This is a genomic window from Pseudoalteromonas sp. SG45-1 (assembly GCF_014164135.1).
GTDB classification, from domain to species: domain Bacteria; phylum Pseudomonadota; class Gammaproteobacteria; order Enterobacterales; family Alteromonadaceae; genus Pseudoalteromonas; species Pseudoalteromonas distincta.
The window spans coordinates 1-115,343 of the sequence record NZ_JACJEP010000005.1 but is presented as its reverse complement, the minus strand read 5'-3'; the positions used below and the strand labels follow the sequence as shown (position 1 = coordinate 115,343).

Here is a 115,343-nt window from a genome sequence, read left to right as displayed (position 1 = left end):
TGCCGATGGTAATTTTTCAGGGTCATCCACATGAATCCCTTTTAAGCCACAGGCCTCTGCAATTTTAGCAAAACTTGGGTTTTCTAAATCGGTATCGCTTGATAAAAACCCACTGGCTTTCATTTCCATAGCCACAAAACTAAGTGAGCGATTATTATAAACAACAATCTTTATTGGTAAATTAAGCTGTTTAAGCGAGATTAAGTCGCCCATTAACATCGAAAAGCCACCATCACCACACATTGCAATGACTTGGCGGTCTCTATCTACAGATTGAACCCCCATTGCCTGCGACATGGCATTTGCCATAGAACCATGATTAAACGATCCAATTAAGCGGCGCTTTCCATTCATTGACAAATAACGCGCAGCCCACACTGTTGGCGTACCTACATCACAAGTAAAAACAGCATCGTCAGCCGCTTGCTCGTTGAGTAAACGTGTTAGGTATTGCGGGTGAATTAAATTTTGCGAGGTTTTACCACTGGCAAGTTCGTCCAGATCCTGTCGAGACTCTTTGTAGTTTTTAACACATTTTTGTAAGTGCGAACTGCTCCGTTCACCTTTAATATAATCAAGCAGAGTGGTCACTGAATTTTTTGTATCGCCTAATACGCCACAGTCAATTTGCACGTGTCGCCCGAGTGACGCGGCCTGATTATCAATTTGCAATATGGTGGTATTTTCGGGATAAAATGCACGATAAGGAAAGCTCGTACCAATCATAAGTAATGTATCGGCTTCTTGCATTGCATGATACCCCGACGCAAAGCCAATAAATCCAGTCATACCGACATCATAAGGGTTATCGTACTCAATAAATTCTTTACCACGCATAGCATGCACTATCGGTGCTTGTAATTTGTCGGCTAGCGCAACAATTTCGTCGTGGGCACCCTTACAACCTGCACCACACAATAAGGTTACTTTTTTACTTTTATTAAGATAAGTCGCCATTGCTTCAATATCAGATAAAGCGGGAGTATGTGTTGCTGGCCTTGGCACGTTCCATTTTGGTTTGATAGCTTTAGACATATCTTTTAATGCTATGTCGCCAGGTAGCACAAGTACACTCACGCCTTTATTTAATATTGCTTGTCGCATTGCTGTTTCTAGCAGGTACGGCATTTGCTCAGGGCTCGACACCATTTCACAATACACACTGCATTCTTTAAATAATTCTTGCGGATGGGTTTCTTGAAAATAACTACTACCAATTTCAGATGAAGGAATATGTGCGGCAATTGCTAATACTGGTACATTATTGCGCTGACAATCAAATAAGCCATTAATTAAATGAAGGTTACCCGGCCCACAAGAACCCGCACACACCGCTAGCTCGCCTGATAAATGGGCTTCGCCACCAGCTGCAAATGCGGCAACTTCTTCATGTCGCGTTCCTAACCATTCAATTGTTCCCATTTTTCGCAGACTTTCACTAATGCCGTTAAGTGAATCGCCAGTTACTCCCCAAATACGTTTTACGCCTGCTTGTTCGAGGGTTTTTGTAATAAAACTTGCGATATTTTGACTCATAATATAGAACTCCTAAATATTCAGTTATTCTGTAAATTGATTTTTCGTCTCTGATCTATCAGGTAAGTCATCGTTTCGAAATGCGCTCAATTATTGAGAATCGATAAGCTTAAATATTTTGATAATGATAAATATATTACTACTGAGACTTTACTAACAAACGCCTATGCTTGCTGCGACCCCATACTGATACATAAAACATGAATGTCCGCTTTAAAGTGTTTATGAATATGCGGGTGCGAGATTTTTAGTGGCTTAACTATGAATATGTTATTATGCGCTCAATTATTTTACTGAATGCTTTTCTCTTACTTCTATGTCAAATTCTGCTTCTTGCTTTACATTATTTTCTCAAAATATTGATGCTCTCGCGCTTCCTGAAAAGTTTACTTTCCCTTTTTATTACGAGCCGCAACCATTAGCTGTAGCAGCCACTAAACAATTACAGCAACAACTTGAAACGTTAACGCATTTAAAAGCAGAAAATGCAGGTAAAATGTTTGGGGTTTTAGTGGTGCAAAATGCTAAGCAACAATTAGGCTTTTTAAGTGCTTATTCGGGACAAATTGAAGGTGATAAAGGCAATATTAGTTTTGTGCCGCCTGTTTCTAGCATGCAACTTCAAGATGATACCTATTTGGCTCAAAGTAAAATAATTAACGATATTAATGCTCAAATTGAGCAGTTAGAAAATAGCGAACAACTACTTGAAGTTAATAACAAACTTGATGATGCAACACAGAGCTACCAGCAAGCGCTATTAGCTCAACAGGCAGTAATGCAAGCCGGTCGTCAGCAACGAAAAATACAACGTACTGAAGGTGAATTAGAACTTAGCGAAAGTGATTTTGAGCAGTTAAAAAATAAGCTTGCAGGGCAAAGCATCGTAGAAAAAAAGCAACTGCTGGCACTTAAAGCCTATTGGCAAAATATAATCGAGTCACTGCAGCAAACACACATCAATATTTCTGATGAAATTGCTCATTTAAAAAAACGCCGTAAAACGCTTTCTAAAAGCTTACAAAAAAAGCTATTTGCACAGTACCAATTTTTAAATGCAAATGGTGAAACTACAGACTTAAATGCTATTTTTGCAGCATTACCTGAGCACACTCCTCCTTCGGGTGCTGGCGATTGTGCAGCGCCTAAATTATTACAATACGCCTATAAACATGACTTAAAGCCACTTGCTATGGCAGAGTTTTGGTGGGGAGCTGCACCTAAATCAGCAATTAGGCAGCATAAGAATTACTACCCTTCTTGTTACAGTAAATGCCAACCAATACTTGGGCATATGCTAAAGGGTTTAGATGTTGAAGATAACCCGCTACTTATCAACCCAGCTCAGGGTAAAGATTTAAGTATTGTTTATAAAGATGACGACTTACTTGTGGTAAATAAGCCCGCTGAGTTTTTATCGGTACCTGGCGTTAATATTGATGACTCAGTTTATATGCGAATCAAAACGCAGTTTCCAGAGGCATCAGGGCCACTAATTGTACACAGATTAGATATGTCGACTTCTGGGTTATTGATGATTGCGCTTAATAAACGCGTGCACAAAGCACTGCAAAAGCAGTTTATTGAACGCACCATAGATAAACGTTATGTCGCATTAGTTAATGGTAACGTAGCTGAGGATAGCGGAGTAATTGATTTACCCTTAGTGCTCGACTTTGATGATAAACCGCGCCAAATGGTATGTTATAAACACGGTAAGCCATCACTTACTACCTGGCACGTTTTAGAGCGTAACAACAATATTACCCGATTACAGTTATATCCTAAAACAGGGCGAACTCATCAACTAAGAGTGCATTGTGCGCACAGTTCAGGTTTAAACATGCCAATTATAGGCGACACACATTATGGGAAAAAAGCCGATAGATTACATTTACATGCAGAATACTTAGCATTTACTCACCCAATTACACTTAAACGATTAGAATTTGAAGTAGCCGCAGATTTTTAACAAAAGCACATAAACCGCTACCACTAAAACGTACAAATATTGGCTTTTATTAATTAAATTGATATTGTTTATGGTCTTATTTTTTTCAATGATGAGTATAAGAAACAGTTCAAACCCAAGTTTATTAAGCAATGCGAAAAAGTATTTCAATAATAAAAATAAATCAGCAAAGGATTAACATGGCTAACAATACACAAATAAAGATTTTAGGTAATACTTTATGGGCAAAGTATATTGTTCTCCTTTTATTTTTACTTTTTAGTAAACTTGCCTCTGCTAACGGCGATTCATTAAATGCAACTTCACATGCGCTAGACTTTGACACGACTCAAACTCTCATCAATAACATAAAACTAAATGAATTAGACTATCTTCAAAATGGAGACAAACTCACTCAAGCGTTTAAAATAAGCAAAGATCAAAATTGGGAAAAGCTTCATCTAGAAGCGGCCGCTTTGTATGCGGAGTTACTTTTTAGACAAGAAAAATACGCAGCGTTAAATACTCACTTATCCTATTACTTAAAGAACAAAGAGTTACCAAACCAAAAAAGTGTGTATTTATTATTTCTCGAATCACAACTCAAGTCTCTAGCGAGGGATGCAAACCCAGCTCCAGCACACACGCTAGCCACAAAATTAGAAGAGAGCTTGCAACAGCATTCATCTAAAGAAAAAATTATTATTTTACGAGCACTTGCTTACTATTACACCGATACTGATGCATTGAAAAAGACCCTAAATGTTGCACTAGAAGGGCTAGAATTAGCATTAAAAGATGACGACTCAGCATCTCAGGGATACTTTTTTAGAAAAATAGCCGATGCATATAATTATCTAAACGAAAAAGACAAAGCCATATATTATGCAAAAAAAGCGGTTGCAGCATATGAGCAAACACAAGATGGGCTTTTTACTGCAAAAGCATATTGGAGTTTAGGCAATATATTGCTCGAGATAAAAAAACCTAAAGATGCCTTAATATACCTAGACAAAGCATTGCTCTATTTTAAAAAAGCTAATATGCAAAAAGGCTTAACCTTTGCCCAATACTCAATTGCTAGCATTGAGTACTTACAAGCAAACTACGATAAAGCTTTAACTTTAACTAAAGAGAACATTGAGCTTGCTCGTTCTGCAGGTGTACACGACATGCAACTCGCATCGCTCATTTTGTTAGCTGACATATATATAAAACTAGATTTACTTGATCAAGCAAATGAAGCAAACGATGAGGTATTTTTAAACTTAGATAAATTCAGCCGCAGTATTTATAAAGCCGATTTTTTAAGTAAACGCTATGAGCTAAAGCGACGCCTCAACTACACTGACGAGGCTTTTGAAGCAATTGAACAAAAGCTCCTTTATACAAAAGAACACTACGAAGCTACCAGTGAAAGTAATATAAAAACACTACAGGTACAGTTTGAAGTAAAAGAAAAAGAAGAAAAAATACAGCAACTAGAGTACGCAAAAGACATTAGTGAACTACAAGCTAAAGAAGAGTACCAACAAAAAATAATTTGGCGACTTAGCGCTGCTATAGCGTTTATTTTAGTGATTGCTTCATTATTTTTATTTTATCGGCAAGCTCGACAACGTCAAAAATATCACGATATTTCATTAACAGATTATCTAACAAATAGCCCTAATCGCAGAGGAATAATGCGCGCAGCAGAAGCAAAGCTCAGTGAAGGTAAAATGACGATAGCAATTGTTGACTTAGACTACTTTAAAAAAGTTAACGACCAATTTGGTCACGATGTTGGAGATTTAGTTCTTATTTCCTTTGTAAAGGCTGCAAAAGAAACACTAAGTGGTGATCATCAGTTTGGCCGCTACGGCGGCGAAGAATGGTTGTTTGCACTAAATTCGGTTGACGAACTAGCTATTCGAGATATCTTTGACCAGCTCGCCACTAGGTTTACCGAGCATTGTAGTAATATAAAAGACCTTCCTAGTGATACAAAAATCACTTTTAGTGTGGGAGCCTCTGTAAGTAGCCCTTTAAAAAACACACTAGATGTTCTTATTAAGCATGCAGATAAATTACTTTATAAAGCAAAAGAAAACGGAAGAAACCAAGTCGTTGTTGATTAAATACAGCTAAAAGTACTTGCTCAGTTAATTGACTAAAGTCCATCTAAAACCATCTGTTTAATTTTATGTGCTTTTACAAAATGATCTAATTTATGGGTGTGTATCCACCAAGTAGCAGCTTCCATAAGTAGCTCTGGGTCGTCGTTTTTATTAGCAAAAAATGCATAAAAAGAAAGCCCTACATTTTCGCCTTTAACTGCTATTTTTTTATCGCACACGGTAATTATTTTTGCTCTTAGTACTTCCCTCATACATACCTTATTTAATTATATTTTTACTATTAAAATACGCCATTTAAAAAGCTAACGATTAGCTGTAAAAGGCTTCTATCAACCAAGCCATGATTCTCAAGCTCTTTATTAGGCGTATTTACTTTTGCAGCTTTGCATTCATTATCTAGTGTCTCATTTTTACGTGTATCGGTTTCGTATGCAATATCTGCTTGTTCCATACATTTTGCCGAGCCTGCGTAAGGCTTCGCCGCACAAGCGCTTAGTAATAAAAAAAGTGGAATTGCTATCAATAATTGCTTCATAACTAATCCTATTTTTACGCAACTTATTTACTTTAAATTACAGTTGCAAGTTAGCCTATTTACTTTTCTACCACCATTACAAAAAATTCAAAAAAGAACGTACCGATGGCATCAAAAAAAGTGTTATTTTTTTCATCCTTTTTAATTTGTGCGCTAATGCATTGATTGTAAACCTGTGAGCTTGTTTGAGCGCCATTTCGATCAACCATTTCAGCCTCTTCAATGCATAAGTTAGGGTCAGAACGCGGGGCTGTACTACATGCACTCAGTAAAGCGCACAGCAATAATGCGGCGACGGGGCTTTTTATGTTCATCCTTAAACTATCCTATTAAGTTAACGTGCTACCTGCATTTATGTGTGAGAGTAATATATAGGTTGTACCCAAATAACACTGGCACTTTATCACTGCAATAAAATAAACAACCAGTAAATATTTGTAAGGTTCTGTAGGGATTTATACTCACTTTTATAATTGAACTGCGCGAAAGCCTGAAATTATTGCATTCATATCACTGTAAAATTTACAGTGATCGCAGCCAAAGAATAAAAAATAAAATTAAATTTATTAAAATACAATAACTTAATATTTGGCATTTAGTTTGCTAGTTAATGATATAAGCAAATAAATTGTAAAAGGACTAGTTATGAATATTTTTGAAGCACTACGTCATGACCATGACAAACAACGAGAATTGGTAGATGCGCTTATTCAAACACACGGCGACACAGAGCAGCGCCACACGCTAATGGATGAGCTAAAAACAGAATTAGAAAATCACGCAAAATTTGAAGAACGTTACTTTTATAACCCACTTATGTTTGATGACTTAACTCATGAAAAAGCGCGCCACAGCGTAGCTGAACATCACGAAATTGATGAATTAATTGAACAACTTGAAGATACCGAAATGAGCTCGTCTGCATGGTTAGTTGCAGCTAAAAAGCTACACCATTTGGTACATCATCATTTAAGTGAAGAAGAACACGAAGTGTTTCAATTAGCGGGTAAAGCACTTACCGAAGGGCAAAAAGAGAGCCTTGCTGAGCAATACAACGACGCTATGCATTAGTTGTAAACACGCAAACCGACTTCCACACACTCCCTGTGTACTTATTGGTTATAAGCCTTATGGCTTATAACCAATTTTTTTGCATGTACTTTATTACTTTACAGTAAATTTCACGTCTTGGTCGCGTAATAAGTAAAGTGCAAAACACGCAGCCCACATTGGCCATGCAGTAAAGAATAATAAGTTATTAAAGCCATCTATGTACTGGTTGTAAGAAGAAAGCGTAGATAAGCCATGCATTACAAAAATGATACCGTACGTTATACGCTTTTTAATACCTGCTAAAAATGCTAAAACAAGCACTAACTGCACCGCACCAATAATGTAAGCCACTATATCTGTAGAGCCACTAATACCGTAAAAATGTTCAAAAATACGTGCGCTATGCCCAGGATTAACAAACTTATCGAATGTCCACATAACCATTACAATAAACACGCCTAAACGCAAAGATAAAAGTGACCACTGCAAACGGTTTTGCACATCAGAATTCATTGAACCTGTCATAAAATTTCCTTAAATGAATATTAATAAACGTAGAAGTAACCTAGACCGTATAAGTTATTTTTTATTTCAAAAATTTTTAATTAAATTCATTAGTTAAGCCATGCAGTACTAAAAGTGAAGCTTATTTAAGTAATTTAAAAATGCTGCATAAAAGTTAACTCTTTTAAAATGTTAGCAGGTTGAAAGTAGTCTATAATTAAAAATTCTATTAAAAGCATATATTTACATTCAGTCTAGTACAATCGCTGTATTAATATTTTATCAACTAATAAAACAATACTACTTAATTACCATCTTTATAATGCATCTGTTTTGTTATGTTCTAAAAAACAAAAAGAATCAAAATTTTACTGAAAGTTATTTTTAATCCTTTCGGTCTTTATCGCCAACAACATTTTAACCGTAGAGAGAAAACGTTTGAAACACGCATATTTAGCACTTTCCCTAGCCACCATATTAAATACACCACTTAATGCTTTTGCAGCCGAAGAATCAAAAACAGCAAAAGAAGGCGCAATTGAGCGTATTGAGGTGGCAGGCCAAGTTATTAAATCTCAAGGTCTTTCGGTTAAAAATGCCACTGTAGACGGCCCTTTTGGCGACAACTTAGCTCTACGAGATATAGCCCGTTCAGTAACACCAATTTCAAGCGAGTTAATAGAACAACTCAATATTACGACTTTACAAGACGTACTTGCAGTCAGCCCTAATACCTATTCAGCCAGTGGTTTTGGGGCACCAAGTTTACCTACTATTCGTGGGCAACTAGGTGAGCTTTTCCAAGATGGTACACGCCGCCAAGCAGGTAATAATGGCTTTGGTGTGCCGTTATCGTTCAACTCTATAGAACAAATAGATGTAGTAAAAGGCGCGCCACCGGTATTATTTGGTTCAAGCCAACGCAACGGTGGTTTTGTAAACTTACATTCTAAAAAAGCATCAACTGACGACAGTAAAGGCAAAGCAACGGTATCTGCAGGACGATGGGATCAGTACAGTGTTTTAGTTGATTACAGTGCACCTATAGTAAAAGACAAAGTAGGTTTTAGAGTAAGCGCTGAACACATTGATAACGGCAGTTACTACGACTTTTCGGGCACGAAAAGCGACAGCCTATTTGCAGCACTTAGGGTGTTACCTGATGACAAGAGCAGCTGGGATATTAACTTTGAGTTATACCAAGTTGAATTTACCGATAACGCAGGTATTAACCGCCCTACTCAAGCGCTAATAGATAATGGCCTTTATATTACCGGCCAAGGCGTGCAAGTAAATGGCAGTACAGTTCCAGCGGCAGGTTCTATTGTTTCACCTACTGGGCAAGTAAAAATAGACCGTAGTACAGTACTTACCGACCCTGACAATCAAAACGAAGCCACTACTTATTTACTACACAGTATTTATAAGCGTGAACTTTCAAACAACGCATCAATAAAAAACATTACGTATTTTCAGCACTTACAACGCGAAGAAATTGCACAAAATAGCTTTGTTGAAATTATAGATGGTGCCGATACCGCGCAGAACCGTACCGAACTGACTTACCAATGGAGCAACGAACAGCAAACAATTTTTGCTTTTGATGTGCGTTACAACCGCGTGCTAGGCTACAGCCAATTTACAACAGAAGCCGACCTACCTATTGATTTAACTGGCCCAATTTCAAATCGCCGCATTCCTTTAACTGATTCACAACAAGCGCGTTTAATTGAAATTAGCCCAGGTGTATTTGTATCCCCTGGTGGTCAGTACGATATTAATAACGATGGCAGCGGCGACTTTAACTTATCAGACACTACCGATTCGCGCTCATGGCAAACGGGTTTTGCTATTCAGCAAGATTCAGATTGGACAGATAAGTTTCATACAAGTGTTGGCTACCGCATTGATTTTTATGACGTAGACGCGCACGACCCAATAGCACCAGAGGGTGAAATTGCAGCGAGCGATAGCATTAACGATAAGCTACATTCGGGGCAAGTAAGCTTTAATTACCGATTAAATGGTGATTACACCACTTATGGTGCAGCAAGTTACAACGAAGCCACATCAAATAGCATGGCTGGCGGCACGTCTCTTGGTGGCGACAACACGATTAGCGCGCAAAACTTTTCAACCGAAAATACCTTAGTTGAATTCGGTTTAAAATACGCACCAACCGACAGTGATTGGTACGCCGATGGTGCAGTGTTTAGCCAACGTCGTAGTTTACGTAATCGCGATGGTAGTAATACCGGCATTCGTACTACCGGCTTTGAAAGCCAAGTATTCTATGATGCTTACCCTTATTGGTTAAGTGCCGGCTACAGCTATATTGATGCTCGCTACGATAATTCTGCAAGTAGCCAAGATTCAGCGCAAGTAGCAGATGCATTTGACAACTCACGTCCAGATATTATTGCAGGTACCAGTGTTGGCGCACCTAGCTTTACCGCGTTTGCACCTTCAAACCGCCAAGTTCAGGGCATCCCTGAGCAATCTTTCAGCTTTAACGGAAATTATTCAATTAATTCGAAATGGCAAACGGGTTTTTCAGGTCTATATACAAAGAGTTACCCATTAGACTTTTTGGCGACAGTAAAAATTCGTGATCAGTACACCCTAAACGTAAATACTAGCTATGCTTTTACGCCTAATACCAAGTTACGATTAGATGTGAACAACGTGACGAATCAAAAAAACTGGCGCCCAGTATTTGAAGGCGGTTACTTTGGTGCAACTTTAGCTTTTCCTGAGTTGCCAATTAACGCCAAGTTAACCCTTACGCATAGTTTTTAAGAGAGAGAACATGATTAAAAAAATATTTCTATTATTGATTGCAGCGGCCGCCGTCGGCCTGTTCTTTCATTTTGACTTACACCAACTACTTACGCTTGATGGCTTAAAAGGATCGATGGATCAGTTTAACCAATACAAAGAGCAGTCACCGTTACTCGTTATTGGTGGGTTCTTTTTACTATACGTAGTAGTAACTGCTCTCTCTTTACCAGGCGCCGCTATTTTAACACTTGCCGCAGGTGCATTGCTTGGCTTAGTTGAAGGCTTATTGGTTGCATCTTTTGCCTCAACTATTGGCGCAACACTTGCCTTTTTAGTATCGCGTTACTTACTACGTGACACTATTAAACAACGTTTTCCTGAGCGATTAGCCGCCATTGATGCAGGCGTTGAAAGAGAAGGTGGATTTTACTTATTTACGCTTAGATTAGTGCCGGTGTTTCCGTTCTTTTTAATCAACTTACTAATGGGTGTTACTTCAATAAAGTCTTGGACTTACTACTGGGTAAGCCAAGCAGGTATGCTCGCCGGTACATTTGTATTTGTTAACGCAGGTACACAACTGGCGCAAATAGAAAGCTTATCTGGAATTTTATCATTCAACTTAATCTTATCATTCGCTTTATTGGGTATATTCCCATTCATTGCAAAAGGAATCTTAAACGTGTTTAAAAAGCGTCGCGTATACAAAAACTACACTAAGCCTAAAAAATTCGACCGTAACATGATTGTTATTGGCGCAGGCGCAGGTGGTTTGGTAACAAGTTATATAGCCGCTGCTGTTAAAGCAAAAGTAACCCTTATTGAAGCGGGCGAAATGGGCGGTGACTGTTTAAACTATGGTTGTGTTCCAAGTAAAGCAGTCATTAAAAGCGCTAAAATTGCAGAACAAATTCGCCATGGTGAAAACTACGGCCTAGAAAATGCGACACCGCAGTTTTCGTTCAAAAAAGTAATGGCACGTGTACACAAAGTAATTGCAGATGTAGCACCACACGACAGTGTTGAGCGTTACACTGACTTAGGCGTAGATGTCGTAAAAGGCTACGGTAAATTAATAGACCCGTGGACTGTAGAAATTAAACTTAACGATGGCGGCACGCAAACACTTACCGCTCGTACTATTGTGATTGCCACTGGCGCGCGCCCATTTGTACCGCCACTACCTGGTATTGAAGAAACTGGCTATGTAACAAGCGATACGTTGTGGAATAAATTTGCAGAGCTAGATGAGGCACCTAAAAAACTTGTAGTACTTGGTGGTGGTCCAATTGGTAGCGAATTAGCACAAAGCTTTGCACGTTTAGGTTCAAGTGTTACGCAAATTGAAATGGCGGAGCGCATCATGATCAAAGAAGATCTTGAAGTGTCTACTTTTGCTCACGAAGCGTTAACCGAAAGTGGCGTTAATATTTTAACATCGCACCAAGCACTTCGCTGTGAAACGCGCGATGGTAAAAAATATATTGTTGTTAAACATAACGACAAAGAAATAGATATTGAATACGACGAGCTATTATGTGCCGTTGGTAGAAGTGCACGCCTTAAAGGTTACGGTCTTGAAGAGCTAGGCATTGAAACAAACCGCACAGTAGTAACTAACGAATACCTAGAAACACTGTACCCAAATATTTTCGCAGCTGGCGATATTGTAGGTCCATACCAGTTTACACATGTGGCAGCTCATCAGGGTTGGTACGCAGCGGTAAATGGCTTATTTGGTCACCTTAAAAAGTTTAAAGTAGATTACCGTGTTATTCCGTGGACTACGTTTATTGACCCAGAAGTAGCACGTGTTGGCTTAAACGAGCAAGACGCAAAAGACAAAGGCATAGATTACGAAATCACTCGTTTTGAATTTGAAGAGCTAGACCGTGCAATTACCGACAGCGCCACTAAAGGCTTTATTAAAGTGATTACACCCAAAGGCAAAGACAAAATATTGGGTGTTACCGTAGTATCTGAACACGCTGGCGATTTAATTGCTGAGTTTGTACTGGCAATGAAACACGGTTTAGGCCTTAACAAAATACTCGGTACTATACACAGCTACCCTACTTGGGCTGAAGGTAACAAATACGCAGCAGGTGAGTGGAAACGCGCTCATGCACCTGAAAAAGTGCTTAACTTGCTTGAAAAATACCACACTTGGCGCAGAGGTTAATTATGTTTAAAACACCTCTAAAAGCATTGCTACTTGGTTCGGCTTTAGTTGTAACATCGTTTGCAACGTCATTTTCGGCCCAAGCCCAAAACATGCACGACAGCTGGAATGCATTGTTAAATAAGCATGTTGTCGCTATTAATCATAATCACAGTACTGAGGTTGATTACGCTGCTATAAAACGTGAGCATGCACAACTAAAAACGTATTTAGATTCGTTAACGGCTGTAACGCGAAGCGAATTTGACGCGTGGGAAAAGCCTAAGCAACTCGCTTTTTTAATCAATGCTTATAATGCGTGGACTGTTGAACTTATATTGACTAAGTACCCTGATATTAAGTCAATTAAAGACTTAGGGAGCTTTTTTAGCTCACCATGGAGTAAAGAGTTTGTGCCATTACTTGGCAAAACTCGCAGCCTTGATGATATAGAGCATGGTTTAATACGTGGTAGCGGTAAATACAACGACCCACGTATTCACTTTGCAGTAAATTGCGCGAGTATTGGTTGCCCAGCGCTTCGAGAAGAAGCCTATACAGCCACTGATTTAGAGAGCCAATTGCAAGAGCAAACAGTGCGCTTTTTATCAGATATGACACGCAATATGGCTCAAGAAAATACGCTAAGCGTGTCTTCAATATTTAAATGGTACGGCGATGACTTTGAAAAAGGTTTTAGAGGTGCAAACACGCTACAGCAGTTTTTCCTGCAATACAGCGACGCACTTAAACTGATACCCGCTCAGCAAAAAGCACTTAAAAATGATGACATGAAAGTTAAATTTTTAGACTACAACTGGGATTTAAATGTTCGCCATTAAGTTTTGGCAAACACAGGCGCGATACAGCTTTTGCTGTGTCGCGTTTTGCGTTTGTGCAATCGCAAATTTAGCTGCTTTTTCGAGCACTGCGTTTGCTAATACCGTTATTAACTCTAATAGTAAAAGCAATTTAGTAATAAACACACAACAGGGTTCTCGCTGGCAACAAGTTCAAGCACTTGGTAGCAATCAAGATGTATACTTTTATGCATGGGGCGGCGACGCGCAAATAAATGCTTATATTCAATGGGCAGCACAGCAAGTTAAAACTAAGTACAACATTAACCTAGTGCATGTAAAATTAAGTGACACCAGCGAAGCAGTAAGCCGTGTACTTGCCGAAAAATCAGCAAACAATAACAACCAAGGCAGCGTAGATTTAATGTGGGTCAACGGAGCTAACTTTGCCACCATGAGTGAGCACTCTCTGCTTTTGAAAGAATGGGCAAATAAACTCCCCTACTTTGCATTAACCGATCCGGCTAATAACCCTGCTGTAACCTTTGATTTTGGTTTACCTACCAATGGGATGGAAGCGCCATGGGGTCAAGCATCACTTACGTTTTATTACGACAGCATTGCAGTAAATGGTAAGGCAAACAATAAATTGCCGACGACATTAAACGAATTATTAAACTGGAGCGCACAAAACCCTGGTCGCTTTAGTTACCCAAAGCCGCCTGACTTTTTAGGTATGAGCTTTTTAAAATACGCCTTAGTTGTGCTGCATAAGCACAGCAGCGAAAACATTAAAGCGCAGCTAAACCAACCAGCTACAACTAAAAATACGGCGCAAGTGTTAAATCCACTGTGGGACTTTTTAGATAAACTACACCCAACTCTTTGGCGTGGTGGCACTCATTTTATGCAAAGTGGTGCTCAAATGCGCCGCCTTGTGGACGATACAGAGCTGAGTTTAGCCTTTACTTTTTCAGCACCTGAAGTACCGGCAGCTGTAAAACGCTATGATTTACCAAACAGCATTCGCAGTTACGCAATGAGTGACGGCAGTTTAAGTAATACCCATTTTGTGGCAATCCCTTACAATGCAAGCCACCAGCAAAGTGCGCAATTAGTGGCTAATTTTTTACTCAGCCCTGAGGCGCAAGCCCAAAAACAAAAAGCGCATATATGGGGCGATAAAAGCGTACTTATTCAATCAACGTTAACGCCCGATCAGCAAACCTTATTTAAAACAGCTAAACCACATCCAAGTGCACTGCCTTTAAACAGTATTAAACGCACATTGAGCGAACCTCATCCAAGCTGGGTAAACGCCATTATGCAAGGTTGGCAAACCCGTTATGGAGTAAGCCAATGAGCGTTATTTCAAAAAGTGTACCGATTAATACCAAAGCAACAACGCAGTGCAGCACCGATATGTTTACGCGCATTGTAAAATTTAGTCCGCGATTTTTACTCGCTTTACTTATACTACCCGTACTTGGTGGCTTAATTAGCGTCTTGCTGCCTGCCTTTGGTTATGCGCCCGTACTTGAGCAAACAACGTTTAGCTTGCAAGGTTTTAATGCCCTTTGGCAAACACCAGGCCTTACTCAAATGGTTACCTTAAGCGTTGCAACGGGCTTAATAAGTACTCTGCTTTCATTTATCATTACCTTAATGATTTTAGCTGCGTTTTTTAATAGCCCTTGGCTTAACCGAATTCAGCGTTTATTGAGCCCTATATTAGTGATACCTCATGCCGCAGCGGCTATTGCAGTAGGGTTTTTAATTGCCCCTTCAGGTATGATTTCACGCTTAGCGTCGCCTTGGTTAAGCGGCTGGGAACTTGCGCCAAACGGCATGTTTCCGCATGATTCATTCGGTATTAGTATTATTTTAGGCTTAACACTAAAAGAGCTTCCCTTTTTATTACTAATGGCACTGGGCGTACTTGCTCAACCTGAGCTTGGCAAAAAATTACGCCAACAACATAAGGTTGCGCTTAACTTGGGTTATTGCCCAATGACCGCCTTTTTTAAAGTAATACTGCCAAGCCTTTATCCGCTGCTGCGTTTGCCCCTTTTAGCGGTGCTTGCCTATGCAAGTGCCAGTGTAGAAATGCCACTCATTTTAGGGCCAAATACACCACCCACGTTAGCCGTTGCAATAATGCATTGGTTTAACGATGTTGATTTAAACCTGCGCATTAAAGCCTCAGCGGGCGCTTTATTACAACTGGCTGTTACAGGTGGGTTATTAGCCCTTTGGCTTGGCGCAGAAAAGGCCGTAAAAGTGCTATTTAGCGACTCCCTCACTAATGGAGTGCGCGAATACGGTGGGTTTTATTGGCAAAAAATAACGGTCGTACTCACCACATTAGTAATTAGCTTTATATTGTTGTCGCTTATTGGTTTAGTTATGTGGTCGGTTGCAGGCTTTTGGCGCTTTCCAGATGCAATGCCTGAGCAATTTACACTACTGCATTTTAAAAGTGCGCTAATGCAAATGAGCAGCCCGCTTTTTAATACGCTAGCAATCGGTTTAGTAACCACATTATTTGCCATTATTCTTACTCTATTGTGTTTAGAATCAGAGCAATTGAGTGACAAACCGATTTCTCGTTTTACCAGTTTAATTATTTACTTACCGTTATTAGTACCCAGTATTGCCTTTTTGTTTGGGCTAGTATGGATACAACAATTGGTAAATAACCAAGCCGCATTTTTTAATGTGGTACTTACGCATTTACTGTTTGTGTTGCCTTATGTGTTTTTGTCACTTGCGAGCAGTTATAGGCGCTTAGACCCTCGTTTTGCTCATGTGGCAGCAAGCCTAGGCGCAGCACCATGCAAAGTGTTTTTTAAAGTAAAACTACCTCAGTTGTTTGCCCCTATTTTAATTGCAGCCGCACTGGGCTTAGCTATTAGTTTTGGACAATACCTCCCCACTCTTTTAGCTGGCGGCGGGCGCATAGCCACAATAACAACCGAAGCCGTTACGCTTGCCAATGGCGCAAGCAGACGCACCAGTGCCGTGTACGCTATTATGCAAATGGCGTTGCCACTTATTGGATTTATACTGGCATGGGGTTTACCTAAATATTTTTTCAAAAGTGCACGTGCTTAAAAGTGCACATAATTAAAGCATCCATGTTTAACACTATCAGGGTTAAGGTTTTTTAATGCAGTCATCGTTACAGATTAAAAATTGTCAGCTTTATCGCCAAAATGAGCTGTTACTTAGCTTAAACGAGCAAGTTAATGGCGGTGAAATTCTGACTATTATGGGCCCATCAGGCAGTGGTAAATCAAGCTTATTAAATTGGCTTACGGGTACTTTACCAAGTAGCTTTAAGGCCAATGGAGAGGTGTGGCTTAATGGTCAAAATATCGATAATACCCCTCCGCACTTGCGCCATATTGGAGTGCTTTATCAAGACGCTTTATTGTTTTCGCATTTAACTGTTGCTGGTAACATTGCCTTTGCAATGCCCAAAGGTAATAAAAAACAACGCCTTGAAAAAATAGCACACGCACTTGAGCAAGTAGGTCTTAAAGACATGGGTAATCGTCACCCCGATAACCTCTCAGGTGGGCAACAAGCCCGTGTTGCATTATTACGTATGCTGCTGAGCGAACCTAAAGCCATTTTACTCGACGAACCCTTTAGCAAACTCGACACCCAACTGCGTGTTGATACACGCGAACTCGTGTTTAGCCAAATACGCGATCATAAGCTACCTGCAATTATGGTAACTCATGACCATAGCGACGCAGACGCTGCAAGTGGCAAACTCATAACTTTAAATAGCGCACTTTAAATACATAGCTTTAAACGCATAAGGCAATAAACATGCTAGACAAATTTATCACCCCTGTAATTAAGCCACTTTTAACACCTGTGGTTATGCTTATGCATAAACGCGGCATAACCGCCGATCAGCTCACCGTGGTAGGCTTTTTAGTTGGCTTATTAGCCGTGCCATTACTGGCGTTTGAAATGTGGTACGGCGCATTAGTTGCCATTGCTTTAAATCGAATTTTAGATGGACTTGATGGCGCATTAGCACGCTACGCAAACCAAAGTTCAAGCGCGGGTGGCTTTTTAGATATCACACTCGACTTTTTATTTTACGCGGCTATTCCGCTTGGCTTTATTTTGGCAAACCCTGAGCAAAACGCGATAGCGGGCTCCTTATTACTTGCCACTTTTATTGGTACGGGCTCAAGCTTTTTAGCTTTTGCGATTGCCGCCGAAAAATTTAAACTCGAAAAACCGCAATTTAAATATAAAAGCTTTTACTACTTAAACGGCTTAACCGAAGGCACTGAAACAATAGCGCTATTTATTGCATTTTGTATTTGGCCGCAGCACTTTGCTGTTATGGCGAGCATTTTTGCTATTGCGTGTGGCATAACTATTTTTACCCGTATACATGGCGGTTATCACACGCTTAAGCGACAAGAAGCCGATGCTAACAAAGCAGCTGAAAACGTGCCTAACAGTGCAAATTCTGAGGTAATAGATGACTAATGAAGTATGGTGGCGACTCGGCTGCTTTTTTAGCATTTTAATTATAATGATGCTGCTTGAATGGCAAAAACCTGCTCGCCAAGCACCTATTAAAAGCAGTACACGTTGGTTTGCTAATTTTGGATTAGTGTTTGCTTCATCAGTTATTGCGCGCTTAGTGGTCCCTATTGGGTTAACCGCTGTTGCACTTTACAATCAAGAGCACGGCATTGGCTTATTTAATCAAATAGCCCTACCAAGCAGTTTAATTATTATATTGAGCATACTTTTACTCGATATATTAATTTATTGGCAGCATAGATTATTTCATCAAGTGCCTATTTTATGGCGCTTGCACCGCGTTCACCATGCCGATGCACATGTTGATACAAGTACGGGCTTGCGCTTTCACCCTATCGAAATTGTGCTGAGCATACTTATAAAACTCATTGCAGTAACAGCCCTTGGCGTACCTGCCATTGCGGTACTTATATTTGAAATAGCACTTAATGGTTTAGCATTATTTAATCATGCAAATATACGCCTACCTAATGCCATTGAAAAACCACTGCGTTTAATATTAATGACGCAAATTTTGCATCGAATTCACCATAGCCAAGTGGTTAGTGAAACCAACTCAAACTATGGTTTTAGTGTAATTTGGTGGGATAAATTATTTGGTAGCTACAAAGATAAAGCAAAAAAAGCCGACGCAGATATAAATATTGGCTTAAAAGAATACCCAAGCCAAAAGCAAAATGCCTCGCTTTGGGGTTTATTGCTCATGCCATTTAAAAATAAGTAAACCGCGTACATTCTTGGATTAGTCCTATATTTAATAGGCTCTTATTAAAGAGTCTATTATGAATTAAGTAACACTAAAACGCCTCTTACCGTAAACTAATTGTAAATAAAATAAACAAATATGTTGACCATTTGCGTACTCCACAATATCATTTGTAAGCGCTTACAAAACACAATCTAAAATGTAAGCGCTTACAGCATGAAAAACAAAGCTCAAAAAACAATTAATCTGACAATAATCTGTTGAAACCGGGGTTCAGTTATGAACATTGAAACAACGCACATTACACGTTTACTTGCCGCTATCTCTTTAGTTACGTTAGCTGGCTGTGGTGGTGACTCTGCCACTAAATCAAATTTTGAAAATGTAGATGCCTCTGAGCCAGTATCAGATTGGCAAATGGTTTGGAGCGACGAGTTTGAAGGCTCAGCCATTGATACAAACAAATGGAACTATGAATTAAACTGCGATGGCGGTGGTAACAACGAGAAACAGTGTTACACCGACAGTGAGCAAAATGCATTTATTGCAGACGGTGTGTTAAACATTGTTGCCCTACCCGCTGAAGAGGGTGCAGAAAAACCTTACACTTCAGCGCGCTTAAATACGCGTTACAACGCCGACTTTACATATGGTCGCTTTGAAGTGCGCGCCAAACTTCCATCAGGACAAGGTAGCTGGCCAGCATTTTGGATGCTGCCAACTGATGAAATTTACGGCACTTGGCCTCGTTCTGGTGAAATAGATGTTTTAGAATCAGTAAACCTTAAAACACCAGATGAAGATGGCGGTATAGAGTCCAGTATCCACGGCACACTTCATTACGGACGCGCGTGGCCAGATAACAGCTACACAGGGCAAGAATACAAATTCCCTGAAGATACTAATCCAGCAGATGATTTCCACACGTATGCTGTTGAATGGCAAGAAGGTGAAATTCGCTGGTACGTAGACGGTTACCTTTATGCAACTCAGCGTCAATCAGAAGTGCGTACTAATGCAAGTGGTGAGGCTGTAGGCCTAAAACATCGTGGTTGGTTTGCAGAATACTTTGAACAAGGTTCTGGCGAACTTACAACGCATTGGGATAGCGCACCATTTGATAAAGACTTTCACTTATTGCTAAACCTAGCAGTAGGCGGTGACTGGCCTGAAAACGTAAATGATTTAGGTGTAGACGCTAGCGCATTTGAAAATGGCCAAACTTTTGCTATTGATTACGTACGTGTTTATCAATGTGCATCAAACCCTGAAACAGGTAAAGGCTGTGAAACTATTCGCCCAGGTTACAATAGCTTAGACGATGCGTTGCTTGAAGGCGATGCACCAATTCCTAGTCCACCTTCGACAGGCATTGCAACACCACTAACTATTTTTGGTGAATCATTTAATCCAAATTGGCCTGCATGGGATTGTTGTGGTGGTTCTACTCCCGCTATTGTTGCAGATGAAACCCAAGGTGATGTAGTTGAATTTGTAGTAGGTGCAGAACCCACTGTAATGGGCTTTATTAGCCGTGAGATTTTTATTACTGACGAAGCAGGAAAAGCCAGCCCGTTTGATGCATCTCCAATGCTGGATGAAGGTTACGTTCGCTTTAAAATGAAAGTAACAAATGCACCAGGCACAGCTGATGCAGCTTGGCTTGTAAAACTTGAAAGTAATGAAGGTTCTAGCGCAATAGAAATGCCGATTACAGACAGTGTTGAAGGCGTAAGCCCTGTTGTTGGCCAATGGCAAACTTATACATTTTTACTAAAAGATCTAGATGCTGCAGATTTAGATATCAGTGCAATTGATGTGATCATGGTGTTTCCAGCATGGGGCGCAGGTGAAGGCGCTATTTATTTAATTGACGATGTTGAGATTACTCAAGATAACTTAGGCGTATCACCTGAACTTACTATTTTTACTGATGAGAAAAATCTAGCATGGCCAATGTGGGATTGTTGTGGTGGCTCAACCCCTGTTGAAGCTATGGATGATGAAGAACATGGTCTAACTGCAGAGTTTAGCATTGGTGCAGAGCCTACTGTGATGGGCTTTAATAGCCGCACATCGTCAGGAGGCGCAGGCGAATCGTTTGACGCTAGTAGCATTTTAGATGAAGGCGTTATTCAATTTGATTTAAAAGTAACCTCTACTCCTAGCGATCCAGCTACACCGTGGTTGTTTAAAGTTGAGTCAAATGGCGGAGACTCTGCAGTAGAGCTTGAATTAACGGCAAGTGTTGAAGGCGTAGCGCCAGTTACTGGCGAGTGGCAAACATATACATTTAAATTGTCTGATCTTGCAGCTGCTGGCTTAGATGTAAGTACTATAGATGTATTAATGATTTTCCCAGCGTGGGGGGCAGGTGAAGGCTCTGTTTACCGTTTAGATAACGTTAAGATTTATAATCCAAATGCAGCGCCAGCTGCAACGGGTGAGCTTACTGTATTTAAAGATGCAGCTGCCGACCAGTGGAGTATTTGGGATTGTTGTGGTGGCTCTACACCAACAACAGAAACCGATGATGACGCGCATGGCGCAGTAGCGCAATTTAGCATTGGTTCTACTGCAACAGTAATGGGCTTTATTGCTGATGAAGACGTATCGTTTGATGCCTCTGCAATACTTGAAAATGGTGTAGTTCAATTTGATATGAAAGTTGTATCAGCCCCTTCAGATATTGACGCACAATGGCTATTTAAAATTGAATCAATTGGTACATCGAGTGCCGTAGAGCTTGCTTTATCTAGCAGTGTTGAAGGCCAAGTACCTGTAACGGGCGAATGGCAAACATACACCTTCCCTCTTCAGCAATTATTTGATGCCGGCCTAGACATTAGCGCATTAAACGTAATTATGGTTTTTCCTAGCTGGGACAGGGGCGATGGCGCGCTTTACCGTATAGATAACGTGATTATTGCAAATCCATAAAACACACACCAATAGGCGCTTAGCGCCTATTGCTACACAACAACATTTTATAAAGCAGAGCTATTATGAACACATCCAATTTTAAAAAGAGCCAACTTGCGGCTTCTGTGTCTCTCATCATTGCTGCGAGCACATTAAACACAGCTATTGCGGCAGAAGCACAAACAAGCGTTTCATCTGATGTAGAAGTTATTGAAGTAAAAGGTATTCGTGGTTCACTTATTCGTTCTATGGATATGAAACGCGACTCTTCAGGTATTGTAGATGCCATTTCGTCTGAAGAAATGGGTAAATTCCCAGATACCAACTTAGCAGAATCATTACAACGTATTACCGGCGTATCGGTGAGCCGTGCAAACGGTGAAGGTAGCCAAATTACAGTACGTGGTTTTGGCCCTGAGTTTAACTTAATAACCTTAAATGGCCGCCAAATGCCGGGCACAGGTTATACACGCTCGTATAATCTTGAAAACGTTGCCTCTGAGGGCGTAAGTGCTCTTGAAGTTTTTAAAACAGCACGTGCAGACGTGCCAAGCGGTGGCTTAGGTGCAACAGTTAATATTTCTACTGCGCGCCCTTTTCAAAAGCCGGGTCAAAACTTTTCAGCAACCGTTAAAGCAAATCACGACTCGTCAAACGAAGCTGGTGATGACGTAACACCAGAGTTTTCTACTGTTTACAGCAATACTTTTGTAGATGACACTTTTGGCTTTGGTTTTTCGTTTTCGCACCAAGAGCGTGACTTTCAAAAACAAAGTGCCAATATTCAAGGCTGGCAGGCAAACGTAGACTTACCTGAATTAGATAGCAGCAACGTCGTTGATAACCGCACAGACCCTGCAGGTAACTACTACTTCCCTAAAGACATGAATTACTCTATTGAAGATGTAGAACGTGAACGTACAAACGGACAAGTTACCTTTCAATATGCACCGGTAGATGGCTTTGTAGCAACACTTGATTACACCGCAAGTAAAGCTGTAACAGGTTCTCAAAGTATTGGTTGGGGTATTTGGAACGACTTTGGTAGCAATATTAATGGCTACGAGCTTGATGAAAATGGTACGGCTGTTTATGCTGATATTAGCGGTAACGATGCCTCGTTTACAGCCAACAAAGGCACTACAGAAGTAAAAGCGCGCTCACTTGGTTTAAACCTAGATTGGGAAATTAGCGACACGTGGCACGTAGAGCTTGATTACCACGACTCTAAAAACGAAACCGATAACGGCGCCGACAATGGGCTGGGAAGTGCCGGCCAAGTAATTTTAGGTTCTGATCAGCTAGCTAATAAAATTTATGATTACCGCACAGGCGAAGTACCCAGTGCACAAGTTAATTGGTTAAATGGCACAAGTGAATTAACGCCTGGCGAAATTGATTCAAACTTTAGTCAATTTACTCACTCACCGGGTGAATCAAACATTGAACAATTACAGCTACATACAACATGGTATAACGAAAGTTATGACATTGGTTTAGTTAAAGTTAAATTTGGCGCATCACGTACAGAACAAAACACCGGTGGTTACACCGCGTGGAGTGGTTTAGTAGGTGGTCCAGGCTTTAACCCATCATATACAGAAATATTCCCAGACGGCATGTTTACCCGTCACGATACATCGGGCCTTTTAGATCAATTTGAAGGGGGCGGCAGTGACTTACAACCTGGTTACTACTATACCTACGATTTTGACGAAGCTGTTGCGCGCCAAATTGCTTACTTAACAGCTGATGTGACAGGCGGCGATGCATACGCCGCAAATGCATATATGGATGGTATTGACAGCGAAAGCTACGTAGAAGAAATCACTAATAGCTTTTATGTTCAATCAAGCTGGGAATTTGACGTAAGTAATTACTACGTAAAAGTAAATGCAGGCCTACGCTATGAGCAAACAGATGTAACCAGTACTGTACGTCAACGCGTTGAAGATCAAGTTAATTGGATCAGCGCTTCTGAGTGGATCATGCAATACGCTGCTGGCGGCGATGATAACTTCTTAGAGCAACAAGGTGATTACGATGTTTTACTGCCTTCAATCGACGTAAGTGTTGATTTAACTGAAGACGTAGTAGCCCGCGTATCTTGGGGTAAAACAATGTCGCGTGCACCACTGGGTAATTTAGCCGGTGGCCGCAGCTTAACAGGCAGCCCAAAACCAGGTTCTCGCACAGGTAGCCAAGGTAATACAAACTTATTGCCGTTTGAATCAACAAACCTTGATTTATCACTTGAGTATTACTACGCAGAAGGCAGCTACGCATCTGTTGGTTACTTTAAAAAAGACGTTGATAACTTTATTCAAACCACCATTACGCAAACCACTATTGATGGCTTGCACGATATTTTAAACGGCCCTCGTTACTTACAAGCCGTAAGCGATATTGAATCACGTGGTGAGCAAGCAACAACCGACGCTATTTTTGCACAAATGATTGCCAGCGGTTACGGCAATGCAAATGGCGTTATTGAACCAAACAGCGACGATCCGCTAATTACATGGAATATTAGCCAGCCGCAAAACACCGACAGTAAATCGGTAGATGGTTTTGAAGTAGCTGTTCAGCACTTAATTGGTGAAACCGGTTTTGGTGTAGGTGTTAACGCGACATTTGTAGATGGCGACGTTGAATTTGATAGCGAAAGCCTTGATCAACAAGCACCACTTACAGGCTTAAGTGACTCAGCTAACTTTCAAGGTTTTTACGAAAAAGATGGCCTATCTGTTAAAATTACTTACGCATGGCGCGACTCATACCTAATTGGTGTTGGCCAAGCACAAGGTTCAGCTGATGCGCCTCCGCAATATGCTAAAGCGTATGGCCAGTGGGATATGAGCGTAAACTACGATGTAAACGAAAACGTAACTGTATTTTTTGATGGCATAAACTTAAATAATGCCACCGAAGAAGGTTACGGACGTTACGAAGAGCAATTCTTATTTGCTAATCAATACGGTCCGCGTTACTCAATTGGTGCACGTTACACGTTCTAAACTATTTCCTAGTTAGAAGGTTAAGCCGCTTGTTACAACAAGCGGCTTTTTTTATAGCGTTTTTATTTGCTCAAGCAACACATTAGTTGTCCAATCAATGCCGTTATACGCAACATCCGGCTTGTAAAAATCTCCTGCCCCTCGCGCTCTGTTTACGTATACTTTGTTAGGTACAATCACTTTCCCCAACCCTGAAGGTAAATCAGCTAAGCGTACTTCCATATACATAGAATCAGCACTGCTTGGCGCACCGAATAACGTTGTATTTTCAAAAAGCTTAAACTTATCAAGCGCATCTAAACAAGCACTGGCACACTGCGGCGGAACAATAACAAACACCTTGGTTTTAAAGTCAGTAGTTAAAGGATTTTGTGGCATATTATTTAGCGTATTAGTTTCTTGTTCTACATAAAATGGGGCATCATTTTTAAGTGATAAAGCCATACCAGCTGCTACGGTTTTAACTATTTTCAATAATTCAGGCTGATCTTTTACAATCTCTAATAAAGACACTACATGGTCGGTATTATCTTTTGATGCTCTCCACCACACTTGCGTGTTTTGAGATTTATCATTTGCTTTTTGTTCTACTACCTTTTCACCCCATAATTCTTTGGCTATTTGTGAGCTCCAATAAGATGAGCCACCTTGGTTATGACGCAAATCTAATACCACGGCTTTTGCAGTAAGTAACTTGCTACGCTGCTGTTTTATTTTTTCAAACACTTTATTGTAGGCAGCAGTTTGTTTATCGGTTGATGAAAAGCTAGGCATAGCAATCCAAGCAATGTTTTTTTCAGGCCACGTTAAATCAATGGGGAGTTCATCACCGTTATAAGCATTTTCTAAATGCCTGCTTGCTGACTTAGGCCTTACTGACCAATTGAGTACTTGTGTATAGGTATTGCCATTGGCTTTAACAAATTCGCATTCTTTTAAAGGGGTTAAAAATGGATTGCCCTCGTCAATTAGTAACCGCCAACCTTGCTGCCACCAATGCCCAGGTTGTGCAACTTCACCATGAAACTTAAATATTCTCTCACGCATTAAGGTATCAGTGCTTTGCCCATCACATTGGCTTACAACGTCGCCTTTGCTAATATTTTTGGTTTCGCTGTAATACACTTTTAGCGTGTCACCTCGCCATACAGCTCTAAAGCCCGGCCAGCGGCGCGCGGGTCTATCTACACTTGAAAACGCACCAGCGTGACCATCTTGTAAAATAGTGCTAAAGCGCGCAATTGCCGCTACATGCGCCTGCGGCCCACTCGCTTGAGCCGATAATGTAAGTGCCTCCGCTTTTGCTTGATTTAATAAATCAGGGAAAGTTGGGTTATTAACATCAAACATACCAGGATGATTTTGTGCTGTAATACTATAAGCCGCGTTAATATCGCGCTCTGTTATGCTGCGCCACTGCTCAAGTGTAGTAGGTAGAATGGGTTCTTGTGCAGCATTTATAACTGGTGATAGTAATAAAGCGCAGAGCAATACATGATTGGTTATTTTTGTTTTTATAGTCATAAAAATCCGTTTAAATGTTGTGGTATATATAATTTAAGAAGCGTGTTTTATTTAATACCGCTCAAAGGCGCACCATTTTAAAGTTTTCAATAGCTAAATTTTACTAGTTACCCACCTCACGGCGAGTTGTTATGTTTTGGCAACTTGAAACCTGCCGTGTTTAACCCAACCACAAAAAAATACAAAACTAACAACACCCTGAATTAAAATAATCCAGAACAAAGACTCCTCGAGGAAATCTGGATAGTTCAGGGTATGTATCAATGAGATTAAGCCGAACACGCTACCAAAACTAAGCAAGCCTAGTATGCTCAAAGTAGAAAAGTAGCCAATATTCTTTCTAGACACTATGCCGTAAATGGCAACGGCTACTAAACAAAGATAAATCGCTGATGAAACTATAGTTAGACCATTTAGCTCCCCGTCTACAATTTGTTCCTGAGTCAACTTAACTCCTCTCATTAGAAGAAGTAGTATTAACCAGCCAATAGTTAGATTTTTCATCATACTCTCTGTGAACGTAACGAGCCTATAAATTAACTCGTTTTTTATTTTTTATTAATAAACAAACCATAGCTGAGTTCCTATTTTGGTTCAATCTATTGCTGTACTTTTACTCAGCATATAAAAAAGAGTTTAATGTTGTTTTAATTGGCATTTTGGAAGGGATTACGGGTGTTTGAGTGCAAAATTTAGGATGGGTGTCTTTGTTATTACCAGCAACCCCAAAAGGATATGGGAAAAACCTGGCTGCGATGAGATCGCAATAAGAGAGCCTCTATATGTGTTTGCCGTAAGCTACTTGCTTAACAGCCGTATCGACAGACGAGGTAAACGAATTGGTTTAGAATTGACCGTCAATTTATAAAAACGGTCAAAAAGAACACTAATGCCTATTGACAGAGTTAAGGCTCATATGTGTTATGTGTTATGTGTTATGTGTAAAACTTTAACTGAACTTTGCCGTTTACAATGTTTAAATTACCAAACTCTCCAACAACCTGAAAGCCATTATTGGTTTTTATAAGAGTATCTATATTGCCGTAATCGAGGGAACCATCTAAATCTTTAGTAGGATTTACGGTAGTTTGTTTGGAAAGCCCTGAATACCACGTAAAATTAGTAAATTGGATTTCACATTTGCGGTAGCAAGTATATTCATTGGGCTTAGGTTTTTGATAATGTGGCGATTCAGGCCAAATACTGACCTCTACATTAAATGTAATTTCGGCCTCATTTGAACTCCAACCGAGAACAAACGAATCATTGAAATCTATATCTTTGAAAATATCCATATGCTCGACGATTTCCATTTACACATAACGCTTAAAGCAGCGGCGCATTTATGCGTCCGCTGCCTTTACTTGTTAGCACTTACATCATTGCCGTAAGCGCAGGGATAAAGGGAGCTATCAGCGTCATATGGTTCGCTGCAGCGCCAATAAATGCCTTGTATGAATCGCCTATTGAGCCAGACTTACTTTCCGTCTGCATATCTTCGACAGCAGTAATTAATGGCTCTTTGCTTTCAATATCTGAAGCTTTGATGGCAGCAAGCAGATCTTCAAAAACCTGTTCATTTATAGCAATCGATTGTTGCGCGCCCTCAGACTGGACAGCAATATTGCTGTTGCTTACATTTTGAATACTAATACTTGGCTTTTCATTATTCACGGGCAGTCCGTTCTCCAATTTGTACAAATTTGATTTCTCTAATAACAAAAGTGTTTGTTTAACAACTTCTGCTAAATTCATCTGCTCCTCAAAAGCAGTAACCATTTGATTAAATGCCCACGAATTTAGTGATAATTCGTCAAAAGCCTGTTGAGCTTCGTCAATCACATACTGCAGATCATTGTAGACCCAGGTATTTTCAAATCTTTTAATAATGCTGGTTAAAGTAGGGTATGTTGTTATGTCAAAGTTTATTGCCGCCAAAGCATCAGACATAAATAATCCCATATCTCGACCATCGGCATAGACTCTCTCTATCTTCGCCTTTTTTAACCCATCTTTAATAGGCCAAACAGTCTGCCCCCAATCTTCATTGTTTTTTAAATGAGACCACCACTTATCTTTGTTTCTATATTCCTCGCCTATAGAAAGCAATCGACTTATTAGGGGTTCTACATCATTAAGATCTCGTCTTACTTCCATTAAGTATTGCCTTGGTTAAAATTTACGGGTGCTAACAACTTTGTCTAATACATTTGTCGTTTTATAAACCGACAAATGTCCCTGTATTACAATGCATTTATCTTAGCTAGCAAATAACCACCTGTAAACAACTAGTTAACTACAAAGAAATCTCCGTTAATGCTGTAATACACCTAAATGGAGGAGAACAGTAATATCCGACAATGCATAAATCACTGCTAATTTTTAGAGCAACTTTTATAAAAAGTTAATATCGTAAAATCGTTTTTTAACGCAGGTAATGAGTTATTAAAACGCTTAGGTTTTAACATTTTGAATACAGTTGGTATTGTACCTATATATTGCAACACGTTTGAAATAGTGTTGTGAGCACTGTGAAATAAAAGGACTCTAAATAAAAAAGCGCTACAAATAGGTAGCGCTGGCATTATTACTTAATGGTTGTTTATTTAAAGCTTAGGCTCTTTATTTAAAAGAAGCCAAGCGGATCTTCGCTGTAGCTCACTAATAAATTTTTAGTTTGTTGGTAGTGATCAAGTGCCAGTTTGTGCGTTTCGCGCCCTATTCCTGATTTTTTATAACCACCGAATGCAGCATGTGCTGGGTACATGTGATAGCAGTTGGTCCACACTCGCCCTGCTTCTATTTTACGACCCATGCGATAAGCACGGTTCATGTTTCTACTCCACACCCCTGCGCCTAAGCCAAATTCTGAGCTGTTGGCAAGTTCAAGTGCTTCGGCTTCATCTTTAAAGGTCGACATAGAAATAACAGGGCCAAAAATCTCTTCTTGGAATACACGCATGTCGTTTGTACCTTTAAGCAGTGTAGGTTGTATGTAATAACCGCCGTTTAAATCGTCATTTAGCTGCTCTACGTTGCCGCCGGTGAGTACTTCAGCGCCTTCTTTTTTGCCTATGTCTATGTAACTAAGTATTTTATCAAACTGTGCTTTTGAAGCTTGAGCGCCCACCATGGTTTCGCTGTCGAGTGGGTTACCGCGTTTAATTTGTTGGGTACGTTCGAGTATGCGCTCAATAAACTGCTCGTATATATCTTCTTGAATAAACAACCTTGATGGGCACGTACACACCTCGCCTTGGTTGAAGTAAGCAAGCACGGCGCCTTCAATAGCTTTGGATAAAAACGCATCGTCTTTTTCCATTACATCATTAAAAAATATATTAGGTGATTTACCACCGAGCTCGACCGTTGAAGGAATAATATTTTCAGCAGCGCATTTCAAAATATGTGAGCCCACAGGCGTTGAACCCGTAAATGCAATTTTAGCGATACGCTTGCTTGTTGCCAGTGCTTCACCCGCTTCTTTACCAAAGCCGTTTACTATATTTAATACGCCCGCAGGGAGTAAATCGCCAATTATCTCCATTAAAACTAAAATAGAAGCTGGTGTTTGCTCAGCCGGTTTTAAAATTACACAGTTACCTGCAGCAAGTGCTGGCGCTAGTTTCCAGGCGGCCATTAAAATAGGGAAATTCCACGGAATAATTTGCCCAACCACACCTAGTGGCTCGTGAAAATGATACGCAACGGTGGTTGCGTCTATTTCACCTATAGTGCCGTCTTGCGATCGTAGGCACCCTGCAAAGTAGCGAAAGTGATCTGCCGCTAGCGGAATATCAGCAGCGAGTGTTTCACGAATTGCTTTACCGTTATCCCATGTTTCGGCAACAGCTAGTAACTCTAGGTTTTGCTCAATTCGGTCGGCTATTTTTAGCAGTATGTTACTTCGGTCGGTCACCGACGTTGTGCCCCATTGCTCTCGCACTGCATGCGCTTTGTCGAGAGCCAGCTCTATGTCGTCTTTGTCTGAACGCGGTATTTGGCAAAATACCTTACCGTTTACTGGGCTTATATTATCAAAGTATTGGCCATTTACTGGCTTCACCCACTCTCCGCCAATGTAGTTCCCGTATTGTTGTTTAAAGTTTACGAGTGCGCCATCGCTACCTGGATTTGCATATATCATGTGTGTGCTCTCTTTATTGTTGTTAGCTAAAGGTCGAACATTTATATAAAACAAAATGCTTTATATTTAATCAATGTTGATTGACATTAAACTAACAAGTACCTAAAAACTTGATTAGCTGTCCACAAAAGTTGTCTGTGAGTCCAAACTAATAAAACCTAAAGGATTGATATGCACACATCTCAGTTAAACAAAAAACGCCAACAACTTGATGTATTAATAGAAAATAAAGTCACATTCGCTGCAGATAGCAGTGAGTTGAGTATTTACGACACGTATCAAAGCGCGCAAAAGGTAGCACTGCACTCAAACGAGCTGCTGTTTTGTGCCATGCTAAGCGGCAAAAAGGTAATGCACGTAGAAAGCAGCCAATACCATAAAGTATTTTTACCACACGAGTCGTTTGTATTAGCGCCAGAGCAAGGTGTTTTAATTGATTTTCCACAAGCATCAATGCACGCCCCAACCACCTGTTTAGCCATTGAAATTAGCACAGATAAAATAACGAGCGTGGCGAATGCACTAAACATGCAGCAAAATTTTGCACACGATGGCTTATTTGAATATGTACCTCAGTTAGTGCATACCCAACATAATATTCAAACGCAGCAATTATTAGAGCGCATGGTGCATTTATTTAGTGAGCAAGGCGCACAGCGACATTACTTGATTGATTTGTCGTTGAACGAATTGATCACCCGTTTATTACAACAACAAAGCCGCGAGCTATTGCTAGCTAGCTGCGATAAGCCACGCCTTAAAACAAAAGTGAGCGATGCCCTGCTTTATATTGAAGAACACTTAAGTGAAACGCTCGACATAAATACCTTATGCAAAATAGCATGTATGAGCCGAAGTAAGTTTTATCATCAATTTAAACTCGCATTTGGCACTACCCCAGCCCTTTGGCAGCAACAGTTAAGACTAAAAAAAGCGCGTACTCAATTACTACAAGGCCATGCAATTAGCCAAGTGTGCTTTGATGTTGGATTTAATAGCGCGAGCCACTTTAGTCGCCTATTTAAACAAACCTTTGGCATTGCGCCTAAAGAATGCCGACATTAGCCCTAAAATCTTATTTTTTTACTTTGCTAACGCCCTGAATATGTTAGTTTATTAACATGTGTATTGAGTAAAGAATTGGTATGAGTAAGCAAACCCGCTGGACCCTAAAAAGTATTGCTAAAGAGTTAGGTGTGTCTAACGCGACAGTATCTAATGCGTTTAATCGCCCTGATCAGCTATCGGCTAAACGCCGAGACGATATTCTTGCAGCGTGTAAAACTTTGGGCTATTACGGGCCCAATAAGGCCGCGCAATCGTTGCGTAATGGCACATTTAATATTGTCGCTTTAGTGCTGCCCGATAGTGTGGAATACATGGTGTCGGACCCTGTGGCTAGCAGCTTTATGCGCGGTGTTACCTCGGTGCTTGAAAAAAACGGCATTAATGTTTTATTGTTTTCAGGTAATAGCGGTAACCTTAACAACGTGGTCGACTTGGTAGATGGCTTTATTTGTTATGGCCGCCCTCGTAATAACGCGTTAGTTGAGCAGTTAAAAACAGTGTCTAAACATGTAGTGACAATTGATTTTGATATTGCTCGCAATGCCTCTGTAAATATTAATAACGAGCAAGCAAGTTACGAAATTGCTAAACACGTACTGCATAATCAAAGCGATAAAGTGGCTATATTAGGGCTTAGATTACTTGATGAAAACGTATTATGCCGCGTGTATGAACACCACGAATTTGAAACCGGACAATCTATTTCGCATCAACGTTTACGTGGTTATCAACGCGCTTTAAGCGAGGCAAATATTACGGTAGCTGACGATCGTATTTGGAACATTCCTGAAAGTAGCGAGCGTTTTGCTAATATTGCTGCTAAAGAGGTTTTAAGTGCCTCCCCTCGTCCTAACGTTATTATTTGTATGAGTGATTTAATTGCGCTTGCCACAATGCGAGAAGCAATAAAACAAGGCATAAAAATAGGTGAAGAACTGCGTATTGTGGGCTTTGATGGTATTGATGAAGCAGCCCGGTTTGTGCCTCGCCTCACCACCATTCATCAAAACAGCCAAGAAAAAGGCGTTATAGCCGCCGAATTATTTATTTCTAAAGAAGAAAAAACTCAGGAAGTCAGTTACGAATTAGAGATTGGTGCGAGTAGTTAGCTTACAAACCTTGTAATAGTTTTATGTGTTAAAAAGCCAAGCTACTTAAGCTTGGCTTTTGCTTTACATGGCGTTTGTAAATTACTTTTATAACATTAAGCTAAAAATGAATTTAAGTTAATCGTTGTTTCTTCATCACCATTTACCTGCGTAATAAGTGCATGGCGTAATTTAAAATCAACAGTAAGTGAAATAGTTTGCTCATCTAGTTGCCACGATAAACAACACATACTGCCTTCACCTTGGGCGCTAAATTCACCTGCAAATGCAGGGTGTGAATTGCGAATTTTAATTAATTCAATTAAACCTTTTACTACAGGCTTATTTAAGGCTTTGTCGATTATATTTGCATCTAAATATGGGCGGTTAATATCACGGCCTACATTTGTATTTGTCAGTAATTCCATGTCGTTTTCGCAAGCAAATAGGCCGCCGTAATAAACTTGTGGTACACCTGGAGCAAAAAATTGAAGTGCACGCGACAGTAAGTAATCAAAGTCTTTAGCGCCTAATGCGTTGTAGTACGTACAGTTAACTTGATATAAGTCGACATTACTCGCCGCAGCGCCCGTAGCTTGGCGGCTTTGGTTGTTGCTGTTGGCGTGCATTGTTTCTACTAGGTTATCAATCTGCTGTGCATTTAATAGCCCTGGTTTGTCGCCCATTGGACCTGCGTCAATAATGCCAATACCGTCATGTGTATCAAGTACAGTTAAGCAATTACGTGGCGAAATTTGTAACCATTTGAGCAGTGCATCTACATCGTTGTTAAATAAGCTGTGTAAAATAAGCGGTGGTAACGCAAAGTCGTAAACCATATTTACGCGTTTTGCCACTTCTACCTGAGTTTGATAATGGCTATGAATTTCTGCAATGGTTTCCATGCCTAAATCGTTTGCTTGCTTAGATAAGTTATCTAGGTAGCCAAACGTTTCATCAAGCATAAAGCAGTTAGTGCCAGCTTGCTTAATAGCGTAACCCGCCGCATCTAAACGAATAATATTTACATTGTTAGCCGAAAATTTAGTGAGTACGTTATTTAAATACGCAACACCGGCTTCTACTTTTACGTTTATATCAATTTGGTTATCGGTAAAAGTGGTCCAGAAGTCATACGTTTTACCATCACCACATTTCATTGGGGTAAAGCAACTACCAGGACGTGGGCGGTAAATTGCTTTTTGCTCAGCTTCGCTCATACCATTTGGAAATACATCATCTTTGGTTAAAAACAAATCCCAAAATTCTGATTGCTTACCTTTAGCTAATACATCTTGAAACTGAAAAGACTGCGCCGATACATGGTTAACAATTAGGTCAGCCATTAAGTCGAGATCTTTACCTAATACTTGTATGTCTTCCCAAGTGCCTATTCTAGAATCAACTTCACTATGGTCAATAGGGTCAAAGCCAGCATCGCTGCCATCAATAGGATTGTAAAATGGCAATAAGTGCACACCACCAAATACGCCTTTTAAAGGGCCGTTTAAAAGTGTGGTTAGCGCGCCTATATTTTGGCCAGTGATTCGATCAGCATATGTGATCAATTGAACTTTATTCTTCATCATTGTGTGATTACCATGTTGAAACTTAATCGATTAAGATATATCTTTAACTAGCGAGTAAGAATTTACAAGTAATTTTTAATAATTTTACATACAAATTTCGTGTCTCACGTGATACTACAGTAAGCAACTGACTGACTTACGAAGTATTAATAGAGAATTTAACGAGGAATAAACACATGACAAAATCACACACTCACGTAAGCAGCGACCCACTGCAACAAATACGCTGGCTTACATACATGATGTTTTTTATGTTTGCCATGACCTCTGACGCAGTCGGCATGATAATCCCCGAACTTATAAAAGATTTCGGTTTGAGCATGACTCAAGCTAGTGCATTTCATTACGCTCCTATGGCACTCATTGCCTTTAGTGGATTATTTTTAGGCTTTTTAGCTGACAGCCTTGGCCGTAAAAAAACCATTATGCTAGGTCTATTAATATTTTCCGCGAGTTGTTTTTTATTTGCATTTAGCACCAGTTTTACTTTCTTTTTAGTATTGCTTTGCTGCATAGGCCTGGCCATTGGTTTATTTAAAACCGGCGCACTGGCATTGCTTGGCGATATTTCACATAGTAACGACGACCATACTAAAACTATGAACAAGGTTGAGGGCTTTTTTGGCATTGGCGCTATTGTAGGCCCTGCCCTAGTTGGTGTTTTATTAGTGCAAAACGTTAGTTGGACATACCTGTATATTACTGCGGGCGTAATGTGTTTAATCCTTGCTTTATTAGCATGGCGCGCAGACTACCCTGACGTAGTTAAAACAACTGAAAAGCCAGCCTCTTTGGCCACGACCATGAAAATGGTAAAAAACCCTTATGCACTTGGCTTTTCTTTAGCTATTGCACTTTATGTAGCGACTGAAGTGGCTATTTATGTATGGATGCCAACGCTATTAAAGGACTACACAGGCTCTTGGCCGCTCCTTGCCACTTATGCACTTACTATATTTTTTATACTACGTGCTGCAGGTCGTTTTATTGCTGTATGGTTACTAAATCGTTATAGCTGGCAAGGTGTTATGGCTTATTTAAGCTTAGGTATTGCGCTTTGTTATGTGGGTACACTTATTGGTGGCGTTGACTGGGCTGTAGGGTTACTACCTCTTTCAGGTTTATTTATGTCTATGGTTTATCCAACTTTAAACTCTAAAGGTATATCGTGTTTTCCTGCTGAGCGCCATGGAGCCGTAGCCGGCGTTATATTATTTTTTACCGCATTATCGGCTGCTTTAGCTCCTTTATTTATGGGTATGATCAGCGATTACTTTGGCCATGTGCGCTATGGCTTTTACTTAGCAACAGGGTTTGCCGTGATTTTATTTGTAGCTATGTTGTTCAATTATTTACGCGACCCATCAATGAGTGCTTTACAAGAAAATAACCCAACAGCTTAATAAATTTGTATCTCAATACAATAAAAAATACTTTTAAAATCAACATATGAATAATAAAAGAGCAAATTAAACACAAAATAATTTGCTTATTGTAAAATATTTGTTATTTTTACTTAATCGATTAAGTGAAAATAACAAATCCTACTGGGTTCAACACAACGAGGCGTTCACATGACAACACACAATACACCTTTATATTTAATCAGCGCTTTAGCACTTGCCGTAAGTCAAGGCGTTAACGCACAAGAAACAGACCAAGCAACACCTGAAGCATCACAAAACAAAGGTCTTGAAACAATTGTTGTAACCGGCGTACCACGTCGAACAACAATCATGGCTTCAAGCGTTTCAGTTAGTAGCGTATCACTTGAACAAGTTCAGGTGTCTACTCCTCGCTCAACAGCCGAGGCTTTTAGAATCATTCCTGGTATCCGTGCAGAATCGACAGGTGGCGAAGGTAATGCAAATATTGCTGTTCGTGGCCTGCCAGTTGCTTCAGGCGGTGCAAAATTTTTACAATTACAAGAAGATGGTTTACCTGTACTGCAATACGGTGATATCGCTTTTGGTAATTCAGATATTTTTATGCGATTAGATAACACTGTGCAAACTATCGAATCGATTCGTGGTGGCTCAGCATCTACTGCCGCAAGTAATGCACCTGGTGGCATTATTAACTTTATCTCTAAAAATGGCGAAAACGAATCTGGCAGTGTATCTACAACACTTGGCTTAGATTACGACAGCGTTCGTACAGACTTTGAATACGGCACTTACTTAACCGATAGCGTGCGTTTTCATGTTGGTGGCTTTGTTCGACAAGGCGAAGGCCCGCGCGAAACAGGTTACACGTCTAATAAAGGTGGCCAAATAAAAGCTAATCTTACTAAAGATTTCGACAACGGTTACGTTCGCCTTTATTACAAACACTTAGACGATAAGAGTGTTGGCTACCTTCCTATGCCAATGTACTCAAATGGTGACTCTATTGCTGGCTTTGATGCGCAATCAGACACACCTCACTCAGCGTTATTTACTAAAACAGTACGTTTAAATGGTGAAAACCAAATCAGTAGCGGCGATATTCGCGATGGTATGAATCCAAAGGTTGACTCTGTTGGTTTTGAAGCTGTATTTGATTTAGATAACGATTGGCGTATCGAAAACCGTTTTCGTAAATCATCAATAAGCGGCAACTTTAACTCGCTTATTCCTGCAGAGGTTGGCAGCGCATCATCTATTGCACAGAGCATTGGTGGTGTAGGCGCAACACTCAGTAACGCAAACACGGGCGCTGCATTTAACGACGACCTTGCTATGCGAATTCATACGTTTGACGTAACAATGAACGACTTCGATTCATTAGTTAACGACTTTAAACTAACTAAATCGTTTGATGATGACACCAGCATTACCTTTGGTTATTACGCGTCAACACAAAACATTGCTATGTCGTGGTTATGGAATTCATACCTTATGGAGCTTAAAGGCGACAATGCTGCATTATTAAATGTTACTGCAGCTGACGGTACTGAATTTTCAGAAAATGGTTTATATGCATATGGCACACCTTACTGGGGAAACTGTTGCCAACGTGATTACGACACAGAGTACGACACCCGTGCACCATACGTTGCATTCTCTACTAAATTAGGCGACGTAAGCATTGATGCAAGTGCCCGTTACGACAGTGGCGAAGCTCGCGGTAACTATGCAGGTGCCGTAACATCAACTGTAGATATGAACCGCGACGGAGAAATATCAATCCCTGAGCAAAACGTTGCAGGTATTGATATTGCCAACGCCAGCCCAGTAAACTATGACTGGAACTATTCTTCTTATTCAATTGGTGCTAATTATCAAATTGACCCAAGCCTTGCTACGTTTGCACGTATTAGTAAAGGTGGGCGTGCAAATGCTGACCGTCTTTTATTTGGTAAAGTACGCGCCGACGGCTCTGTTGCAAAAGAAGACGCTGTTGATGAAGTAAACCAGTTTGAGTTTGGTGTTAAAAAGCGCTTTGATTCATTATCAGTGTTTGCTACTGCGTTTTTTGCCGAAACTGAAGAGCAAAATTTTGAAGCAACATCACAAACGTTTTTTGACCGTGAATACGAAGCAAAAGGGATTGAAATAGAATCTACTTACTTTATTGATGCATGGGATTTTCGCGGTAATTTAACTTGGACCGATGCAGAAATAGCAAAAGATGCGCTTAACCCAGATGTTGTAGGTAATACACCACGTCGTCAAGCCGATTTAATTTACTCATTAATGGCACGTTACAACTATGAAAAAGGCGCTGCAGGGGTAAGTTTCATTGGTACTACCGATGCATACGCTCAAGATAATAACGATCTACAATTTGACGGCTACACACAGGTAAATGGCTTTGTAAGCTATGACTTATCTGAAAACCTTAATATTGCGCTTAATGTGAATAACCTCTTCGATACAGTAGGTATTACAGAAGCAGAAGAAGGTTCAGTACCTGAAAATAACATTATTCGTGCCCGTACTATTAACGGCCGCACAACGTCGGTAACTTTAAAATACGCTTTTAACTAAATGTGTGTATTGCGCTGCGGTGAGTAGTCACTGTAGCGCCTTTTAAAGTATGAATAAATAACACCCTTCACGTTTTTTAGCCTAGCCTTGCTAGGCTTTTTAGGATATTCCAAATGACTAAACTCCTGTGCTTAGGCGAGCTATTAATTGATATGCTGCCACAAGATGCTAATAACTCAGCCTATTTACCTATACCAGGTGGCGCGCCTGCCAATGTAGCTGTTGGCTACGCAAAACTCGGCGCAGAGGCTGCATTTTGTGGTGGTAAAGGGGACGATCATTTTGCCAATCAATTAAGTAATGCATTAGCGCAATACAATGTAAATACAGACTATTTATTTACCATTCCAGGCTCACAAACCGCCATGGTTATAGTAAGCCTTGATGAAACCGGCGAGCGTAGTTTTGGCTTTTATCGCCATAACACAGCCGATGTACTATTAACGCAGGCGCATTTAGCGCATATAAATTGGCAAGAAATAAGCACACTACACTTTTGTTCAAACACATTAACCGAATCAGCAATTGCCAACACAACGGTTAAAGCGCTAGAACTTGCAAAAGCGAATAATAAGCTCGTCAGTTTTGATGTGAATTTACGCTACAGCTTGTGGGAAAACACAAACGATATAGCAAGCAATGTAAAAGCCTGTTACACCTATTGTGACATAGTAAAACTCTCGCGTGACGAACTTAATTTTTTAGCTCAGCATAGCGATACAACGAGCGATGATTACATTCAAATGCTATTAAATACCGGAGTAAAACTGGTGTTTTTAACCGATGGACCAGAGCCTGCCACGGTTTACCACAGCGCATTTACACTTAACGAATCGGCACCAAAAATAAACGCCGTAGATACAACAAGCGCAGGTGATGCATTTATAGCGGGGGTTTTATACTACTTAAATAACTTAGGAAGTGATTTACCACTAGCAGATAAACTAAATGATAAAGCGAGCGTAAAAGGCGCCCTGCACTTCGCTCTTAAATGTGGCTCTAAAGCGTGTTTAGCTAAAGGGGCATTTCCGGCATTACCTGTGCTGGCTGATGTACTTTAATAGACCTAATGTTTTTTAAGTTCAAATATATGCAGTAACGCGTAGTTACTGCATAGCATCAAACACCATTTTACTATCCACTATTTGTTCAAAGTGCGTTATTTTTTGATTTTTAAGCTGCCAAATATGCGCGACCCTAGCTTGCATTTTTTTACCCGTTTTAATATAAGTACCAGAGTACGTGCCATACACTACAACAGTATCATCTTGGGATAAGTAGTTTTGTGGCGTAAACGTGTAGTTATACCACTCGCTTGCAAGCTTTTGAAAAACATGTTCAGTAATGTCATTCATACCATGGTATGTACCAGCATAAGCAAAACCGTCAGCCTCTTTCCAAGTAATAGTATCACTTGCATGAGCAACTAAATTTTGCCCATTCTCTTGTGATGTTTTGCCTTCATACGTACTTTTAATTATGTCTATGTTGTTCATTTTTGCACACCCTTGCACTATAAAAAGGAAGCTCAATAAAGCTGTAATATAAACAGCTTTATTATTTAGAAATTTCATCACACTATACTAGCGCAACTGATTGCTGTAAGTAGGTAACCCACTGCTCAGTTTTTCCATAATAATGGGCTATATCGGCTTTTTGCCACTTACCTGTGTTAAATTCAAATGCTGCACTAGGAAAGCCTTGCCCATGAATATCGTGCAATAAGCCTCGGCTTTGTGCTATATGTTGATCTGTTGCACCGCCTTCTAGCGCATTAAAGTGGGTTTCAAATAAGGCCTTGTTTAAACCCAGCTCCAATGCAATATCAGTCAGTACATGCAGCTGCATAATGTTTTTACCCTGAGCATAATAAGCATGTTGAATACTATTAAGCATTTCCCCACCTGATATACCAAGCTCTTGCGCTGCCAATATAGCGGTAATAGCCGGAGCCGAGTTGAGTATAATATCGTTGGTTTTTAAAAGCCCATCAGTATAGTTACTACCAAATACCTGACCGGTTTTCTTCGCTATGACACTGTCGTTTTTAAGTGCAAATTCACGCCATGCAGGAGTCACAGGTTTGACATTATCACCTGTTAGCATACCTCCACTGTGTACTTTTACAATTAAACCATCAATATTTTCAGCAGCGGTGATCAAGGGCACGCTGCCGTAAGTCCAACCACATAAAGGGTCAACAATTATATGTAACGTTACGTTTTTCATTAATATTTCCTATCTAAATAATTGCTTAACGCAAGGGCACTTAGTGCCATTGCATCTCACCCATAACCACTTTTGAGCCCAACTCTAAAATGCTTCTTGCACCTAAATCAGGGTAAGCTTGAGTCATTATCTCTACAAATTCAGTTGAGTTTTTTGCATTTTTTGCAGCGCTATCCGCTTTATTTAAGTATCCTTTCATGAATGACACACCAGAAAGGTCTTGTTTACTGCCCTGTAAAAAATGACCTGGAATAACAGTCTGTGGTTTTAAATTCTCGATGTTATCTAATGTTGACTGCCAAGTTTGACGCTCTGCAGCAGTGCTCGAATCGGCCAACCACACATGCATTTGATCAAATACTACAACCCCACCCAGCACTGTTTTTATAGAAGGGATCCAAAGGTAAGTATGCTTTGGATCATGCTGTAAATTTTTAATAATAATTTCTTTCCCATCTATAGTTAGGCTATTAGATAGCATTACTTCTGGCAAAATAAGTTCTTTAGGTGCATTGCTCTTTAAAATAGGCCCCCAATAATTTAACTTTCCTTGCATTGAGCGCTTAATATTCTCTACTGTTGATTTAGTCGCTAATAACTTTGCTTTTGGAAAAGCAGCTTTAATTACATCTAAACCAAAGTAAAAATCAGGGTCGCTGTGACTAATATAAACAGCTGTTAATGTTTTACCGCTCGCTTTTATTTTTTCAACCAATGCTTGTGCATCATTACGCTGAAATTGGGCATCCACTAATAACACTTCGTTATCACCACTTATAATGCTTGATGAAACAGCAAAAATACTTTTGTCTTGTGGGTTATATACATCAACAACTAATTCACTTTGCGCTAATACCGGTTGCATTAATGTGCTTGCTAATAAAGCTGTTGCTGCTAATACGTGTTTAACTTTTTTCATTCTCAGTAGCCTGTTTGTTATTTCGTTAAGATGAGGCTATTGTATGTTGCAATTTAAGAATGAAAAACTAGGCAGAATGCAACTATCTGTTGCATAAATCGAACATATAGGCAAAGTGAATGGATAGAATTATTGCAGCTGATGTATTTATAAAAATTGTAGAGCAGAAAAGTCTAGCCGGTGCTGCCCGTGCTTTAGATATGTCTAGATCTATGGTTACACGGTATTTGAATCAAATGGAAAAGTGGGCAAATACCCAACTACTCCATCGGTCAACAAGAAAAATAACACTCACGTCAGAGGGTGAAAAAGTACTTAATCATAGCCGAGAGCTCATTGCCATCGCCCAAAACATCAGTGCGCCAATAGAAAGTAATAACAGATTAAACGGGCAAATTAGGTTGTCGTGCTCGCCTTTTTTAGCACATGATGTACTACCAGATATGTTGCAACAATTCTTGCACGCTCATCCCGAAGTCAGTATTGATGTACAAATTAGTAATCACGTTACAAATTTGGTAGAAGAGCGAATAGATTTAGCAATTAGAATTACCAATGACTTAGATCCTAATATAATTGCTCGCCCACTTGGGAAATGCCATTCAGTATTATGTGCAAGCCCAGAATATTTAGAAAAAAACTCTAAGCCTATAACTACGGATGATTTGAGTCGTCATAACTGTTTAAACTATTCACGGTTTGAAAAAAGTATGTGGCATTTTTCACACCCTGAAAAACCCGTATCTGTAGCGATTGCTGGTAACTTCAGTGCTAATGATTCGAGCTTACTGTTAAAAGCTGCTCTTAATAATCAAGGAATAACTCTACAACCTAAGTTTGCTGCGCAGAAATATATAAATAATGGAACGTTAATACATTTACTACCACACCTTAAACCACAAACTTTGAACATATACGGTATTTACCGCTCTAGGAAACATCAGTCACTTGCACTTCGTTCATTTATTGATAGCTTAGTAACGTATTTTGATAAAATTGATACTTAACAATAAGCGAAAACTATTAAACGTTCGCTATAAGTCCTTTATTTAAGAGTTGAAATAGCGCTTTGTAAGCGCTATTTTTTGAAAGAAGGGATTTATTATTCGTCTAGCCAATCTATGGCTGCGGTAGCATTTTCAAAGTATTGAACCTCACCCGATATAAACCAGTTACCTATTTTGGCCATTCGAGCTTGCCACTCTTTATTACCGTAAATAGCTACTTTTTTAAATTCTTTAGAGTGCTTAACACCTAACTTGAGGTCGTCCCACGCTGCGCGTAATTCCCAACCTTCAAGCTCGCTACCATCTATTAAGGCGTTTACAACTGGGTGCTTAACTTCGCCGAGAGCTGAATTTATCATTGGGGTAATTATTTTGTAGTCGTCGTGAGTAAGCGTACCAACGGCTTTAAGTTTTAAAAAAAACTCTCTTCCTGCACGTTCAAGACCAATCGATAAACCATGTGTTGTGTGTACCATTACTGCTCTCCTTAAATAGGCTGAGTGGTAAAAGTACACCTTCTAAAATTAATTAGTCCTGAACTAAATCAATAAATAGTCCTGAACTAAATCAATAAATAGTTCTGAGCTAGATCATTAAATAGTCTCAAATAAACGACTCAATTACGCATTTTGTACGCGAGATATCTGGTTTTCTACATCAGTTAAATGGCCCGTTTTAAGCCATACTTTTGCACCATTACTTCCCGCTTTAACGTTAACAGAGCTATTAATAGGCACTCTTAACCAACTGTTTTTTACAAGGGTATCGGCTTGCTCATCAAATGAGCCTTCAAGTACTAGCAGCTCAGCTCCGCCTTTTGCGCTTATAACCATGCAGGCGTTGGGCTTAAAGTCCAACAAGCTTACGTCTTCAAAATCGTCTTTGTATAAAGGGGTTACGGCTACATTTTTAAAACTAGGGTGCGCCGTACTTTGCATCAAGTCCGTTTGTAAACGCACGTGGGTTCGATCATCTGGCTGAAACTGCCATAACTTTACAAATATAACGCAGCCATTTTCAGACCCCGGTTTGTGCTTTGATTGCGGTGGGTTACGGATATAAGAACCTGCCGCAAAGTCACCATGTTCATCTTGAAATACACCTTCAAGCACAACAAACTCTTCACCGCCTGTATGTACATGTGGCGAAAATTCACTCCCAGGTGCATAACGAACAATGGTCGTTGCGCGAGCAACTTCGTCGCCCACTCTATCGAGCGCTCGCCTATCAACGCCCGCCATTGGCGATGCAACCCACGGAAGTGATTCGCTATGTACCACAACTCGTTTACTAAAATCGGCAGCAATTTTCATATTTGGCTCCTAACCGTAACTCCACTTAAATTTTAAACTAACAACCTAATTAAGCCGCAACACTTGGGCGTTTTGCTACTTTTTCTTGCCATGCAACTAAATGGGTTAACTCATTCGGGATTGCTATTTGTGCAAATCCAGCAAATACCAGACCAGCATACAATGTAATATCAGCAATACTAAACTGCTCGCCGCCAACAAACGCCGATTGCGCTAGTACATCATTAAAATAGCTAAACCCTTGGCGTGCTTTTTCGCCTTGTTTTTCACCCCAAGCCACATTTTGATACGTTTCAAGCTCTGGACCTAAGCCATCAGTTGCATGATGAAAGTAAGTTGCCACAGCGTCAAGCACCATAGATTCTGCGCGTTTTTGCATCATGTTAATTACTGCACGCTCTTTTGCGGTTTCACCCATTAAAGATGGGCCTTCAAATGCGGTATCAATATACTCAGTAATAGCGGTACTTTCTGATATAAACGTGCCGTCATCTAGCTCTAATACGGGTACACCTGCTAATGGATTTTTAGCTAAAAAGGCTTTTGTTCTGTGTTCACCATTTAATAAATCAACAGGTACAAACTCAACATTTGCAGTGGCATTTTTTTCAGCTAAAGCGATACGAACACGAAGTGGATTTGGAAAGTTTTCTACATCATAAATTTTCATAGCAATCTCTATCTTTATTGTTTAAAAGTGAGTCAATGGCAGAACCTACCTATCGATAGGTAATTTATAATATTAAACTAAATTTAAGTCAACGTTTAAATTTTTCTGATTTATGGGATTTAACTTAATTCATAATAAAATTATGGAGTTGCTTAAAAGTAAAAACACTTGTAAATAACTACCTACTGGTCGATAATTTTGCTGTACCAATTGCATTAAATAAGTGATCTATTATTGCGCTAGGAAAATAGCGCAATAACGAGGCGAAAATCATGACATCTAGTTATTCTGTATGAATAATTTTTAACGCAGTTAGTGTGTTATTTAATGCGATACAATGATCATGTTTTTAATAAAACTGGTGTTACTGCAGATAGGAAATATTAAAAATGAGTAAAAAAGAAGCTTTATTAAAAGCAGCTGAAAACAAGGTGCGCCTTGGCGGATACAGTAATTTTAGTTTTAGAGAGCTCGCCTGCGAAGTCGGCATTAAAAGCGCCAGTGTGCACTATCACTTTCCGACTAAGGCCGATTTAGGTGCTGAGCTTGCTCATCAATATACTAATTCTTTTTTAGCTGCGTTAGGCGAGCCAAGCGAGCTTAAAGCAAGCGGTAAAAATCCTATTGATGTGTACACTCAACTTTTTAGACGTGCATTAGTAACCGATAAAAAAATGTGTTTATGTGGGTTACTAGGAGCCGAAAGCGATAGCCTTCCAGATAAAGTACGCCTTGAAGTAAAACGCTTTTTTAATCAAAACCTAACATGGCTTAGCGCTGCACACTTAACTAATGGTGAGCCTAACCCCGCTCAAGCAGCTATTCAAACAGTGAGCCTGCTTGAGGGCGCTATGATGATAAGCAAAACGCTCGACGATAATAGTTACTTTGAACTTGCAACTCAGTAATACCTAAATTTAGTACACAAAAAAAGCGAGCTATTGATTATCAATAGCTCGCTTTTATAATGCTTGAAATAACTTATGTGATTATTAAACCGCTGTTGGTTTAACTTTATGCTTAGAGTGCACAATTGCTAAAACAATTAAGCCAATCACTGTTACTACAGCGCCAATAGGTTTACCTAAATCGCTTGATAAGTTAAGACCAATTGCTGCAGTGCCAATATAAGAAACCGTTACCGCTGTTGCTATAACAGCAGGAACACTGGCAATCCAATGGAATGTACCACGGTCAAACAAGTACTTAGTAGCAAGCCATAATACGCTTGTAGAAAGCAGCATGTTTGAAAATGCAAAGTAGCGCCAAATTAATGAGAAATCGAGCTTCGTCATAAAGTACGCTATAGCAAGTATAGGCACCGCCACTAGTAAGCGATTACGTAAGCTTTGTGGAATATTAAACGCATCAACAACAGTTAAACGTAATGAGCGGAACGCTGTATCACCAGAAGTAATTGGGAATACGGCTACTGCAATAATTGCCATTATACCGCCAAATACGCCTAAGTAACTGTTAGCTACATGGTTAACAACTAAGCCTGGACCACCTTGGTCAAGCAATGCTTTTAAGCCTGCGTAACCATCTGGGAACGCTGCAATACCAGCAAGTGCCCATACACAACCTACAATACCTTCACACATCATAGCGCCGTAATAAACTGGACGTACGTATTTTTCGTTAGTTAAACAGCGCGCAATAATAGGCGCTTGAGTAGAGTGAAAACCACTAATAGCACCACAGGTAATTGTTATAAATAACAATGGCCATGTTGGTAATCCATCTGGGTTTGGCTCTAAAAAGTCATGTGCGTGATCAGCTTCAAAGTAAGCTAAAAAGTCACTTGGTACAGGTAAGTGCGGCGCATTAATAAGTAATGAAATAGCAATTGCCACTGTCATTACAATCATTAGCGCACCAAAAATTGGGTAAAACTTAGTGATAATTTTATCAATTGGTAGCAAGGTCGCTAAAAAGTAATACGCTAAAATAGCAAGTACCCAAAAGGTGTTGTTTGCCAGTATTGTACCTTCAAAAAAATCAAGGTTACTTAGCAAACCTGCAGGGCTCATAATAAATACTACACCTACAAAAAACAGTAGCATGGCAGTAAATACAAGCATAAAGCCTTTAAATACGACGTTGTAATAATGGCCTGCGATTTCTGGTAGGCTTTTACCGTCTTCTTTTATACTCATTACACCTGAGAAGAAGTCGTGTACAGCGCCACCTAAAACATTACCAAGTACAATCCATACTAGTGCAACTGGTCCGTATAAAGCACCTAAAATTGGGCCAAATATTGGACCTACGCCAGCAATGTTTAAAAACTGAATTAAAAATGCTCGTACAGGGTGAATAGCTACGTAATCAACACCTTCGCTAAAGCGTTTTTGTGGTGTGTCAGCAGTTGAATCCAAACCGGCTTGTTTTTCAACAAATGGGCTGTAAAACTTATAGCCCAGTATTAAAATAGTGAGGCAGATAAAAAAGATGATCATAAAGCACGTTTCTCTTTTTGTATTTTAGTTATAGAGCGCATTGTGTGTCGCCCCGCCTTTTCAATCCGTGAATAATCGACGAACGATAACAAAGCTTTAACCCTCAAACAATAAGACGTTTAGCTAATACAATAATCGATATAAGCCACTATTTACGCAACCTGCGCACTTAACACTCACTTATCGCCTATGTCTTATTTTAGGCACAAAAAAAGCGGTTAAACTTTTACGTATAACCGCTTTCACACACAATGTTTTTTTAAAGTGGGTTCATAAACTCACTAATTTGTTGATGCGTTAAAGTAGGTGTTGCACCAGAACTTTCGGCGACCATTGCTCCAACGGCACATGCAAAGTCAACGGCATATTGCGCGTCGTCGTTGCTACAAAGCTGATAAATTAACGAACCAAAAAACGAATCCCCTGCGCCAACAGTGTCAATTACGCTAATTAAATAACCTGAATTATAAAAATTTTCGCCTTTGATTGTTAATAAAGCACCGTGGCTACCTTTAGTTACACATAAGTAATCGGTATTTGTTTGCTGTGCTATAAACGCTAAATTTTGTTCAAGCGAATGAAACTTACAACCCATCGCTTTTGCTATTTCGTATAGCTCTTCATCGTTTAATTTAATAAAGTCTGCTTTATTCATTAAATCTACAAGTGTTTCTAGCTTGTAATGCGGTGCACGTAGGTTTACGTCAAATACTTTAAAGTTTGCTACATCAACGAGTTGATTTAACGTTGCTAAAGACGCTTCGCTTCGCCCAATTAGGCTGCCAAATACAAATACATCGCTACTTTTAACTTTACTAAGTAACTCATCGGTAAGCGCTATATTATCCCACGCAGTATCTGCCACTATTTCATAACTTGCAGAGCCACCACTGTCGAGCGTTACCTCAACCGTGCTAGTTTTTTTATCACTATTGATAGCAATGTATTCGCAGCTTACGCCTTTGCTAGTAATTTCGCCTAGTAGCTCAGCGCCTAACTCGTCGTTACCAACAGCGCTGATCATGTCGGCTTTAATGCCAAGTGAGTTAATACGCACACACATGTTAAGTGGCGCGCCACCTAAGCGTTTACCTGAATCAAAACAATCCCACAGTACTTCGCCAAAACAGCTAACACTTACGTTTTCGCCTGATTTATGATTAATTAAAATGCTCATAATTAGTTACTCTTTTGATCAAGTACAGCCTGCATAATGGCTTTAATTTTACTATTAGGTGCATACAACGCAGCAATCGACTTTTTATATTCAGCAGTAAACGTTTCGTTATGCTCAAGCTTACCAAACAAGCTCGTTAACTTTAAAAATGCAATCGGGCTAGTTTGAGTCTCTTGCGCGTAAGAATTAAGCTCTTTGTGCATAGCATCTTGAATTTCAAGTTGCTCGCCGTTTTCACTTAAACCTTTATCGCTGTACAAACACCAAGTAGCAATAACAAGCGTTGCCAGTGATACATCTCGACCTTGTACTAGGTTTTCGTTAATTGTGGCAATTAAAAACTTAGGCAGTTTAGCTGAGCTTTCACTACAGATACGCGCTAGGCTGTCTTTAATATTAGGATTAGCAAAACGCTCTATTAACGTATCTTTGTAGCTTTCAAGGTCAATGCCTTCAAGTGGTTCAAGATTTGGGGTTACTTCTTTATCCATAAAAGCACGTAGGTATGTGGCAAATAATTCATCCGATACCGTTTCGTCAATAGTGCCGTAGCCATGGATTGAACCTAATAAACCAAGTACAGAATGCCCTGCATTAAGTAAACGTATTTTCATGGTTTCATAAGGCGTTACATCAGTAACAAACTGAGCACCAACAACATCCCAATTTGGACGAGAGTCACTAAATGTGTCCTCTATTACCCATTGTGTAAACGACTCACAGGTAATTGGCCACTCGTCGCTAACACCATATGCATCAACCACGTAATCAATATCACTCTTTTTAGATACCGGTGTAATACGGTCAACCATCGCATTTGGAAACGATACGTTTTGCTCAATCCACTCACTTAGGTCTTTGTCTTGCTCTGTAGCAAAGGCTAAAAGCATTTTGCGTGTTACGTTACCGTTGTGCTGAATGTTATCGCACGACTGTACTGTAAACGCGCCTAGGCCTTGCTCTTTACGAAGTTTTAACGCAGCAGTAATGTAGCCGAACGCTGTAATTGGGTCGTTCGGGTTATTAATGTCGTTAATAATATCTGGATTACTGTAATCAAACTCGCCCGTTGCAGGGTTAAAGTTGTAACCGCCTTCGGTAATAGTAAGCGACACAATTTTAGTATCGCTGCGCGCTAGCTTATTAATTACCGCTTGTTTGTCCTCTGGAGCAAACAAAAAGTCGATCATTGAGCCAATTACTTTGTTATCTATTGTACCGTCTGGGTGTCTAACAGTAAGCGTGTAAAGGTAATCTTGCTGCTTTAAAATATCACGCAGACCACGGTTACCCTCTAAAAGACCAACACCGCATATACCCCATTGCTCAGAGCCCGGAGTTTTTAAAAGCTCGTTAACATACACTGCTTGGTGAGCACGATGAAAACCGCCCACACCAATATGTACAATACCGGCTTTAACTGCGCTACGGTCGTAGGTTGGTGTATCAACATGGCTTGGTAATTGAGCCAAGCTCTGTTGGTTTAGCCCTGTAACTAGAGCGTCAGTGTGTTGGTATTGTGTCATGGTGTGACCTTACTAAACAAAGATAAAATATAAATTACGATACTGTATTACGATGCTGTGTTGAGTACTTTATGGCGTTTTAACGACCAGTACGCAGTAACAAAATAAATAACAGTACAAATAAAACAGGCTATTTCGAATTGCGATTTATTAGCGCTGTACATACTCATAGTTTCACTGAAAAACATCACTTGGCTGGCAAATATAAAAATAATAACCAACGAAACAGTAGAAACCGCGTTAAGTACTTTGGTAAATACAGAGCTGTCAATTACTGGCTTTGGAATGTCTTTAGCCTCAGCTGCTTGATATTCTTTAATATCACGTTGCTCTTGCTTTTCTGCTGCAATCTCTTGTGTGTAATCGTCACCAGCGCCGTATTTTTTAGCTAAAAGCGTGTAAACAGCAATGGTGAAAATCCATGTAGGAATAAATAAGTAGTAAAACGACATTACATCAATTGCGTTTAAGCCAAAGCCAAACACAAGTGCTAACGCCCAAGATGCTATAGCCGGTACGCTGCGGGTAATATTTTTATATTTAGCCCAGTAACGTGTTAGGCCAATTTTAGGAAATAACACATGCTCAGCAAACACAATGCCGCCTACTGGTACAACTAATAAGCCTGCGTAAGTAAGTAGCGGAAGCATTTGAGAAAATACAAACGGGAAACATGCAATAATTACGGTTACAACACCTACAATAGCGGTGGTGCGTTCACGTGATTGATTAACAAATATAGATTGCGCTGCAAGGCCTGCACGGTAAAGGTTTGCGTTAGCTGTAGTCCAACCGGCAATAATTACAATAACAAAGCCAGTCCAACCTAATGCATGGTATGCAACATCGCCCGGATCAAGTGATGAAATAGTTGTTTTAAGTAATACCGCAACACCTGCGCCCATAATACCGGCAGAGATCCACGCTAAGTAATGACCAAAAAACATGCCCACACCAGAAAACAAACCATAGCTTTTGCGTTTAGCAAATCTAAAAATAGCCATGTCGATTAAACCAAAGTGAGTTATTGAGTTAGCAGCCCATGCAAAGCCAATCACTTCTAATAGGCCAATGCCCTTTTCACCATCGGCATTGGTGCCCGTCCATATGGAGGAGTCGCCTATGGTCATAAAGTCGCTAAAGCTAGTTAAAGAGGTAGAACCTAATACGTGATTTGAAAGCTCAGGGAATAACGCAAACGAGCCTGCAATAAATATAACAAATAGCCACGGCGCACACAGCTTTGAAAAGTCAGCAACCGTAGAAAAGCCATACATCGCAACAAATACAACAATGGAGCCAACAGCTAAAACAATGGCTACAAACCAAAAGCTATTTGGATACCAATCAAGTTGCGCAGGTATATCAAACAAAAACCGCACGGCGGTGGAGGATACCGTGATCATCGCGGCCGATATAACACTAAAAATAACCACGTTAGCCCAGTTATAGAGCTTGGTCATTGAGTTACCAGCAATTTTGTTTAAGTAGTTATATAAACTTAAGCGGGTTTCTACTGCAATGGGTGCAGTAATCAGCCACCAAGAACACATTGCTAACAGGTTGCCTATTAATAAACCCAGTAGAATGTCGATGGTTGAAGCGCCTAATGCAACAAACGTTGCACCAATAACAAATTCAGTAGCCGCAACATGTTCGCCGGCGTATAGCCCTGCAAAATGCTTCCAGCCGTGAAGCTTATTATTAGCAACAGGAAGTTGCTCTTCGTTTACATCTTTAAATGTTTGTGTGTGTGGACTCGTTGCCATGGTATTTCCTATTGTTAACAGCAAAGCATTTAATACCAATCTGCATAACTATTTGAATAATTTAACGAGTTAAATTACCCCATAACGTCGTTAAAAATTTTATATTTAGAACAACTAGATATAAAAATTTTTGCCTAGTTACAGTGCAATTTTCTTATCGTTAAATAAACCCCATATTCAAGCAGATTGGTATAGTACCTAAATACTTTGCCTTTTATAATTTGGCTTATAAACGCATGATCTTTTGCCATGTTTTGTTTTATTTTTAGTAAAGCAAAACCATCTACATTTATATTTTGCGTTTGCTTGCCTGTCAGTGTGTAAGGCGAGCAAATCGCGTTTAAAACTTTGTTTATTTAAAAAGCTGCGTGTTTACTGCTTTTTAAGTGCAGGGTATGCACTAAAAAAATCTTGCCAATGCGTTAAATGATCAACATTTGGGTAAGCACTGTGTACATGATTAACAGAGCCTTGCATATGTTGCCCACCGCTGTAATGCAGTACTTGCATATTGGCGTCAATTCCTGCATTTACGCCGGCTTTACTGTCTTCAATTACTAAGCAATGCTCTGGCTTTACACCCATTTGCTTAGCTGCATGTAAAAATAAATCAGGCGCCGGTTTACCACGCTTAACTTCGCTGCTGGTAAAAACCGTATCGCTAAAGTACTTACTTAAACTCACTACGCTCAACGCTTTTGCGGTGCGTGCTGGGCTACTGCTTGTAGCTATACAAATAGGCACAGCTAAATTGTTAAGTACGTCTTCTATACCATCAGTCGTGGTTAGTCCGGTTTCAAATTCGTTTAATAGTGCCTCGCGGTAGTCACCTTCAAAGCTTTCAGGAAGAGTGACATTAAATGCATCCGCTATTTTTTGGCTTACTGTTTTAAAGTTGCAGCCTAAAAAGTGTTGCTGTACATAAGCGCGGTCAATCTCAACGCCTTTTTCAACAAGCATATTAATGAGTACTTGTGCGCTTAAAATTTCGCTATCAATAACAACGCCATCACAATCAAATATCACTAGCTCAATATTAGTATTCATCTTGTCACCTTATTAACACTGTTTGGTTTAGCTAATTTAAGTATAACGAGTTAAGCGCGATTAATATTGTGCAACTTTTTAGTGCAACTCATCAATGAGCATAAGCTCACTGGTTGAGCATATTCCCTTTATTGTGCGAATATGTCAACACACTGTAAGTATAAAACGCACCAGCTTGGTGAAAATACCGCCAGATAAAACTAAAAACCTTTGTATTTAATAAATTTTATAAAAGCATATTGCGACTAAGGTCGTAGTAAAAAAATTACATTAATGTAAAAAGTGTATCTGCAAATTCATCTCATCTGTTTTACAAATCACATCAATCTAATTAATCAGTTTTACCGAAGTTAATAAAATTAATACTATCGTTAACAGATTAACAGCCTGCACCACTGCCGGCACTTTTAAATAGATGAGGTCGACAATGAATACTCAAATAAACAAAACAAAATTAACACTAACTGCACTGGCACTTGCAATGGCATTACCGGCAAGCGCAGCAACAACTCTTACTAAAGATAACGGCGCAGCTGTTGGCGACAACCAAAATTCAATTACTGCTGGCGAACGTGGCAGTGTATTACTAGAAGACGTGCAACTAATTCAAAAACTGCAACGCTTTGCACGTGAGCGTATTCCTGAGCGTGTTGTGCATGCTCGTGGTACCGGCGCACACGGTGTGTTTGTAGCATCAAAAGAGCTAGACGATTTAACAATTGCAGCACCGTTTGCACAAGCTGGTAAAGAAACAGACGTATTTGTTCGTTTTTCATCGGTAATTCACTCAAAAGGCAGCCCAGAAACACTGCGTGACCCACGTGGCTTTGCAACTAAGTTTTACACAGACCAAGGTAACTGGGATTTAGTAGGTAACAACTTACCGGTGTTCTTTATTCGCGATGCGATTAAATTTCCAGACATGGTTCACTCTTTAAAACCATCTCCGGTTGATAATATTCAAGATCCTAACCGCGTATTTGACTTTTTCTCGCACGAACCAGGTTCTACACAAATGCTAACGTGGGTTTACAGCGACTACGGTACACCAGCAAGTCTTCGTAAAATGGACGGTTGGGGTGTACATGCATACAAAATGATTAACAAATCGGGCGATGTTAAATACGTTAAGTTTCATTGGGTAAGCCAACAAGGTATTGATAACCTTGACGCAAAAGAAGTAGCTAAAGTGCAAAGCCAAGACTTCCAACACTTAACACGCGACCTTTACAGCGAAATTGGCAAAGGCAATTTCCCTAAATGGGATCTGTACATTAAAACGCTTGATCCATCGCAGCTTGATGACTTTGATTACAACCCGTTAGATGCAACAAAAATGTGGTTAGACATTAAAGAAACTAAAGTAGGAACAATGACCCTAAACCGTATGCCAACTAACTTCTTCCAATCTACGGAACAAGTAGCAATGGCACCGGCAAACATTATTCCAGGTATTGAGCCATCAGAAGACAGACTATTACAAGGTCGTATGTTTTCTTACGCTGATACACAAATGTACCGCCTAGGTGCTAACCACCAGCAACTGCCAATTAACCGTGCAAAAGTTGAAGTGGTTAACTACAACCAAGACGGCGCAATGAATATTGGTAACACTACAAGCAATGTGAACTACCAGCCAAGCCAAGAAAACGTAGCTGAAAACCCAATTGCACGTAGAAGTAACACAGAGCTAAAAGGCTTTGTACAACAAGCTGCGATTAAAAAGCAGCAAAACTTCGCGCAAGCTGGTGTTATATACCGTGGTTTTAGCAAGCAAGAACGTACAAACCTAATTAATAACCTAGCAGGCGATTTAGGCAAAGTGCAAAACAGCAGTGTTAAACACAAAATGCTTAGCCACTTTTACAAAGCTGATAGTGAGTACGGTACACGCTTAACTAAAGCTGTAAACGGCGACCTTAAAATGGTTAAACAACTAGCCGCTAACTTATAGGCAACTAGTTAAAAGCAATTAGTCCCAACTAAATAGCTATTTAAACCACAATCATGAGGAAGGAATAAACCCTTCCTCTTTTATAAGAGACAATTGTTATGCGTAATTTATTAATTATAGTCGCTCTATTTCTGAGCTTTACCAGTAGCGTTTACGCTCAAAATACATCAGATACACAAACACCCAGTACTCAATCTGAAACCCAACATTCTGCAAAAACTCAATACGATAGTTTATTTGCTTATTACTTTGCCGCAGCACGCACAAACGACACAGCTGTAATAGAGCAATTTGTAGATGCCGGTATTCCTATCGACAGCTACAACAATAAAGGCTACACCGCGTTAATGATTGCTACTTACCATGGTAATAAAAACACGGTTAACACACTTTTACACTTAGGCGCTAATGCCTGTTTAGAAGATAACCGAGGCAACACAGCGCTAATGGCCGCTATTTTTAGAGGTGAATTTAGTATAGCTAAAACACTCGTATCACTTGATTGCGACAACGCACATCAAAACAAAGCCGGTCAAACAGCAGAGCAATTTGCACAAACATTTGGTCAACAAAAAGTTATAGAGTTACTAGCGCAGGTAAATAATGCAAAATAATCTGCACGCAACAAAAAGCCCTAAAATAATAGGGCTTATTTTTAATAAAATTAGTCTTATGTTGCAGACGCTATTTGAGGTTGTTTAGGCTTTTCTCGCGTTACAAAGTAGCAAATTAGCGAGCCCACTGTTACCAGTACAACCCCCTGCCAAAACGAAGCACTCAGCGTAATAGATAAATACAACGCCGAAATAATAGTAGAAAACACCGGTGTAAAGTACGAAAGTGTTCCCAAAAGCATTAAGTTACCGCCAATAATAGCTTGATTCCACAGTGCATAACCGCTCCCCACTACTACACCAGCTAATAGCAACGTTATGCTTGAGCCCAGTGAAAACGTTAATGGTGCTTCATTACTAAGACCATATTGCGCCCACAAACTCATTGCCGTGACAGTAAAAAATAACGTAATAGCATTTTTACCATTACTCAGCTTTTGCGTAACTACGCAATAAATAGCCCATATAAACGCTGCAGCTAATGCCATTAAATAAGTAGCAGGATTATCAGCAAAGTTAGTAACAAGCGTATCGACCGACATTTTTTGATCGCCCGTAATACACCAAGCAACGCCTAAAAAAGCAATGATCATGCTTGGGTAAACCCAGTAACTTACTTTTTTACGACCAATAATAATAGAGAGCAATATAGTCAGCGTGGGCCATAAATAATTAATAACCGCCATTTCCATTGCCTGATGACGGCTGTTTGCCATACCAATAGAAAGCGCCAAGCAAATTTCGTACGATACAAATAATAAAGTACCTATTCCCAAGTAACGTTTCGAAAAACCACTAAACTTGGGCACTCCCATAACCAAAATTAAAAATATCGCACTGACAGAATACATAGCCGCCGCACCACCAATGGGGCTAAACAACTCAGAAATATCCCGTAGTAATGCAACTAAGCAACTCCACAGTAATATGGCCGCGACTCCATAAAGCGTGTATTTATTTTTGCTTATAAAATCCATTTGCCAATCCAAAAGTACTACTCGTAAATTTGAAACTAAACTAACAGTAATTATTTAATTAAACAATAAGGGTCTGTTGTTCTTTCAAGGTTGAATTTGCAGCAGTCTGTTTAGTATTTAGGCAAGGCAGAGCCTATATAGTGTGGTTATCGCCCATTAATGGGCGATAACGTAGCATTAATGCCAAACAGGCGCTGCCCAAAGGGTTCTTCCTAGGGGCTACTTACTCTTTGTTGCTCGGTTTTTACTTAGCCCACTAGGTTACAAATCTCGCGCCGCGATTAAATAGCCCCTAGTTTGAACAAATTTTAATCCGCAAAGATCAACAGACCCTAAAGTTAATAGCTTAAACCTCTCATTTGTTTTTAGCATTCACCCTTTTTAGTAATTGACCTTTTGGTCAGTAAAGCTACAATCAATCAATACGTTAAACACGCAAACTTTATAATGACCACACAAATAAAGCCAAATAAAAAAGAAGTCACACGCGAGAAAAACCAAAAACTAATTTTAGATGCCGCCGAGCAATTGTTTTCGCAATTAGGTTACGACGGAGCAAGTATGAGCATGGTTGCTAAAGAAGCGCAGGTGCCAAAAGCTAATATTTTGTATTACTTTAAAAGTAAGGATGGTCTGTACGAGTCTGTGATTGACCGCATAATAGCTAATTGGAACTTAGGGCTCGATAACGTCACAATTAACGACGATCCAGCTACCGTGCTTTATAACTATATTAAAAGCAAAGTAATACTGGCCGTAAATCAGCCAATGCAATCTCGCTTATTTGCCAGTGAAATACTGCGCGGCGCCCCTTATTTACAAAACTACTTTAGAACCAATACCCGCCCTTGGGTTAAACAAAAGGTTGATGTACTTCAAGCATGGATGGACGCAGATAAAATGGATAAGGTTGATCCCTACCATTTGCTCTTTACTATTTGGTCTACCACACAATATTACGCCGACTTTCAGGCTGAGGTTTTACTCGTAATGAACAAATTAGAGTACGACGAAACCGATGTGGCACAAATTACGCAATCAATTGCCCACATAATTTTAAAAGGTATTGGTCTTAAAATACCTGAGCAAAGTGAGACTTAACCCATGACACCCTTTACTACACCCGATTTGTTTGACGATCATCGCGATAACGTGCAAGTAGCAGACAGCGGCCTTTACCACTTTGGTAAAAAAACCACGTTTTATGGCAAAGTAGTTACCGTTACCTGCCCAGAAGACAACTCTTTTGCCGCCGATATATTGCATGAAAATGGTGAAGGTAAAGTATTGGTTATAAACGGGTTTGCGAGCAAACGCTTTGCGTTTATAGGCGATATTATGGCTGAGCGTGCCTTAAGTAATGGCTGGGAAGGCGTAATAATAAATGGCTGTTGCCGAGATATAGAAATACTTGCCACGATGAACTTACCTGTAATGGCGCTAGGCTCTACACCGCGTAGTACCTTAAAGCGCGGCTTTGGTGATAAAAACCAAGCTATTACCATGCTTAGCACCACCATAGAACCTAACGATTGGGTTTACGCCGATATTAATGGTTTAATCATCAGTAAAACGCCCCTTATTTAGCACTCAAAACCATATAAATAGAGACCAACTTGGTGCACCTACGCACCAAGTTGGTTTGTTTTAGCTCATTTTAATCTCACTATTTCTACAGCCCACATTTGCAAATCTCATACAATCCAACAAAACCTGACCAGTTGGACAGGATTTTAATTTATGGCATTCCTCTTGCTTAGTCTAAGTACTATAAAATCAAAACTACCGATTAAAAAGCGGAGCTTTAGCAATTGCATTAAATAAGTGATCTATTATAACGCGAAGAAAATGACGCAGTGAGTGCGCTATTTAATCCGATAAAATGATCATGATTTAATAAAATTGGTATTCATAATAATAATAACCAGCCCGCTTTTTAATCACTCTTAACTTAATAAGTAAGTACTTGGTCAGTTTTATAATAATGAGCTGCAAATGAGTGATAAAAAAAACAACAAAGGTATATTTTGCAATCACGGTCCTACCCTGTGGCAAACAAGCCAGTCTGGAGTGCTTGCAAACAATCGCTTAGCTGTAAAAGATGTATTTGCAGTAAAGGGCGAGCGTAACAGCGCAGGCAACCCACACTGGTTTAAAACAGCTAAACCGGCTCAAAATACGGCAAGCTCGGTTAATAAGCTCATGACCGCTGGTTGTAACTTTATAGGCTTTACCCATACTGACGAGCTGGCTTATAGCTTAGAGGGTAATAATATACATTATGGCGCTGCGCAAAATCCTAAATTAAAAGGGCATGCTTGCGGTGGTTCGAGTATGGGGTCTGCTGCTGCAGTTGCTGCTAACTTAGCTGATATTGGCTTAGGCACCGACACCGGCGGCTCAATTAGAATACCCGCCAGCTATTGTGGTTTATATGGCATAAGGCCAAGCCATAACGTGATTGAAAAAGACGGCCTAATACCGTTGGCTCCGCCTTTTGATACCATAGGTTGGCTTACCCAAAGCGCCGAGCTATTAAGCGATGTAGGTAATGTACTGCTACCAAATCAAACTATTAATAACGTTGATACCTTAGTTATTTGCGAGCCGTTATTTGAACTCGTTGACCCTGTTTTACAAGCCCCACTTAAACAATTGCTTGAAAAAACCAAGCCTAATTTTAAGCACCATAAAGAATTTGAACTACCTAACAGCAGCTTATTAAATGAACTTGCTGATAGTTTTAGAGTACTGCAAGGGCGAGCAATCGCAAAAACGCATAAAGACTGGCTTCAATTGCCGGGGCAACTTCCCCAGTTTGCTCCAGCAATTGCGGCACGTTTTAATATGGCGCTTGCCCTAACTGTTCAAGAAGAACAAGAAGCACTAAAAGTACAAACCCAATGGCAAACACTAATAGCTAAAAACCTAAATACAAACAGCTGTTTATTTTTGCCAACCACCCCCACAACCGCACCTAAATTAGGCGCCGACACAAGCGCCTTACGCATGCAAATTATTACGCTTTCGGCAATTGCAGGGCTTAGTGGCTCAGCGCAAGTGCATTTACCGCTGGCTGATTTAGCAAATGATCATCCGTATGGTTTTTCATTAATGATGAGCCACGGTAACGATAAAAGCCTACTTGCTTGCGTTAAGCACCTAGCTGCACACTTTAAACAGGACACACCGGCATGACCACACACAACATTGCATTTACCGCGTCTCATTTTTCGGCAACAGAGGCGGGTATAAATATACTAAAACAAGGCGGTACAGCTACCGAGGCTATGGTAGCGGCTGCCGCTGCTATTAGCGTTGTATATCCACATATGAACTCAATTGGTGGCGACAGCTTTTGGCTTATCGATAACCCAAACCAAAAAACGCCTACCGCTATTGACGCCTGCGGCCGTGCAGCAACTAATACAACGCCCTATAACTCGCTCGCGCAAATACCAGAGCGCGGCGGGTTAAGCGCACTGACTCAAGCGGGTACAATTCGCGGTTGGCAAAAGGCGCTTGAACTAGATGAGCACGCAGCACTACCACTGTCACAAATTTTAGCACCCGCCATTGCACTTGCGCGCGAGGGCTTTACAGTTACAAAAAGCTTGCAAGCAGGCTGCGAAAAACTAGCCACTGCTAACAATACCAATGAGGCGTTTAAAAGCCTCTACATACCCAATGGCAAGCCCTTGCAAGCAGGTCAACATTTTAAAAACCCTAAACTTGCAGCAACGTTTGAATACCTAGCAAAACATGGCTTAAACGCATTTTATGAAGGCGCACTTGCCAACTCATTTGCCGCCGACTTAGCAAAAGCAGGCAGCTCAATTACCGCAGGTGACATTGCAAATACTAAAGCCGAGGTAGTTACTGCGCTAAATGCAAACCTCAGTGGTATTGATTGCTACAACTTACCCGCGCCAACACAGGGCGTGCATTCACTACAAATAATTGGTGCCGTAAATAAGTTAAAGCATTTAGCTAAAACCGATGCCGACTGGACACATTTAATTGTTGAGGCAACTAAACAAAGCTTTACCCATCGCCCTACCCTTTGGGCTGACCCTGAAGCATTAGGAGACGATTATAAAAACGCACTAACCGATAATCGCTTAAGCGAACTTGCTAACAATATTGATATGGCCAAAGCCAAAAAATGGCCATTTAACGCAGAGCCTGGCGATACTGTGTGGATGGCAGCCAGAGATAAAAACGGGCAATTAGTCAGCTTTATTCAAAGCATTTACTGGGAATTTGGCAGCGGAATATTAATGAGTGAAGGCGGCTTTGTGTGGAATAACCGTGGTTTAAGCTTTAGTTTAAACAATCAAGATACCAACGCCCTTGCTCCAAATAAAAAGCCCGCTCATACACTTAACCCAGCACTGGCAAAGTTTAGCGATGGTCGTCGACTTGCTTACGGAACAATGGGCGGTGAAGGGCAGCCACAAACTCAAGCCGCTGTTTTTGCAGGCTACGCGTGGCGAAATAAATCTATAAAACAAGCAATTAGCGACCCTCGTTGGTTACTTGGACGAACATGGGGCGATACGAGTACAAATTTAAAAATTGAAAAAGAGTTAGTTTTTCATATAGAACATGAATTAAATCAACGTGACCACGATTGGGTAAGCGTTGATAATAATAACGAAATGATGGGGCACGCTGGGGCTATTTTAGATACACCTACAAGCCTTGAAGCTGCAACAGATCCCCGTTCAGATGGACGTGCAACAGTAACTACAGCAGGAACACAATGTCAGAAATAATAAATCAATGGCCAATTATAGTAGCCTTAATAGCAACCGGTATTTTTGCCGGTATTTTAGCAGGACTTTTTGGTGTAGGCGGCGGTATTGTTATCGTCCCTGTGCTGTATTTTTTACTGCAAGGTTTTGGCGTAAGCCCAGAGTCGGCAATGATGATAGCCACCGCTACATCACTTGCAACCATAGTACCTACTTCGCTTTCATCTATTCGCTCGCATCATAGCAAAGGGAATATTGACCTTGCGCTAATAAAATACTGGGCACCATTTATTTTAGTTATGGCCGTTGTAGGCAGCTACTTAGCGCACTCAATACGCGGTAATGCACTGGTACTTATGTTTGCCTGTATTGCTATTTTAGTCAGTTTAAACATGCTATTTAGAGCCGGCGCACCCGCGCTTGTAAAACAACTGCCAGGAAAATTTGGTCAAGGGGTTATGGCAAGTATTGTAGGTGGTTTGTCGGTAATGATTGGCATAGGTGGCGGCACTATTGGCGTACCTATGCTAAACGCATTTAATGTACGCGCCCATGTTGCAGTAGGTACTGCGGCCGTTTTTGGTTTATTGATTGCACTACCTGGCGTTATTACCTTATTAAGTATTGGCACAACGCCAACCGATGCTCCCCTAGGTACGTGGGGGTTGGTTAACCTCCCTGCCTTTTTTCTTATTATTCCGTTGACTATTTTATTTGCGCCTATTGGCGTAAAAATTGGTAGCAAGCTGGATCAAAAACAACTAAAACGCGCCTTTGCCGTTGTCTTAATGATAACCGGCATACGCATGCTTATTCAGACTCTGGGAGCCTAAAATATGTTTAATAACACGCAAGTTCAAACCTTAAACCCACCACAGCGTTTATTAATGGGACCAGGCCCAATTAATGCCGACCCTCGTGTTTTACGTGCTATGTCGGCGCAGCTTATAGGCCAATACGACCCAGTAATGACCGGTTTTATGAACGAAACCATGGCACGTTACCGCGAAATTTTTAAAACCAAAAACGAATGGACCATGCTAATAGATGGCACATCGCGCGCGGGTATTGAAGCCGTATTATGCTCAATTTTACGCCCGGGCGATAAAGTACTTGTGCCAATTATGGGGCGCTTTGGCCACCTACTTGCTGAAATAGCAGAACGCGTTGGCGCAAAGGTGCACACAATAGAAGTACCGTGGGGCGAAGTGTTTACGCCAGAACAAATCGAAAAAGCCATTGTTGATGTAAAACCCCATGTACTTGCTATGGTACAAGGCGATACATCCACCACCATGAACCAACCTCTTGAGCATATTGGCGATATTTGCCAAAAGCACGATGTACTATTTTATTGTGATGCTACCGCATCTATTGTGGGTAACGAACTTCCTGCCGATGAATGGAAACTCGATGCACTTTCGGTTGGCCTGCAAAAATGTTTAGGCGGTCCTTCTGGGTCTGCGCCATTAACACTAAGCGATAAATGCGCCGATTGGATCCAAAAACGCAAAAAGGTAGAGGCAGGTATTCGCACGGCCGATCATACCGATGGCACAGAGCCCTTTGTGCGCTCTAACTATTTTGATTTAGGCATGATCATGAATTACTGGGGAGAAGAGCGCCTCAACCATCATACCGAAGCCACCAGCATGCTGTACTGCGCCTCAGAATGCGCCCGCATAGTAATTGAAGAAGGCGTAGATAACTGCGTAGCGCGCCACAAATTACATGGCGATGCCATGCTAACGGGTATTCAAGCGCTCGGCTTAAATGTATTTGGTGATTTAACACATAAAATGAACAACGTACTGGGTGTGTATATACCCGAGGGCATTAATGCCGATCACGTACGCGGACAAATGTTAACCGATTTTGGAATAGAAATTGGCACCTCGTTTGGACCACTTCATGGCAAAATTTGGCGTATTGGCACCATGGGTTACAACGCCCGTAAAGATGCCGTATTACAAACATTGGCAAGCCTAGATGCCTGCTTACATGCCAACGGCTATAAAGGCCCTAAAGGCGAAGCCGCTATTGCCGCCCTTGCCCATTATAAATAAAAAAAGGATTTAGCATGACGATTGAATGCCCACAACACAGCCCTTTATTAGATAAAGAACTTGCTGATGAATACGCAACACGCGCTTTATCTCGCTGTAAAACCCTCAGCGCACTATCGCAAATGCAAGGCGGTATTCACCGCGTGTACTTATCAAAAGAGCACAAAGAGTGTAACGCCGTTACTGCATCGTGGATGGTTGAGGCAGGCATGCAATCGTGGCAAGACGAAGTGGGCAACCTTTGGGGGCGACTAAAATCATCAAACCCACATGCTAAACGTTTAATTATAGGATCGCACCTCGACACAGTACCAAACGCAGGTGCGTTTGATGGTATTTTAGGTGTACTGCTGGGGATAGAAATTGCAGCGCTTGCACATAAGTTAAAGCTCGACCTGCCCTTTCATTTAGATGTAGTGGGCTTTTGCGATGAAGAAGGCACCCGCTTTGCCACAACTTTAATTGGCTCAAAAGCCCTCGCTAACGAATTTGACCCACAGTGGCTAAACATTGAAGACACAAACGGCATAACTATGCGCCAAGCCATGCTCGACTTTGGTTTAAACCCCAACGACTATGCAAAGGCCGCACTAAACAAAAACGAATTACTAGGTTACTGGGAAACTCATATTGAACAAGGTCCTGTACTCGAATCGGTTAATCAGGCGTTAGGCGTTGTAACTGCAATCGCAGGAGCAAAGCGCGCCATGCTTACCCTAACAGGCCAAAGCGGTCATGCGGGTACAACCCCAATGAACTTGAGGCAGGATTCACTAGCAGGCTGCGCTGAATTAGTAACCGAAATTGAAAAACTAGCAAGTAATGCTAAAAATGGCGAAGTTGCCACCGTAGGGCAAATACAGTCTCGCCCTGGGGCTACAAACGTGATTGCAGGCAAAACAACCATAAGCCTAGACGCACGCGCACAAAGCGACACCGATCTCGCTAACTTACTAAGCGTCATACAAAACAGCGCTCAATCTATAGCAAGCAAACGCAATTTAACGCTTGATTGGCAATGGACGCATGCCGCCGATGCCGTAGCGTGCGACACCACTATTCAGCATTTGTTTTCAAGCGCATGTAAACTCAATAACCAAGCATCGCCTTCACTTGCCTCAGGCGCAGGGCACGATGCAATGGCAATCGCTCCAATTTGCCCCGTTGGCATGTTGTTTATACGCAGCCCTGGCGGTATAAGCCATCACCCAGCAGAAGCGGTTATCGACAGCGATGTAACAAAGGCACTCAGTGTAATGTACAGCGCGCTTTTACTTTATGTGAAAGAGTGTGAGTGATTTAAGGTAATCGAGTAAACCAAGTATATTAACTTGGTATGCTTAGGGGCTTAAACCTCAAAGTCATTTGGAGGTTATTACTGAAGGCAGGTAAATGCAGGAATATACGTTATTTAAAGTAGCTTTATCGGGCTGCCCTTTGCTCTTTTAGGCTAAGGCGTTTATGTGAGCTATATACATGTTGAATGTTTGTACCATTAACCAAATATGCATCCATTTCGACGGTAATTAAACCCGATAATGGCTTGATTTCTAGAACACCCAACTCACCTAAATTTGCAGATAGTAAAGTATTATTTCTAATAGCTAACAAAGTTTTGTCAGTATCTCGTAAGTCACCATTCACATATAATTTAGCACCACTAAACCAAGTGTTAATTATTTTAACTTTGATTGACTTAACAGTAAATTCAAAGGATTTTCTCATCAGATCTCCATACCCAGAAATGTAATTATTATACTTTATGTTTTTATGTGCTTGGCGAACAAGCACTTTCTTTTAATACCCGTTTAGTCGATGCTGGGTAATTTTTTAGTGCAGCCAAAGGGCGAATTGGCCGCTGAACCAAATTACCTGAGCAGTTTGGGCACACGTTATTTAATAACGTTTGAGCACAGCCAGAACAAAATGTGCATTCAAATGAACAAATAAAAGCCTCTGTGGACTGTGCAGGTAGATTCTTATCACAACATTCACAATTAGGTCTTAAATCTAGCATTTAGAGCTCCCTTTTATCCACCCAATGCTGAGTAAATATCTATTACCTTTTATAACTTTTGATACCTGATGCTCACTTACATCAGGGCGGAATAGCTTAACCCGCTTTGTTTCAAATATCGGATTACTGCAAATAAACTCACCACCCAAATCTGCTTTTTTAAGCACTATATTCAACCGATAGTGTTTACCAGATTCAACTTTGTCTGTGTGCGGTGCTATTTCACTTCCTTGTGGGAATTTAAGCAAATATGTATCAAATTTAATTGGCCACGTAGCACCACAAATCAACATTTTATCGTAGCCTGATTTTTGTCGGCCTCGCTCCCAACAAAATAATTTACTCAAAAAAAACATACAATCCCTCGAAACAGCTAATAAGCTGCAGGTTAACTCATTTTTTTATATTTATTGATAAACAAACCATAGCCGAGTTCATATTTTGATTCAATCGATTACTGTATTTTACGTGGGATATAAAAGGGAGTTTTAATGGTGTTTTGATTGGCGTTTTAAAAGACATTATGGTGGCTATAATTGACAGAAAATCAAAATATAGCCACCCGTTTTACTTTAATGCTTATTGAAGGGCTTATTTAATCGTTACCTTTGCATCACTTACCCATGTTTCAGTTATAGCTTCTTTATTTTTATCAACTAAATACGCGCGTATGTTCACCGGATTGTTGTTAGCTTGTTTGTAGTCAAACGCTAATCGCCATTGGTTTGTACCAACTACCGGATAAACCCCAATAGGTTCTAGTATTTCACCGTTGCTGGCTTCAACAATCGGCTTTATACCACTTTTGTTATCTAATCCTTTAAATGCTGGACCTTCAAAATCAATCACCATTTTGTTAACGCCTTTAGGAATAGGCTGGCCGGGAATTCCGCCTAAGCCTTGGCGAGTATTTACAACGCTTGCAAGCGTTTTTGATTTTGGATCGAGTGGACGCCATTCAATATCATAAGAAAAGGTAAACTCGTCGCCTTTGCGCGCCTCTTTTTCGGGCACCCAGTAGGCAACAATATTGTCGAACGTTTCATCTTTTGTAGGAATTTCGATTAACTGTACTGCGCCTTTGCCCCAATCGTCAGTAGGTTTTATCCACGCTGATGAACGCTTATTGTAAAATACGCCGTCGTCCTGGTAGTTATTAAAGTCACGGTCTCTTTGGATTAAGCCAAACCCTTTTGGGTTCTCATCAATAAAACTATTGGTCGACACCGACTGAGGATTATTTAATGGGCGCCAAACGTATTGACCCGATCCTGTGTGAATCGCCAGGCCATCGCTATCGTGAATTTCTGGGCGCCAATCTTTAGCTTCTGTTTTATCTTTTTGTGAGTACCAATACATACTGGTTAACGGTGCTACGCCTAAGCGTTCAACATCGGCGCGCATATACAAATTTGCCGTTACAGAGGTAATATGGCCTTTGGCTTCTTTGTTATCTTTGCTTAAACCAAATCGATAAGCACCAGTGATAGAAGGCCCTTCAAGCAATGCCCAAACAGACACACTTTCACCTTTTTTCTCTGCGGGGCCAATCCAAAATGCAGAAAAGCGCGGAAATTCTTCTGGCTGATTCATGCCCGTATTAATCGCGATACCTCGGGCCGAGAGTCCATATTGCCCCTCTGGGCCGTCGGTACGAAAATAAGACGCGCCTAAAAAAGATATCCAATCGGGTTTCATATCTGGGCGCATTATTCTAAAGCCTGCAAATCCAAACCCTTCTGGGAGATCGTGAGCTGGGCTGTCATCAGGCATATCAAAAACGTCATTACTAAAAGGTACATTTTGAACCTGATTTTTATCATCTCTGATGTAAATACTTACTGGCTCAGGAAAATATCGGCCAGGGTAAAATAATTGTACGGGCGCCTTTTTTCCACTTGGGTATAAGGTTTCATCTTCTTTAAAGCGTATTTTCCAGTGTTCGTCATACGTAATTTTATCGATTAACTCCGGCGCTGGCACCTTAGTTGGCGTATAGGGCTTTTCGGCTGAGGCTTTTGCTAGGGCTTTTAAGTCTTCGAATGAAAACTCCGTTTTATCTACTGCTTCTGTCGCGTAAGACGACATCGAAGTGCTAAAAATAATTGCGATAAATAACTTTAATTTCATAAAAAGAATATCCAATAAATTGAGTCAAATAAAAATGGGAACGCTGCACGAACGTATGTTTAACTTAAAATTCTGTATGGATATTACGTGACGTAATATGAACTAGCGTTTACTAAAGTATTGTTATTTGATTCTTAGTTAATTTGTTTTTGGGGCTGCGCGTTTGATGATATCGCTGAAGTAAAAATAAGTGGGGATAGCGCAATTTATGGGACGAAGCCGTCAAGAGGTATGGATATATTTAGGTTTTAGTTGCCCACTATTCCAAGGCAAATATTTGTAGAGTGGCTGGTTTTTCTATTCGTTGTAGTTACATAGTTGATTTGGGCTAAAGCGTATAATAAGCAGTAAAAAGTGAAGGGTAAGCCTATATAGAACTCTGGTATTTAAATCGATAAGGATTACATTTAAGTGTTGAAAAACAAAGAGGCTCACCACTTTTAAAATTTGCAATTAATAGCTAAATTTGACTAGTCGTCCACCTCAGGGCGTGTTGTTACGTGTTTGATACGCTCTTCCAGGAACCGGCCCTTTGCAACTGATTCATTTTTTAAAAAGTTAACCATAAAATGATAATCAGGGTGTGTTTTTAAACTACGACTAACAAAATACACGTTAGTTGTATTAATAGAGAATGTTTCTCTAATACCCGCTCCTGGATTTTTGCCTGCTAACAGGCTTAGTTTTAGACCAGGAATGTTAAACACTATATGTTGATAGCCATCATGATTTTTAATAGTTGGAAAGCCCATTGATGGTGTATCTACTATTTGATTATCAACATATACAGCTAGATAAGTATTTGCAGGAAGTTCAGTATTTCCTAATAGGTAATCTGAAAAAGCAATCATGCTTTCTTCACGAATTGAATTCTTTGTATCAGGAATACCGAACCCACTCCAATCTGTTGCAGACAACCTCCAAGCAATGCTTACAGCAAAGTACATGAAATTAAACGCTATTTCTTCGCTTGGTGGAAAATACCATATTTCATCTTTTACATGAGACAACGTTTTAAACTTTTTTATCTTTGTAGCTAGTTTAAAACCGTTAGGACGAGCCATAAAAGATATTACTTTATCTTCCCCATTTTTGGAGAATTTCAATTCACAACGCTCACAAAGTAAATACTTTTTAGCTTGCTTGTCAGTATAGGCTGCTGATTTATTAGAACCATTAATCACAACAATGTTTTTTCCGTGTTCAGGGAAACCTTTACTAATTGATCGGTAAACAGCTTTAGGCATAAAGTGACTATCTTTAAGCTTCGCTGATTTCGTACACAATGCACAGATTCCGTTCACCAAACCTCCTAAACGTATAACAACTTATTGAACAACACTTTGAGAGTTATAACGCCCCAAAACGGCGTATATTACAGTGTTCAATAATTCCACTAAACAACTTCAGTGTAAACAAGTAATTAAATATGTTACAAAAAACCCTTTGTAATTTTTTCACCAAAACGGTGTTTAATAATGTTATTGGACAAAACAAAAATAGAGCTTTATTTATGTAGCTACCTTTAGACCATAATTAACAAACGGACGGATACTAAGGGCTAGTTAAGGCTTATTGAGGCTTATTGAGGCTTACTTATACTGGTTTAGCATTTTTATACGCTTAATAGTTGGCGTTTAGACTTGTTCGGTGGAAAAACTCGAGTAAAGAATAAAAGAAAGTAATAGGAAAATTTTGGTTTTATGTATTTAGCACGTATAAGCTAAAACATTGGTTAGATAAGCGAGCCTTAACATATTAATGATGCAGGCTCGCTGAGGTTTTTATGATAAAAACGAATGAGTGAGGTGCTTACTTTACATCAAAGTTCACGTGGTCAAAGTATGGGTTTTTCTCACGCGCTTTAAGTACGCTGATTGTAGCTAGCACAATGAGTTGCAGCTCGCTATTTACGTTAAGAACTATGCATTCGTCTTTATTAGCATTGCGTTTTGTGTCAGTTGCTACGCCACATACACCATCACCATTTTTTAATATAAGCTCAATGCTTAAATGGTACATACAGGCAATTTCGATGTAATCGTATTGATTGCAACTGATCATAACGTCCTCTTTATATATTATTTAGTCGGTTTAAAAATCATTAAAAAAGCAATAACAACAAGGTTGGCTATATACCAAAGATCTTTAATTACAAACTGCCCTAAGCGCTCCAATAAAGTGGAAGAACTAAATGCACCGGTTGCGGTAATTAAAAATGTTTGGGTCATCATAAATACGCTTAAACACGCTAAGCCACTTACAATAATTAGCTTTTTATTATTTAAAAATAGCCCTAAGCCCAATAACACAGCAAATAATACATCAAACCCGCCAATTATGTTAGACGCGCCTTGTACGCTAAATACCGTGTATAACCACGACATAAACGGTGAGGTTTCTACTAAACTTACAATGCCTTTTGCTTCAAACTCATAAAACTTCATGCCGCCAATCCACAACAAAACCATTGCAACCGGTATAAAATTTAAAAGTACGTGTTGTTTGTCGGTAAGTTTGTCTTTATAAAATAAAAACAAATATAAAGGCACTACAGCAAAGTATTTAATTATGCCCTGCCCGCTACCAATGATTGGAAAGCCGCCTAGTTGCACCATCCAACGGTTGCTGGCAAATAAGGTAAGTAATGCAACCAAACTTATAATTGCTGCAAGTAAAAGTGCTGGCGTAGGTTTCATTAGTTTAAAACGAGCGAGCACGGTGGCAAATGCTAAAGCGATCATAAATGAGCCACTAATTAAACCTAACGCAGATACAGACATTAGCGAATCAACGCCGTAAAAACTAAACGTAGCCGTTAACGTATTAGGGTTTGCCCCTAACGCAAACGATAAGCCAAGTAACAAAAAGCTACTCGCTAATAAAAAAGTAATCACGTTGTTGGTTAGTTTTAAGTTCATTGTATTTCCAAGTATTCGTTGAGGTTTACAAAGACCTTACGAACCTATAAAACAATTCAAGTTAACTCTTAAATAATAAGAGTTGATTAAGCACAACGTAAGCTCTCATCGGGTAACTTAATCAATCACTTTAGTTTATAGTTTATTTCCTCTTTATTAATAAAATTAAATAAGTTTAATTTTCATATGATGTGCGTCATCTTTTTTATTATTAAATGAAGTAGAATAACGTTGCCTTTTCAATACACTGAATGCATGCATTTCTAAAACTTAGGGACATTTTTAATGAAAGGTAGTGATATTCGAGTTACCTCTGGACTGATTTCTATAGCCATTGTTTTATTACTTTGGTTTGCTGTACCGCCTCCGCAAGGTGTTAACGAAAACGCATGGCATTTGCTCGCTTTATTTATTGGTACTGTAGTTGCCATTATTGGTAAAGCAATGCCTATCGGCGCCATTGCTATTTTAGCTATTACCTCTGTTGCATTAACGGGCGTAACTAATGACAGCCCATCTGGTGCTATTAAAGATGCATTAAGTGGCTTTTCTAACTCATTAATTTGGCTGATTGGTATTGCTATTATTATTTCTCGGGGTTTAGCTAAAACCGGTTTAGGTAATCGTATTGGCTATAATTTTATTTCTTTTTTTGGTAAAAAAACTATTGGTATTGGCTATGCACTCGCGCTGTCTGAACTTGTTATAGCGCCTGTGACGCCAAGTAATACCGCGCGAGGCGGCGCTATTATTCACCCAATTATGAAGTCGATAGCAACAAGCTTTGGCTCGTCTCCTGAGGAAGGCACATCTCGTAAAATTGGGCACTACCTTGCTTTAGTGAGCTACCATATAAACCCTATTACATCAGCTATGTTTATTACAGCGACTGCGCCAAACCCTCTAATTGTAAAGCTGATTGCTGATGCTACTGGTGCAAATATTAGTATTACTTGGAGTACATGGGCGCTCGCAGCGCTTGTTCCTGGTTTGCTATGTATTGCCCTTGTGCCTTTGGTTGTTTATGCCATTTACCCACCTGAAGTTAAAAGTACGCCCGACGCTAAAACCTACGCAGAATCTAAATTAACTGAAATGGGCCCAATGAGTTATGGCGAAAAAATAATGGTGGGAGTTTTTGCCATGCTGCTTGTTTTATGGGCCGGCGTACCTGCAATGATTTTAGGGGCTGACTACGCAGTTAATACAACCGCAGTGGCTTTTTTAGGTTTGTCGGTTTTATTAGTGACTGGTGTATTAAGCTGGGACGATGTACTTAAAGAAAAGTCAGCGTGGGATACCGTTGTTTGGTTTTCTGCATTAGTAATGATGGCCACTTTTTTAAATAAACTAGGTTTGGTAACGTGGTTTTCAACACTTGTTGAGAGCAACATTGCGCAACTGGGCTTTGACTGGATTGTATCGGCTATTATATTGGTAGCTGTGTATTTTTATGCTCATTACTTTTTTGCCAGTACCACAGCACATATTACTGCTATGTTTGCCGCATTTTACGCCGCAGGTTTAGCGCTTGGCGCTCCGCCTTTATTTTTAGGTTTACTGTTAGCTGGCGCTTCATCACTCATGATGTCGTTAACGCATTACGCAACAGGCACATCACCCATAGTGTTTGGCTCAGGCTATGTATCGTTAAAAGACTGGTGGGTAATGGGCCTTATAATGAGCGTTATTAATTTAAGTGTATGGGGAATTATTGGCGGGCTTTGGTGGAAAACACTTGGGTATTGGTAGTCTTGCCTTTGTTAGTTTGGCTTGCACATTTAATACTGCGCACTTATTTTAGTTCGTTCTACAAATATAAATATTGAGGCTGTTGCAAGGGAGCACTATGGTTTTTAAATTCATAAAGGCAGCATATTCAGACCGAGACTACTTATTAAGCCTCAGAAAACTGACTATGGTAGAACACTTAGAAAATGCCGGGTTATTTTTAATACCAATTCGCTTAATTAAGTGATCTATTTTGAGGCTGGAAAAACGTGTTGATAGCTAGGCAAAAAATTCGCTATTTAGTTGTTCTAAATGAGCATTTTTTAACGCAGCTAGCGACACGTTTAGCCCCGCAAAATGATTAAGTATTATTGCGGATTGGTATAACTAAGCAACAGCATGTTTTAAGGCTTAATGATCAATATGACTGCTCCCATCTTATAGTTATAAATGAGGTACCAATTGGTACTTTAAAATACCAAACACACGCTCAATACGTTGAAATAATGCAATTACAAATACATCCATTGCACCAAAATAAAGGGTATGGGAAAGCGGTTATTGAACAAGTTATTACAAATGCGCAGTCAAAACCCATTAAACTCACCGTGCTTAAAAACAACCCAGCATTAGGACTTTATAAGCGGCTGGGTTTTACTATAACGGATGAGGATAATTACGAGTACCATATGCAAACACGGGCTATTCGTAGCTAAAATTAGTCGCTTTGATCTCTGAAGTCTTTTTTTCTGAAAATAGTTAAATGCCAACCCCAATGCAAAGAGCCTAATCTTAAAAAGATAGTCGTGAAAAATGAGCCTAAAATACACCAAATGTAATCTACATTAAGGCTAAATAAAGCAGCATAAACTGCGCCACCCGCTAAACACGCAGAGGCGTATGGTTCGCTGCGCATAACAGTTGGTACCTCACGGCAAATTACGTCACGTATTAAACCACCAAATATACCTGTAGTGATACCCATGGTAATTGCGACCACCATACCAGAGCCATTAATGAGTGCTTTTTCTATCCCCATAATATTAAATAACGCCATACCAACAGCGTCTACCAATAAAAAGTAGTAATTATTAACGCGCGGTAAATATCGAATAAATGCAATTGTTGCTATAACGGCCCCATAGGTTGAATATAAATACTCTGGGGTAGCAATCCAAAATACTGGTTTGTTTAAAAGTATATCTCTGAGGGTACCGCCCCCTAGTGCAGTAACGGTTGCAACCACTACGACGCCAAAGCCACTAATGTTTTTTTCATACCCAAGCAATGCCCCTGCAACAGCAAAAAATGCAACACCGAGTAACCCTAGTACCATAAAGTATTCAGCAGTCATGGTAATTCCTTTTTAAAGTTTATTAGGAGCTGTATCAACTTACGTGCCAAAAAACTGAGTGAACATAAATAAACCAACAATTTAAGTGACTGAAATTTATAAGCTTATTTAATTTATTAAAAAACGTTAGCTATGTGATATTTAGTGAAGGATTAACAAGAGTAATTATTTTAATTATGGGTAGTTTTTACACGTTAAAGTACAGAGGGATTTTGTTACAGAGTTGCAGTCGAGCACTTTTAAATTTTAAGCAAAAATTAAATGAACAATAAAGCTATTACCAATATTACAAAAATAATAGGCAATATTGCATGTTGCCAGTTTTGTTCTTTATTTTGATTATAGAGTGTTTGCATTGAGCTTTTATCATTATTGGTAAAACTATGCTGGCACTGCATACAGTTTTGGGCTTTTATGCTCACCCAAGTACCACATTTAATACATGCGTAACACCTCGACAGTTTATCAAACTCGTTTGTGTTCCTAAATATTCTCATTTATCACCTCATTGATTTTCGCCGCAGTAAGAAACCCAATGAATAATATATGCTCTTTAAATTCATTGTTACTTCTTTACTTTATTCAATAATTTTTACATTTGGAATGTTTTGTAAAAGGTAGGATTTTAAAGATTCAAACGCATCTTTATTGAAAATAAACTCAGTTGTTTTACCATCAACTTGATTATACGGTAGTGCAAATACACCGTGCCTCTTAGTTTTGTCGATGACAACTTTGTTAATATCGTTAATATTAAACACTTGCTTATAAACGTATAATATTTGCCCCTCAACGCGTACAGCCTTTAACGGGCTTTGCTCAACATTACGCGAACGAATAAACACAAAATATAAAATAACGGGAAATAAAAACAGGTTAAGCGCTTGCAAACTAAAAGGCTTATCTATCAATACAATATATGTTGAGTAACAAATTAAAGAGGCCGCTAGTGCTAAAATTAGTTGTGTGTTGTTTTTCATAATCATCCTTGGTTACTAGTCAAAAAAATCGGTAAGGTTTTTTAATTATATTACCAATTTAGTGAAATACGCCATTTTGTAACTTTTGCTAATCAAACTTAAATCCTGGCAAAGCTGCCATAATTAATATCCTGATTAATCTACATAACTCACTTTTGTTCCCGCTAAATGATCATGTAAACATCGTTTATCTTTTCCAAATATAAATAATGGATTAACAAAACCAGCTATAAACTGACCTACCGAAGGGACAAGTGATAGTAGTTGCATACAAAGCATGCGTTTAAAGTAAATTGTAGTAAAGCTTGCTTGTGTACCATCTAAATTTTCAATACGGATAGACATTAAAGATTTACCAATTGTTTGTCCGCGTTGGTACATGAGGTAACCATGAAGCACTAACGTGCTTAATATGCCATAACCTAGCAAACCTGCAGATAAAGTAAGTGTTGGTTGGCTTAAATTATCAAACCCTACGAGCATGAATACAGGTATAAAACAACACCTAAAACGCCATCAACAATAGCAGCCACTAGCCTATCTGAGCGCGTTGCTTTTTCTCCTGCTACTTTTGATACAATATTTTCAGATGGGCTCTGTGCTTCTCGCGTTTTAATTAAGTCGTCTATTTCTTTTGCTCGATCTGGGTAGGCTTCGCGATCTATAGCTCTCGCTGATGAGTAAAGCTCATCTAAAGTGTAGGTAGAAAAATCTATTTCAGAGTCCATGAAAAAATCCATATAGCGTTATTAAAAAGTAATCTAACACAACTAATTTAAGCTATTCAATTATTTAAGATTATCAAATAAAAAAGCTACTAAAAAGTAGCCTTTAATTATTAATTAAATACCATTCAATTTGCTGTTAAAAATGCCATTTAACTAGCAAGTTTGGATTATGTTCGGTTTGACCATCTACACCAAATTTATTTTTCCAATAAACATACTCAATACCCACATCAAGGCGGCCTGTATCTAAGCCGAGCATAGGGGCAATATTGTATTTAATCTGCGAGGTAAAGTTAAAGCCACCTTCACTTTTACCAAACATTGTGTCGGTGCTATCTACAATATCTAAAAAGCCATCGTATCTAAAGTTACCTTTGTTGTAGCCCCACGTGACTGTTATTTGGTTATTATCTTCACGTTGAATACCTATATCATCTTGAAAACGACGATAATAAGCCACATTAAAATATTGAAAGCCAGGTACATCAAGTGATACACCGCCCCCTAATAAATAGTTATTTTGATCCGTATCTCCCGAGCCATACTCTGTTTGTAGGCCTAAAAACACCTCTTTAACAAAGCTATTTTGTGGCTTGTAAAGAGTAGGGTTTATGTTTAGCTCACCGTACACTTCATCGGGATTACTTAGCCTATCCATAAAGAAGAACGTACTGCCCCATGTATGTCCCGATGCATGCTCTATAGTAACAACACTTCTATCATCTTCCTCCCCTGAAAATGGCTCTAGGTAGTCGGCTCCTGTCATTGCGGTAATACTAAAATCAGACCAAAGCTCTTTAGCCGATACACCTGTAGAGCACATTGCAATTGCAGTTACTAATGCTAATTTTTTTATTGTTTTGATTTTCATTGTTAATCCCTTTTATGATTTTTATTAGTTTAGTTAAGATGATCCGTACTTGCTGAGTAATTTTCTGGTAGTACCAACGTCATTATTATTGCGGTGATACCCGACACCGTCACTGCGCTACCAAATATGGCAGTAACTAACTTAGGTGCGTTTGCAAACAACTCCGGTACAAAACTAACACCTAGCCCGAGCCCCAAACTCACCGCAATAATAAGTAAACTTCTGCGATTTATTTTTTCGCTGGCGAGTATTTTGACCCCAGCGGCTGCTACGGTGCCAAACATTACAAGCGTTGCACCGCCCAAAACAGGTTTAGGTATATTTTGTAATACAGCGCCAATCACAGGAAACAAACCAAGAATGATTAAAATACTGCCTATCCACAGGCCAATATATCTGCTGGCAACTCCAGTTAGCTGAATAACGCCGTTGTTCTGACTAAAAGTAGTATTAGGAAAAGTGTTAAATAAGGCGGCAATCATCGAGTTAACGCCATCACCTAAAATACCGCCGCGAATACGTGCTAAGTAACTAGGTCCTCTAACAGGTAATTTAGAAACCGCACAATTGGCAGTAATATCGCCTGTCGATTCAATTGCAGTAATAAGGTATAAAAAACCAAAGGCTATGAGTGCACCAAAATCAACATTAAAGCCGTATTTAAAAGGCAGTGGGATAGCAATTAGGTCAAATTCACCTAATTTAAAATTAGCGATACCTAATACAAATGCGAGTAACCAGCCAGATATCATTGCAACTACCACAGCCGTTAGCCTCACCCATTGGTTTTTACTTGCATTAAGCAGCACCACTAAAGCAACAACCGAAAAACCAACAATTAAGTTGCTCGTTGAAGCAAATTTTTCAGGCATATTAGTAAGTAGCCATTGCCCGCCACCTATATCAGTCATGCCTACTTTAATTAGGTAAATACCAATAGTAGTGATGACCACTCCAGTAACTACTGGCTTAATTATTTTGCCTAATTTACTAATAAAAAAACTAATAAATACTTCAACAAAAGCGGCCAAAAAGCACACTGCAAATATAGTGGCAAGGACCTCGTCGTTATTGCCTCCGGTGGCTTTAACGGTAAAGCCTGTTGCTAAAATAGTCCCTAAAAAGGCAAAGCTTGTACCTTGCACACATATTAATCCTGAACCCACAGGGCCAACACGCCGCGCTTGTATAACCGTGCCCACACCAGATACAAATAATGCCATACTAATTAAATAAGGTATTTCAGCAGCTAAACCAAGCACACCACCAATAATAAGCGTGGGTGTAATAATACCTACAAAGCTTGCGAGTACGTGCTGTAGTGCGGCAAAAAATGATTCAGTTACGCCTGGTTTGTCATCAACTGCATATATAATATCGTCAGACGAGCTTGTATTTGTTGACATATAAACCTCTACGTTTTGCGAGTTAGCCACTGTATTTGTCTAAGTGATTAACTCATTGTTATTGCGTTAACGGCTTATTTAAGCTGCCCTTCAACGCCCTCAACATAAAAATCCATACCCAACAACGTTTTGTCGTCTATTGTTTTACCCGCATCAATAATCAGCTCACCTTGCTGATTTTTTATAGGGCCAGTAAATGGATGAAATTCACCTTTACCAATTTTCTCTGAAATAGCATTTACTTCACTCACTACATCACTTGGAATGTCTTTACTTAGCGGCGCTAAGCGAGTCATCCCTGAGCCTATCCCTTTCCATATATCTTGTGATTGCCATTTATCGTCAAGTACTTGCTGTACGCGATCTGCATAAAATTCATCCCAGTGATGAACCGCTGCCGTTAAGTGTGCTTTTTTACCGTATCCGCTCATATCTGAGTGGTAGCCAATAGCGTAAATACCAGCGGCTTGCGCTGCTTGCAGTGGTGCAGGCGAATCAGTATGTTGAGTAATAATATCAACGCCTTGATCTATTAGGCTATCGGCAGCTTCGCGCTCTTTACCCGGATCAAACCAGCTATTAACCCACACTACTTTTACTTTTGCATTAGGCTTTACTGAGCGCAAGCCAAGCGTAAATGCATTTATACCGCGTATTACCTCCGGAATAGGAAACGCAGCAATATAACCAATACTGTCGGTTTTACTCATGTGCCCTGCAATAACACCTGTTAGGTAGCGTCCTTCGTAAATGCGATCAAAGTAAGTGCTTACGTTTTTTGCGCGTTTATAGCCTGTGGCATGCTCAAACTTTACATTAGGAAATCGTTTAGCCACTTTAAGTGTTGGGTTCATGTAGCCAAACGACGTGGTAAATATTAAATCGTGCCCGCTTTTAGCCAGTTGCGTAATAACACGCTCTGCATCCGCTCCTTCTGGTACGCTTTCGACAAAAGTAGTTTCTATTTTGTCGCCAAACTTTTCTTCTAGGTAGTGGCGGCTAGAGTCATGTGTATAAGTCCAACCGGCCTCACCTATGGGGCTTACATATACAAAGCCAACTTTTACGCTATCTTTTGCAATAGCAGATGCGCTTATGCCTAAGCTCAATGCAACCCCGAGTGCTGTTATAAGTTTTTTCATTGTTATTCTCCGTGTTATATTTTTAATATCCTGTTGTAGCAGGTGATTTGCCATATTGATTTTGTAATTAATTTAATGACCCTTGTGCCAAGGCTTACCTAGCCACATGGGTTCGTACATTTTTAACTTTTGTTTATTTTTACTGAGCATAATCAGTACGATAAGCGTTGCACCATAAGGCAACATGGCCAGTAAGTTAGACTCCACAGCCCACCCAAAAGCCTGTGCCACTAAGTGCATAATGCTGGCAAAGCCAAATAAATAAGCGCCAAGCATTACGCGCTCAATACGCCAGCTTGCAAACACCACTAAAGCAAGAGCTATCCAACCTCGCCCTGCCGTCATGTTTTGAGTCCAAAGTGGTGTATAAGCCAACGACAAATATGCGCCCGCAATGCCAGCCAGTGCGCCGCCAAACATAACGGCCAAATAACGTGTACGCATTACAGGTAATCCTAAGTTATTGCCCACACTTGGGTTTTCGCCAATAGCTCGTACTGCAAGCCCTGTTCTGTGGTATTTAAAAAACAAATACGCACCAAGCACTAAACCCCAACTTAAATACACAATGGCGTCTTGCGAAAATAGCGCTTTGCCTAAAACCGGAATATGCTCAAACCCTGCAATTGCTAAAGTAGGTAACGCGTTAATGGTTTTTCCCTCATAGTCGGCCCCTAAAAATGCCGAAAGGCCTGTACCAAAAATAGTCAGCGCCAAACCTGCCGCTACTTGGCTAGCATTTAAATTAAGTGCTACAAAAGCAAAAATAAGTGAGGCCATAACCCCAACCAAAGCTGCTACCGTAAGACCAATAAATAGGTTGTCGCATTGGTACATAGTTATAAACCCTGCCACAGCGCCTAAAAGCATCATGCCTTCTTGCCCTAAATTTAAGGTGCCGCTTTTTTCGCATACCATTTCACCCAGCGCCACCAGCAATAAGGGAGTGCCTGTACGAATAGTGGCGTATAAAATATTAGTAATTACATCTAATTCCATGATTTAAGACTCCTGTGCAATATGTATTGGCTGCGCTTTTTGTTGTTTAAATGGCAGCGAAAATTTAAGGCGATAAGTAATAAGCACATCGCACGAGAGTAAATAAAACAGCATTAACCCCTGAAAAATACCGGTTATAGCGTTAGGTAATCCCATGTTAATTTGCGCAAGCTCACCTCCCATATAAATAAGCCCCATTAATAAACCCGCAAACGTAATTCCTACTGGGTGGAGTCGCCCTAAAAAAGCAACAATAATGGCGGCATAGCCATAACCGGGTGATATTTGCGGAACCATCTGCCCAATAGGCCCAGCTACTTCGCCCGCTCCAGCAAGCCCCGCCAAGCCCCCGCTAATAACTAGCACTCCGGCAATTAATAATGCTCGCTTGTAACCCGCCATTTTGGCCGCGGATGCATCAAGCCCAAGTACTTGTATTTGAAAGCCTATAAAGGTTTTACTAATAAAAACCCATGTGGCGCATAGCGCCAATAACGCAAACGCCAGGCCTAAGTGCAATCGAGTACCGTCGAATAAAACAGGCAATAACGTGCTATCGCCAAACAATGCACTTTCAGGAAAGTTATAACCGTGAGGATCTTTGAGTGGCCCATGAACAGCCCACAGCAATACATTTACTGCTATGTAGTTGAGCATTATGGTGACTAAAATTTCATTGGTGTTTAAACGCAGCTTCATAAAAGCAGCAAGCCCCGCCCACAACATGCCACCAGCAATACCAGCGAATAATGTAAGTGGCATTGCAAAAGCACTTGTTGAGTCAACAAAGTTAACGGCTACAGCACTTGCACATACACCACCAATAAGCAGTTGCCCTTCTGCGCCTATATTCCAAACCGATGCTCTATAACAAAGCGCTAAGCCATAGGCGCATAGCAAAATAGGAATGGTCATTACAAGTAGCTCTGTTACACCATACCAATCGGCAACAGGTGCTATAAGCAATGTATACAGGGCATTTAGAGGATCATGCCCTAATAAGGCAAACACCACGTAACCGGTTATTAATGTGAGTAAAATAGCTAAAACAGGAGAGAGATAGCTCCACGCTGGTGAGCGTTCAACACGTGGTTCTAACTTAATCATACGAGTGCCCCTTGTGGTGTGTGTACTTTAGGCTGGTTCTTAAAAACATCGCTAAAGTCGCCAGCCATCCACTGCCCTAACTGCACAAGCGGTACGGTATCGGTATTTAAAATAGGAGACAGTTTGCCATCACAAATTGCGCCAATGCGGTCGCAAATTTTATAAAGTTCGTCTAAATCTTCTGAAATAACGAGTACCGCACACCCTTCGTCGCGAAGCTTTAAAATAGCTTCATGTATCGCCACCTGTGCACCTATATCTACACCCCAAGTAGGGTGCGACATAACGAGTAGTTTTGGACTTTGCTCTACCTCGCGACCAATAATAAATTTTTGTAAATTACCACCTGAAAGGCTAGCTGCATGAGTGCGAAAACTTGGCGTTTTAACCTTGTATTTTGTAATGATTTTATTAGCAAGCTCAGTAATTTTTTGTTTTACTAAAAAGCCATTTTTAACTAGTCCACTATCAAAACTAGTAAGCAATGCATTTTGTGCCAAATCCATAGTGGGCACGGCTCCTCGCCCAAGCCTATCCTCTGGCACACATGCAAGCCCAAGGCGGCGCCTTTTTAGCGGGCACAGTGCATCAACTACGGTATTTTTAAATTTAATGGCGCTACTACTAGCTTGAATTTGCTCCCCCGAAAGCACTTTTAATAACTCTTCTTGTCCGTTGCCAGCAACACCCGCAATCCCCACTATTTCGCCTTGCTGTACTGCAAAGTTAATGTTTTTAAGGGGTGTTTCAAATAATGCTTGTGCGGCGGTGGTTAGATTATTAACGGTTAAAAAATCCGCAGTACCCAAAGCTCTGCGAGTTTGGTTACTAATTGGCGTGTTGTCGCCTACCATCAGCCTAGCAATTGACTCACTAGTTTCGTTTTTAGGAATACAATGCCCGCTTACTTTCCCGCCTCTCAAAATGGTCGCACTGTCACATAGCTCAATCACTTCGTGCAGTTTATGGCTGATAAACAGCACAGAGCAGCCTTCTTTTTTAAGTGACTTTAGGGTTTTAAATAATGCATCGACTTCTTGTGGAGTCAGTACTGAAGTGGGTTCGTCTAAAATAAGTAACTGAATATCTAATAATAAGCATCTAACAATTTCTACTCGTTGGCGCTCGCCAGTTGAAAGTGTTGATACCAGTCTATGGGGGTCTAATGGCATACCATAACGTGTTGATGTTTTCGTAATTCGACCCGCAAGCGTGCTGCTATGCCCTGCTAAATCACCTAACGCTAGTTCAATATTTTGGGCGACCGTAAGTGTTTCAAATAACGAAAAATGCTGAAACACCATTCCAATGCCTAAATCACGCGCATCAGCAGGCTCTTTTATATTCATTATACGGCCGTTGAAAAACATGTCCCCTTGGTCAGGTTTAACCACACCATAAAGCATTTTCATTAATGTGCTTTTACCTGCACCGTTTTCACCTAATAAGGCATGCACTTCACCATGCTTAATTTTTAAGGTTACGTCATTATTGGCTATACATCCGGGATACTGCTTTGTCATTCCCTGCATAGTAAGGCGGTATTTATTATTCATTATTAGGGCCTATTTGTACTTAATGAGCAATTTAGCATACTCAAAACATCAACTGACCAACCGGTCAACAATGGCATGGTAACTGCAATATACTTACCAAGATGAAAAAGTATTTTTCTTACCCGTGCGCAAACAACAAGAAAAAACATACGCCAAGCCTTTATGTATCAGGGCTTTATAAAAATTAAGGGGGTCTGTGTGATTCAATTTTTATTAAATAACACGCCAATTGAAGTACAAGAATGTTCGCCAAGTCTCACCATTTTGGACTGGCTACGCACCAAAAAAGGGAAAGTGGGCACCAAAGAAGGGTGTGCAACTGGCGACTGTGGTGCGTGCACAATATTAGTGGGTGAAGAGCGTATAAATGCAAACGGGCAAACTAGTTGGCAATACAAAACAATGAACAGCTGTTTATTGTTATTAGGTAATGCGCATGCAAAACATATAGTAACGGTAGAGGCTGTGACTACTGGCTTATACCCAAACTTAACCGATTTACACCCCGTACAACGTGCACTGGTGGAGTGCCATGGTTCGCAGTGTGGTTTTTGTACGCCTGGTATAATAATGAGCTTGTTGGCTCTTTATATTAATGAGCCAACGTACCCTGGTAAAAAAGCGGTTATTCATGCACTTGGCGGTAACTTATGCCGTTGTACAGGTTATAGCCCTATATTACTTGCAGCCGAAAAAGCCTATAGCTATGAGCGTAAAGCTGAACCGTACTCAGCAATGGCCGCTCAATTTAAAGCATCACTTAATACGCAATATGATGACGATATTCCATTTTTAAAAAATGGTCCTCGTAAATTTTACTTACCACAAACTGCCCAGCAACTTGTTGAACTAAAAGCGCTTTATCCTTATGCACATTTAGTTGCTGGTGGCACCGACTTTGCCATTGAGCTTAGCCAAAACATGCTCTTACCAGATGTAATTATCTCCCTTAGCCAAGTAAAGGACCTTTGCACCTTGGCAGATAATAACGGTGAGTTACACATTGGTGCTGCACTACCTTATAGCCAATTTGTTGAAGTATTTTATAACCATTACCCAGAGTCAAAAGAGCTATTTGAACGCTTAGGATCAAGCCAAGTACGTAACAGCGGCACGCTTGGTGGCAGCATAGGGAATGCCTCTCCTATTGGCGATCCCGCTCCCCTTTTAATCGCTCTTAATGCATCAATGGATTTATTAAGCAGCGCTGGTACGCGCACTATTAAAGTTGCCGACTACTTCATTGATTACAAAAAAACGGTTCTTAAAAGCGATGAAGTAATTAGTAAGTTCACCATTCCAAAGCGCCCAGAGTCGCTAAAACTGGCATGTCATAAAATATCAAAACGCTTTGAAGACGATATATCTACCGTTTGTTTGGTGCTTACTATAGAGCATTCACAAAACATGATTACTCAAGCCCGCTGCGCTATGGGCGGTATGGCTGCTATTCCTAAGCGCGCGCAGCATATTGAGCAAAAGCTGATATCTCAATCATTACAAGTAAGTAGTTTTATAGACGCAGCAACGGCTATTAACGATGACTTTACGCCCATGAGCGATGTAAGAAGCAGTGCGCATTACCGCACCACGGTAAGCAAAAACTTATTACAACGCATTGGTATTGAGTTTTGTGAGCCACAAGCACGCAACAATAACAACATTGCCATTACGAGGATCTCACATGCGTCACTTTGAAATGGATAAACTAAAAGCGCAAGGTGGTAGCGTTGGAGAATCTAAATATCACGAAAGCGCTATTAAACAAGTTTGTGGCAGTGCAAATTTTGCCGACGATAACCCTGAGCCTTACGGTTGCCTGCATGCCTACCCAGTGCTCGCCCCTGTTACAAGCGGCTTTATTAAATCAATAGATACCAGTCTCGCACTGGCAGTTGAAGGCGTTAAACGTATTTTATCGGCCGAAGATGTTCCGGGTAAATTAGATATTGGCCCGGTATTTCCTGGTGATGTACTGCTGACCAGCCATGAAATTCAATACCACGGGCAACCTGTATTAATTGTCGTTGCCGACACCTATGAAATAGCGCGCCGCGCTGCACGCTTGGTGGTTATAGAGTGTGAGCAAACTACACCCATACTTGATATTAAAGAAGCCATTAGCAAAGAGCATTGGGTAAGGCCGCCCCATTCACTTAACCGTGGTAACAGCGAAAACGCCATTAATGACGCAACCCACCAGCTTAAAGGCGAAATAAGCATAGGCGGGCAAGAACACTTTTATTTAGAAGGCCAAATTGCGCTGGCGCAACCTGATAATGACGGGGGCATTCATGTTCAGTGCTCTACGCAACACCCTACTGAGGTGCAGCACTTAGTCGCTAAAATTTTAAAAAAGCCATTTAGCTTTGTAAACGTAGAAACCCGCCGTATGGGCGGTGCTTTTGGCGGCAAAGAAACCCAAGGCGCACCATGGGCATGCCTTGCAGCTCTTGCGGTTTACCACCTTGGCTGCGCAGTAAAAATGCGCCTAGCCCGTAGCGACGATTTTAAATTAACCGGTAAGCGCCACCCGTTTTATAATCACTATCATGTTGGTTTTGACGAAAATGGTTTAATAGAAGGTGCCGACATTACCGTAAACGGATTTTGTGGCTACTCGCCTGATTTATCAGATGCAATTGTAGACCGCGCCATGTTTCATGTCGATAACGCCTACTACTACCCAGCCGCCACAATTAAGGGTAATCGCTGTAAAGTAAATACCGTAAGCCATACCGCATTTAGAGGATTTGGTGGCCCGCAAGGCATGATTATGGGCGAGCTAATAATGGACGATATAGCCGCCAAATTAGGTAAAGATCCGCTTGAGATCCGAAAACTTAATTTATACAAAAAAGGCCGCGATACCACGCCGTACCATCAAACCGTAGAGCAACATATTTTAATAGATATGATTGCTCAGCTTGAGGAGTCGGGTGACTACTGGGCACGTAAAGAGGCTATTAAAGCATTTAACGTATCGTCACCTATTATAAAAAAAGGCCTTGCAATGACGCCGGTTAAATACGGTATATCGTTTACTGTACAACACTTAAACCAAGCCGGTGCATTAGTGCATGTATATAGCGATGGCTCTATACATTTAAACCACGGCGGCACCGAAATGGGCCAAGGACTGAATACCAAAATTGCGCAAATTGTAGCCCATGGCTTTGGGGTCGATTTTAACGCGGTAAGTATTAGTGCTACGCGTACCGACAAGGTGCCAAACACTTCACCAACAGCGGCCTCAAGTGGTACCGACTTAAACGGCATGGCGGCGCTAAATGCAGTAAACACAATAAAAGAGCGCTTAATTGATTTTATTACCGAGCACTTTGAAGTAGACAGCAACACTGTTGTATTTAAAGATAACCTCATTACTTTTAGTAAAGGGGAAATTAGCTTTAGCGAACTTGCAAATCTTGCTTACATGAATCGTATATCGCTTTCATCTACCGGTTATTACGCCACACCCAAAATTCATTACGACAGAGCCAAAGGCGAAGGCCGCCCATTTTTTTACTACGCACACGGCGTTGCACTGAGTGAAGTAGAAGTAGATACGCTTACGGGCGAAAACACGGTAACTCGCGTTGATATACTGCATGATGTAGGCAGCTCAATTAACCCAGCACTTGATATAGGGCAAATTGAAGGCGCCTTTGTACAAGGTATGGGCTGGCTAACAACCGAAGACTTACAATGGAATGATAAAGGCCAGCTTGCAAGCTTTGGCCCAGCCAACTACAAAATACCAGCCATTGGCGATACCCCTGCCGAGTTTAACGTCAATCTTTATAACTCAGCAAATCCAGAAACCACCGTGTTTAGATCAAAAGCCGTAGGCGAGCCGCCATTTATGCTGGCCTTTAGTGTATGGAGCGCTATTCGTAATGCAATAAGTAGTGTGGCTGATTACAAATACACCGCCCCACTGGATACACCCGCAACCCCAGAGCGAGTATTGAGTGCAATTGAGCAAACCGCTAGCTGGTTTAAGGAGCATCAACATGACTAATTTAAATGAGTCGTTTCAGGGTTTTCATACGCAAAATTGGGCGCAGGCTATAAACGAGCACGAACAAAGCGGCACTAACTATGTAATTGCCACGGTACTTGGCACCAATGGCTCAACCCCACGCGGCACAGGCTCTAAAATGGTAATAAGCGGCGAGCATATTTACGACACCCTTGGCGGTGGCCATCTTGAGTATGTAGTAATAGAAAAAGCCCGCGAACTACTTTCCAAAGGCGAAGCCGCCCAAGTAATTGAGCAATTTAACCTAGGTGCAAATTTAGGCCAGTGCTGCGGCGGGGCTGCCACCGTTATGCTTGAATGCATGCAATGCGAGCGCTTTACCTTAGACATTTATGGCGCAGGCCACGTAGCACAGGCGCTTATTGGTATATTGGCACAACTACCTATGCGCATACGCTGGATAGATAGCCGCGCCGATGTATTCCCACAGGCTATTCCAAATAACGTAGTAAAAGTGGTTGATGAAGAACCAACAGAGCAAGTAAAACGTGCGCCTAAAGCTAACAACTACTTAATATTGACCCATAACCACCAGCTCGACTTTGCACTCACCCAAGCCATTATTAAACGCGCCGATGCCAATTGGCTTGGTGTAATTGGCTCTGACACTAAAGCCAAACGCTTTAAGCAGCGCCTAGCACATCGCGATTTTACAGCCGATCAAATACAGCAAATGACCTGCCCTGTTGGGCTTAATAACATTTCGGGCAAATTACCAATGGAAGTGGCTATTTCGATTAGTGGACAGCTAATTGGCCTTTATCAGGCTATGCAAACCCAAGAGCCAAAACGCCAAGGCTTGCAATGGCGCACACTAAAAAATGCCTTAATTAGCACCACGCAAGAGGAAGTAAACGCATGAGTAGTTTACAAATAAATACGCTAAATGATGCACAAGTAAAACAAGCACTTGAGCATTGCTGCGCGGCCCCTAACTGGGTGGCGGGCATGGTAAAAGCAATGCCATTTAAAAGTGCTCAGCAGCTGTTTGAATGCGCACAAAGCACATGGGATAACCTTGGCGAAAGCGACTATTTAGCTGCCTTTGAAGGCCACCCGCAAATAGGCGACTTATCAACCCTTAGCAAAAAATACGCTGCTACCGCACAAAAAGCGGGGCATGAGCAATCGGGTATGAGCAAAGCAAACGAAGCCGTACTTACCAAAATGATTGCCCTCAATAAAGAGTACCTGAACAAGTTTGGCTTTATTTTTATTGTGTGCGCCACCGGTAAAACGGCCGAACAAATGCTCGAACTCATAGAGCAGCGCATACACAACACCCGCAGTACAGAGCTAAATATAGCCGCGGGCGAACAAGCCAAAATAACAAAAATAAGATTGGAGTCACTGCTATGAGCAAAAGCCCTATAACTACCCATATACTTGATACAAGCACCGGAAAACCAGCAGCAAATGTTGCTGTTAAGCTATTTAAACTTACAAATAACGAATGGGTACAACTAACCCAAGGCAAAACCGATTCCGATGGGCGAATTACCGATTGGCTAAATACAGAAGTAGAATTTGCAACCTATAAGCTAGTATTTGATTTAGATAGTTATTACCAAAACCAACCTACCCCTGCGTTTTACCCAGAGGCGCAAATAACGTTTAGATTACAAGATACTAAACATCACCATATTCCGTTGTTGCTTAGCCCGTTTGGCTACTCTACATACAGAGGTAGCTAATAATGAGCACGCAAAACAATAATAACTTAACAGTAGTTTGTGCCGATATACTCGACTTTGTTGACGACCCTGCCATTGCTGGCGAAAACGCCCATCGTTTTTTTGAAAAAGGCGCATTAGTTATCAAGCACGGCAAAGTAGTTAAGCTTGGCTATGAGCAAGACATACTGCCTACAATTGATAAATCAGCGCGTGTTATCCGCCACGATGGTAAGCTCGTTATGCCTGGTATGATTGACACACACATACATTTGCCGCAAACCGAAATGGTAGGCGCGTATGGCGAGCAGCTTTTAAGTTGGCTCACCGAATACGCCTTCCCAACCGAAAAAAAGTTTACCTGTGAGCATTATTCAAAAGAGATATCTAACCGCTTTTTAGACGAGCTGCTGCGCAATGGCACAACCACTGCCCTTGTATTTGGCACTGTGCATCCGCAATCGGTTGATGCGTTTTTTAAAGAATCACAAAAACGCAATTTACGCATGATTGCCGGTAAAGTAATGATGGACCGTAACTGCCCTGACGACTTATCTGATTGCGCGCAAACAAGTTATGACGAATCTAAAGCCCTCATCGAAAAATGGCACAATATTGATAGGTTAAGCTACGCAGTTACACCGCGTTTTGCCCCCACATCAACCCCTGAGCAACTTCAAAAATGTACTCAGTTGCTTGAAGAATACCCAGACACCTACCTGCATACACACTTATCTGAAAACAAAGACGAGTGCGAATGGGTAAAAGGACTATTTCCAGAAGCCGAAGATTACTTAGGCGTGTACGAGCAAGCAAAAATGGTACGTAAACGCTCAGTATTTGCCCATAGTATTCATTTATCTGAGCGCGAGCTATGCTGCCTTGCAGATAACAATGCGGCAATATCGCACTGCCCTACCTCAAACCTATTTTTAGGATCAGGACTTTTAAATTTAAAAGCCTGTGAAGAGCACGGCATAAACGTAGGCATGGGTACCGATGTAGGCGCGGGAACAAGCTTTTCTATGCTACAAACAGGTAACGAAGCGTACAAAATTCAGCAATTACAAGGTCAAAAGTTTTCAGCATTTAAAGGGTTGTATTTAGCAACACTCGGCGGTGCTAGAACGCTCGATTTAGAAGGGACAATTGGTAATTTTGAAGCCGGTTGTGAAGCCGATTTTATTGTAATGGATTGTTCAGCAACCCCATTTTTAAAATTTAGAATACAGCATGCCAAAACCCTGCATGAAAAATTATTTGCAATGATGATGTTAGGCGACGACCGCTGCGTTGAGCAAACCTACATTATGGGTAAAAGTGTGTATAAGCGCGATGATAACAATCAATTTTCAGACACCCGCTCACCGGTATTAGAAGAGGCTTAACCGTTATGGAAAACTATTTATTTGAGCTTGCTCATTTAGTACTGCGTTATTTTCATGTTATTGCTGGTATAGCATGGATTGGCGCTTCATTTTATTTTGCATGGCTTGATAACAACCTACAAACACCACCGCAGTGGAAAATAGATAAAGGCATAAAAGGCGATTTATGGGCCGTGCATGGTGGTGGCTTTTACGAAGTGGCTAAGTATCAAAATGGCCCTGAACAAATGCCGCATACTTTGCACTGGTTTAAGTGGGAAGCCTACACAACGTGGATCACCGGTATATTACTATTTAGCTTACTTTATTATGTTGGCGCCGATGTGTATTTAATTGATAACAGTAAAAGTGAGCTAAGTAAATTTGCAGCTATTGGCGCATCCCTTGGTTTTATTGGCTTAGGTTATGGTGTTTATCGTTTATTGTGTAAAACCTCACTGGTCGAAAACGGCAAAGTGTTTATTGCTGTAGTTATTGGTTTATTAGCTCTGTGGACTTTTGGGGTTGATCAATTATTTAGCGACCGCGCTGTGTATATTCATGTAGGTGCACTTATTGGTACTTGTATGGTTGGCAATGTGTATCACATTATTATGCCAGGGCAACGCTATATGGTAAGTGAAGTAGAAGCCGGTAGAATCCCTGATTCAGCGCCAGGTTTAAAGGCAAAGCTGTGTTCTATTCATAATAACTACGCCACGTTACCCGTGGTATTTATAATGCTGAGCAACCACTTTCCTTATACCTACAGCCACAACTTTGGCTGGCTTATTTTAATTGCGCTGTTTGGTATTGGTATGTGGATACGCCATTATTTTAACTTAAAACATCAAGGTATTAATAAACCCTCAGTACTTGTAAGCGGTATTGCAGCTTTTTTTGCTCTTATGCTCGCCATAGCCCCTTGGCCCAGTACACCAACAAATGCAGGCGAAAGCGCGCCTTTACAAACAAGTATTACCGACGCCCAAGCGTGGGATATAATTAGCAAGCACTGTACTGGGTGTCACAGCGAAACACCCACCTCTGAGCTTTTTCAAACCGCGCCGCTAGGCTTTAAACTCGACTCTATTAGTGATGTAAAAAAATCCAGCACGCTTATTCATACCCGCGCGGTTATAACCAAAGATATGCCACTGGCCAATATGACCAAAATGACAGACACAGAGCGCGAAACGCTAGGCGCTTGGCTCTCAGCACTTAAAAAGGAGCAATAAAATGAGCGAGCAATTTAAAAACTACCCGCGCGATTTAATTGGTTATGGTCCAGATGTACCCCATGCAAATTGGCCCAATAAAGCACGTATTGCCGTGCAAGTGGTATTAAATTACGAAGAAGGCGGCGAAAATTGTGTATTACATGGTGATGCAGCGGCCGAAACTTTTTTATCAGAAATAGTCAGTGCCCCGCATGTTGAAGACCGCCATATAAGCATGGAGTCTATTTACGAATATGGCTCACGCGCTGGCGTGTGGAGGCTACTGCGTTTATTTAAAAAATACGATATACCGGTCACCATTTTTGCAGTGGCGATGGCCCTTGAGCGCCACCCCGATGTAGCTAAAGCCTTTGTTAAAGCGGGCCACGAGATTGCAAGCCATGGCCTGCGCTGGATTAATTATCAAAATATAGATAAGCAAACCGAACGCGAGCATATGCAACAAGCCATTGAGATCATTCAAACGCTTACCGGTAAAAAGCCCAAAGGCTGGTATACCGGCCGAACTAGCCCAAATACAGCAGCACTTGTAGTTGAAAATGGTAATTTTTTATATGATGCCGACGATTACAGCGACGACCTACCTTTTTACAGTATTAAAGAAGGTAAACCACAGTTAATAGTGCCCTACACGCTTGATGTAAACGACATGCGCTTTGCTGCCGTGCAGGGCTTTAATGCCGGGGATCAGTTTTATAATTACTTAAAAGATGCATTCGATACGCTTTATGAAGAAGGCGACCCACAAGGTGAAAACGCCCCAAAAATGATGTCGATAGGTTTGCATTGTCGCCTAATTGGCAGACCAGGAAGAATAAAAGCATTAGCACGGTTTTTAGAATATGCTCGCTCGCATGATCAGGTTTGGTTTGCCACACGTGAGCAAATAGCCGAGCACTGGCTTAAAACCCATCCGTATAAAAAAGCATAGTTTATATTTTTTTAAAACATAAAAAAAGCCCAGCAATGCTGGGCTTAAAGTCACTTTAGGAGTAGTTAGTTAAATGAAACCGTAATGATGTTAGAACATACATTTTCAGTTACACATAATTGGTAATCGTACGATGGTAATGTAGCACCACGTACGTAGTCACGGTAACGACCTCTGTCAGCAGTAGTATCTACAAGCTCACCATTACGGTAAACACTTAGTGATTCAGCGCCAACACTTTCCCAACTAAGCTCTACACGCATAGTATCAAGGCGAGACTTATTAGCACGTTTTAAGGTAATTTCTAGCTCTACATCACTTACAACAACCGTTTGAGTTGATGTACTTGTATTGCCTTCACTGTCTGTTACCGTTAGTTCTACATCGTAATTACCTGATGCTGCATACACATGCATAGGGTTTTGATCAGATGATGTTGCACCATCGCCAAAGCTCCAGCTCCACTGTGTAATATCGTTATTTGAATCAGTGCTTGAATCAATAAAGTTAACTGTTAAGCCTTGTGTCTCAACGTCAAAACTAGCACGTGGTGGTTGTGGGCTAACTTCGCCAATAGCGCTTAGCGTTAATGACCAGCCATTAATTGTGCCGGTATCGGCTGCGGCAGTATCTTCTACTTGTAGTGTCCAATCGCCTGTAGCAACTTCGCCGTTAAATGATTCAGAAGTAAAGCTTCTAACTATGTCGTCGTTTGAACCACCCACATTGCTTTGTAGTGTTACTTGTGTGCCTTGAGCAGATACTAACTTAACCACTAAGTCGCCTGAGTAAGTATGCGAAATATCTACATCAGCAGTAGTGCCAAATACTGTTAAGTCATCAGGAACATTAATTACTGACACTGCACCTACTGGCGAGTTATCAGGAATATCAACACTTGTGTTACTGCTGTAAGTAAAGTCGTTTAAACCAACAGGTTGAACCATTAATTTAACTGACTGCTCTTTAACAATATCAGCAGCTGTAGCTGTTACAGTAAGCTCGTATTCGCCCCACTGAGTGTTAGTATCGGTTTCAACATTTAGCATTACTTCATCGCCTGGGCGCGCTGTAAGCGATGATAAATAAGCGCCGCCTAATGTTGTTGATAACTCAAGCGTTACTTCTTCATCCCATTCGGCAATTGAACCAATTGTAAATGTGTAGTTTGTAGCTTGGCCTGCTTCAATTTGTTGCGTAAGTGGATCGGCTGATATTTTAAAGCCAGGTGTAGGGTCTGCATCAATAAGCGCTTGGTTAACATTAAGACGAGTACCTGCAACCGTTACACCTTGTAGCGCAGCATTTGCATCGCCAGAGTTCATTAGTAAATCTTTCAACTCTTGAGTGCTAAGCTCAGGATTAATTGACAACACTAACGCTGCAGCACCTGCTACATGTGGCGTTGCCATAGATGTGCCAGAGTAAGATGCATAGCTCTCACCTGGTGTAGTAGATAAAATAGCACTACCCGGCGCGCCCATATCAACGCTTGTTAAACCATAATGTGAAAACCATGAAATACCATCGGTTTGATCCGTACTTGCAACCGATAATACACTTGCGTTTTCGTAGTTAGATGGGTAATGCGGGTTAACATCGTTATCAATAGTATCGTTACCAGCTGCGGCTACAAAGAGTAAATCCGCCGCTTCGCTTGATGCAATTGCATCTGCTAGTGCTTGGCTGTAACCGCCACCACCCCAGCTATTATTTAATACGCGTAAGTTAACGCCTGAGTTTTTAAGGCTAACCATGTAATCAATACACTTAATAGCGTCTGATGTTGAGCCATTACCCGCAGCATCTAAAAACTTACAACCAACAAGTGATACTTCATGGTTAACACCTACAACACCAATACCATTGCCACCACTTGCGCCAATAGTACCTGAAACGTGTGTACCATGGCCTTCGTCATCCATAGGGTCGCCACTGTCAGTAATGGCATTTATACCATGCACGTCATCTATAAAACCGTTACCATCATTATCAATACCATCTCCTGGTATTTCGCTGCTATTTACCCACATATTGCTAGCTAAATCACTGTGGCTGTAATCAATACCCGTATCGATTACACCTACCACTACATCGCGGCTACCTGTCGAAATATCCCATGCTTCTACTGCATCAATATCAGCGTCTGCTGTACCACCCGTTTGACCCTCGTTGTTCAAACCCCAAAGCTCATCAAAACGAGGATCATCTGGCGTACGTGCAATGCTTACTTGGTAATCAGGCTCTACATATTCAATAGCTTGATGAGACTTTAAAAGCGCAATTGCGTCTTTAGTGCTCATTCCCGACAATTTAAACTTAGCTAAGCGACCTGAAAGTAAAGACGTATAGCTGTCATCTAGTTCATCTTTATTTAGATCAGTAATTTTAGCTTTAACTAATGAACGAGCCTGCTTACGCATTTCTTTCGTTGCATTACTTTTATATTTAACAATTATAGAATCACTGCTACCAGTTACAGATTGCTTTACACCCACATCAGGAACTTTTGCAGCTGCTAAGCACGGAAGTAAGGCAAGAGTAATAATAGATAATTTTGTTTTCATTGTTCTATCCATAGTTTTTTTTGGGTTAGCTTAGATGCTCTAAGCACGTTCTTTCACTATTTCGAGTACAAGGGATCACATGGCATACCCTAAGGAAACAACCAAACTAATCATTTAACAAGTTAAAAAATAAAAACGTTGTTAAAACCAACAATTTTGACCAGTTAAAGTATAAAAAAAACACTAAAGACAGACCTTTTAATGAAATTCACGCAAAGCCATTTACCTAATAAAGGGTCGGAGATTTTTACTGCTTTTAGATTGAATTAATAAAAAACCTCAACAACCGCACCATAACCCACTGAAAAATAAAAATTAAAAAATTGGTAAAAAATGATGATTTCAGAAAATACATTTGAGGAATACAGTAATTGGGTACTTAATAATTAACAGTTATTAAACGTAAGTTAAAAATAATGACAAAGCGTTTAGTGATAATTATTAACTACATCGAAAAATTTTACTTTAAGAGCTTTTCAAGCGGATCACAAAACATTATATCGGCACGGCATGCTGACACAGCAAATACCTTATAAAACCTATAAAATTTAAGGTGTTTGGTTTTAATATTTCAAGGAGAAAATAATGAAGTTGAACAAATCACTTTTAAGCTGCGCAGTTGCAATTGCAATGGGTACTAGCTTTGCTTCTTATGCAGATACTAACAACAAATCAGCATCAAGCTCAGAACTTGCTACCAACGTTTCTGTAGCAAGTGTTGAAAACTCAATGACTCTTATCCAAACTTTTAATGAAAATACTGCACTACTTACACAAGATGGTGATAGCAACACCATGCTTGTAACAACAACCGGTAATAATAACGAAACTGAAGTTGTACAGAGCCAATTTGGTAATTATGCTGAAGTAATCACCACAGGTGACAACAACTTACAAGTATACAGCCAAGATGGCGTTGCTAATGGTTTTATCTCTGAAGTGACTGGTAATAATAATATGTTATTTGTTTCACAATTTGGCCAAGGCTTTTTTGTAAATAATGAAGCGATTAATATTGTAACTGGTGATGATAATATCATTGATGTTGAACAAGGCACTGGTGGTCACTGGTTCTACAACATGGATATGCAAGGTAACGCAAATGAAATTACCTCACTGCAAACCGGTGAATGGCATGAAGCAGAAATTACGATGCTTACAGGCGACGAAAATACTCTTGATTTAGTTCAAGACGGTTATTGGAGTACCTTTAAAGTAAGTAGTTTACAAGGCAATGACAACGAGCTTGAAGTTGAACAAGTAGGTGATCGTAATGCTGTAGCATTTAGTGCAATTTCTGGTGATGCAAATGAAATTGAAATTGAGCAAGATGGCTTAACTAATGCGGTAACGTTTGCAACTGTAATTGGGGACGACAACCAAATAGATTTAGATCAAGAAGGTTCACTTAACACAATTGAATCAAACTTATTTGAAGGTTCTAATAATGAGGTTTCAGCAACACAAGTTGGCGCTGAAAACTTAATGACAGCCGATTTAATTGGTGACAACAACGAACTAACTTCAATGCAAAACGGTGATTTAAACGAAGCCTACATGGGTGTAATTGGTTCAGACAATGAATTTACATCAGCCCAAATAGGTGATTTAAACTCGATTCACTTAGCTAACTTTAACGGCTCTGGCAATGATGTTGATTTAGTACAAGCTGGCGATGAAAATGCCGTACTTGTTCAATCTTCATACCCAGATGTAACGCTTACATCTAACGATAATGACATTGATATTGCTCAAGACGGCTCTCAAAATGAAGCAATTGTTACCCTTGCTGGCATTTTAGATAGTAATAATAACCAAATTGATATTGCACAAAGTGGCACGTTAAACCTTATTGATATGATGGTTGAAGGCAATAACCACAGCATTGATATTTCACAAACAGGTGAAGGTAACTGGGTTACTGGCGTTGAACAATCAGCATTTTTAGTTGGTGGTGAAAACGTATCGTTTAGTGTTACTCAAATTGGTAACGACAATATTGTTGAAGGCTCAGTAATTGGCTTTGACAGCACTGTATCTGTTACCCAAATTGGTGATGGAAACGCAGCAACAATTACTCAAATGTAATTGTTGAGGTGGGGAGAGCGATCCTCTCCCCTTTTTAAATTATGAAAAAAAATATTAACTTTAATCGTTACCTACTCACACTTTTCCTATGTTTTTCTGGGGCAACTCATGCTGCGGATGAACTAGAAATAGATGGCTTATTACTTGATAGAAGTATTAGCCGCTTTGGTCATCAATTTTATTATGAATTTTCAAACTACTGGCGAGATCTCCCTTCAACAGCTGGTTTTAATATTGAAATAAAAGAAACCGTAATACCAAAAGCGGGTACACAACTTTCTTTAATAATGAATAATCAACTCGTTTACGCGACTTATTTAGGTCGCAGATTAGAACCCCTCGATGAACGTGTTGAGCAAGCTGTTTATACAGTAATAGATGCAATGGCTCGCTCAAACATGGCTGCATCAACACCAGATATGGCTAAAGATGGATGGTAAAATGAAAAAAATAGCCCTTATAATAATAACAATATTAAGCTTTTCAGCTTCCGCGACTGAAATAATTTACACCCCAATAAATCCAAGCTTTGGTGGTAATCCACTCAATGCAAATATGCTGCTGAGCAAAGCACAGGCTCAAAATAAGCACAAGGCTCCGGTAATCGAAAAAGGTTATGCTGAACAATTTCAAGACTCTTTAGAGCGCACTTACTTAAACCGCATGGTAAGAGAAATTACAGATATGGCTTTTGGTGAGGATATTGAAGATAGTATTTTTAATCAGGACTCAATTTTTATGAGTGGTGATTATCAAATTGAAGTTATAACCAGCACAACCGATTCTATTACAGTAAAAATAACAAACATATTAGATGACTCTGTTGTGATCATTGAAGTACCGAGGTTTGGATAATGTATAAACTACTAATAACAATAACATTACTGGGTTTGAGCGGCTGTACAAGTTTAGGTAAGCTTATTCCACCATCACAGCAAAAAGCAATTAGCCTAGAGCCAACTGAATTATTTGCAGACTTAAAAAACTTACCAAAACCTGTTGGCAGCATTCCGGTATCGGTCTACTCATTTAGAGACCAAACAGGTCAATACAAACCACAAACTAACGTTAGTTCGTTTTCGACTGCCGTTACTCAAGGTGCTAATTCAATACTCGTACAAGCACTGCATGAATCTGATTGGTTTACACCTGTTGAGCGTGAAGGTTTACAAAACATTTTAACTGAGCGAAAAATTATTCGTGCAGGCCAAACTGATAACCCTAACCAGACTGAGTTACCTCCACTTACCACAGCTAAAATCATTTTAGAGGGCGGTATTATAAGCTATGACACCAATGTAAAAACGGGTGGGTTAGGTATGGAATACTTTGGTATAGGCGCATCTGAGCTTTACCGTGAAGATGCTATTTCAATTTATCTACGCGCTGTGGATGTTCGTACAGGCCAAGTGTTGCTTAGTGTGGCCACCAGCAAAAAAGTATTAAGCCAAGAGATGCGTGCAGGCTTTTTTAGATACGTAAGCTACAAACGTCTAGCTGAAGCTGAAGCCGGCTTTAGTGACAACGAACCTATGAGTATTTGTGTAACTCAGGCAATAGAAAAAGCACTGACAGACCTTATAACAAAAGGCATTGATAAAGGCTTATGGGCTAAAAAAGTGAGCTAATTACACAGGCCGTCATCACAAATAAAAAAGGCTACTAACAGTAGCCTTTTTTATGGGAGAAATTGAGATTATATATGCTATTTATTTAGCCATTGGTAATAAAACAGAAACGTAGCGCTGAGCCCAATTCGCAAGCTCCACCCTGTTACGTGAGTTAGTTTTTTTAAACGCACTGTACAAATGTGTTTTTACAGTGTGGTCGCTAATGTTGAGCTTATCAGCAATTGTATTGTTACTCGCACCTTGTGCAATTAAATGAATAACGGACTTTTCTCGCTTTGTTAAATGATCGTAATCGTCCTGCTTTAATTCAATGTCGTCATTTAGGTTATTAAATGATGATGCCACGGCTAAAATGTCGTTAAAAGCTTTTGAAATTACTTTACGCGTAAACCAAAGCTCGCCAGTATCAACACGAACTAACCCTTTAAAAATATCTTCTGGCGCATCAGATTTATAAAAAACACCATTAAAATGGTTAAGCAATAAGTTTTGCTCGCACACATCTTCTTTATCAACATTAAAGATAACAACACTATGGTGTTTAGCTAAACAAATAAGGTCTGCGGGAATGAGATCTTGCCATTTGCTTTTAGCACCATCTATTAAAAACAAATCATAATTTGCACGCTGCTCAGCTTTTGGAATAACATCGTCCATTTTAATATCACCAAATAAGGCCTGTAGTGTTCTTAAAATAGCTGTGTAGTTGTGTGAATGAAAAGATGATTGAAATGTAGTTTTTACGAATACTGAATTTTTATGGGGCATAAATTTCGTCCTTGAAACATTTACACTACATTACCTAAATCAAATACAACTTACAATGAGATTTTGGTATTAAAATAAAGTTATCGTTTCTCATCCTAAAACAGATAAAAACCTATTAAATCAATACATAACCTGCATTACTTTTGTTTTAACAATTTTTTGTAAGATAAATAACAGATCGGATTAGTAGTTTAGTAATTTATAAAATCGAGTCGTTACGCCATTAGTCCAACCAAAACCCTGCTGTACTTGATATTCACCACCACCGGCTAAAACCGCTGGTGTGCACACATTGTATTTTTCGAGTAAGCACTTATTTACTGCAAAATTTTGCTCAACCATATTTACCCAATTTTGCATTATATGTGTACTCAATTGAGTAATACCGTAGTTATTAAGCCCTTTTACCGCAAGCCATTGGAGTGGAGCCCAACCATTTGGACTATCCCACTGCTGAGGCGTTTGAGTAATAGTTGTAACAATGCCACCCTCTTTTAAAAATTCATTGGCTAATATTGTTGCTACCTTGATTGCTTGCTCATTACTGGCTAAATTAACAAATAAAGCAGTAGTTGCCGCTGCACTAAGTATTGGAGATTGAGTCATTGTACGGCAGTTATAATCAACAAAAAAACCGGTTGGTTCATTCCAAAGGTAAGCATTAATAAGTGCCTTGCGATTGCTGGCAAGTAATTGGTAATGCTCTGCTTGTTCACTATTGCCGAGCAATTGAAAGAATTTGCTTAATTGATTCTCTAAGTTATACATAAGGCAGTTTAAATCTATAGGAACAATATCAGTTGTTTGAATAGAGCTTAGTAAATTAGACTCACCAAGCCAACGAGAACTAAAGTCCCAACCCGACTCACATGCAGCGCGAATATTACGATAAAAATCAGATTTTTCCTCCTTCGCCAACCCTTCCGCTAGCGCTAAATCTTCACGCAATGACTCTGCTCTTGGCTCACTTACATCGTCCCAATAACGATTTAAAACACCACCACAAGGCATTCTTACTACCCGCTTTGAGCCCAATAAATCACTCGAAAGGAACTGCGCGTCTTGCATCCAAAATATATATTCTTTTTCAAGTGCTGCAACACACATAGCAAGCCATTGCGTATTGAGTGATTTGCTATGCGTATGTTCCCATAATAACTCGACCATGAGTGCTAAAACCGGTGGCTGCGAGCGTGATAAATAATAGCGACGGTTACCATTTGGAATACAACCATAATCGTTAATTAAATCTACAAAGTTAAGTAGCATATCTTCAACTACATCACCTTTATCTGCATCGATTAAGCCCAATGCTGTAAAATAACTATCCCAATAGTAAATCTCTTGAAAGCGCCCGCCAGGCACAATATAGCTGTGCTTTAGTGCTAGTAATGAATCTTGCTTCGGGGTATCCGCCTCTCTTCTAAGGCCACTCCATAACGAGTCTATATAATGTTTAACCGATGACGTATCAGCCTCAGTGCCCATTGCTAGCACTGGGGAAGTAATAAAGTGTGCGTTTACAAACTCACTAAGCTGCGTATTAGTTAAAGGCGCTAATTGTTCATAGCTTTTACATGCACTTTGCCAATTAACACGCGCAATTGCATCTGCGAATGTTTTACAGTCGCTAAATACATGCTGCATTTGAACATCTTTAAATAATTGGCTGTCAAAAAAACTCATAACTTTCCTTACTGTTAAGCTGTTGTTGCGTGTTGTGAGATAGCGTCGGTTCGTTTTTTGAAAAAAATCACGCTAATAAAAATCAAACTAATGGGAACCAAAGAAAGGTAAAACGCATGCTGGCCACTAAAGTGCTCAAATACATAACCAGTTATTATTGAGCCTGTTGTTCCACCAAGTGCTGAAAAAACTACAATTAAGCCAGTCATAGCGGCATGACGATGTTTTTCAAGAGCGCTGAGAATAACTGAGTTAAGTACCGGATAAATAGGCGCCATGAAAAAGCCAATTAACGGTAAAATAAATGCAGCAAGTGGTGCATCAAATAAGCTAATTACTGTATTTTCAGTAACATTCTCAGTAAGCGGTAGGGTAATAAGTATGAGGCCGGCCATCGCAATTAAACAACTGCTCAATACAACAAACCAGTGAATGTGTTTAAGTACTTGCCCTGCTACTAAGCGCCCAAATGCAAGTGCCGCAGCAAAAATACTGGCCAGCTGAATACTAATAGCTATAGGAAGTTTTAAAACTTCATTATTGAATGTGGGTAGCCAAGTACCGACGCCCTGCTCAATTAATACGTATAAAAAAGCACTAATTATAAATATGAGTACCAACGGTTGATATGTTAGCTTAAGCATGGCGATAAAATCGAACCAACCAGAGCGTTTAGTTTTACTTATAATGGCGGGCTTTATAGGCGCAGCAATTACGCTCGCTATAACGATTAGGGCCAGAGCTGCTAGTAAGTAATAAACGTTGAGCCACGCGGTTGAATCGTTTGGATCTATAAAAGCAGTAAAAATCCAATAGCCACTTAACACACCAACCATGAAAATGCCCTCAATGGTGTTTAACAATGAAGAGTGGCTATTTGCATCATCTGTCACTTGGCCGATAATAGAGTAAACCGACACTTTAACCACAGCAAAGCCACAACCAATGGCGGCAAATAAAATTTTAAACACATAAAAGTCACTAATTAAAGCCGTACTTACACAAGCAAGGGCAACAACAGTAAGTGCCCCAAGCATAGCCAGTTTATAGCCTAGGCGAGGAATAAACGAAGCCACTACAAATGACATTATCGCAATGGATAAATCTTTAAACCCCTCAAGCACTGAAGCTTCTGTTTTACTTACCCCAAGGGTATTTATTGCCTGCAAAATAACGGTGCCCACGCTATTTAACAAAATAGCGAAAATAAAGTAACTTGCTGCAATTGCCAGTGTGACTTTTGTTTTACTCATAATTGTCCTCGCTTTACAGCGTTATTTAAACGCTATAACGACCTTTATTGTATGCCCATAACGAGTGCATACACAGTGTGTGTTTATATCAGTGAGGTTTGAGTTTAGTTTAGAATAGCCCACAATGCAATCGTTTGCATTTTAAATTTAACATTAAATCAACATGATTTATAAACTATCTTTTACTTGATTGGCGGGTAATCAGTTCAATATCAATTACTTGTGATTCAACTTTTTCACCAGCTAGTTGCTGCATCAATTTTTGAACTAATAGCGTGGCTGCGTACTGTGTGTTTTGTCGGATAGTTGATAATGAAGGGTGGCTAATGTCGGCCATAGCAATATCATCAAAACCTACTAGAGCGACATCATTAGGAATGCTTACATAACGCTCTTTTAAGGCTTTCATGGCACCTAAGGCAACCATATCACTACATGCAACTATAGCATCAAAATAAAGGCCTTTTTCACGCAGTAATTGGTTAATTGATTGATATGCTGAGCTACTTGTAATATCAATAGATACAACATGTTGCTCTAATTTATGGGATGCTAATGCGGCAGAGTACCCTCTATGACGCTCACTAATTTCACCATGTTCTGGGTCGCCTAAAAATACAATGTTTTTAGCTCCGTGCTCTATTAAATGCGTTGTTGCTTGCAAGCCTCCCAAGTAATTGTCACTTCCTACAATGGGGTAGTTGCTAGGTGTTTTAGGGTCTCCCCATACCACCAGCGGAATACCTGCGTTAGCTGCATTTTCTATATTGATTTGGTTTTTACCTTGACCTACAACAATAATACCGTCTGCACGGCGGCTATTAATAAAATAATTAGCCCAATCGTCTTGCGCCATGATTGAATTAGATAGTAAAAGCTCTAACCCTTGCTGATTAAGTGCAAGATTAATTTCGCTCACTACTTTAAGTAAAAACGGATCGCTAATCGACTGCTCTGTTTGTTCGTCAAGGTTAATTATAACCGCAACTACATTGGTTTTTTGTGTCCGCAACCGACTTGCAGCCGTATTAAGGCTAAAATTATGCTCTTTAGCTAAGCGCTGAAGTTTATCGCGGGTTTCTTGCTTAATTAGCGGATTATCATTAAGCGCACGCGAAACTGTAGAGGTAGACACGCCTGCTAGTTTCGCTAAATCAGTTAATTTAATTTTTTTGTTATTCATGATCTTCCTAAATAGTCGCTTACCACTGATCAATACAATTATCTAACTCGCTGACAATATAGCATTATTATTTTTTGCTGGCGCGAACAACGACCTAAAAAGTGTTTAACATATAAATAAGCTCAATAAATAAACTATATAAATTCATAAATAATTTACAAATAAATATTGCAAACGTTTGCATTTATCTCTAAGGTTTCAATATACACAGCCTATTTACAATGATTTTTAGTAAAAAGGCTGCAGAAATACACTGTTTAATACACTAAAAACGGGATCACACACATGAAAATCAATAAAGCAAAAAGCACATTAGCGTGTGCAATTACTTTAGCGCTTAGCACTCAATGCGCATTTGCAGCAGAGCAAACACAAGAAAACCAGAAAGTTGAGCGCATTGTGGTATCGGGAACACCTACGGGTGTTGGAGTTAGAAAGATAGATGCCAGCTATGCGGTAACTAATATCGATAGTGAACAAATTATTAAACTGTCTCCAAAAAGCACCGCTGACTTGTTTAAAGCAATACCTGGTGTTTGGGTAGAAAGCTCAGGTGGTGAATCGGGCGCTAATGTATTTGTTCGTGGTTTTCCTGGTGGTGGTGATGCCCCATTTTTAACACTCAGTATTGAAGGCTCACCTATTTATCCTGCTTCAACATTGTCATTTTTAGAGAACTCATCAATGTTTCGTATTGATGAAACCATTGAGACAGTAGAAGCCCTGCGTGGTGGACCTAATCCTGTTTTATCTAACGGACAACCAGGATTAACAACCAATTTTAGATTAAAACGTGGTGGCGAAGAAACAGAAGGCTTATTTAAATACACAACTTCTGATTACGACTTACAGCGAGTTGATGCTGTGATGAGTGGTGAAATTACTGACGATTTATACTTTATGGTTGGCGGTTACGTAAAAAGCTCACCGGGTATTCGTGATGCGGGCTTTACTTCTGAAAAGGGTAGCCAATTTACAATCAACATTACTAAAGATTTAGACAACGGTGAGCTTAACTTTTATACCCGCCAAACAGACGATCACGGTGCATGGTACTTACCAACACCCCTTAATGTTGATGGTATTGACGCAGAATATACGCAACTTGGTACGCTAAATCGTCAAGCAACAATATTTACAGGCCCCGATGCACAAGCACTTGATATTGACCTAGGTGATGGCCGAGGATGGGACGGCCATGTTTCGGGCGGTAGTATTAAGCTAGAGCTAAAAGGTGGTTGGCATTTTTCAGATCGCTTTAACATTACCAAAGGCGATGCAAATACCTACGGTTTAGTACCTAGTGGCTCAGCAACAACGGTTGGAGCAGTTGCTGATAACGGCCAAACTGCATTTGGAGCAGTTACAAACACTGAATACGCAAGCGATACCCCAGTCCAACAACTTGGTCGATGGGTAGTACTTAAAGAAATCAGCTCATTTACTAATGATTTAGCTTTTTCGAAAAAATTTGGCGACCTATCAACAACCTTTGGATATTACACTGCAAGTACTTCAGCAAAAGATAGGTGGAGCTTAGGTAACACTGCATACCATGTACTTGAATCAGGTGGCGAAGCATTGGCTGGGATTGAATGTAATCAAAACACCGATGGTTGTGATTTTAACTACGACATAAGCTCAACAGGTGATGCGCGCACTAACGCGTTTTATGTCACCGGTGAATACAAATTTGCTGATGCGTTTACACTTGATGTTGGCGTACGTCAAGAAAACCACGAAGTAGAATACAGTGTAGATGAGGGCCTTGACGGTATTATTACTAAAACCGTTAGCTATGATGAAAGTAAAACATCGTGGACTACAGGGTTAAACTATTCAATTAATGATGATATGGGTGTGTTTGCCCGTGTTAACCGTGGTTATAAAATGCCTTACTTTGATGACTTTAGAGATAACTTTGATGCTTACGAAGGCGGCGAAAAGCTTATTAAAGAAATAACTCAAGGCGAGCTTGGCTATAAGTTAATTACTGAATCAACCGACTTTTATGCAACCGTATTTGTAAATGAAGTTAAAGGCGACATATTTGTAAGACGACCTGGCGTACCAGCAGAAATTTTAACAAACGAAGCATACGGTATAGAGCTTGATTACAACTTTAATCATGATTCTGGTTTTTCTGTTAATTTAAATACGACATTACAAGATGCTGAAATTACAGAGAGCCCAACAAACGATGGTAACCAGTCGCAGCGCCAACCAAAATGGCAAGTACGTATAACGCCAAGTTACGATTTTGAGCTACAAGGTATGTATGCAACTTTATACGGTACACTTTCAGCGGTTGATGATCGCTTTGGCAATAACGAAAACACTGTAACACTCGATGGCTACGAAAAAGTTGATTTAGGTTTAATATTAGAACCAATGGAAGGCATCAAGCTTCAAGTAGCAATAGATAACTTAACGGATGAGCAAGGCATTACAGAAGGCGATCCACGTAATGCTGATGCACCAAATGGTCGTTACATTATGCCTCGTACAACGCGCTTTAGTGTAAGTTACGCGTTTTAAATAAAATACAATATAAAGGGAGCATTCGCTCCCTTTCACTTTAATTAACCTCAACAAATAAATTTAAAGGCTACTCAATATTCGCTTTTAATTTATTTAACGCATCAACCGAAAAACCTCGATCATAAAAATATAAAATTTCGCCGCTGCTATTTATAAGTACCACACGAGAGTTATTTGGGCTTTGATTACCTGTAAACTTTTGAACTGTCTCGCCATCTTTATAAATAGTGATTACCCCACCCCATAATTCTTTAGGGATGCCTTTGCGCATACCGCTGTCTATAAATGTGCTAAACATACGTGGTGCCATGCCGGCAATGGTTGGTAGTTCGTATGTAGGGAGCGTTACGCCCGCCATATCTAAACCAATTAACCAACGGTCTATATCAAACTGGCTGTCTTGCTTGTACCCAATGAGCAGTAGTGTTTTATCTGCTTTAAAATCACTAGGTATAGTCACCATAGTTTGCTCTAAGCTTTCACCACTAATGCTTGGGAACTGCTTACCTGTTAATTGCTGGTTTGGGTACTGTGTTGTACATGCGCTAAGTAGTAAAAGTGCAAAAGCACTTAATGTTAATTTGATCATAATAAACCTAATATTTATAAATTTCATACCGATACGTTTAGTATGGCAGCTGAGATCTAAAAATGCTGATTAGTTATATAATTTTTAAATTTAGACGCAGTCATGGGTTTACCATACTTCCAGCCTTGTCCGTAATGCACACCCGCTGTTTTTAAAATGGCTTCTTGCTCAGTGGTTTCAATACCTTCTGCTACACAGGTATAATTAAACTTATGCACAAGTTCCATAATATTCGGGATCATAGAGGCTTTTAAGCCCTCAGTTGTTATATCTTGAACAAACGTACGATCAATTTTAAGTTGATGAAAGCTCAAATTTTGTAAATTTCTTAAATTCGAATAACCCGTACCAAAGTCATCTAATGATAAGTTAAATCCCGATTCAACCAAGGTTCTAAAATGAGCATGCGCGATGCTTGTATCAAGGTATTCGTCTTCAGTTATCTCTAAACAAATAATAAAGCGTGAATTGGTAAGCTCTGTAATTTGTGGCAGCAACGACACGTTACCCAGCTCTACATCACACGGAAATATATTAAGCGACACTTTAAAGCCTTCAGGCAATACCTCTATAGAAGTTAACTCTTTGATTGTGGTGGCAATCATGGCCTCAGTAAAAGTCCAGGTTAAATTGTTTTTTCTAATAACCGGAATAAACTCATCTGGAAATAAAACACCGTACTTATCTTCAAAACGTGCAAGTACCTCGCAACCAATCAGCTTGCCACTTTGCAAACAAATAATAGGCTGGTAAGTCCAATAAAATGATCCCTTTTTGAGTCCTTTACGAATACGCTGATTAATAGAGCGACGTGCAGCAATTCTTGCATCAACTATTAACGCACTCGATATTCCCGCTAAACAGATTAAAATTAACGAAATTATTAGTAATAAGTGGTTATTAGAAAAAAACAGACTCCAAGGTAAGTGCACTACCACACAATATTGGCTACTTGCAGAACTGCAAACTAAATTAGTTTCGTAAGGAAAGAAAACATTGTTTTTTACTTGAAGGTAGAGATCCTCTTTACCTGCTAAATGATGCAAAGTATTTGGTGTTTTATAAACAACTTCCCAATCTGGCACAGTAATGCCAATGTTGGTAAAGGGAGTACTCTGCATAATTAAATTATAGTCCCCTTGTCTGACTATAATTACCTCCATAGGGCGCTCACTAAATAATAATAGATAAAGCTCTGGCTCAAAACGAACCCTCACCTGTTCATCATCTCGAATAAAGTCAGGCTGTTTGTCGTTAATTGGTTTACTTAATAAGCCTGCACCCGTAGTACAAACTAGCTGATTATCTTTAAAAAAACCTATATCAATTACATATTTTGCGTCAAATAAAGCTCGGCGCATCTCAAGAAGAGTTGTGTTGTCACACTGTTTAAACGCAAGCTTATTTAATGGGGTAAGTATTCGACGCCGCTCTGCAATTGCACCTTCTACATGAGTGAGAATATACTCAGCATCTGACTTTGTTTGTGCTGTTAATTGCTGCGCTGCAAAATTGAGTAAAATTATACAGCCAGTTATAAAAACTAACACTCCGGTTAGAACGGCTATAATAGATTTTTGTTGGTACTTTTTCATAGCATCTCGAAGTTGTTAATTTATATCACTACTTTATTAGATGATTGCATAAGACGCATTAAATTCACACAGATAGATTTAACAATTATTGAGTGAGTTTTGAACCAATTGCGCTATTTTAAAGCCTATTGCCAAATGTTGGATATCATCAAAATGAATCCCATCACCATCTGTTATGTTAATGAACGAGTTAAAATCAATAAAAGCGCACTTATTATTAGCTGCAACGCTTTTAAATGCACTAGAGAGCTTTGTTACTTTTTTATCAGCCTCTTCATAAATACGTAAATACTGCTCGGTAATTCTTATTTTAGGTGGGCTAGCAATAATAATCTTAGGAGATTTTAAAGTACTACCTTGCTGATAATAACTATGTATTGAGTTAATTAAATCATTCAAGCCATCTGCTATTAAAGTAGGTGTTAAATTAAAACGCTTTTTAAGATCGTTTGTACCAAGAGCTATAATAATAAAGTCGAGATCATGCTTATCCAAATAAGGCTTTAAATAGCTAACACCATTAAGCACACCGTCAAACGGGGGATTATGCACTAACGTGCGATTAGGTTGCCCTGCCTCTATTACGTTAAAACCACACCCTAAGTTTTTATTTAAAAGTGATGTCCAACGGGTATTTTCATCAAAGCGTTTACCCGTTACAGGGTTTAAGCCCCATGTATTTGAATCCCCAAAGCAGAGAATATTTTTTATTATTTGAGTCATTAAAATGGATTGAGCGTATAGCCTTGCTGTTGAAGTTGTGCGTGAGCGGTCATAGCCGAAAGCGACATTTTTACACCCTCAATTAAAAGCGCTGGCGTTACTTTAAAGTGAGTAGCAGATTGCCCGCAAACATACACTTTAGTGTTATTTGCTAGTAGCTGCTCAATTAATGCTTGGTTTTTATTGTCAGCGTTAAAGCGTTTTTTATATTCGCTATTAGCTAACACATCAACACTTGCGCTGCCGTGCACAACTAATGCAAGTTGTATGTTTTCAGGCTTTACGCCATGCGCCACATGCATGTTAATAAAACGCGCTAGCGAATTTATTGAATTATTTTGCGCGCCTTTTTCAGCGCCATCAGCAACATCAAATGCTATTTTAAATACCGTAGCGTCATTAATTTCATCATGCTCGGGTACATTGTAATAATTACCATATCCCTTAATTGGTTGCTCTGTTGCATATATTAAAGGGCTAAAAAGCAGCACTAACAATAGTAAATATTTCATAAAACAATCCTGTGTTTTTTAAGATTATTACTAAACTACCAGAGACAACCAAAAAAGGCTGCAATTTAAGCAACCTTTTGGGTACTTTTATGGCTGTGGTTAATAAACTGCATACCTAAATAACTAAACGTATTTTTAAACTGCTCTACAAAACAGGCGGGGGCTTCACTTGATGACGCATTAGAAAGCACTGAAAAATGCTTACTACGTAAACTACGAAGCTTAGGTTTTAATGCTTCATCGTCCATATAATCGGTTATTCTATCGATAAATAATTTCATTTGTACCGTGGTGCTGTACCAATAAACAGGAGACGCGAACACCCAATGATCATATTTTAAAAGTGCTTCAAACACAGCGTAAAAATCATCATTTTTATAGTTTTTGTTATAGCAGTACGGCGCAATTTTATAATCATCTAAGCATATTACACGCACATTATTTTGCTCTGCAAATCCATTAACGTGCGCCTGTGTATTACCATTTTTGCGTGCGCTTGAATAAATAATAACAGTGCTACGCTCAAGTTTTTGTTGCATTTAGTTAGCTCCTTTTTTAATGTTGAAAGAAGCTTAAAACCTCAAGCTATATTGAGGTCAAACGGAAATTAAAAATAATGCCAATAGATCAAAAAAAACTAACTGAGGCCAACTTAACCGTGGGTTATGTAGCAAAGCGTAGCGGCGTAAAAGTATCAACCCTACATTTTTACGAAACAAAAGGACTAATACGTAGCTGGCGAAATGGCGGCAATCAACGCCGCTATAAAAAAGATGTACTGCGCCGCATAGCGGTAATAAAAGCCGCACAAGCAATGGGAATAACCCTTGATGAAATTAAACAAACACTGGCCACATTACCTGATCAGCGCACACCCACGCAAAAAGACTGGGCAGCCCTTTCAAAGCAATGGCAAGCACAGCTGGACGAGCGAATAGCGTATATGCAGCGTTTGCGCGATCGCGTTGATGGATGTATTGGCTGTGGATGCTTATCTATGAGTAAATGCCCTATTTATAACAAAAATGACCACTTAGGCGAAAACCAAAGTGGTGCTATTTTGTTAGAGCGAGATTGAGGGCTAGATTAAAGTTAATCTAAGCCGCTTAGCCCCTCTCTCGCCGCTCGGTATAGAGCGCCTAGGGTTGAATCGAATACCGATTTTATAAAGCTATATGTAAGCTCCACCGCTTTACTGATTACTTTGCCTGCAAACACTAACATATGCCCTAGTAAACCTAAGGTTTGTGTTGCAAACGAGGCTGACGCTTTAGCTATTTTATCTAAAGTACGCGCCAACATATCGTAAAAAGTGAGCCCAGTACCAATAGCAGCTTGAGCTGCTACTGCACTGTAATAGCCCGCATCTTTTAAAAGTGTGACTAACGCAGCCCCTAGCTTATCAGCCCAGTGAGAAGTAAAAGAGGCTTGATTTCTATCTTCAAATTTTAGACACACAGGGGTACTCAAAAAATGATTAGCTTGAATGGTTAAGTTGTTCCAATTATTACTATTGGCTGTGTTTATATAGCCAGGCGTACCATTGAGGGTATGGGCAGCACCTTTTAAACCTTGCCCATTATCTAAGCGAATTTCTTGACCGCTATAAGGTGCATGCGAAAACGGCCACAAAGGTACCTTAGCAACTGGGTCTGCACCATGAGTACAGCGATAAATTTTATCAATTCTCGATGTCGCAGCCCGAGAGAAGTTTTCAAGCCCAACGCGCGGTGAGCCAAACGTATATAGCTTTACAGGTATTGAATATTCAGCTCTAATCCAATCAGCAGAAAGCGTCGCTAATGCACCACCTAAGCTGTGGCCAACTAAATGAATACAATCGGTTACTTTATCTTTAATATTAGCTTCAACAAACTCCTGTAACGCGGGCTTCATACTGTAAAAGGTCTTATTAAATCCAGCATGCACCATACTGCCATTTGAGCCTCCACTTAAACCAAAATGGCCATCAGTTAAGCCATCTCTTAGCGAGTTAGTACTCGAATTGTTATAACCGAATCACCCTGATAATCGCCAAGCCCATGCCCTACTAAAGCAAAACCCGTACTTAAATTAAATAAATGGGAGAAAAAACCGCCCGTTACCCCTTGTACTGCGCCAGGGTTAACTGAAAAGTTAAAATTGTCGCGCAAAGATGCATGAAGTGAACGATGAAGTAAGTTAGTGGTTTTAATGCTTTTTGCTTTATAAGCAAGGTTAGCTAACTGTACCGCTTGGGTTGGCGTCAAAGTATTCATATAAGTTCCCTTTAAATTAATAGTTAAAGTTTACATGATGTGTAAATCGCAAAAGCGTGGCTGGTATCTTCTTTAATTGGAATATCGTATGTTTGCGGCTCTTTAGAAATATCGCACTTCAAGTGTGCAAGAAGCTCTTTAAGTGTGTCACTTTTTTCATGAATTGAAACAAGCGTGTACCATAAAACAATTCCTTCTGGCGTGCCGTTTTCTAAATAAATATGCTGAACCAACGAGTCGTTATCAAACATATTAGAGGGCTTACCTGTTTTTATTGTTTTTTCTGTAAAAGTAAAATAACCGTGTTCGTCTGTTGTGGTTTCGTCAACGTATTCATCGCCATAGGTGAGTGAGCGCATTACTTTAGTGTTTGCAACTGGCTGCCCATTATCTAATAACTGCCCCTTTACTGGAGCCGATAAATAAAATTCTTGTTTATTAAAAAAGCCAAACATATCCGCACAAGCCTGTGATGTAGTAAAAAAAACAACAGTAATAGAGGCTATTACCAACACAAAAATTTTTAAACGCGATAAAAACAAAGCAAACACTCTCCCAAGACCTAGCTATAAGCTACTTAATGTTTATGGCCAATTAATTACATCGACCATATTTATATTAAAAAAAGTAGGGGAACATACTAATTAGGTACAATTATACTGCATGTTTTTTAACCAAAAAAAACAATCCTAATTTAATTATAAAATAGCGTATATATTAATTTACCAATACTACTAAACGCGATACCGCCCACAAGCAAAAAACCATATATAAAACTTATAGCACCCGCTGAAGGATCGCTCCTTTTATCAATTTCTATACATGCCGTGCACACAACAAAAAATATAAAAAAGTTAGCGATAACGCCTAAAATAAAAGCATTGCCAAATAACGGGGATACACCTGTCAAAACTGCGCCCAATATTAAGAGCGAGCCTGAAAATGAATGTTTATTAAACCGGCTCTCAATCATTTTTATAACTAATGTTGCTAACATAAAGAGTAAAAAGTATAGCGTTGGCCAAAACTGATAATACAAATAGCCCCAGTTTAAAAGCTCACCTGTAGTTGATGAATAAGTTTGTTCACCTATGACAGGCGCTGAAGCATTCGCGGCATTTTCGCTAAAAAAATATCCTAACCCACCAATAATTAATTTTATAATCCCAAAAAATAAAAAACTGGCAATAGTAAACCCGATAGCGTCATCTCTTGTTAATCGCTTTTTAGCTTTGCTTTTTACAATAATGGCAAGCATTAAACCTAACAGGCATACACTTCCTAAATAAAGTACCGCTTGCCAAAAGTTATCAGAATAAAATACGGCTAAACCAGGCGCTATAAATAGATACATAGCATCTTCGTTATCTAATGAACGGCTTGGAGTACTCCGATCTGACTCTTTAAAAAGAGCTAAATATACAAATAAAGGCTGTAAAAACAGCATTAAAATACTCGTGGTAATAAGGCTCATAGATCATCCTTGATGAGAAAAAATTAATGCAGCACTAGTGCTGCATCAAAATTAAAAATGTGGGTGCTCAATAATAAAGAGAGGTAGGTGTTATAGGTTTATTTTTTGAAAATATGTTTTAAGTTTTAAAAGCCACGACTCAAGTTCAAATTTTTGTATTTTAGGATTTTTGAATTTAAACCCATTAGAAATATGGGTATTAATCATTGTCGCCATGCCCTCAAACCCAGCTGGCGCAGTGGCAACTAAATCGCTCAACAAAGGGTTTATAAGCACTTGATGCTCTTCTATTAAAGCTGGGTCTTCATATATATCGTAAACAAGGTTAGTTAGTGTTTGTTGGCTTTGTTGTTCCATATCATTTCTATAGCGCCTTAGCTTAGGCGTTCATAGCTCCCTAGAGTTCTAAATTGAATAAAGGTAAATAAAATTTATTACTTTTTGTTCCTTCGGTTACTTTTTGCCATTTCTTTTTCGACAGCAGCACGAGCGTCTTTTATATCTTTAAAAAAATCATACTGATATTTAACAAGACCTTGGTATTTTTCTCCTTTACTTAAATAAAAAGAGAGCAAAATAAAGGCTACATTGATAGCTGTTGAATATAATACCCATTACCTTCTAAAATTATAAAAAACGGTAAACAAATCACAGCTAAAAATAAAGCATAGAATTTTAATATGTTTGCGCAAAAAAAAAGAGCCTTGGCTTACTTTAAAATTTATAAGGCAAAACATAATTCCAACGGAAAACAAAATGCCAAGCAGCCAATCAGGACTTGTATTAAAGTACTGTGTTAACAATGTCATTCCTGAATAAACCATTCCCAAAAGTAAGGTGATTGTTACTAATCAGAACCTACGCAAAAGCTTCCATGGGAGGAATAATAAAAAGGTTTCGGTACCTTTAGCCATTAAAACCATCCCCATAGACCTAACTTTAAATTTTAGCTAATCAAAACTCTTGAGCTTTTTTGAAACGTACCAAACCATACCTACTTATTTAAGTAATTATTTTAGATAGTTTGGAGCCGTTATTACATTAAAAATGTTAAATATATGTCCATTAAAACTTGAATTATTAAAATCATCCACAAATGTGGACGGTATTCTCACCAAACTTTACCCCTAACTACTCTGAACGGTTACAAACAAGTGGAGAAAAGTCTTTATTTTCAATCTTAATTGAACAATTCATATTAACCACATTTTGACTGAGTAGAGATAGCTCCAACTCAAATGTTAGAGTCTGAGATTCAACACTCAGATTGTAGATATCTAAAAATGATAACTTTTTAAAATCATGTGTAACTTTTAAAGCTTCATCATACGCGTTACAAATATTCTTTCGTTTGATAAGCGCATTACTACCTGCTTCTAATATCTCTAATCTTAAACATGGGAACTCGCTATCAGGATGAAATTTTATCCAGCGGAATAAGTTATCATTAACCCTTTCCACATTCATCTCTATAACATCAAAGCTAACATAAGTTTTGTCATCATTACTTATTGCTTCAGTACAAAAAGAAGTAAAAATCAAATAAATGCTAATCATCAATTGTTTCATCATACACCTATGAGTTTATGTATTTAATACGCGCCTGTTGCCTGGCAAGCGGTATACCACCCCAGTTAGCACTTTTATTTATTTCAGCTTTAAAGGATATTAAATCATTGTTCGCAACATGTTTTTGCAAAATTTTACGACTAGCAGGGCGGTAATCTCCTCTAAACCTTAAATCTATCAAAACATTTTTTATCTTCGGGTCTAAATTTAGCCAATCTGTTTTTCCATATGTTTGACTTGTTATAGTTTTATTACATATCCGCTTTACATCAGCTTCCATTTCTTTATAAACAATTTCAAATAGCTTTAATTGCACCTGTGCTGATACTTCAAAATCAAGTAAGTCTTTTTCTATAACAAACTGCTTAGCTGCATTACCCATTTTACCTGCAGCAAGGGCTATAACATTAGCCACTTTATTATCGATGCCCGATTGAATAAGTTGACCACTAATTTTGGAAGATGTTTTATCACGCATATCGTAACCCCGACCAATGGTTAACCCAGACCTATTGGATGGCACATGGAAACAGCGGCTGTGATACACCCCACCTTCTGTACCCTCAGCATCCCATGTTAAGATACCGTAGTTAGGCTTTGTAATTGAGACTTTGGTTTAAATGCTAGATAAAAATTCAACTAACTTTCTAAAAGTCCCTCGGTTCGCAGAAACTATGCCATCTGGATTCCCCATTTTTATAACTTTTTTCTGAAAGTGCTTAATTAGGTCAATAAAGTGGTGATCAACCTTACTATTCACAATAAGGGATAACCCCGTTTTACGTGCATAAGCATTTAAAAGTGAGCGTATCAGTTGTACGTCAGCCGATTTATTTGCTGATTTTAATCCAACGCTTGCAGTCATATTTAAGTTGAACATGAAATTCCTTTTCTATAGAAGTGTATTATTTTAATAATTTTTATTAGAAATAACGGTGCTAATTTGTACTTTAGGTTTGATTTAAAGCGCCGCAGTTATAGTTAATTAAAGTACTGGTTAATGTTATTAATCTCTGCGCTTGAAAAAGCCATTTGCATATTTATTATTAATTTGAATCATCTAAGTCAATCTCAGTGCCAAATGGAACCATTAATGCTTTCTCCACCATATGCTCTACTTTTTCGTCATTTAGCCCCGACAATGAATCAAATAACATCTGACTAAACAGTAGCGGTTTTTCAGCTTCATTCTCACTAAACTCTGCAAACGGGTCATTGTCATAATTATCTGATATTTTAAAACCATTTAGCTTACTAACTTGGTATTCAAGGCTTTTCAAATCACCTAGCTTTCTAACGTAATCAGTTATCTCATCATCATCTTCCGGAAAGTGGTATAAAAAAACACCGTTTTCTGGTAGGTGATACTTTTTAACACATTCATCGCAGTACCAAGTTAAATCATAATTATCATCGAGGAAATCGATTGCATATGGAATTGGCCTTATCTTCCTTTTGCTTGCCATGCTTTTTGCTAAATGACTACACACCTTTTGTGCTGTAATAAATTTATTTATCTCTTCTTTTGTAGGCATTATTTCTCCGTTTTCATCTAAGAAAAATATTAAAGCATCTTTTAAAATCGATTGAATGTTTTACTCTTCTATCAATACTACGATAGATTTATTCTGCTCTGCGGCGTCTCTAAACGTAACAAAGTAGCGGTCGCGAACTATTTCATAAGCTTGCGGGTCGAGCTCACCAGCCCTATGCTCAACATCATCTACTAAGCCTTTACTTTCACTATTATTTATATCAACCTCAAAATACTTTTTTAGCAAAGGAAATAGGTCTTGCACCATCTCACTTGAAAAAAAGCCAAAAGAACCACTTATGTTAGCATCCGGCCCAATTAATTGATGAGGGAAATAGTTAAATGTACAAACTGGCAACAACCCTTGGCCACCTACCACTGCATCAAGTAACTCAATAGCAGGAATAAAGCCACGCATGTTTATCTCTATAGATTGCCATCTAGTAGCTTCATCTTGGGTTATATCTAACAACTCTTGATATCTTTGCTCATCACTTAAATTCAGTGTTGTGGGATAAACATCTTCATCAACAATAAAAAGATTAATTACACTACTCATCATTACCTCTTAAAATTAGTGGTGATAGATTTAATCATTAATTAAATATAACGGTAAATAAAGTGAATCAGTT

At 39.8% G+C, this 115,343-nt stretch carries 104 protein-coding genes and 1 pseudogene (1 of these 105 running past the window's edge); 45 read left to right on the top strand and 60 right to left on the bottom strand.

Annotation, left to right across the window (positions count from 1 at the left end; translation table 11 throughout):
* A protein-coding gene (gene poxB / locus H5117_RS06595; RefSeq protein WP_182736785.1) for a ubiquinone-dependent pyruvate dehydrogenase crosses the window boundary here: on the bottom strand, positions 1-1,536 show its 5' portion. The gene continues 189 nt to the left of window position 1, outside the view; the window shows 1,536 of its 1,725 coding nt (coding positions 1-1,536); it begins with the start codon at positions 1,534-1,536; its stop codon lies off the left edge, out of view.
* A 316-nt stretch (positions 1,537-1,852) separates the two neighbouring features.
* On the opposite strand from poxB, the gene H5117_RS06590 reads away from it, so the two are divergent.
* Both H5117_RS06590 and H5117_RS06585 read left to right on the top strand, forming a co-directional pair.
* Positions 1,853-3,508, top strand: a complete 1,656-nt coding sequence (locus H5117_RS06590) for an RluA family pseudouridine synthase (protein ID WP_182736783.1) — start codon at positions 1,853-1,855, stop codon at positions 3,506-3,508.
* 179 nt (positions 3,509-3,687) lie between these two features.
* The gene (locus tag H5117_RS06585) at positions 3,688-5,607 is read left to right on the top strand and encodes a GGDEF domain-containing protein (RefSeq protein WP_182736781.1); all 1,920 of its coding nucleotides are present in this window, start codon (positions 3,688-3,690) and stop codon (positions 5,605-5,607) included.
* 32 nt (positions 5,608-5,639) lie between these two features.
* On the opposite strand, the gene H5117_RS06580 is transcribed toward H5117_RS06585, so the two are convergent.
* Genes H5117_RS06580 through H5117_RS06570 form a run of 3 tightly spaced genes read right to left on the bottom strand, consistent with a single transcriptional unit; the run spans position 5,640 to position 6,456 of the window.
* Complete coding sequence (locus H5117_RS06580; protein ID WP_182736779.1) at positions 5,640-5,858, bottom strand: DUF6500 family protein; 219 nt, start codon at positions 5,856-5,858, stop codon at positions 5,640-5,642.
* 29 nt (positions 5,859-5,887) lie between these two features.
* Entirely contained in the window at positions 5,888-6,142 is a 255-nt protein-coding gene (locus H5117_RS06575; protein ID WP_039488404.1) for a hypothetical protein, read from the bottom strand.
* Positions 6,143-6,201: 59 nt separating this feature from the next.
* The gene (locus H5117_RS06570; RefSeq protein WP_076924239.1) at positions 6,202-6,456 is read right to left on the bottom strand and encodes a hypothetical protein; all 255 of its coding nucleotides are present in this window, start codon (positions 6,454-6,456) and stop codon (positions 6,202-6,204) included.
* A 331-nt stretch (positions 6,457-6,787) separates the two neighbouring features.
* Here H5117_RS06570 and H5117_RS06565 point away from each other — a divergent pair, with 331 nt between their 5' ends.
* Positions 6,788-7,213, top strand: coding sequence for a hemerythrin domain-containing protein (locus H5117_RS06565; protein ID WP_008134499.1), 426 nt, complete (start codon positions 6,788-6,790; stop codon positions 7,211-7,213).
* Between the two features lie 93 nt (positions 7,214-7,306).
* Here H5117_RS06565 and H5117_RS06560 read toward each other — a convergent pair whose 3' ends face one another.
* Entirely contained in the window at positions 7,307-7,720 is a 414-nt protein-coding gene (locus H5117_RS06560; RefSeq protein ID WP_002960120.1) for a hypothetical protein, read from the bottom strand.
* A 417-nt stretch (positions 7,721-8,137) separates the two neighbouring features.
* Here H5117_RS06560 and H5117_RS06555 point away from each other — a divergent pair, with 417 nt between their 5' ends.
* The 10 genes from H5117_RS06555 (at position 8,138) to H5117_RS06510 (ending at position 24,667) form a co-directional block, all read left to right on the top strand.
* Complete coding sequence (locus H5117_RS06555; protein ID WP_182711710.1) at positions 8,138-10,498, top strand: TonB-dependent siderophore receptor; 2,361 nt, start codon at positions 8,138-8,140, stop codon at positions 10,496-10,498.
* A 10-nt stretch (positions 10,499-10,508) separates the two neighbouring features.
* Complete coding sequence (locus H5117_RS06550; protein ID WP_182736776.1) at positions 10,509-12,662, top strand: FAD-dependent oxidoreductase; 2,154 nt, start codon at positions 10,509-10,511, stop codon at positions 12,660-12,662.
* A 2-nt stretch (positions 12,663-12,664) separates the two neighbouring features.
* Positions 12,665-13,483, top strand: a complete 819-nt coding sequence (locus H5117_RS06545) for a DUF547 domain-containing protein (protein WP_182736774.1) — start codon at positions 12,665-12,667, stop codon at positions 13,481-13,483.
* Positions 13,470-14,804 (top strand): ABC transporter substrate-binding protein, encoded by a 1,335-nt coding sequence (locus H5117_RS06540; RefSeq protein WP_182736772.1) that lies wholly within the window; start codon positions 13,470-13,472, stop codon positions 14,802-14,804. Before H5117_RS06545 ends, H5117_RS06540 begins: the two co-directional genes overlap by 14 nt.
* Positions 14,801-16,555: an ABC transporter permease gene (locus tag H5117_RS06535; protein ID WP_182736770.1), complete on the top strand. Its 1,755-nt coding sequence runs from the start codon at positions 14,801-14,803 to the stop codon at positions 16,553-16,555. The genes H5117_RS06540 and H5117_RS06535 overlap by 4 nt, the downstream gene beginning before the upstream one ends.
* A gap of 55 nt (positions 16,556-16,610) precedes the next feature.
* The gene (locus tag H5117_RS06530; protein ID WP_182736768.1) at positions 16,611-17,249 is read left to right on the top strand and encodes an ATP-binding cassette domain-containing protein; all 639 of its coding nucleotides are present in this window, start codon (positions 16,611-16,613) and stop codon (positions 17,247-17,249) included.
* A 32-nt stretch (positions 17,250-17,281) separates the two neighbouring features.
* A complete protein-coding gene (locus H5117_RS06525; RefSeq protein WP_182736758.1) occupies positions 17,282-17,962 on the top strand; it encodes a CDP-alcohol phosphatidyltransferase family protein in 681 nt (226 codons plus the stop codon).
* Positions 17,955-18,746, top strand: coding sequence for a sterol desaturase family protein (locus H5117_RS06520; RefSeq protein WP_182736756.1), 792 nt, complete (start codon positions 17,955-17,957; stop codon positions 18,744-18,746). Before H5117_RS06525 ends, H5117_RS06520 begins: the two co-directional genes overlap by 8 nt.
* A 261-nt stretch (positions 18,747-19,007) precedes the next feature.
* Positions 19,008-21,668 (top strand): glycoside hydrolase family 16 protein, encoded by a 2,661-nt coding sequence (locus H5117_RS06515; protein WP_182736754.1) that lies wholly within the window; start codon positions 19,008-19,010, stop codon positions 21,666-21,668.
* 65 nt (positions 21,669-21,733) lie between these two features.
* Positions 21,734-24,667: a TonB-dependent receptor gene (locus H5117_RS06510; RefSeq protein WP_182736751.1), complete on the top strand. Its 2,934-nt coding sequence runs from the start codon at positions 21,734-21,736 to the stop codon at positions 24,665-24,667.
* A 51-nt stretch (positions 24,668-24,718) separates the two neighbouring features.
* Here H5117_RS06510 and H5117_RS06505 read toward each other — a convergent pair whose 3' ends face one another.
* The 5 genes from H5117_RS06505 to H5117_RS06485 all read right to left on the bottom strand — a co-directional run bounded on the left by H5117_RS06505 (position 24,719) and on the right by H5117_RS06485 (position 30,338).
* On the bottom strand, positions 24,719-26,191 hold the full coding sequence (locus H5117_RS06505) for a S41 family peptidase (RefSeq protein WP_182736749.1): 1,473 nt from the start codon (positions 26,189-26,191) through the stop codon (positions 24,719-24,721).
* A gap of 129 nt (positions 26,192-26,320) precedes the next feature.
* The gene (locus tag H5117_RS06500) at positions 26,321-26,638 is read right to left on the bottom strand and encodes a hypothetical protein (protein ID WP_157823341.1); all 318 of its coding nucleotides are present in this window, start codon (positions 26,636-26,638) and stop codon (positions 26,321-26,323) included.
* A gap of 488 nt (positions 26,639-27,126) precedes the next feature.
* Positions 27,127-27,504, bottom strand: a complete 378-nt coding sequence (locus H5117_RS06495) for a hypothetical protein (RefSeq protein ID WP_050582296.1) — start codon at positions 27,502-27,504, stop codon at positions 27,127-27,129.
* A 61-nt stretch (positions 27,505-27,565) separates the two neighbouring features.
* Positions 27,566-28,348: a hypothetical protein gene (locus H5117_RS06490; RefSeq protein ID WP_024607714.1), complete on the bottom strand. Its 783-nt coding sequence runs from the start codon at positions 28,346-28,348 to the stop codon at positions 27,566-27,568.
* Positions 28,349-28,817: 469 nt separating this feature from the next.
* Positions 28,818-30,338: an aldehyde dehydrogenase family protein gene (locus H5117_RS06485; RefSeq protein ID WP_182724079.1), complete on the bottom strand. Its 1,521-nt coding sequence runs from the start codon at positions 30,336-30,338 to the stop codon at positions 28,818-28,820.
* A 171-nt stretch (positions 30,339-30,509) separates the two neighbouring features.
* Here H5117_RS06485 and H5117_RS06480 point away from each other — a divergent pair, with 171 nt between their 5' ends.
* Together H5117_RS06480 and H5117_RS06475 are read left to right on the top strand one after the other, a co-directional pair.
* Positions 30,510-31,403 carry an AraC family transcriptional regulator gene (locus H5117_RS06480; protein WP_182736747.1) on the top strand — a complete coding sequence of 298 codons (894 nt, stop codon included), beginning with the start codon at positions 30,510-30,512 and terminating at the stop codon, positions 31,401-31,403.
* Between the two features lie 80 nt (positions 31,404-31,483).
* Entirely contained in the window at positions 31,484-32,515 is a 1,032-nt protein-coding gene (locus tag H5117_RS06475; RefSeq protein ID WP_182695370.1) for a LacI family DNA-binding transcriptional regulator, read from the top strand.
* A gap of 95 nt (positions 32,516-32,610) precedes the next feature.
* On the opposite strand, the gene gtfA is transcribed toward H5117_RS06475, so the two are convergent.
* On the bottom strand, positions 32,611-34,083 hold the full coding sequence (gene gtfA, locus H5117_RS06470) for a sucrose phosphorylase (protein ID WP_182736745.1): 1,473 nt from the start codon (positions 34,081-34,083) through the stop codon (positions 32,611-32,613).
* Positions 34,084-34,259: 176 nt separating this feature from the next.
* Here gtfA and H5117_RS06465 point away from each other — a divergent pair, with 176 nt between their 5' ends.
* From H5117_RS06465 to H5117_RS06455, 3 genes are all read left to right on the top strand, one after another.
* Complete coding sequence (locus tag H5117_RS06465; protein WP_039488390.1) at positions 34,260-35,486, top strand: sugar MFS transporter; 1,227 nt, start codon at positions 34,260-34,262, stop codon at positions 35,484-35,486.
* A gap of 171 nt (positions 35,487-35,657) precedes the next feature.
* Positions 35,658-38,054 carry a TonB-dependent siderophore receptor gene (locus H5117_RS06460; protein ID WP_182692364.1) on the top strand — a complete coding sequence of 799 codons (2,397 nt, stop codon included), beginning with the start codon at positions 35,658-35,660 and terminating at the stop codon, positions 38,052-38,054.
* 113 nt (positions 38,055-38,167) lie between these two features.
* A complete protein-coding gene (locus H5117_RS06455; protein ID WP_182695369.1) occupies positions 38,168-39,115 on the top strand; it encodes a carbohydrate kinase in 948 nt (315 codons plus the stop codon).
* Between the two features lie 45 nt (positions 39,116-39,160).
* On the opposite strand, the gene H5117_RS06450 is transcribed toward H5117_RS06455, so the two are convergent.
* The 3 genes from H5117_RS06450 to H5117_RS06440 form a co-directional block, all read right to left on the bottom strand.
* Positions 39,161-39,550 carry a nuclear transport factor 2 family protein gene (locus tag H5117_RS06450; protein WP_149603532.1) on the bottom strand — a complete coding sequence of 130 codons (390 nt, stop codon included), beginning with the start codon at positions 39,548-39,550 and terminating at the stop codon, positions 39,161-39,163.
* A gap of 82 nt (positions 39,551-39,632) precedes the next feature.
* The gene (locus H5117_RS06445; protein ID WP_182695368.1) at positions 39,633-40,283 is read right to left on the bottom strand and encodes a DsbA family protein; all 651 of its coding nucleotides are present in this window, start codon (positions 40,281-40,283) and stop codon (positions 39,633-39,635) included.
* Positions 40,284-40,323: 40 nt separating this feature from the next.
* The gene (locus tag H5117_RS06440; RefSeq protein ID WP_024595728.1) at positions 40,324-41,202 is read right to left on the bottom strand and encodes an MBL fold metallo-hydrolase; all 879 of its coding nucleotides are present in this window, start codon (positions 41,200-41,202) and stop codon (positions 40,324-40,326) included.
* Positions 41,203-41,321: 119 nt separating this feature from the next.
* On the opposite strand from H5117_RS06440, the gene H5117_RS06435 reads away from it, so the two are divergent.
* Entirely contained in the window at positions 41,322-42,209 is an 888-nt protein-coding gene (locus tag H5117_RS06435; protein ID WP_024595729.1) for a LysR family transcriptional regulator, read from the top strand.
* Positions 42,210-42,304: 95 nt separating this feature from the next.
* Here H5117_RS06435 and H5117_RS06430 read toward each other — a convergent pair whose 3' ends face one another.
* The 3 genes from H5117_RS06430 to H5117_RS06420 all read right to left on the bottom strand — a co-directional run bounded on the left by H5117_RS06430 (position 42,305) and on the right by H5117_RS06420 (position 44,192).
* Complete coding sequence (locus H5117_RS06430; RefSeq protein ID WP_002960091.1) at positions 42,305-42,685, bottom strand: STAS/SEC14 domain-containing protein; 381 nt, start codon at positions 42,683-42,685, stop codon at positions 42,305-42,307.
* Positions 42,686-42,829: 144 nt separating this feature from the next.
* Positions 42,830-43,522: a cupin domain-containing protein gene (locus H5117_RS06425; protein WP_024595730.1), complete on the bottom strand. Its 693-nt coding sequence runs from the start codon at positions 43,520-43,522 to the stop codon at positions 42,830-42,832.
* 49 nt (positions 43,523-43,571) lie between these two features.
* Positions 43,572-44,192 (bottom strand): glutathione S-transferase family protein, encoded by a 621-nt coding sequence (locus H5117_RS06420; RefSeq protein ID WP_182692369.1) that lies wholly within the window; start codon positions 44,190-44,192, stop codon positions 43,572-43,574.
* Between the two features lie 389 nt (positions 44,193-44,581).
* On the opposite strand from H5117_RS06420, the gene H5117_RS06415 reads away from it, so the two are divergent.
* Positions 44,582-45,100, top strand: coding sequence for a TetR/AcrR family transcriptional regulator (locus tag H5117_RS06415; protein WP_182736735.1), 519 nt, complete (start codon positions 44,582-44,584; stop codon positions 45,098-45,100).
* An 84-nt stretch (positions 45,101-45,184) separates the two neighbouring features.
* Here the strand turns inward: H5117_RS06415 and H5117_RS06410 are convergent, their stop codons facing one another.
* From H5117_RS06410 to H5117_RS06390, 5 genes are all read right to left on the bottom strand, one after another.
* Positions 45,185-46,654, bottom strand: a complete 1,470-nt coding sequence (locus tag H5117_RS06410; protein ID WP_004334688.1) for a carbon starvation protein A — start codon at positions 46,652-46,654, stop codon at positions 45,185-45,187.
* 259 nt (positions 46,655-46,913) lie between these two features.
* Positions 46,914-47,831, bottom strand: a complete 918-nt coding sequence (locus H5117_RS06405; protein ID WP_182711731.1) for a carbohydrate kinase — start codon at positions 47,829-47,831, stop codon at positions 46,914-46,916.
* Positions 47,832-47,833: 2 nt separating this feature from the next.
* Positions 47,834-49,357 (bottom strand): mannitol dehydrogenase family protein, encoded by a 1,524-nt coding sequence (locus H5117_RS06400; RefSeq protein WP_182736733.1) that lies wholly within the window; start codon positions 49,355-49,357, stop codon positions 47,834-47,836.
* Positions 49,358-49,404: 47 nt separating this feature from the next.
* Positions 49,405-51,126 (bottom strand): cytosine permease, encoded by a 1,722-nt coding sequence (locus H5117_RS06395; RefSeq protein WP_165723387.1) that lies wholly within the window; start codon positions 51,124-51,126, stop codon positions 49,405-49,407.
* Between the two features lie 372 nt (positions 51,127-51,498).
* Positions 51,499-52,173, bottom strand: coding sequence for an HAD family phosphatase (locus H5117_RS06390; RefSeq protein ID WP_149593207.1), 675 nt, complete (start codon positions 52,171-52,173; stop codon positions 51,499-51,501).
* Positions 52,174-52,600: 427 nt separating this feature from the next.
* Between H5117_RS06390 and H5117_RS06385 the strand changes: the two genes are divergently transcribed.
* On the top strand, positions 52,601-54,127 hold the full coding sequence (locus H5117_RS06385) for a catalase (RefSeq protein WP_039488381.1): 1,527 nt from the start codon (positions 52,601-52,603) through the stop codon (positions 54,125-54,127).
* A 98-nt stretch (positions 54,128-54,225) separates the two neighbouring features.
* Positions 54,226-54,741, top strand: a complete 516-nt coding sequence (locus tag H5117_RS06380; protein ID WP_004334678.1) for an ankyrin repeat domain-containing protein — start codon at positions 54,226-54,228, stop codon at positions 54,739-54,741.
* 56 nt (positions 54,742-54,797) lie between these two features.
* On the opposite strand, the gene yddG is transcribed toward H5117_RS06380, so the two are convergent.
* Positions 54,798-55,718 (bottom strand): aromatic amino acid DMT transporter YddG, encoded by a 921-nt coding sequence (yddG, locus tag H5117_RS06375; RefSeq protein WP_182736731.1) that lies wholly within the window; start codon positions 55,716-55,718, stop codon positions 54,798-54,800.
* Between the two features lie 447 nt (positions 55,719-56,165).
* Between yddG and H5117_RS06370 the strand changes: the two genes are divergently transcribed.
* From H5117_RS06370 to H5117_RS06340, 7 genes are all read left to right on the top strand, one after another.
* Positions 56,166-56,819, top strand: coding sequence for a TetR/AcrR family transcriptional regulator (locus H5117_RS06370; RefSeq protein WP_004334664.1), 654 nt, complete (start codon positions 56,166-56,168; stop codon positions 56,817-56,819).
* 3 nt (positions 56,820-56,822) lie between these two features.
* Positions 56,823-57,305, top strand: a complete 483-nt coding sequence (locus tag H5117_RS06365) for a putative 4-hydroxy-4-methyl-2-oxoglutarate aldolase (RefSeq protein WP_024610846.1) — start codon at positions 56,823-56,825, stop codon at positions 57,303-57,305.
* 408 nt (positions 57,306-57,713) lie between these two features.
* The gene (locus H5117_RS06360; RefSeq protein WP_182736721.1) at positions 57,714-58,916 is read left to right on the top strand and encodes an amidase family protein; all 1,203 of its coding nucleotides are present in this window, start codon (positions 57,714-57,716) and stop codon (positions 58,914-58,916) included.
* Complete coding sequence (locus H5117_RS06355) at positions 58,913-60,496, top strand: gamma-glutamyltransferase family protein (protein ID WP_182736719.1); 1,584 nt, start codon at positions 58,913-58,915, stop codon at positions 60,494-60,496. The genes H5117_RS06360 and H5117_RS06355 overlap by 4 nt, the downstream gene beginning before the upstream one ends.
* On the top strand, positions 60,484-61,308 hold the full coding sequence (locus H5117_RS06350) for a sulfite exporter TauE/SafE family protein (RefSeq protein WP_007378545.1): 825 nt from the start codon (positions 60,484-60,486) through the stop codon (positions 61,306-61,308). The genes H5117_RS06355 and H5117_RS06350 overlap by 13 nt, the downstream gene beginning before the upstream one ends.
* A gap of 3 nt (positions 61,309-61,311) precedes the next feature.
* Positions 61,312-62,541, top strand: coding sequence for an alanine--glyoxylate aminotransferase family protein (locus tag H5117_RS06345; protein ID WP_182736717.1), 1,230 nt, complete (start codon positions 61,312-61,314; stop codon positions 62,539-62,541).
* Positions 62,542-62,555: 14 nt separating this feature from the next.
* Positions 62,556-63,839: an allantoate amidohydrolase gene (locus H5117_RS06340; protein ID WP_182736715.1), complete on the top strand. Its 1,284-nt coding sequence runs from the start codon at positions 62,556-62,558 to the stop codon at positions 63,837-63,839.
* A gap of 124 nt (positions 63,840-63,963) precedes the next feature.
* Here H5117_RS06340 and H5117_RS06335 read toward each other — a convergent pair whose 3' ends face one another.
* The 7 genes from H5117_RS06335 to H5117_RS06305 form a co-directional block, all read right to left on the bottom strand.
* Positions 63,964-64,266 (bottom strand): hypothetical protein, encoded by a 303-nt coding sequence (locus H5117_RS06335; protein ID WP_024596154.1) that lies wholly within the window; start codon positions 64,264-64,266, stop codon positions 63,964-63,966.
* 43 nt (positions 64,267-64,309) lie between these two features.
* Positions 64,310-64,558, bottom strand: a complete 249-nt coding sequence (locus H5117_RS06330; RefSeq protein ID WP_182736713.1) for a DUF1272 domain-containing protein — start codon at positions 64,556-64,558, stop codon at positions 64,310-64,312.
* Positions 64,552-64,914 carry a 2OG-Fe(II) oxygenase gene (locus H5117_RS06325; protein WP_010553586.1) on the bottom strand — a complete coding sequence of 121 codons (363 nt, stop codon included), beginning with the start codon at positions 64,912-64,914 and terminating at the stop codon, positions 64,552-64,554. Before H5117_RS06325 ends, H5117_RS06330 begins: the two co-directional genes overlap by 7 nt.
* 235 nt (positions 64,915-65,149) lie before the next feature.
* Positions 65,150-66,688 carry a glucan biosynthesis protein gene (locus H5117_RS06320; RefSeq protein ID WP_182736711.1) on the bottom strand — a complete coding sequence of 513 codons (1,539 nt, stop codon included), beginning with the start codon at positions 66,686-66,688 and terminating at the stop codon, positions 65,150-65,152.
* Positions 66,689-67,158: 470 nt separating this feature from the next.
* Positions 67,159-67,935 carry a hypothetical protein gene (locus H5117_RS06315; protein WP_220491770.1) on the bottom strand — a complete coding sequence of 259 codons (777 nt, stop codon included), beginning with the start codon at positions 67,933-67,935 and terminating at the stop codon, positions 67,159-67,161.
* 565 nt (positions 67,936-68,500) lie between these two features.
* Positions 68,501-68,752 (bottom strand): Rho-binding antiterminator, encoded by a 252-nt coding sequence (locus H5117_RS06310; protein ID WP_182736707.1) that lies wholly within the window; start codon positions 68,750-68,752, stop codon positions 68,501-68,503.
* Positions 68,753-68,769: 17 nt separating this feature from the next.
* A complete protein-coding gene (locus H5117_RS06305) occupies positions 68,770-69,609 on the bottom strand; it encodes a DUF417 family protein (protein ID WP_182736705.1) in 840 nt (279 codons plus the stop codon).
* Between the two features lie 285 nt (positions 69,610-69,894).
* On the opposite strand from H5117_RS06305, the gene H5117_RS06300 reads away from it, so the two are divergent.
* Both H5117_RS06300 and H5117_RS06295 read left to right on the top strand, forming a co-directional pair.
* On the top strand, positions 69,895-71,361 hold the full coding sequence (locus H5117_RS06300; RefSeq protein WP_182736703.1) for a DASS family sodium-coupled anion symporter: 1,467 nt from the start codon (positions 69,895-69,897) through the stop codon (positions 71,359-71,361).
* Between the two features lie 350 nt (positions 71,362-71,711).
* Positions 71,712-72,056, top strand: a complete 345-nt coding sequence (locus H5117_RS06295) for an N-acetyltransferase (RefSeq protein WP_182736693.1) — start codon at positions 71,712-71,714, stop codon at positions 72,054-72,056.
* A gap of 2 nt (positions 72,057-72,058) precedes the next feature.
* Here the strand turns inward: H5117_RS06295 and H5117_RS06290 are convergent, their stop codons facing one another.
* The 10 genes from H5117_RS06290 to H5117_RS06250 all read right to left on the bottom strand — a co-directional run bounded on the left by H5117_RS06290 (position 72,059) and on the right by H5117_RS06250 (position 81,483).
* Positions 72,059-72,694: a trimeric intracellular cation channel family protein gene (locus tag H5117_RS06290; RefSeq protein ID WP_004334621.1), complete on the bottom strand. Its 636-nt coding sequence runs from the start codon at positions 72,692-72,694 to the stop codon at positions 72,059-72,061.
* 578 nt (positions 72,695-73,272) lie between these two features.
* Positions 73,273-73,674: a hypothetical protein gene (locus tag H5117_RS06285; protein ID WP_024595034.1), complete on the bottom strand. Its 402-nt coding sequence runs from the start codon at positions 73,672-73,674 to the stop codon at positions 73,273-73,275.
* Positions 73,675-73,809: 135 nt separating this feature from the next.
* Positions 73,810-74,157 carry an RDD family protein gene (locus H5117_RS20660; RefSeq protein WP_259404265.1) on the bottom strand — a complete coding sequence of 116 codons (348 nt, stop codon included), beginning with the start codon at positions 74,155-74,157 and terminating at the stop codon, positions 73,810-73,812.
* Positions 74,148-74,402, bottom strand: coding sequence for a hypothetical protein (locus H5117_RS20655; RefSeq protein WP_259404264.1), 255 nt, complete (start codon positions 74,400-74,402; stop codon positions 74,148-74,150). Before H5117_RS20655 ends, H5117_RS20660 begins: the two co-directional genes overlap by 10 nt.
* Positions 74,403-74,538: 136 nt before the next feature.
* Positions 74,539-75,273 (bottom strand): DUF5020 family protein, encoded by a 735-nt coding sequence (locus H5117_RS06275; protein WP_154902967.1) that lies wholly within the window; start codon positions 75,271-75,273, stop codon positions 74,539-74,541.
* 29 nt (positions 75,274-75,302) lie between these two features.
* The gene (locus H5117_RS06270) at positions 75,303-76,679 is read right to left on the bottom strand and encodes a uracil-xanthine permease family protein (RefSeq protein WP_182736691.1); all 1,377 of its coding nucleotides are present in this window, start codon (positions 76,677-76,679) and stop codon (positions 75,303-75,305) included.
* Positions 76,680-76,753: 74 nt separating this feature from the next.
* On the bottom strand, positions 76,754-77,821 hold the full coding sequence (locus H5117_RS06265; protein ID WP_182736689.1) for a BMP family ABC transporter substrate-binding protein: 1,068 nt from the start codon (positions 77,819-77,821) through the stop codon (positions 76,754-76,756).
* Between the two features lie 72 nt (positions 77,822-77,893).
* The gene (locus H5117_RS06260; RefSeq protein ID WP_182736687.1) at positions 77,894-78,820 is read right to left on the bottom strand and encodes an ABC transporter permease; all 927 of its coding nucleotides are present in this window, start codon (positions 78,818-78,820) and stop codon (positions 77,894-77,896) included.
* Between the two features lie 3 nt (positions 78,821-78,823).
* Positions 78,824-79,927, bottom strand: a complete 1,104-nt coding sequence (locus H5117_RS06255; protein WP_182736685.1) for an ABC transporter permease — start codon at positions 79,925-79,927, stop codon at positions 78,824-78,826.
* Complete coding sequence (locus H5117_RS06250) at positions 79,924-81,483, bottom strand: ABC transporter ATP-binding protein (RefSeq protein WP_182736683.1); 1,560 nt, start codon at positions 81,481-81,483, stop codon at positions 79,924-79,926. Before H5117_RS06250 ends, H5117_RS06255 begins: the two co-directional genes overlap by 4 nt.
* A 198-nt stretch (positions 81,484-81,681) precedes the next feature.
* Between H5117_RS06250 and xdhA the strand changes: the two genes are divergently transcribed.
* From xdhA to puuE, 8 genes are read left to right on the top strand one after another with little or no spacing between them, the layout of a single operon-like run.
* A complete protein-coding gene (gene xdhA / locus H5117_RS06245) occupies positions 81,682-83,181 on the top strand; it encodes a xanthine dehydrogenase small subunit (RefSeq protein WP_182736681.1) in 1,500 nt (499 codons plus the stop codon).
* On the top strand, positions 83,168-85,507 hold the full coding sequence (gene xdhB, locus H5117_RS06240) for a xanthine dehydrogenase molybdopterin binding subunit (RefSeq protein WP_182736678.1): 2,340 nt from the start codon (positions 83,168-83,170) through the stop codon (positions 85,505-85,507). The genes xdhA and xdhB overlap by 14 nt, the downstream gene beginning before the upstream one ends.
* A complete protein-coding gene (xdhC, locus tag H5117_RS06235) occupies positions 85,500-86,390 on the top strand; it encodes a xanthine dehydrogenase accessory protein XdhC (protein WP_182711751.1) in 891 nt (296 codons plus the stop codon). Before xdhB ends, xdhC begins: the two co-directional genes overlap by 8 nt.
* Positions 86,387-86,887, top strand: a complete 501-nt coding sequence (gene uraD / locus H5117_RS06230) for a 2-oxo-4-hydroxy-4-carboxy-5-ureidoimidazoline decarboxylase (protein ID WP_024606698.1) — start codon at positions 86,387-86,389, stop codon at positions 86,885-86,887. Before xdhC ends, uraD begins: the two co-directional genes overlap by 4 nt.
* A complete protein-coding gene (gene uraH, locus H5117_RS06225; protein ID WP_024595278.1) occupies positions 86,884-87,222 on the top strand; it encodes a hydroxyisourate hydrolase in 339 nt (112 codons plus the stop codon). The genes uraD and uraH overlap by 4 nt, the downstream gene beginning before the upstream one ends.
* Before the next feature lie 2 nt (positions 87,223-87,224).
* Positions 87,225-88,589 carry a guanine deaminase gene (gene guaD / locus H5117_RS06220; protein ID WP_024595279.1) on the top strand — a complete coding sequence of 455 codons (1,365 nt, stop codon included), beginning with the start codon at positions 87,225-87,227 and terminating at the stop codon, positions 88,587-88,589.
* A gap of 5 nt (positions 88,590-88,594) precedes the next feature.
* Positions 88,595-89,806 (top strand): urate hydroxylase PuuD, encoded by a 1,212-nt coding sequence (locus H5117_RS06215; protein WP_182736677.1) that lies wholly within the window; start codon positions 88,595-88,597, stop codon positions 89,804-89,806.
* A gap of 1 nt (position 89,807) precedes the next feature.
* Positions 89,808-90,740, top strand: coding sequence for an allantoinase PuuE (gene puuE, locus H5117_RS06210; protein WP_182736674.1), 933 nt, complete (start codon positions 89,808-89,810; stop codon positions 90,738-90,740).
* A 65-nt stretch (positions 90,741-90,805) separates the two neighbouring features.
* Here puuE and H5117_RS06205 read toward each other — a convergent pair whose 3' ends face one another.
* Positions 90,806-93,307, bottom strand: coding sequence for a S8 family serine peptidase (locus H5117_RS06205; RefSeq protein WP_182736672.1), 2,502 nt, complete (start codon positions 93,305-93,307; stop codon positions 90,806-90,808).
* A gap of 585 nt (positions 93,308-93,892) precedes the next feature.
* On the opposite strand from H5117_RS06205, the gene H5117_RS06200 reads away from it, so the two are divergent.
* Genes H5117_RS06200 through H5117_RS06185 form a run of 4 tightly spaced genes read left to right on the top strand, consistent with a single transcriptional unit; the run spans position 93,893 to position 97,023 of the window.
* Complete coding sequence (locus H5117_RS06200) at positions 93,893-95,395, top strand: curlin (protein ID WP_024595595.1); 1,503 nt, start codon at positions 93,893-93,895, stop codon at positions 95,393-95,395.
* 41 nt (positions 95,396-95,436) lie between these two features.
* On the top strand, positions 95,437-95,835 hold the full coding sequence (locus tag H5117_RS06195) for a curli production assembly/transport protein CsgE (RefSeq protein WP_024595596.1): 399 nt from the start codon (positions 95,437-95,439) through the stop codon (positions 95,833-95,835).
* A complete protein-coding gene (locus H5117_RS06190; protein WP_024595597.1) occupies positions 95,825-96,250 on the top strand; it encodes a curli assembly protein CsgF in 426 nt (141 codons plus the stop codon). Before H5117_RS06195 ends, H5117_RS06190 begins: the two co-directional genes overlap by 11 nt.
* The gene (locus H5117_RS06185) at positions 96,250-97,023 is read left to right on the top strand and encodes a CsgG/HfaB family protein (RefSeq protein WP_024595598.1); all 774 of its coding nucleotides are present in this window, start codon (positions 96,250-96,252) and stop codon (positions 97,021-97,023) included. Before H5117_RS06190 ends, H5117_RS06185 begins: the two co-directional genes overlap by 1 nt.
* An 81-nt stretch (positions 97,024-97,104) precedes the next feature.
* On the opposite strand, the gene H5117_RS06180 is transcribed toward H5117_RS06185, so the two are convergent.
* From H5117_RS06180 to H5117_RS06165, 4 genes are all read right to left on the bottom strand, one after another.
* The gene (locus H5117_RS06180) at positions 97,105-97,794 is read right to left on the bottom strand and encodes a LuxR C-terminal-related transcriptional regulator (RefSeq protein ID WP_182736664.1); all 690 of its coding nucleotides are present in this window, start codon (positions 97,792-97,794) and stop codon (positions 97,105-97,107) included.
* A 183-nt stretch (positions 97,795-97,977) separates the two neighbouring features.
* Positions 97,978-99,480, bottom strand: coding sequence for a trehalase family glycosidase (locus tag H5117_RS06175; RefSeq protein WP_182736661.1), 1,503 nt, complete (start codon positions 99,478-99,480; stop codon positions 97,978-97,980).
* A gap of 14 nt (positions 99,481-99,494) precedes the next feature.
* Positions 99,495-100,733 (bottom strand): sugar MFS transporter, encoded by a 1,239-nt coding sequence (locus H5117_RS06170; protein ID WP_182736658.1) that lies wholly within the window; start codon positions 100,731-100,733, stop codon positions 99,495-99,497.
* 175 nt (positions 100,734-100,908) lie between these two features.
* A complete protein-coding gene (locus H5117_RS06165; RefSeq protein WP_182693045.1) occupies positions 100,909-101,916 on the bottom strand; it encodes a LacI family DNA-binding transcriptional regulator in 1,008 nt (335 codons plus the stop codon).
* 285 nt (positions 101,917-102,201) lie between these two features.
* On the opposite strand from H5117_RS06165, the gene H5117_RS06160 reads away from it, so the two are divergent.
* Positions 102,202-104,454 (top strand): TonB-dependent receptor, encoded by a 2,253-nt coding sequence (locus H5117_RS06160; RefSeq protein ID WP_182736656.1) that lies wholly within the window; start codon positions 102,202-102,204, stop codon positions 104,452-104,454.
* Between the two features lie 70 nt (positions 104,455-104,524).
* Here H5117_RS06160 and H5117_RS06155 read toward each other — a convergent pair whose 3' ends face one another.
* The 5 genes from H5117_RS06155 to H5117_RS06135 form a co-directional block, all read right to left on the bottom strand.
* Positions 104,525-105,046: a hypothetical protein gene (locus H5117_RS06155; protein ID WP_182716251.1), complete on the bottom strand. Its 522-nt coding sequence runs from the start codon at positions 105,044-105,046 to the stop codon at positions 104,525-104,527.
* Between the two features lie 56 nt (positions 105,047-105,102).
* Positions 105,103-106,641: an EAL domain-containing protein gene (locus tag H5117_RS06150; protein ID WP_182736645.1), complete on the bottom strand. Its 1,539-nt coding sequence runs from the start codon at positions 106,639-106,641 to the stop codon at positions 105,103-105,105.
* A gap of 78 nt (positions 106,642-106,719) precedes the next feature.
* Positions 106,720-107,355, bottom strand: a complete 636-nt coding sequence (locus H5117_RS06145; protein WP_182736884.1) for an SGNH/GDSL hydrolase family protein — start codon at positions 107,353-107,355, stop codon at positions 106,720-106,722.
* 8 nt (positions 107,356-107,363) lie between these two features.
* A complete protein-coding gene (locus H5117_RS06140) occupies positions 107,364-107,876 on the bottom strand; it encodes a DsrE family protein (RefSeq protein WP_024595603.1) in 513 nt (170 codons plus the stop codon).
* Between the two features lie 65 nt (positions 107,877-107,941).
* Positions 107,942-108,415: a flavodoxin family protein gene (locus H5117_RS06135; protein WP_182674961.1), complete on the bottom strand. Its 474-nt coding sequence runs from the start codon at positions 108,413-108,415 to the stop codon at positions 107,942-107,944.
* 77 nt (positions 108,416-108,492) lie between these two features.
* Here H5117_RS06135 and soxR point away from each other — a divergent pair, with 77 nt between their 5' ends.
* Positions 108,493-108,954: a redox-sensitive transcriptional activator SoxR gene (gene soxR / locus H5117_RS06130; RefSeq protein WP_024595605.1), complete on the top strand. Its 462-nt coding sequence runs from the start codon at positions 108,493-108,495 to the stop codon at positions 108,952-108,954.
* 14 nt (positions 108,955-108,968) lie between these two features.
* Here the strand turns inward: soxR and H5117_RS06125 are convergent.
* From H5117_RS06125 to H5117_RS06085, 10 genes and pseudogenes are all read right to left on the bottom strand, one after another.
* Positions 108,969-109,814 (bottom strand): annotated as a pseudogene (locus tag H5117_RS06125) (lipase family protein); the annotation flags it as partial.
* Positions 109,815-109,861: 47 nt separating this feature from the next.
* The gene (locus tag H5117_RS20650; protein WP_259395063.1) at positions 109,862-110,134 is read right to left on the bottom strand and encodes a hypothetical protein; all 273 of its coding nucleotides are present in this window, start codon (positions 110,132-110,134) and stop codon (positions 109,862-109,864) included.
* A gap of 23 nt (positions 110,135-110,157) precedes the next feature.
* A complete protein-coding gene (locus tag H5117_RS06120; protein WP_253188801.1) occupies positions 110,158-110,589 on the bottom strand; it encodes a DUF4198 domain-containing protein in 432 nt (143 codons plus the stop codon).
* A 239-nt stretch (positions 110,590-110,828) separates the two neighbouring features.
* A complete protein-coding gene (locus tag H5117_RS06115; RefSeq protein ID WP_182736643.1) occupies positions 110,829-111,608 on the bottom strand; it encodes a hypothetical protein in 780 nt (259 codons plus the stop codon).
* A 90-nt stretch (positions 111,609-111,698) separates the two neighbouring features.
* On the bottom strand, positions 111,699-111,965 hold the full coding sequence (locus H5117_RS06110; protein ID WP_182736641.1) for a hypothetical protein: 267 nt from the start codon (positions 111,963-111,965) through the stop codon (positions 111,699-111,701).
* A 774-nt stretch (positions 111,966-112,739) separates the two neighbouring features.
* On the bottom strand, positions 112,740-113,177 hold the full coding sequence (locus H5117_RS06105; protein ID WP_182736639.1) for a hypothetical protein: 438 nt from the start codon (positions 113,175-113,177) through the stop codon (positions 112,740-112,742).
* Between the two features lie 7 nt (positions 113,178-113,184).
* Positions 113,185-113,655, bottom strand: a complete 471-nt coding sequence (locus H5117_RS06100) for a hypothetical protein (protein ID WP_182736637.1) — start codon at positions 113,653-113,655, stop codon at positions 113,185-113,187.
* 138 nt (positions 113,656-113,793) lie between these two features.
* Positions 113,794-114,057, bottom strand: a complete 264-nt coding sequence (locus H5117_RS06095; RefSeq protein ID WP_182736635.1) for a hypothetical protein — start codon at positions 114,055-114,057, stop codon at positions 113,794-113,796.
* Between the two features lie 166 nt (positions 114,058-114,223).
* Positions 114,224-114,712 carry a hypothetical protein gene (locus H5117_RS06090; RefSeq protein WP_182736632.1) on the bottom strand — a complete coding sequence of 163 codons (489 nt, stop codon included), beginning with the start codon at positions 114,710-114,712 and terminating at the stop codon, positions 114,224-114,226.
* Between the two features lie 60 nt (positions 114,713-114,772).
* Entirely contained in the window at positions 114,773-115,270 is a 498-nt protein-coding gene (locus H5117_RS06085; protein ID WP_182736630.1) for a hypothetical protein, read from the bottom strand.
* Positions 115,271-115,343 lie beyond the last annotated feature (73 nt).

Bases quoted from the DNA above. Each gene is read 5' to 3' on its own strand.
- H5117_RS06590 (WP_182736783.1), top strand. From the start codon at position 1,853: ATGTCAAATTCTGCTTCTTGCTTTACATTATTTTCTCAAAATATTGAT.
- H5117_RS06585 (WP_182736781.1), top strand. From the start codon at position 3,688: ATGGCTAACAATACACAAATAAAGATTTTAGGTAATACTTTATGGGCA.
- H5117_RS06580 (WP_182736779.1), bottom strand. From the start codon at position 5,858: ATGAGGGAAGTACTAAGAGCAAAAATAATTACCGTGTGCGATAAAAAA.
- H5117_RS06575 (WP_039488404.1), bottom strand. From the start codon at position 6,142: ATGAAGCAATTATTGATAGCAATTCCACTTTTTTTATTACTAAGCGCT.
- H5117_RS06570 (WP_076924239.1), bottom strand. From the start codon at position 6,456: ATGAACATAAAAAGCCCCGTCGCCGCATTATTGCTGTGCGCTTTACTG.
- H5117_RS06565 (WP_008134499.1), top strand. From the start codon at position 6,788: ATGAATATTTTTGAAGCACTACGTCATGACCATGACAAACAACGAGAA.
- H5117_RS06560 (WP_002960120.1), bottom strand. From the start codon at position 7,720: ATGACAGGTTCAATGAATTCTGATGTGCAAAACCGTTTGCAGTGGTCA.
- H5117_RS06550 (WP_182736776.1), top strand. From the start codon at position 10,509: ATGATTAAAAAAATATTTCTATTATTGATTGCAGCGGCCGCCGTCGGC.
- H5117_RS06545 (WP_182736774.1), top strand. From the start codon at position 12,665: ATGTTTAAAACACCTCTAAAAGCATTGCTACTTGGTTCGGCTTTAGTT.
- H5117_RS06540 (WP_182736772.1), top strand. From the start codon at position 13,470: ATGTTCGCCATTAAGTTTTGGCAAACACAGGCGCGATACAGCTTTTGC.
- H5117_RS06535 (WP_182736770.1), top strand. From the start codon at position 14,801: ATGAGCGTTATTTCAAAAAGTGTACCGATTAATACCAAAGCAACAACG.
- H5117_RS06530 (WP_182736768.1), top strand. From the start codon at position 16,611: ATGCAGTCATCGTTACAGATTAAAAATTGTCAGCTTTATCGCCAAAAT.
- H5117_RS06525 (WP_182736758.1), top strand. From the start codon at position 17,282: ATGCTAGACAAATTTATCACCCCTGTAATTAAGCCACTTTTAACACCT.
- H5117_RS06520 (WP_182736756.1), top strand. From the start codon at position 17,955: ATGACTAATGAAGTATGGTGGCGACTCGGCTGCTTTTTTAGCATTTTA.
- H5117_RS06515 (WP_182736754.1), top strand. From the start codon at position 19,008: ATGAACATTGAAACAACGCACATTACACGTTTACTTGCCGCTATCTCT.
- H5117_RS06510 (WP_182736751.1), top strand. From the start codon at position 21,734: ATGAACACATCCAATTTTAAAAAGAGCCAACTTGCGGCTTCTGTGTCT.
- H5117_RS06505 (WP_182736749.1), bottom strand. From the start codon at position 26,191: ATGACTATAAAAACAAAAATAACCAATCATGTATTGCTCTGCGCTTTA.
- H5117_RS06495 (WP_050582296.1), bottom strand. From the start codon at position 27,504: ATGGAAATCGTCGAGCATATGGATATTTTCAAAGATATAGATTTCAAT.
- H5117_RS06490 (WP_024607714.1), bottom strand. From the start codon at position 28,348: ATGGAAGTAAGACGAGATCTTAATGATGTAGAACCCCTAATAAGTCGA.
- H5117_RS06485 (WP_182724079.1), bottom strand. From the start codon at position 30,338: ATGATATATGCAAATCCAGGTAGCGATGGCGCACTCGTAAACTTTAAA.
- H5117_RS06480 (WP_182736747.1), top strand. From the start codon at position 30,510: ATGCACACATCTCAGTTAAACAAAAAACGCCAACAACTTGATGTATTA.
- H5117_RS06475 (WP_182695370.1), top strand. From the start codon at position 31,484: ATGAGTAAGCAAACCCGCTGGACCCTAAAAAGTATTGCTAAAGAGTTA.
- gtfA (WP_182736745.1), bottom strand. From the start codon at position 34,083: ATGATGAAGAATAAAGTTCAATTGATCACATATGCTGATCGAATCACT.
- H5117_RS06465 (WP_039488390.1), top strand. From the start codon at position 34,260: ATGACAAAATCACACACTCACGTAAGCAGCGACCCACTGCAACAAATA.
- H5117_RS06460 (WP_182692364.1), top strand. From the start codon at position 35,658: ATGACAACACACAATACACCTTTATATTTAATCAGCGCTTTAGCACTT.
- H5117_RS06455 (WP_182695369.1), top strand. From the start codon at position 38,168: ATGACTAAACTCCTGTGCTTAGGCGAGCTATTAATTGATATGCTGCCA.
- H5117_RS06450 (WP_149603532.1), bottom strand. From the start codon at position 39,550: ATGAACAACATAGACATAATTAAAAGTACGTATGAAGGCAAAACATCA.
- H5117_RS06445 (WP_182695368.1), bottom strand. From the start codon at position 40,283: ATGAAAAACGTAACGTTACATATAATTGTTGACCCTTTATGTGGTTGG.
- H5117_RS06440 (WP_024595728.1), bottom strand. From the start codon at position 41,202: ATGAAAAAAGTTAAACACGTATTAGCAGCAACAGCTTTATTAGCAAGC.
- H5117_RS06435 (WP_024595729.1), top strand. From the start codon at position 41,322: ATGGATAGAATTATTGCAGCTGATGTATTTATAAAAATTGTAGAGCAG.
- H5117_RS06430 (WP_002960091.1), bottom strand. From the start codon at position 42,685: ATGGTACACACAACACATGGTTTATCGATTGGTCTTGAACGTGCAGGA.
- H5117_RS06425 (WP_024595730.1), bottom strand. From the start codon at position 43,522: ATGAAAATTGCTGCCGATTTTAGTAAACGAGTTGTGGTACATAGCGAA.
- H5117_RS06420 (WP_182692369.1), bottom strand. From the start codon at position 44,192: ATGAAAATTTATGATGTAGAAAACTTTCCAAATCCACTTCGTGTTCGT.
- H5117_RS06415 (WP_182736735.1), top strand. From the start codon at position 44,582: ATGAGTAAAAAAGAAGCTTTATTAAAAGCAGCTGAAAACAAGGTGCGC.
- H5117_RS06410 (WP_004334688.1), bottom strand. From the start codon at position 46,654: ATGATCATCTTTTTTATCTGCCTCACTATTTTAATACTGGGCTATAAG.
- H5117_RS06405 (WP_182711731.1), bottom strand. From the start codon at position 47,831: ATGAGCATTTTAATTAATCATAAATCAGGCGAAAACGTAAGTGTTAGC.
- H5117_RS06400 (WP_182736733.1), bottom strand. From the start codon at position 49,357: ATGACACAATACCAACACACTGACGCTCTAGTTACAGGGCTAAACCAA.
- H5117_RS06395 (WP_165723387.1), bottom strand. From the start codon at position 51,126: ATGGCAACGAGTCCACACACACAAACATTTAAAGATGTAAACGAAGAG.
- H5117_RS06390 (WP_149593207.1), bottom strand. From the start codon at position 52,173: ATGAATACTAATATTGAGCTAGTGATATTTGATTGTGATGGCGTTGTT.
- H5117_RS06385 (WP_039488381.1), top strand. From the start codon at position 52,601: ATGAATACTCAAATAAACAAAACAAAATTAACACTAACTGCACTGGCA.
- H5117_RS06380 (WP_004334678.1), top strand. From the start codon at position 54,226: ATGCGTAATTTATTAATTATAGTCGCTCTATTTCTGAGCTTTACCAGT.
- yddG (WP_182736731.1), bottom strand. From the start codon at position 55,718: ATGGATTTTATAAGCAAAAATAAATACACGCTTTATGGAGTCGCGGCC.
- H5117_RS06370 (WP_004334664.1), top strand. From the start codon at position 56,166: ATGACCACACAAATAAAGCCAAATAAAAAAGAAGTCACACGCGAGAAA.
- H5117_RS06365 (WP_024610846.1), top strand. From the start codon at position 56,823: ATGACACCCTTTACTACACCCGATTTGTTTGACGATCATCGCGATAAC.
- H5117_RS06360 (WP_182736721.1), top strand. From the start codon at position 57,714: ATGAGTGATAAAAAAAACAACAAAGGTATATTTTGCAATCACGGTCCT.
- H5117_RS06355 (WP_182736719.1), top strand. From the start codon at position 58,913: ATGACCACACACAACATTGCATTTACCGCGTCTCATTTTTCGGCAACA.
- H5117_RS06350 (WP_007378545.1), top strand. From the start codon at position 60,484: ATGTCAGAAATAATAAATCAATGGCCAATTATAGTAGCCTTAATAGCA.
- H5117_RS06345 (WP_182736717.1), top strand. From the start codon at position 61,312: ATGTTTAATAACACGCAAGTTCAAACCTTAAACCCACCACAGCGTTTA.
- H5117_RS06340 (WP_182736715.1), top strand. From the start codon at position 62,556: ATGACGATTGAATGCCCACAACACAGCCCTTTATTAGATAAAGAACTT.
- H5117_RS06335 (WP_024596154.1), bottom strand. From the start codon at position 64,266: ATGAGAAAATCCTTTGAATTTACTGTTAAGTCAATCAAAGTTAAAATA.
- H5117_RS06330 (WP_182736713.1), bottom strand. From the start codon at position 64,558: ATGCTAGATTTAAGACCTAATTGTGAATGTTGTGATAAGAATCTACCT.
- H5117_RS06325 (WP_010553586.1), bottom strand. From the start codon at position 64,914: ATGTTTTTTTTGAGTAAATTATTTTGTTGGGAGCGAGGCCGACAAAAA.
- H5117_RS06320 (WP_182736711.1), bottom strand. From the start codon at position 66,688: ATGAAATTAAAGTTATTTATCGCAATTATTTTTAGCACTTCGATGTCG.
- H5117_RS06315 (WP_220491770.1), bottom strand. From the start codon at position 67,935: ATGCCTAAAGCTGTTTACCGATCAATTAGTAAAGGTTTCCCTGAACAC.
- H5117_RS06310 (WP_182736707.1), bottom strand. From the start codon at position 68,752: ATGATCAGTTGCAATCAATACGATTACATCGAAATTGCCTGTATGTAC.
- H5117_RS06305 (WP_182736705.1), bottom strand. From the start codon at position 69,609: ATGAACTTAAAACTAACCAACAACGTGATTACTTTTTTATTAGCGAGT.
- H5117_RS06300 (WP_182736703.1), top strand. From the start codon at position 69,895: ATGAAAGGTAGTGATATTCGAGTTACCTCTGGACTGATTTCTATAGCC.
- H5117_RS06290 (WP_004334621.1), bottom strand. From the start codon at position 72,694: ATGACTGCTGAATACTTTATGGTACTAGGGTTACTCGGTGTTGCATTT.
- H5117_RS06285 (WP_024595034.1), bottom strand. From the start codon at position 73,674: ATGAAAAACAACACACAACTAATTTTAGCACTAGCGGCCTCTTTAATT.
- H5117_RS20660 (WP_259404265.1), bottom strand. From the start codon at position 74,157: ATGCTCGTAGGGTTTGATAATTTAAGCCAACCAACACTTACTTTATCT.
- H5117_RS20655 (WP_259404264.1), bottom strand. From the start codon at position 74,402: ATGGACTCTGAAATAGATTTTTCTACCTACACTTTAGATGAGCTTTAC.
- H5117_RS06275 (WP_154902967.1), bottom strand. From the start codon at position 75,273: ATGAAAATCAAAACAATAAAAAAATTAGCATTAGTAACTGCAATTGCA.
- H5117_RS06270 (WP_182736691.1), bottom strand. From the start codon at position 76,679: ATGTCAACAAATACAAGCTCGTCTGACGATATTATATATGCAGTTGAT.
- H5117_RS06265 (WP_182736689.1), bottom strand. From the start codon at position 77,821: ATGAAAAAACTTATAACAGCACTCGGGGTTGCATTGAGCTTAGGCATA.
- H5117_RS06260 (WP_182736687.1), bottom strand. From the start codon at position 78,820: ATGGAATTAGATGTAATTACTAATATTTTATACGCCACTATTCGTACA.
- H5117_RS06255 (WP_182736685.1), bottom strand. From the start codon at position 79,927: ATGATTAAGTTAGAACCACGTGTTGAACGCTCACCAGCGTGGAGCTAT.
- H5117_RS06250 (WP_182736683.1), bottom strand. From the start codon at position 81,483: ATGAATAATAAATACCGCCTTACTATGCAGGGAATGACAAAGCAGTAT.
- xdhB (WP_182736678.1), top strand. From the start codon at position 83,168: ATGCGTCACTTTGAAATGGATAAACTAAAAGCGCAAGGTGGTAGCGTT.
- xdhC (WP_182711751.1), top strand. From the start codon at position 85,500: ATGACTAATTTAAATGAGTCGTTTCAGGGTTTTCATACGCAAAATTGG.
- uraD (WP_024606698.1), top strand. From the start codon at position 86,387: ATGAGTAGTTTACAAATAAATACGCTAAATGATGCACAAGTAAAACAA.
- uraH (WP_024595278.1), top strand. From the start codon at position 86,884: ATGAGCAAAAGCCCTATAACTACCCATATACTTGATACAAGCACCGGA.
- guaD (WP_024595279.1), top strand. From the start codon at position 87,225: ATGAGCACGCAAAACAATAATAACTTAACAGTAGTTTGTGCCGATATA.
- H5117_RS06215 (WP_182736677.1), top strand. From the start codon at position 88,595: ATGGAAAACTATTTATTTGAGCTTGCTCATTTAGTACTGCGTTATTTT.
- puuE (WP_182736674.1), top strand. From the start codon at position 89,808: ATGAGCGAGCAATTTAAAAACTACCCGCGCGATTTAATTGGTTATGGT.
- H5117_RS06205 (WP_182736672.1), bottom strand. From the start codon at position 93,307: ATGAAAACAAAATTATCTATTATTACTCTTGCCTTACTTCCGTGCTTA.
- H5117_RS06200 (WP_024595595.1), top strand. From the start codon at position 93,893: ATGAAGTTGAACAAATCACTTTTAAGCTGCGCAGTTGCAATTGCAATG.
- H5117_RS06195 (WP_024595596.1), top strand. From the start codon at position 95,437: ATGAAAAAAAATATTAACTTTAATCGTTACCTACTCACACTTTTCCTA.
- H5117_RS06190 (WP_024595597.1), top strand. From the start codon at position 95,825: ATGGATGGTAAAATGAAAAAAATAGCCCTTATAATAATAACAATATTA.
- H5117_RS06185 (WP_024595598.1), top strand. From the start codon at position 96,250: ATGTATAAACTACTAATAACAATAACATTACTGGGTTTGAGCGGCTGT.
- H5117_RS06180 (WP_182736664.1), bottom strand. From the start codon at position 97,794: ATGCCCCATAAAAATTCAGTATTCGTAAAAACTACATTTCAATCATCT.
- H5117_RS06175 (WP_182736661.1), bottom strand. From the start codon at position 99,480: ATGAGTTTTTTTGACAGCCAATTATTTAAAGATGTTCAAATGCAGCAT.
- H5117_RS06170 (WP_182736658.1), bottom strand. From the start codon at position 100,733: ATGAGTAAAACAAAAGTCACACTGGCAATTGCAGCAAGTTACTTTATT.
- H5117_RS06165 (WP_182693045.1), bottom strand. From the start codon at position 101,916: ATGAATAACAAAAAAATTAAATTAACTGATTTAGCGAAACTAGCAGGC.
- H5117_RS06160 (WP_182736656.1), top strand. From the start codon at position 102,202: ATGAAAATCAATAAAGCAAAAAGCACATTAGCGTGTGCAATTACTTTA.
- H5117_RS06155 (WP_182716251.1), bottom strand. From the start codon at position 105,046: ATGATCAAATTAACATTAAGTGCTTTTGCACTTTTACTACTTAGCGCA.
- H5117_RS06150 (WP_182736645.1), bottom strand. From the start codon at position 106,641: ATGAAAAAGTACCAACAAAAATCTATTATAGCCGTTCTAACCGGAGTG.
- H5117_RS06140 (WP_024595603.1), bottom strand. From the start codon at position 107,876: ATGAAATATTTACTATTGTTAGTGCTGCTTTTTAGCCCTTTAATATAT.
- H5117_RS06135 (WP_182674961.1), bottom strand. From the start codon at position 108,415: ATGCAACAAAAACTTGAGCGTAGCACTGTTATTATTTATTCAAGCGCA.
- soxR (WP_024595605.1), top strand. From the start codon at position 108,493: ATGCCAATAGATCAAAAAAAACTAACTGAGGCCAACTTAACCGTGGGT.
- H5117_RS20650 (WP_259395063.1), bottom strand. From the start codon at position 110,134: ATGAATACTTTGACGCCAACCCAAGCGGTACAGTTAGCTAACCTTGCT.
- H5117_RS06120 (WP_253188801.1), bottom strand. From the start codon at position 110,589: ATGTTTGGCTTTTTTAATAAACAAGAATTTTATTTATCGGCTCCAGTA.
- H5117_RS06115 (WP_182736643.1), bottom strand. From the start codon at position 111,608: ATGAGCCTTATTACCACGAGTATTTTAATGCTGTTTTTACAGCCTTTA.
- H5117_RS06110 (WP_182736641.1), bottom strand. From the start codon at position 111,965: ATGGAACAACAAAGCCAACAAACACTAACTAACCTTGTTTACGATATA.
- H5117_RS06105 (WP_182736639.1), bottom strand. From the start codon at position 113,177: ATGAAACAATTGATGATTAGCATTTATTTGATTTTTACTTCTTTTTGT.
- H5117_RS06100 (WP_182736637.1), bottom strand. From the start codon at position 113,655: ATGCGTGATAAAACATCTTCCAAAATTAGTGGTCAACTTATTCAATCG.
- H5117_RS06095 (WP_182736635.1), bottom strand. From the start codon at position 114,057: ATGTTCAACTTAAATATGACTGCAAGCGTTGGATTAAAATCAGCAAAT.
- H5117_RS06090 (WP_182736632.1), bottom strand. From the start codon at position 114,712: ATGCCTACAAAAGAAGAGATAAATAAATTTATTACAGCACAAAAGGTG.
- H5117_RS06085 (WP_182736630.1), bottom strand. From the start codon at position 115,270: ATGAGTAGTGTAATTAATCTTTTTATTGTTGATGAAGATGTTTATCCC.